Genomic DNA, 115,343 nt, shown 5'->3' with positions numbered 1-115,343 from the left:
TCGGACCAGGATTTTCAGCGCAACGTATTTTGTTGGAGTGGTAATTAAATGTCACACTGAGCGCAGTCGAAGTGTCTTTTTAATAAGATAGTAATATGAAAGAATTTCAAGATAAAAACTATTGGGCACTTATTTTAGGAGGCTCCAGCGGATTGGGTTTAGCAACAGCTAAAAAACTCGCAAGACATGGTATGAATATTTGCATCATCCATCGCAACTCAAGAGCTCAAGAAGATGACATTAATACTGAATTTGATAACATCAAAGCCGAAGATGTACAATTCAAATCCTTTAACATTGATGCTTTTAAACCTGAAAAAAGAGAAGGGATTATAACTGAATTAAAAACCATATTTGGCTCTGGTGGAACAATAAGAACTTTGGTTCACAGCGTTGCAAAAGGAAATCTAAAGCCAATGGTTTCTAAAGATTCCTCAACTTTGAAAAATGACGATTTCACTTTAACCATTAATGCGATGGCTATCAGTTTGTACGATTGGACAAAAGCCATTTTTAAAGCCCATTTGTTTGCAAAAGATGCTAGAATTATAAGTTTTACAAGTGAAGGAAATACCAAAGCATGGAAGCATTATGCAGCCGTTTCAGCAGCTAAAGTCACTTTAGAAGCCATAACCAGAAATATAGCTTTAGAATTTGCACCTTTTGGAATTAGAGCGAATTGTATTCAGGCTGGAGTAACAGATACAGCATCGTTGCGCATGATTCCTGGAAGTGACCTAATAAAAGCACATAGTTTAAAACGAAATCCGTTTAAAAAATTAACACAGCCTGAAGATGTAGCCAATGCAGTTTATCTGTTATCAAAAGATGAAGCGTCCTGGATTAACGGTTGCGTCATTCCTGTAGATGGAGGCGAACATATAAGTTAACACATGACATCAAATCAAATCATAGCATTATTACCTTATCAAGATCCGTTTTTGTTTGTTGATGAATTGACTGCGCTATCTTCAGAAAGTATAACAGGGAATTATACCTTTAAAAAAGACGCTTATTTTTATAAAGGTCATTTTAAAAATAATCCAGTTACACCAGGCGTAATTCTAACAGAATGTATGGCTCAAATTGGTTTGGTATGCTTTGGAATTCATTTATTGAAAGATGAAATTTCAGAACAAAATCATCCACAAATAGCTTTAACTTCAAGCCAAGTCGATTTTTTTCTACCTGTATTTCCAGGAAAAAAAGTGACTGTGGTTTCTAAAAAAGAGGTTTTTAGATTTAATAAATTGAAATGTAATGTCAAAATGCTGAATGAAAGAGAAGAGTTGATATGTCGTGGAACAATTTCAGGAATGTTTAAAGCATGAAAAACAGAGTCGTCATAACAGGTTTAGGAGTCGTTGCACCAAATGGAGTAGGCATTAATGCGTTTTCTGAAGCTATAAAAAAAGGAGCATCGGGAATCACATTTCATCAACAATTAGCCGATTTAAATTTCTCGTGCTGCATTGGTGGAATCCCTCAAATTTCCGAAGAAAAACAACTAGAGTATTTAACACCTCTTCAATTAAGAGGTTTCCATAGCTCTGGTATTCTGTATGGATGTATGGCAGGAATTGATGCCTGGAAAGATGCAGGATTTTTTGTTAATGCTGATAGTGAATTAGATTATGATAGTGGAATGATTTTTGGAACAGGAACCTCAGGTGTTGAAAAATTCAGAGAAGCGATTTATAAACTCGATGAAGGTAACGTAAAACGTTTAGGAAGCACTGTTGTTGTTCAAACCATGGCTAGTGGAATTAGCGCTTTTTTAGGTGGAATCTTAGGATTAGGAAATCAAGTGACGACAAATTCTTCTGCCTGTACAACAGGAACAGAAGCGATTTTAATGGGTTACGAACGTATTAAAAACGGTCAGGCTAAACGCATGTTGGTTGGCAGCTGTAGTGATGATGGACCTTATATTTGGGGAGGATTTGATGCCATGCGAGTGATGACTTATAAGCACAATGACTTACCAGAACAAGGATCAAGACCAATGAGTGCAACAGCTTCAGGGTTTGTGCCAGGCGCTGGCGCAGGTGCTTTGGTTTTAGAATCTTTAGAAAGCGCACAACACCGAAACGCAACTATTTATGCTGAGGTTTTAGGTGGACAAATTAATTCTGGAGGACAACGACAAGGAGGTACCATGACAGCTCCAAATGCAAAAGCTGTGCAGCGTTGTATTAAGGAAGCAATAGCAAATGCAAATATTTCAGCAAATGATATCGATACCATTAATGGGCATTTAACAGCAACTTCAAAAGACAGCCTTGAAATAGAAAACTGGACGAAAGCTATTAATAGAAAAGGCAAAACGTTCCCTTATATAAACTCTTTAAAATCGATGATTGGCCATTGTCTGGCAGCTGCTGGAAGTATAGAAAGTGTAGCAACCGTTCTTCAGTTGAAAGAACAGTTTATATTTCCTAATATCAATTGTGAGGATATCCACGATGAAATTTCCAGATTAATTTCAGAAGAAAAAATAATAAAGCAGGTTTTGCATACAGAACTTAATATTGCGGCAAAAGCGAGTTTTGGTTTTGGTGATGTCAATGCATGTATTATCTTTAAAAAGTATTTAGAATAAACTTTAAAAACTCTTGTCAGTTCTAGCGAAGTCGAGAACTATTTAATAACCTCTCGGCTGCGCTTGAGGAGACAATTTGTAAACGATGACCAAAGACGAATTAATAGCCAAACTAAAAACAATTGTTCAACCTTATATCCAAGATGAACACTCCTTCAGACAATTGTCTGAAGACACAGATTTTATCAATGATTTGAAAATTAACTCAGCAAATCTTGTTGATGTTATTCTGGATGTTGAAGATGAATTTGATATTAGAATAGAGAATGAAGATATGGAAAAAATGACTTCAGTAAAAGCAGCTATGGATATTGTTAATCAAAAATTAGCTGAAAAATGATCGGAAACGATATTGTTGATTTAAAACAAGCAGCAAAAGATTCGAACTGGAAGCGACCTCGGTTTTTAGATAAAATATTTACACCAAAAGAACAATTATTTATTTCAGCTTCTGAAAGTAAAGCACAAATGGTTTGGTTACTTTGGAGTATGAAAGAAGCTGCTTATAAGGCTTATGTAAGAGAAACTGAATGTCGTTTTTTTAATCCGAAACGAATTCAATGCCAGTTGATGTTACACAACCAAGGGATTGCTTGTATTGATAAAAAATCATATTATTTAAAGTCTGTAATTACGTCAGAATATGTTCACAGTATAGCAGTGAAAGCCGAAACCCTAAGCCTAGAAGTTCATCATTTTAAATTGTTTGAGGCCAATCAAGGTGAAATAGTAAGAGTACAATTATTAAAGTATATATCATTAAAGAAGGGAAAAGACTTAAGATCATTTGAAATAAAAAAAACAGCGTCTGGTGTACCAAATGTGTTTTCAAATCAGGAACAAGTTTGTGATGCTTTGTCGATGTCACATCATGGTAAATATGGAGCCTTTGCTATTTGTTAACAGCTAAACAGACGAGACTTCCTTCAGGAATTTCCTTTAAATTTTCAAAAAATAAAGGTTCATTTCCAAAACTAGATTGAATTAAATAATAAGGTCCTTTAAAGTAATTTTTAACAACTTTAACTTCAATATTTGATGTCTTCACAACTTTGAGTTGATGAGCATAAACGATTTCAGTATGGATGATATTAAACTCATCAAAAAAGGAAGCGACTATAGGTGTTTTTGGGTTTTTAAATAACTGTTTAGGTGAATCATTTGCTTCAATTTTAGCATTGTTTAATAGAAGCATTCGGTCTGCAAATCCTAAAACATCATTTTTATCGTGAGTTGCTACGATACACGTAATCTGTTTGTCTTTTAAATATGTAAAAACCCGTCTTCTAAGCGATTGTTTTTTAAAATTATCAATATGACTAAAAGGTTCATCAAGCAGAATAATTTCAGGCTCTTTAGCCAATGCACGAGCAAGTGCCACACGTTGTTTCTGTCCTCCACTAAGCGTTTTCACTTTTACATTAGCAAATTCTGAAAGTTCAACAACTTCCAGTAATTCCAGAGTTCGTTTTTGCTTTTCTTCTGGGTAGAAATTTGATAGAAATTCACCGATGTTTTCTTGCACACTTGTATATGGCATTAAATCAAATTCTTGAGCCACATGCTTTATAAAATGATATCCAACGACAAGGTTGTACTGTGGACCTAATATTTGCTGATCTTTCCAGAATATTGTACCATCATCTAAATCATATTTGCCATAAAGAAGCTTAAGTAGCGTGGTTTTTCCAGAGCCACTTTCACCAATTATAGAAAGGTGTTCACCAGAATTTACTGAGAAATTAATCTCATCTAAAATCTTATTTTTTTTATAACTAAAAGTGAGGTTTTTAACTTGAAGCATAACACAAAAGTACTACAAAAAAGCCGCTACATTAATAGTAGCGGCTTTTTTATATGATAAACTTAAAAAGGCTTATTGCTTAATAAACTTTTGATTTTTGATAGCATTATCAGAGATAATACTGATGATGTAATTTCCAGCGGACAATTGAGATACATCAATTGACTTAGAGTTGTTTAAAGAGTTTGTCATTACACGTCTTCCGCTAATATCATAAATATTATAGACAGCATTTTGCAATTGTAATCCAGAAGTAATATTTAATATGTTTTTAGTTGGGTTAGGAGATAAAATGAAATCAGAAACAAGCTCATTATCATTAAGGCTTAGAGAGGTTCCCGTACCTTCAACGGCTTCAAAAGTTTGATTGATGCCTGGGTTTGAAAATATTTCGCCACCAGAATTCGGCCAGTAAATGATAATCTGAGAAACACTTGTGTCGCTTCCAATACCAAAATGTGTATTTAATGTACTCATGTATTCAAAACCTTCACCACTACGTACATCTCTAATTTGAACACCACTATCTGTATAGATTTCAACACGAGCACCAATACCATCGATATTACTTGCAGTACCAACAGTATTTATTGTAATCCAGTTGTTATCAGTTGTAAGATTCCAATAAATATTACCATTATAATAAGCGTCAATAAATCCGTCATTATTTAAATCTCCTAGAGCTCCATTCTTATAATTGATTTGCGTGTTATCAGCATCTTCAAAAGTAAGATCACCATTTCCATACAAAATGGTTCCATTACATAAAATGTCTAAATAACCATCATTATCAATATCATAACTCACATTTTCGTGACCAGTAGAAGCACCACTTACTCCAGCACCAGAAGTAACATCGGTAAACGAACCATCACCATTGTTGCGCATAAGTTTATGCGAACCAGAACTAGCACCAACAAAAACATCCATGTCGCCATCGTTATCATAATCTCCCCAAGATGACGACCAAGTTTGCATTGGGTCAGCAAGACCAAGCTCACTTGCATTTTCAGTAAAAGTACCATCGCCATTATTTGTTAGCATAACATTTGTTCTTCTGGCCGTCTCTCCACCACATTTAGCAATAAACATATCCATATCTCGATCATTATCATAATCAATCCAAATGGATCCATAATGACCACCTGAAGTATAATCCCCTAATCCACCTTGGTAAAAGGTTAAATTACCCAATCCGTCATTGATGTAATAAACATTAGGAGCCACGTCATGACACACAAATGCATCTAAATGTCCATCCTGATTGATATCAACAAAGTTTGAACGTTGCGAGAACACATATTCTGGACCAGAGATTTCTGAAAAACCAGTACCAGTTCCATCGCTTTTCATGAAGGTTACACCACTTCCTGACCCATAAAGTAAGTCGGTAAAACCATCTTTGTTAAAATCTGCAGCAGCCATACTCCAACCAGGTAGGAAATCTGCGTTAGGTGTTGGAATATTTACTTCGTTAAATCCTCCTGTACTTAGTTGGTAATGGATATTAACATTGTTAGACGTTACAGATACAATATCATCAAGATGGTCTCCATCCATATCTACAACGGTCAAGTCGTATCCTCCAATACCTAAATCCTGAAGAGTGAAATTCACTCTGGAAGGAATTAATGTTGCAAAATTTACAGGTCCAATCCAATTACTAAAATCTGTTCCTCCACAAAAGCCTCTAACATAAATTTCATAAGCAGTGTTTTCGGTTAATCCATTTAAAACATGAGGATTATTTGAACTCGTTGAGGTTCCAGCTCCAGAAGGAATTCCAGCTCCAGGAGATTGAACAACGATTTCCCAAGAGGTTTCAACATCACCAGCTTCCCAAAAAACACTGGCACTATCTGAAGACACAAAAGCAACTGATAGATTGCTAATATTTGGACAAGCAGGAGGTGTTTCTGAACGTATTGTTGGAGAGTTAAAACAAAATCCCCAACCGTAAGACCCATTATCGTTATAAGAGATTCGATATTTAAAATTTGTTAATTGAGTTGGTGTGAAAGATGCAATACTTATTGTTTCATTGACTTGTTGTGGAGTTCCATTACAAAAGTTTGAAGTAGGTGCATTATTAGTTTGCACTAATTCTTCACCAAAATCTTGCCAGTTTCCTGCATCATTATCCCAGTATTGTATTCTTAAACTTTCGTTTTGAAAAATGTTATGGACATAAGAACTTACTACTGTAATCCAAGTTTCTCCAGCATTGTATGCAGCAGTTATATCAATAGTGTTAGATTCTACTGCTATATTGTTTATTGAATTAGGTCCAGCTTCATCTTCATCAAATGAAAAATTCATTGAACCATCTGTCGGATTGTCTGTGAAGAAGAGAGGATTAGCGTCATAGGTACCTGTAATTGTCCAGGTATTGTTTGGCCAGTTAGCCGATTCATTTAAAACTTGAGCTACCGAGCAATAAGATATTACAAGAAATGCTATTAATGTAATTTTTTTCATAAAAATTTAGGTATTAGGTAAATAGTTTCTAAAAATAATAAAAAAAATCCTCCAAATATAATTTAGAGGGTTTTTAGTTATTTAAAATCAATAAGGTTATTGCTTAATAAACTTTTGATTCTTGATTGTATTCTTAAATATTCATTTTGGTAAACATTAGGATTAGGATCATATGAGCTTGTAATAACCCAACTGTTGTTTGGCCAGTTGGCTGATTCGTTCAAAATTTGAGCAACAGAGCAATAAGACATTATAAGAAATGTTAATAATGTAATTTTTCTCATAATATTTTATATATGCTTTATCATAAGCACTAAAAGTAATAAAAAAAGCCCTACAAATTTAGTTTGTAAGGCTTTTATGCGTGCTGTCTATTAGGCTTTTAAAGATGTCCTTTACATGTATAAAGGGAAATGAAGGACTAATAGAAAATTACTGCTTTATTAATCGCTTAGTAGTTACACTTTCTGCAGAATAGAGTTTTAAGAAATATATAGCAGTATCTAATTGGCTTACATCTATTTCATTAAAATTAGAATCTATTGTTTTTATGAGTTGTCCATTAATACTGATAATATCTATTCTGGTTAAGTTTTCTATATTACCTTTAATAAAAACAGTATTCTTTACTGGGTTAGGATATAGATGTATAGCATTAATATCGTAGTTCGTTACAGCTAATGTACTAACACCAGCAGCTGAACAATCATAGGTGTCATCAAATATTTGTTCTCCAGGACTATTTGTACAATCTGCAGCACCAGCACCACCACAAGCTGTATAAAATTGATCTTGAAATACACCTTGATTGTAGAAACAAACATCAGCATCCTCACCAGCATTAACATATTTTATTTTAATATGAAACAATACTTTTGGTGTTGCTGTAATTTGGGCAGACATTATATTGGTTTCAATGAAAGATTCTGAGAAGTTTTGTTGGAATGACAAAGATACTCTAGAAGTAGTATTATCATTTTGAATAAAGTCTTTATATGCAGGAAGCCCTACAAAAGAAGCGCCTAAAATAGAGGTTTCTGGTTGAGTATATTCAATAGCATTATTTGAAGATATATTTTCTCCAAAAGCAGCAGTATTATAATCAAAATAAACCTGACCAGAACCTACATAAAAATCTTCAGTAGTAGCAATTAAAATATCTGCTTCATAATAATTGTCACTACCATCATTGGTTATTTGTGCATTAGCAAAGGAAAGCGTAACGTTAGACGCTAATTGCTCTGCTTCTGACCTTTGAAATTGTTGACCACGACCAATATTTGGATTAATTAATGAGTTAACATCAGAGTTTTGAATTTGAGTGTTGACATCCATATCGGCATTGCTATATCCTGAACCACCAATTAATTGTATAACTCCACTAGCATCAGAATTTTGAATTTGTTGATTGCTATCAAAATCACCTGCATACATACCATATTTGCCATTTGCTAAAGCGACTACAGCATTGCTTGCACCTTCCACAGTATTCGGGTTTAAAGATAAATCTATAACCGTATTTGATGGGCTTAGAGCATATGATGCAGCACTCATTAAACCAAGATGATTACGGTGTTTGATAACGACATAATAGCTGTCTTGATCTTGATCAAAGGTTAAAGGAGATAAACCATCGACATCAACAACGTCACCATCTCGTTGTAATAATGCAGATTGCGAATCTACTACCAAAGTGTTATCATCTTTATCACGAAGTTCAACAAAAACCCAATCAACGATAGCATCTGAACCTGTTGTATTAAATACTGAAACATCAGCAGTTAATCCATCAGCATATGGACTTGTTGTAGCATTGGATGCTAACCATCCATTAAGACGTAAATCATCACGCATTAAATTGTCTTCTCCTGAATTAGGATTTAAAGCAGCACCTTCTAAATACACTATTGGTGATAATACAATATCACAACGTTCACCAGAACCTTCAACTACCGTAAAGGGTTGATTTACAGGTGGATTTAGAAATGTTTCACAACCAGAATTTGGCCAGTATACAGTAATATGAGAAATACTGGTATCAGTACCTATCCCAAAATGTGTGTTTATAGAATTCATATATCTAAAACCATCACCACTTTTTACATCTCTAATTTGCATTCCACTATCAGTATATATTTCAACACGAGCACCTATACCGTTAATATTGCTTGTTGTACCAACAGTATGAATTTTGATCCAGTTATTATTGGTTTCTTTATTATTAAGATAAATGTTGCTGGAATTAAAGGCATCAATGTAACCATCGTTATTTAAATCGCCATAAGCTCCTGCTCCTGGGAATACGTTAGTATGAACAGTGAAGTTCATATTTCCGTCACCAAACAATATATTTCCACCAGATACAAGATCAAGATTACCATCGTTATCAAAATCAAAAGTAACTGTTTCTGTAGAAGTTAATGATAGTAAATCAACACCTGAGCCTGCGCTAATATCAACAAACATATTGTTTTCAATATCGTTTTCCATAAGTTTATGAGCACCAGAACTAGCGCCAACAAAAACATCCATATCACCATCATTATCAAAATCTCCCCAAGCAGATGACCATGTTTGCATTGGATCTGCTAAGCCAATAGCTGATGCGTTTTCTGTGTAATTCCCATTTCCATCATTAGTATGCATTTGGTTAACTCTTCTTGCTGTTTCACCACCACACTTAGCGATAAATAAGTCCAGATCTCTATCATTGTCATAATCAATCCAGATAGAACCATAATTACCTCCTGAAGAATAGTCTCCCAAACCTCCTTGATTAAATGTAAGGTTTCCACTTCCATCGTTCATATAGTAAACATTAGGAGCGACGTCATGACACACAAATGCATCTAAATGTCCATCGTTATTTATGTCAACAAAATTAGAGCGTTGAGAAAACACATCTTGAGAACCAGAAACTTCAGTAAATCCATTACCAGTACCATCACTTCTCATAAAAGTTACTCCATTTCCAGCACCATAAAGCAAGTCAGTATAACCATCTCTGTTATAATCAGCTGCGGCTAAACTCCATGATGGTAAGTAATTAGCATTTGTTGTTGTAATATTTTTTGTGGTAAATCCTCCACCAGCGTTTTGCTCTCTAATGTTAACATTCGTAGAAGAAATAGACACTAAATCATCCAGAAAATCACCATTCATATCAACACAAGCATATCTGTAAGAACCAGAAGCTCCAGAAGGACTGGAGGTAAATGTAATTGGAGTTGGTACAGGAGTATTGTTTGTAGCTTCTAAACAAAATGCTACATCGGAAAGGCCAGTACCTTCGAAATCATAAATTTGAATAACAAGATCATCACCAATATTCCATCCACCAATAGTTTCAGTAGCAAAGGTATCTGTACATGCAATTTCAATAGTACCTGTAGAATCGAAAACTACGATACCAGGATTACCAGGATTTTGAGAGAAAAAATTCAAACCGGTTGTAGTTGCTGTCCAGGTAAAAAACTGGTCTAATCCAGAAGCTCTACACGAACCTTGTACTCCACTATCTGTAGTTCCATCTGTTGAAAACGGAAGGTTAAAAGTGGCATTAGAACAACCTGTGCCATCAGCAGAAGGCGTAATTGGTATTGCGCCTGAAAAATTATCATTTACTGGCTGAGCAAAAACCTGAAAGTTAAATGCCATAAAACCCAGTGTGATAAGAAGTAATTTTGTTTTCATAATAGTCTATTTTCAAATTTTAATTTAATTATTCACATTCTCCCTCTAAGGAGTTAATCCACTCTTCAATAAGTCTAACACCTTCAGCATGCTGAAGTGTTCTTCCTAAAAGAGGCATTCTATATTGTTCTTCGATTGAACTGATTCTAAAGTGTAAAACAGATTTATCAACCTGACCACTAGAAATGATATGAGTATAAGGTGAAATTTGAGTATCTGGTGTAACACACACACCTTTATTTACATCATCGTCATTTTCGTTAAATGCCAGTCGCATAGGACGATACTCGCAATAACTTTCTTCAGAGTGACAGTGAGCACAGTTGATATCTAAATAAGAGCGAACTCTCAGTTCTAAAGGAAGCGAAGTGTCTTCCCAATCGACTGTTGAAACTATCGTTGCAGGTAAATTATTTTCTAAATAACCGACTTCTATCCACTTATTTAATTGATTGAAACTACCATCTGTATAATTGTAGTTTCTGTTTAAGTTTTGAGGTTTCGGACCAATAGGTAATGGTGTTCCGAATTTATTATGACATGAGAAACATTCATTTCTAGAAGGAACTCTGTAATTGACTGATTTCGTAGTTCCGTCATCATGAATCCAATCAAAATCAATAAAGCTTCCATTGTTTGTAAAAGTTGCTTCTGTTTGTTCATCATTCCAAACGTAATTTGCAAAATCCCAACCTTCCTCAGTCATATACATTAAGCGTGTTTCAATAATTCTTGTGGTATTTTCGGGTTGAATGTTATCGTAAAAAAAGTTTTTGATTAGTATTCCTCCAACTGGAAAATCTAAAGGAGTATGATCACTATCGTAAGTGGCTATTGTGCCATCTGGCATCCAAACAAAACGTTTTTTATGCGCATAGTCAGTAAAAAGAGGAGAGTTCAAATCATAAGGTAAAACTCCTGGGACAGGCTCTAAATTTTTTAAAACACCTTTAAAAAAGTTATATTCTGAAAGCGTCTGATAAGGCATCTCATCAGGATTATATACAACTTCTAAACTAGGGTTTACTGTAATGTTAATATCTTCTGTGGAACAGCTAATAGGTTCTAGGTTATTGCAAATAGTATATGTGAAATAATCTGTTCCCACGAAATCTGTGTTAGGTGTATATAACACTGTGTCATCTGAAGGATTGTTTGGCGTATTGTTTAAGTCTAACACTTCAACACTTCCGTTTGTGGCATTGCTAAGGACTAAACTTCCAGATTCTGGTACATTGATGTCGTTACTCAACACATTTATTTCAATAGTGTTATTTTGAATGACCTCTGCAAAATCTGGAGCGGTTTCAATAACAACAGGAATATAATTGTCAGTATCATCATCATCTGCACAAGATTGTATTGAGACTGTCAACACAATAAGTAAGATTGATTTAAGGCAATTTTTAAACATTTACAGTAAAATTTGGACAGTAAATATACTTACATATTAAACATTTATATAATTAATTAGATGTAATACTCTTTTTATCAGACAACAAGAGTGTCTAAATAGGAGGTTTACGGTAATTTGCAAAACCAGACCTATGAATTAAGAAATGGTTTGCTTTTATACAACAACTCAATCCACCAAAACCCTAAGTGTCTCTATAAAAAAATTACTTTTTTAAAAGTAGATTTTTTTTCATTAGATATTCAGCAATTTGAATGGTATTTGTTGCAGCTCCTTTACGCAGATTATCACTAACAATCCACATATTTAATGTATTTGGCTGTGATCCGTCTCTACGGATTCTTCCAACAAAAACATCATCTTTCCCATTGGCATAAATTGGCATCGGATAGGTGTTGACATCAATATTATCCTGAACGACAATACCTTCTGATTCACTGAGAATTTTTCTAATTTCAGAGATATCGAAATCGTGTTCAAATTCAACATTTACAGCTTCGCTATGTCCACCTGCTGTTGGGATTCTAACCGCTGTTGCTGTAATAGCTATTGTGCGATCATCTAATATTTTTTGAGTTTCACGAACTAATTTCATTTCCTCTTTGGTGTATCCGTTTTCTTCAAAGACATCGCAATGCGGAATAGCATTTTGGTATATAGGATAGTGATAAGCCATTTCACCTTTAATGCCAGCAACCTCGTTTTCTAATTGTTTAACAGCTTTTACACCTGTTCCGGTTATAGATTGATATGTAGAAACAACAATCCGTTTCATTTTAAATTTTTTATGAAGAGGTGCTAACGCCAAAACCATTTGTATGGTTGAGCAGTTGGGATTAGAAATTATTTTATCTTCAGAGGTTAATTTTTCTGCATTAATTTCAGGAACAATCAATTGTTTAGAATGATCCATTCGCCATGCTGAAGAGTTATCAATCACTGTAATTCCTGCTTCTGCGAATTTTGGAGCCCATTCTAAAGAGGTATCACCTCCTGCTGAAAACAATGCTATACTCGGTCTCATGTTAATAGCATCTTGCATCCCAACAACTTTATAGTCTTTTCCATTATACCTAATTAATTTGCCAATGGATCGTTTTGAAGCCACAGGAATTAATTCTGAAACCGGAAAATTACGTTCTTCAAGAACTTTAAGCATGACTTCGCCAACTAAACCAGTGGCTCCAACTACAGCTACTTTCATTACAATTAAAATTAGATAAACAAAAGTAGGGATTAATTCATTTTTCTATTTAAAAAAAGTCATAAAAAAAACCACCTCTTTTTTGGAGGTGGTTAAGATTAGAACATAGGTAGTGTAGCGGTTAGCTATCTTATTTTTTTAGCAAATCTCTAATTTCTTTAAGTAAGTCGTTATCAGATGGACCTGCAGGACCAGCTGGTTCAGGAGGTGTTTTAGTTTTATTATAGGCTTTAACAATCATAAATAATACAAATCCAACAATAATTAAATTGATAATTGAATTTACCCATTTACCATACATGATAGCATTTTCTGGTTTAGTAATTTCTCCATCAGCTCCCACTGTAGCTGGAGATAACACATATTTTAAATCTGCAAAATCAACACCACCAGCAAAGTTTCCAACAATTGGCATCATAATGTCTGAAACGAAACCGTTTACAACCATACCAACAGCTCCTGCAAGAATAACAGCAACTGCTAAATCAATGACATTGCCTGTCATTATAAAATTCTTAAATTCTTTAAACATAATTTCAGTGTTTTATTAGTTAGTTAATACTTCAATAAGACACTAATTTAATCAAAAAGTCACAAACGTGACTAATATTTACGAACTATGTTAAAAATACACGTTTGATTCTTTGAGAAATTGCGGTTATGATTTCGTAAGAAATGGTTTGAGCAGTTTTTGAAAACTCGGAAGCTGAGTAAGGATGACTACCAAAAATAATAACCTCATCTCCTTCATTACAATCAATATTTGTTATATCTACCATGATCATATCCATACACACATTACCAATAATAAAAGCCGGTTTGTTATTAATAATGACATAGCCTTTTCCGTTGCCATATTGTCTGCCAATACCATCAGCATGACCAATAGGAATGGTTGCTGTTTTAACTATAGTATCGCTTTTATAAGCTCTGTTATAACCAACAGTTTCTCCTTTTTCTATAGAATGAATTTGAGAAATTACAGATTTTAATGTAGCAATAGGATTGAAATGGTTGTTTTCTTTTTTAGAATTACCAAAGCCATATAAACCAATACCAGTTCTTACCATATTTAAATGTGCTTCGGGATAATTTAAAATTCCAGAAGTATTGCAAATATGAAGCATGGGTTGGTAGCCAATCTTTTTAGAAAAGGTTTCAGCAATGGTTTTGAAATGTTTAATTTGTTGATTTGTAAATCCCTTTTCTGACAGGTCTTCGCTGGCTGCTAAATGTGAAAATATAGATTTAGCTATAACAGAATTTGTGGTTTTCAACTTGGAAATGATATGTTCTACATCATTCTGCCCAAACCCTAATCGGTTTAAACCTGTATTGAATTTGATATGAATCGGATAATTGGTCTGCTTTTCTTCTGAAGCAATTGCAATAAATTCATTTAAAACTTTTGAATTATAAAGGCTAGGCTCAAGACATCTTTCAATAAGGATTTTAAAATTTACAGCTTGAGGATGTAAAACTAAAATGGGCTTTGTAATACCAGCATTTCTTAGCGCAATGCCTTCTGAAACATAAGCTACAGCAAAATAATCAACGTTTAAATCTTGAAGGTAATTGGCAATCGTTTCTGCATGGCTTCCGTAGGCAAAAGCCTTTACAACAGCCAAAACTTTAGTGTCTTTTTGTAGTTTAGATTTTATATACTCGAAGTTGTGTTTGAGCGCTTTTAAATCTATTTCAAGGACTGTTTCTTGCGCTTTAGGCATTAGAGTTATTTTTATTTGTCGTCACCTCTTCTGCATCATTAACTTTCATGTTTCTTACTTTATCACGAAGCATGGCTTTGTAAAATGCAGCACGACTTAAAGGTTCATATTCATCAACTTCACCGAGAAGCACAAGGCTGTCACTAGTAGATTTACGATAACTGTATTGTGCTAAATTCCCAGTTCGCGTACAAATGGCATGAACTTTAGTCACATATTCTGCAGTTGCCATTAAATTAGGCATTGGTCCGAACGGGTTTCCTTTAAAATCCATATCCAAACCAGCAACAATGACGCGTACTCCTTTATTGGCCAAATCATTACATACACGAACAATTTCATCATCAAAAAACTGCGCTTCGTCAATTCCAACCACATCACAACCATCTGCCAAAATAGGAATGTTGGCTGCTGCAGGAACTGGTGTTGAACGAATTTCATTAGAGTCATGAGACACAACCATTTCTTCGTCATAACGCACATCAATAGCAGGCTTGAAGATTTCAACTTTTTGCCTGGCAAACTTGGCACGTTTGAGTCTGCGAATCAGTTCTTCGGTTTTACCAGAAAACATTGATCCGCAAATAACTTCAATCCATCCAAATTGTTCTTTATGATTTACTGTATTTTCGAGAAACATTTTGTAATTTTAACACTAAAACAAACCGTTTAGCCGTTTTGTATAAAGGTGGCGTAAATTTATTAAAAATCAATCGCATAAATTCGTTTTAAATTTAAAAAGTTATGAAGAAGAAGTTAGAATCTGAATTAGTAAGCATTGCGCATAGAATTTTAAAACTAAAAGGAAAGGAAGATGTTTTAAAGATGCATACCGAAGTTTCAGTTCTTTATGAAAAGTTGAGCGTTCTTAAATTTGCTCATGAAAATTTAGAGGGAGATTTACCAACTATTGGAAGTAATTCTTCTTTCTTTGGAATGTTAGATACCGCTTTTAACAATAAAGTGAGTGATAATATTGAAATTGAAGATAGGATATACGTTAATCTTGATGAGAAAGAAGATGATCATATTTATGAGCCTGTAATGGAAAAAATAAAAGATATGGTCGCTCAAATGCCTCAGGAATCTCAGGAAGTTGATGAGATTATTGAAACTGTAGTTGCCGAAAATCAAAATTCAGTAACTCATTTAGAAGATATCACTGCAGGCTTTGAAGAGATGCCAGAATTTGAACCTGTTTCAGAAGCCAATGCAAAAAAGTCTTTAAACGATAAATTAAAGAAAAGGACTTTAAATATTGGACTTAATGATAAACTAGCGTTTATAAAACACTTATTTGGAGGTAAAACTGAAGATTACGATCGTGTTATTTCTCAACTAAATACAACTCAGTCATTTAATGATGCCACTCGTTTTATCAATGATATTGTAAAACCAGATTACAATAACTGGTCAGGAAAAGAAGACGTTGAAAACCGTTTTATGGAAATTGTTGAAAGTAAATTTTCATAACATTTTTTAATAGTTTAAGTAAACCCAACCCACTACAGGTTCTATGGTTTCAGAGATCTCTAAAATGTAGAAGTACGTTCCTACAGGTAGTAAATTTGAATGATCTGGAAAGCCTCTGTTTGCTCTGCCATCCCAATTGTTTTCATAAGCATCCGTTTGAAAGATGAGTGTTCCGTAGCGATTAAAGATTTTAATAGTATTTTTTGGATAAAGTTCTAAGCAAGGAATTTCTAAAACATCATTTAAACCATCATTATTTGGAGAAATTCCCTGAGGAATAATCAAACAGTTATTTACCGAAGTTTCAGCCGAATCTTCATTATTTGTATCGTCTCTGTCAACTTCGTTGACCTGATTTAAAATTGCAGTATTCAATAAATTTTCCGAAGATATTACACGAACCGTAATCGTTAAGTTTTCAGATTGATTCGGGTCTAAAGTCGTCAAACTCCAAATCGAGGATACGATATCATAAGTACCTTGAGATGTTGAATGTGAAATGTATTGGTAACCAGAAGGTAAATGCTCTAAAATTTCAATTTGTGTCGCTGTGGTAGTGCCATTGTTAGTTATAGTAACTGTAAAATCTATCTCATCATTTAAAAACACAGCGGCTTCAGACACTGCTTTTAATACTTCAATGTCAACATCAGATGTATCCTCAATTACAGTTAGTGTTGCTTCTGTTTGAGTGGTGTCAATATTGTTCTGGTTACTAAAATTAGAATTATCATTCAGATATATTCCAATAATATCTGAAATAACTTCAACAGAAAATGTACAACTACTCACGCCTTCAGGGAATGTTAAGTCGGTTACACCAATAAAGTTGTCGCCTGAATTTCCAACAAAATTTGCTGTACATCCATTTGCACTTACCCAGTCTGGAGCGCTCACTAGATGGATTTCAGGGGCGAGAGTATCAGTAAAAGTAATACCGTTTTGAGCAGGATTTGTAGCAATATTATTAACAGTGAATGTTAATGTACTCGTAGCTCCAGCGATAATGGTTTCTGGATTATAGCTTTTGATTAACGTTGGTGATACTACCTGAGCACTACTGATTGAAATGTTGGTTTCAGGTGTTAACTCTTCATTATTAATTGCACTAGGAAATACAGTTGCAGTATTGTTAAAAACACCACCATAATTTGGAGCCTGAACAGGAATTAAAATACGTATTGTTGAACCTGCTTCTAGCAAAGGAATCGTAGCAGTGACATCCGAACCATTAACGTTAAAATTTGTAATACAGGTTGCTGAACCATTTTGAATCTGACAGGTTGGTGTGCCAATAATAGTAAAAGCTGGATTTACAGTATTAGAAAATGAAGCATCAATGGCTGTTGAACTGGTATTACTGTTAGTAATATCAACAATCCAATTGAATGTTGAATTTACTGGTATTGTTGAAGACGATGGAAACGTTTGAATAATAAGATCAACACATGGTGTGAAATATGTGGTTGCAGAAAAACCATTATTAGTATTGTTGCCATCAGGTGTTCCACCATAAGCCAATACATTTACATTATTAATGACAGGAATTGAATCATCACTACATTCTGGTAGCCAAGAATGAACCGTTCTAAATGTCACAGAAGATCCTGCTGGCATAAACCAGTTATCAGCTTCAGTAATTTCCCAAAACACTGGGTCTTCTGAATTTTGATCTATTTCTACATCAATATTTTGAATTGTGATAGTACCACATGAAGCGCCTCCTGTTGAGGAGATGCACTCAACACTTCTTAGAATACCTGTTGCACTAAAGCCTGAATTAGCATACAAATCAACCAAAGTCATAAAGGTATCTTCATCACCAATATTACTCACAGCAATTTCATAAGTGACATTTCCCCAAGGCATCGGACTTTGGTCTGAGCCACCAACAGGTAACTGAGGGTCGATTTGGGTTTTGTTAACTGTTAAATCTGAAAAGGGACATTCTTCAACCGGGAACAGTACAACATAATCATCATCAAAATTATTACTGTAATCAATGTCAATAACATCGTCAGGAATGATATTTATAGCACTTCTTATTTGTGATGTAAACAGAGCCGGATTAGGACTGCATTGAGGTTCAATATAATTTAAAACGGTTTCAAAAGTAATTGTTGCTCCAGCAGGAATATCAAAAATTAAAGTATTCCAGGATTCACCATTTAAACTAAAAGAGATATCTTCACAAGCAATTGGTCCTGTAGTTCCAGTACATGTCACACTAATTAAATTCCATGTTCCGGCTGCAGAGGTTAGGTTCTGAAGAAAGAATCGAATAGGAACATCAAAAGTACCCAAATTGGTAACAACAGTTTCTAAAATCACAATATCACTCCAGTCACTTATGCTTCCACTTGTAGGCTGAATGACTTCTGTTTCTATGACCAAATCTGTAAGCAGACAGGCTTCTGGAGCTAATAAAAGGGTGTTGACAATATTAGATTCATTAGGAGATACATTATCATGACTTAGTTCTATTTCAATCAGACTTTCTATATGAATCACATCAGGTGTTTCGGTACAATCACCTTCAAGAAATTTAACAACTATTTCAAAAGTAATGGTTCCATTTACTGGAAATATGATGTCATCCTGAAACTCAAAAATATCTGATGTATTTTCAAGGCTTACAATACTTGATGAAAAAGGGATGTCTTCAGGACAATTTACACCATTGGTTGTAGCAATACAATCTAATGACTGGATTTGTATATGAGGTTCTCCATTTTCAACAGGATCACTAATCATGTTCATTTTAAAAGCATCTAACGGAAATGCAATACTGCTATTGTTGCTAATTGTGAATTGATAAGTAACATTGTCTCCCCAAGCATTAATAGGCGTATTTTCATTTGGGTTAATCTGATTGAGAGTTACAGTAAAATCAATGTCAAGATCAGTAACATCTAAAGAAATTATAGATTGGTTATTTGTATTATCAATATCTGTTGTATTATCTGGTGGAAATATAGTAACATTAGTAGCAATACCTCCTACAAAAGTTGGAGCGATGACCGATACTTTTACTTCAATGCTAGAGTTTGGTGGAAGTGATGTAACCGTACCTGATACATTATTTGTATTATCGTCTAAAACAAAATCTGTAACAATTCCTGCTCCTCCAGAAGCGTTTTGATATTCAAAAGCAACAACAGTTGTATTTGCATTAATGTCTTGTGTGAAAGTTGCATTTTCTGCTAAATTTCCTGAATTAAGTATGGTTATAATGTACTGAAATTCTTGATAAATATGTACTTGAGAAACTTCGGTATTACTAGTGTTTTGTGCTTCAACCAATACGGCTAAATCTGTAGTTTGCGCTTCAGAATAGTAATAAAAGACACACAAAAAAAAGAAAAGGAAGTACTTTTTTAACATGGATTGGTTTATTTCTAGATGTCAAATTATAGTAATGGTTGCGTTAATATAGACTAAAGATTGTAAATTTGGAAACAATCAAAATGATAATGTCTAAACTTTATATTGTACCAACTCCAATAGGAAATTTAAAAGATATGACTTTTAGAGCTGTTGAGGTGCTCAAAGAAGTCGATTTAATTTTAGCTGAAGACACACGTACTTCAGGAAAGCTACTCAAGCATTTTAAAATTGGAACACCAATGCAAAGTCACCATATGCATAACGAACACAAAATGGTTGATGGCTTGATTCAGAAACTTAAAAGCGGATTAACCATTGCATTGATTAGTGATGCAGGAACACCAGCAATTTCTGATCCTGGGTTTTTATTAACCAGAGCTTGTGTTGAAAACGATATAGAAGTAGACTGTTTACCAGGAGCAACTGCTTTTGTACCAGCATTGGTGAATTCGGGATTACCCAATGACAAATTTGTATTTGAAGGATTTCTTCCCGTAAAAAAAGGTCGACAAACCCGATTATTGTTTTTAGCAGAAGAAGCTCGAACCATTATTTTTTATGAAAGTCCGCATAAGCTGATAAAAACACTAACTAATTTTTGTGAGTATTTTGGAGAAAACAGACCAGTTTCTGTATCTCGAGAATTGACAAAACTCTATGAAGAAACGACACGAGGTACAGCCAAAGAAGTGTTAGACTATTATAGTAATAAACCACCAAAAGGGGAGATTGTGATTGTCGTTTCTGGAAAGAAATAATACAAATGCGATAAATTTTATAGCTTTAGTATTAAAATAATCATTCCATCTTATTTAAATTCCTTTAACTTATCGAACATGGAAATAAAGCATTATAATGTATTCGTCATTGGTAGTGGTATCGCAGGTCAAACCGCAGCAGAAATCTGTGCTAAGTCTGGATTGACTGTTGCCCTTTCAGATAAAAGAGAATTTGGTGGAACTTGTGCTATCAGAGGATGTGACCCAAAAAAGTTGATGATGCAATTCACAAATTTAGTACATCAATCTAAACAATTGAAAGGACGTGGTGTATCAGAATTACCAGAAATAAAATGGAAGTCTGTTCAGAAATTCAAATCAAAATTTACCAAACCTGTACCTCAAGCTACAGAAAACGATTTAAATCAATTAGGGATTAATTTATACCACCAATCTCCAAAATTCATTAGTGAATCTGAAGTTTTAGTTGAAGGTAAAACCATTTCTGCAGACTATTTTGTAATTGCTTCAGGACTGGTTGTAAGACCTCTAAAAATGAAAGGGTTTGAACTTCTTCAAAATAGTGATGACATTCTAAACTTAAAAAAAATTCCGAAATCTGCTATTTTTATAGGTTCTGGTTATGTTGGAATGGAATTTTGTTACATGCTTTCTACTTTAGGTTGTAAAGTCACTATGATTGAGAAAACTCATAAAGCCTTATCTCAATTTGATTCTTACTTGGTAGAAAAATTAGTGGAAAATTTAAGGAAAAATGGTGTGGATTTTATTTTCGAGGCTGATCCTCTTTCCGTAGAAAAATTGAGAAAAAATTACCGTGTTATATATAAGAGAAAAGGAAAGACTACATCATTGAAATCGCGAGTGGTTTACAATGCATCTGGTCGTGTACCTGCTATTGAATTATTAGAATTAGAAAATGCAGATGTTATGTTTGATGATTCTGGTGTTTTGGTGAATGACTTTATGCAAAGTAAAAGCAATCCAAAAGTGTATGCCTGTGGAGATGTGTCCAGCAAATCTTTACCATTAACACCACTTTCAGGACTACAAGGTCATATTGCTGGATATAATATTGTTCATGGAAATAAAAAGGAATTTCAAAATCAGTTAGTGCCATCAGTGGTATTTACACATCCTAATTTGGCAAGTGTTGGCTTTTCTGAAGAAGAAGCAAATAAACATTATAAATCTATCAAGATGTATAAAGGCGATGCTTCAGATTGGTATAATGCAAAAAAGGAAAATACAGATGTGTATGCCTATAAAATTTTAGTAAATGAGAGAACAAATCGAATTGTAGGAGCACATTTATTAGCGGCTAAAGCTATTGAAACGATAAATATTTTAAGTATGGCAATTAAGAACGCTATGACTGTAGATGATTTCAAAAATCAAATTTTCACCTATCCTTCATATAGTAATGATTTAAAAAGCATGTTGGCTGAAAAATGATAAATGCAAGACTTACTTCATCACATACGGCAATGCCGAATCTGCAAAGAACACCTTCCTTTAGATCCGAGACCAGTTGCAACAGCGCATCCAGATTCTAAAATTGTGATTATTGGTCAGGCACCAGGAACTAAGGTTCATAAGTCTGGTATTCCTTGGGATGATGCTTCTGGAAAGCAATTGCGGAAATGGCTGGAGGTTTCTGAAGATGAGTTTTACGACAAAACCAAATTTGCCATTATCCCAATGGGATTCTGTTATCCAGGAAAAGGAAAAAGTGGTGATTTACCACCAAGACCAGAATGTGCACCACAATGGCATCAGCTTTTATTTGATCAAATGGAAAAAGTAGAGTTGGTGATTTTAATTGGGATGTATGCTCAAAAGTATTATTTAAAAGAAACTGCTAAACGTAATTTAACCGAAACAGTTGCCAATTATAAAGACTACTTGCCTCAGTATTTTGTGTTACCACATCCTAGTCCGAGAAACCGGTTTTGGCTGACTAAGAATTCTTGGTTTGAGGAGGCGGTTTTGCCAGAATTGAAGAAAATTATTCAAAATGTAATTAAAAAATAATTTTTAATTTTTTGTCATTCATAGCGAAGCGAAGAATCTAAAAGAATGAGATTCCTCGTCGTTCATCCTTCACTCTGTCGGAATGACAATCTAATACTGAGATCCATCATGTTTTCCAACTTCAAAACCATATTTTCCTAGATACTGTTTGCCACTTTCAACAGCGCCTTCTTCCATAGTTGTTCCCATAGAATCGTTCCAACGGTTGAGATACCCAAATAAAGAAATCACACCAAGCATCTCTACAATTTCACCTTCGTTCCAATGTTCATATAAACGCTTCTTAATGTCTGCATTCACAGCGTTTGGAACTTGAGAAGCTGCTAAACTAAAATCAAGTGCAGCACGTTCAGCTTCAGAAAACGCCTCGTGTGTTCTGTATTCCCAAATATTATCCAATTGTTCTTGTTCGGCTCCATAACGTTCTGCAGCGCGAATAGCATGTGCCTGACAATAACGACATCCCGTTGCATTGCTACTTACCCAGGCAATCATTCGTTTTAAAGCAGAAGTCACGCGACCTTCGTTAGCCATTACAGCTTTGTTTAAATTGATAAACGCCTTACTAATAGCAGGACGACGTTGCATGGTTAAGACCGAATTTGGACAAAAGCCAAGGGTCTCATTAAAGAATTCTGCAAGCTGTTTGGTTTCTAGATCGTGCTCTGCTGATAATGGTGTAACTAATGCCATATGGAATAGAAATTTGAGTTTTTTAATAGTATTTTTGACTAAGATAACATATAATTACTTAAGCGGTTTATAACTTAATTCTTAAAACTATGTCTCATAAAGTAGTCACTCACTGGAAAGGAAACTTGCAATTTGATTCTGATAATCCCAGTGGAAAAACATTACTCATGGATACATCACCTGAAAATGGTGGTTACAATTCAGGACTCGCACCTAAAGCCATGATGCTATCGTCGTTAGCTGGTTGTTCTGGATTAGATGTGGTGTCTATTCTAAAGAAAATGAAAGTATCGTTTTCAGATTTTAGAATTGATACCTTTGGTGACTTAACTGAAGAGCATCCTAAATATTACCATTCAGTTTCTGTAGAGTATCATTTTTATGGAGATCAGTTAGATGAAGTGAAAATTAAAAAAGCAGTAGATCTTTCCATTGAAAAATATTGTGGTGTGATGGAAATGTTCAGACGCTTTGCCGAAGTAAAAACATCGATTCATTATCACAACATATAGCGAAAATTTTCTATATTAGTATAATATTGCTATCATTGTTGTCAGGTTGAGCACAGTTGAAACCTTTTTAAAGGGATTCGCTAAGTTTTAAATGACATCTAATTTCACAGAGATTAATTCATGCGTTGGACTCTAAAACCAAAACCAGATTCAAAAATTGTTGAAGACTTGCAAAAAGCACTTCAGGTGGATCGTGCTGTAGCCACTTTATTGATACAACGTGGCATTGATACTTATGAAGCTGCTAAAACATTTTTCAGACCAAGCTTAAAAGACTTACATGATCCGTTTCTAATGAAAGATATGGATTTGGCTGTTGCTCGTATCGAAAAAGCTTTAGCAAACGATGAAAACATTTTGGTTTTTGGTGATTATGATGTTGATGGAACCACGTCTGTTGCTTTAATGTCGTCTTATTTAAAAACCAAATCAGATCGTATTGCAACTTACATTCCAGATCGTTATGATGAAGGCTATGGTGTGTCTTACAAAGGGATTGACTTTGCTCACGATAATGAATTCACACTAATTATTGCTTTAGATTGCGGAGTTAAAGCCATTGATAAAGTCGCTTATGCAGCTGAAAAAGGGATTGACTTTATCATTTGTGATCATCATAGACCAGGATATGAATTGCCTAAAGCAGTAGCTGTTTTAGACCCAAAACGAGACGATTGTGAGTATCCTTATAAAGAGCTTTGTGGCTGTGGCGTTGGGTTTAAATTAATTCAAGCATTAGCTTCAAAAGATGGTCAATCGGTTGAAGATTTAGTTGAATATTTAGACTTAGTTGCCACTGCAATTGGTGCAGATATCGTTCCTATAACCGGAGAAAATCGTGCCTTAGCCTATTTCGGATTGCAAGTCATAAATACCAATCCGAGACCTGGCATTAAAGCATTGATTTCCGAAGTAAAAAAAGAAGAACTCACCATTACAGATGTTGTCTTTGTTGTCGCTCCAAGAATTAATGCTGCCGGACGAATGAAACATGGTAATTATGCTGTCACTTTACTCACAGAAACCGATGAGTTTTTAGCTGAAGAATATGCTAAAGAAATCAACATATTCAATCTCGATAGAAGAGAAGCAGATCAACGAATCACTGAAGAAGCTTTAGAACAAATTATAAAAAATAAGGAAGAAGATAGACTAACCTCTGTCGTGTATCATGAGTCTTGGCATAAAGGCGTGATTGGTATTGTGGCTTCAAGACTAACCGAAACCTATTACAGACCAACTTTAGTCTTTACAAAAAGTGGAGCTAAGTTAGCTGCTTCTGCACGATCGGTTAAAGGATTTGACGTTTATAATGCTTTGGAAGCGTGTAGTGAATATATTGAACAATTTGGTGGACATAAATATGCTGCTGGTTTAACATTACATCCTGATAATTATGAAGCCTTTAAGCAAGCGTTTGAAGATGAGGTTTCTCAAACGATAGACCGAAACTTACTCATTCCTGAAATTAAAATTGATGAGCAAATTGAACTTAGTGATATTACACCTAAGTTTTACAGGATTATTAGCCAGTTTGCACCTTTTGGTCCAGGAAACATGACACCAATATTTATGACTGAAAACCTAAAAGATACAGGTTATGGTAAATGTGTTGGTGAAGCTGATAAACATTTGCGTTTAACCGTTAGTCAAGGGCATCAAAAAATGGTTGGAATTGCTTTTAATTTAGGAAACAAGCTAAATTTAATTAATAATAAGAAAACATTCAAGGCTGTGTATTCCATTGATGAAAATCACTGGCAAGGCAATGTAAGTTTACAATTGAAAATTAGAGATATTAAAGGTTAACTATGGCTAAAAAAGATCCTTATGCGGCATTACGCTATCGAGAATTCAATATCTTTATATTGGTTCGTTTCGCTTTAGTATTTGCCTGGTCGATGCAGTTTGTGATTATCGAATGGCAAGTGTATGCACTTACGAAAGATCCTTTGTACATTGGTTTAATCGGACTCATGGAAATCATTCCAGCTTTAGGAATGGCATTATTCGCAGGACATATTGTAGATCAAAGAGAAAAGCGAAATCTGCTTGCAGTGTGTATTGCGTTATTTTCGATTATTAGTTTTGGACTGTTTTGGGTTACATCGCCCGAAATATCTGAATCCTGGTCTGTAAAACATATTTTGTACGCTATTTATGCTTTGGTGTTTTTTGGCGGATTGTTACGATCGTTTTTCGGACCTTCCATATTTTCATTAGTAGCACTTATTGTTCCAAAGAAAATATATCCAAATGCGGCAACCTGGAATAGTTCTACCTGGCAAATGGCTCGTGTTTTAGGCGTTTCTTTTGCTGGTTTTTCGATTGGCTTACTTGGTGAAAATGAACAAATGGGAGTGCACTGGTCGCTTTGTATTGTGTTTGGCTTAGTCATGTTTTCGTTACTCATGTTGTTTCGAATTAAAAAGAAACCCATTCTTAATCCTAATATTGGTGAACCTATCGTTAAAAGTTTAAAGGAAGGTGTTAATTTTGTGTTTAAGACCAAAGCTATTTTAGGCGCTTTAACTTTAGATATGATTTCTGTGCTATTTGGAGGAGCCATTGCTTTAGCTGCAGTTTTTGCAACAGATATCTTAGATGCTGGTCCGGAAGGTTTCGGGATTTTAGTAGCAGCACCAAATGTAGGTTCGTTTCTAACCATGCTGGTAACGGCTTATATTCCTATTGTAAAAAAAGCTGGACTAAAATTACTGGTTGCTGTTTTCGGATTTGGTTTGAGCATCATCGCATTTGGATTATCTACTGTATTCTGGATGTCTGTGATTGCCTTATTCTTAAGTGGTGTTTTTGATGGTGTGTCTATGGTGATTCGTCAAACCATTCTTCAGCTAAAAACGCCAGATCATATGCGAGGACGTGTGTCCTCAGTAAATTCAATGTTTGTTGGGTCATCTAATGAACTTGGTGCTTTTGAAAGTGGGTTAACAGCTAAATTAATGGGAACTGCTACTGCTGTGGTTTTTGGAGGTACAATGACATTAATTACAGTGGTTACAACAGCTTTTGTTTCACCTTCATTCAGAAAACTGGATTTAGCTAAAGATTTGGAGGAGCATGAAAAAGACGAAGTTTAATTATTTATAAGTCTTCAACTCAAAATCTTTTCCATCAAAAACACCATAGGTAAAATATTGAATCCAATCGCCAAGATTCACATATTTAGAATTACTGCCAAGCTCAACTTCCATTGGTAAATGACGATGACCATACACAAAATAGTCACGATGTGCTTCTTTTAATTTTGAATTGCTATACTGAATCAGCCATTCTTTGTCAGCTCCTAAATAAGTTGCATCATGTTCTCCCGAAATGAGTTTGTTTTTTACAGACAAGTATTGCGCAATCTTCATTCCAATATCTGGATGCAACCACTTAAATAAAAACTTGAAGAAAGGATTTGTGAACACTTTTTTCATACGTTTATAACCTTTATCAAAAGGCCCTAGACCATCACCATGAGCAATATAAAATGAGGTATCGTTGAAGATAAATTCTTTAGGTTTATGAAATACAGGAATATGGAGTTCTTTTTCAAAATAGCCATTCATCCAAAGGTCATGATTTCCAACAAAGAAATAAATGGGAATACCAGAATCACTGATTTCTGCTAACTTCCCTAAAGTTCTTACAAAGCCTTTTGGGACGACCGTTCCATATTCAAACCAGAAATCGAATAAATCTCCTAACAGAAAAATCGCAGCAGCATCAGTTTTAACGTCGTCTAACCAGGCTACAAATTTCTTTTCACGTGGAAGCGATGCTTCCATGGTTGGTGCTCCTAAATGATTATCTGAAGCAAAATAAATAGATTTACCTTCAGGAATTTTTATGTGTGTTGGTTTAGTCATTATCTGAAGCAAACCACTGAGCGTAAGAGGTTGCTGTTTCTTGTAATTTTAAAGAGTGCAGTTTAATATTTTTTGGTAATCTGTTTTTTATTTTTTCAGCAAAATCAATCACCATCATTTCACTCGTTGGTTGATAATCTACAAGTAGTACATTATGATCTCTTTGTTCAAGTTCTTTTGCAAGTTCAACATGAGGCGTGTTTTTATTAAAAACAGTGGCATGATCAAAGACATCAACAATTTCTTCTTTCACTATTTTTTTTAGGTCACTAAAATCGATAACCATTCCAAACTTTACATGGCTGTGGTCTGAAATAGGTGTGCCAATAACAGTAACATCCAATCTGTAACTATGTCCATGTACGTTTTTACATTTTCCGTCATAACCATACAACGCATGACCTGTTTCAAAAGAGAACTGTTTTGTAATACGAATATTGCTCATCTAAAGATTATTTTCATTGCAAAGATATTCATTTTGTAAAAGCAATTGGATTTTAGATTACATTTGCTGGCTTTTAAACTTAAATACGAGTTTAAACATATGATTATCAGATGATTAAAACAACAGCAAAAGAGCTTTTTGAAGCTATTCCATTTATTGAAAACCCAGTTTATGAACAACTAATTCATGACATCGGACAACAAAAATACAGTATTATTGATGGTTTCTTCTCATCGGAAACGGTATCGCTCTTAAGACAATCGTTGCTATATAAACATGAAGAGGACTGTTTTAAAAAGGCAGCAATAGGAAATCGTGTCAATGAGATTATTGTAAAATCTATCAGAGGTGATCAGATTTTATGGATTGATGAAAGTCTTTCTAACACAGCAGAACGTTTGTTTTTTGATTGCATAAATGATTTAGTAGCTTATCTCAATAAAACCTGTTTTATGGGAATTTTGCAGAAAGAGTTTCATTACGCATTATATCCTAAAGGAACATTTTATAAGCGTCATATTGATACATTTCAAAATGATGACAGACGTAAACTTTCAATCGTTTGTTACTTAAACGAAGAAGATTGGAAACCTGAAAACGGAGGAGAATTGGTATTATACCTAGATGATAATGGCTGTGAAATTCAAAAAGTAATATATCCATTTCCAGGACGCATTGTTATTTTTGAAAGCCAAATTATTGAACATGAGGTAAAACCTGTTGAAACGGAACGGTTAAGTATTACAGGTTGGCTAAAAATAAGATAAACTATCTTCTTTTATTTCGGTTGATAAAATATACAACAACCAGCACGATTCCTAAAATAAGGAATAAACCGCTTCCGCTTATAAATGACATAAAATCCATAGATTATTTTTTTGATTTATTTTTAAAATACCGAAACAGAATAAACGCTAAAATTAATAAAATGATATAAGGTAAATTTTGCCCAATAGCATAACCAATATCATAACCTGAATCTTGAATTAGAGATATTAAAAGCACATTCATGTTTAAAGCGTATTATTAATCAAAGTTACGTCTTTTGAACATGTGGTAAAAATAGTTGTCGGAATTTTATAATTAATGGAAACCCTCTAGCTATAATCCAGAGTGTTAAAGCAATAAATACAGCATATAGCTTCAAATTGTAAGCATCAAGTAAGAATAACACAGGAATAAATACCAAACCTGTTGACAATAAAAGAAGGTTTCTTAAAAATTTCATTTTACCCATTCCTTTAAACATGCCGTCAAAAATAAAAGCTAATGCACAAAGTGGCTGCATGGCTAGAACAATCCAAAAGACGTTATAGAATTCCTTTAAAACTAATGGATCTTGAGTAAAGATTGAACCAACAAAGTTGTATGTAATCAAGCCTAAAACAGCTAAAATGATTCCAACACCAATACCACATTTAATCAAAAAATAACTTAGTTCAACTAATTTCTTATAATTTTTTGCTCCAAAATATTTACCAGACAAAATGTTTCCTGCGCTTGCATAACCATCAATAATAAATGCACCTAAAAACCACAGGTTAATAGCAATTGTATATGCTGCAATATATTCGGTTCCATAAGATGTTGCAAAGCGTGTTGCAAAATATAGAGTTACATTAAGAGCTAATGTTCTGACAAATAAATTAAGTATCATAAAAGTGAAGTTTTTGATTTCTGCATTAAACGGAAACGTAACTCTTAATGAAATATCTGTCTTTTTTAATAAGAAATAAGCTGAGCATAATGCCATTATAATTTGAGCAACAACACTTGCATAGGCTGCACCTTTGATATGCATAGGATTGATGACACCTTCAATACCATACACCAAAACGAAATCTAAAACGATGTTTACCAGAGTTCCAATAATGGCAATAACCATTGGATAAAACGTGTTTTGAAGTCCTCTAAAGGTCCCAAAAACAGCTATAGTAAACAAGGTAAATGGAAACCCAAAAACGCGAATACGATAGTAATCTACGCTATAATCTAAAATAAGATGCGATGCATTATAAAGTTTGAAAATCTGAGAAGCAAATGGCCATGTTGATATGATAATTAAGATACTTACAGACGTTATGATAAAAATAGCTTGAGCAGGTAAGTTTTTAACATGGTCTAATTTGTTAGCACCAAGATGTTGAGAAACGATTGACGATATCGCACTTCTTGTTTGTCCTAAGACCCAAATAAGCATAGATATAAAAGTGCCTACAATACCAACTGCTGCTAAAGATTCTGCCGCATTGTAATCGACATTTCCAATAATGGCTGTATCGGTTAGGGACAGAATAGGTTCAGCCACTCCAGCAATTAAAGCAGGAATAGCAAGTTTATTAATATTTTTTAATGTAATGTCTGTTTTCAAAGAATCAATTCATAACAAAAAAACGGATCTTCACTTTGCTTCGGAAAATAAATAGCGCCTAATTTTTTATAACCGCGAAGTTCGTAAAACTTTTGGTTTCTCATGTTTTTTGAAAAGGTATCTAATCTTATGGATGTATCATTGTTTTCAACGGCATGGTTTTCAGCATAATCCATTAATAACTGTGCGTAGCCTTTTCCCTGATGTTTTGGATGAACTGCCAGACGATGAATGTAACTATTATTTTTATTTGGAGTTAACCATATAACCGGAAGGTATTCAGCATCCATAAAAGTTGAGATAACAATGCAACCTATAATAGTGTTTTTGATGTCTAGAACATAAAGCTCCTTTCGCTTGATATCATTTTCAAAAGCAGTTCTATTGGGATAATGTTCGTTCCACTGAAAAATATGTTTAACAATCATATCACCAGCACAAGCTTTTGTAATTTCAATTAAACTATCAATATCTTTTAGAGATGCTTTTCGAATCATTTTTAATAGTTACCTTTGCCAAATATTTTTACAAATTTACTTTTAAATATTTGATTATGAAGTCTATTCTAGTTCCAGTTGGTTCATCGAAAAATTCTGTAAGCCATTTACAATATGCTGTTGATTTTGCAAAAGCCTTTGGTGCAAAATTATACGTAGTTCAAGTTTATAATGTTCAGACTAAAGCTGGAACAATGATGAAAGTAGATGAAATGATAGAACGCGAAAGCTTAGGGTTTTTAAAGAGTCATGTTGATAAGGTGAATCAAAGGAATGTTGAGATTATATTAAAAACCTTTAAAGGAAAGCTTGGAGATACTTTAGAATTAGCTTGTCAAACTTTAGATGTAGACTTAATTATTTTAGAGCCAAGAACAAACTCTATAAAAGATGAGGTATATTTAGGAAAAACCTCAGGTAAAATTGTAAAGCAAACTAATATTCCAGCTTTAATAGTTCCTGAAGGTTATGTTTATAAGCCTATTGTAAAAATTCTTTTAGCTATGAAGTCGGCTATTATTAAAAAAGAAGATGCATTAACCCCTTTAATAACGATTAAAAATCAATTTAAAGCGGTTTTAAATTTACTATTGGTAAGAACACCGTTTCATAACGAAGGTGACTTTGATGTGAATGAAGAGTTAGCAGGTCTTATAACGAACACAACTATTGCTGAGAATGCAACTACTTATCAAGGTGTTTTAGAACATTATAAAGAAAATAATCCAGATTTATTATGTGTAGTCAGACGTAAACGAGGATTCTTTATGAAGAAATGGGAAAAAAACACAATACTTAAAAAAGACTTTAGCAGTAATTTACCTGTTTTAGTTTTAAAAGGATTGAAATAATCTGGGGATGTAGCTCAGTTGGCTAGAGTGCTTGACTGGCAGTCAAGAGGTCGTGGGTTCGAATCCCATCTTCTCCACAATTTCTATTTTATAAAATCAATACTTTTTTCTACAGCCAGAGCCATGGTTTTAGAGAGCTTATTGTTTTTTACAGGATGTGAAGTGTCAAAGGTATGATTACTGTCTTTAATTTCGAAAAGCTCACTTTTGGGAGTCCAAGAATGTAACTTGTTCGCTTCATTAAACGCAACAGAAGTATCACCTTTTGCATGAATGATTAAAAACGGAATGTCTAGTTTTTTTGCTGAACGTTCTATATTTAATCGTTCCTGATTCAATTGAAAATCTTTGTAAAACTGAAAATGGTGTGGCATTTGTTGTTTTGTTCTTCCGTTTAAAACATACTTTACACCCTTTTGTCGCCATTCGTTAATATCTTCATTAGTCCCAAAACGAATACCATAATCACTTACACTAGCCCATGTTATTAGTGTTGTGATTCTTTCATCTTCGGAAGCTTTTATAATTGAAATTCCACCACCTCGTGAATGACCAATAAGCGTGATGTTTTGACTGTTAATTTCATTTTTGAATTGAAAGTTTTCAGACAGGATAAAATTGAGAATATCGCTTAAATCTGTAAGCTCTTTAGTATAATTATTTTCGGCAAAAGCTTCTAAATCTGGAAAATCTATTGGATTTTCGGCTGTTCCTCCATTATGTGAAAAATTAAACTTTACAAAAAACAAATTTTGATTACTGAAGGTTTCTGCTACTAAATCCCAACTTCCCCAATCTTTAAACCCTTTATAGCCATGACAAAAGATAACGACAGGTTTCTTTATGTCATTAGCTTTAAAATAGGCATCCCAAACAATTGGTTTATTGTTTTCTCTTTGAAGTATTAGGTTTTTTACTATCATTGCTAAACCTCTTTTTCTATAAAGTTTATTTCTGGATTACATATTTCGAAGATGAGTTTTTTCAATTCTGCTTCAAAAGCACTTAATGTGTCTTCTGTTATAAAATTGTCTTTAGTTCTTGTTCCTTTAGATGCTTTTTTTCCAAATTTCATAAACCCTGAACCTAATTTTTTAAATGATATAATGCCAGCTTCAACGGGTAACTCTATTTTTTTCTGTTTATGCATCATATAGGCATACATCAGTACTTGAAAACTTTTACTATACTTATCGTAATCTGAGGTAATGTCTTCCCAGTTTACGATTTCAACTTTGCTTTGTTCTACACGACCACTTTTATAATCGATAATTCTTGTAACACCATTATACTCATCTACGCGATCTACTTTACCAGTTAAAATAATTGGAAAATCTAAGCCATCAATTTTAATCGGAACTTCGTTTTTAGTTTCTATGGCTATGATTTTAATGGTGTTCCCTTCTTTAATAGCCTTTTGTTCAAGATTTAAAAAATTTGATATGTAATGTTTGGCTATTTTGTAAATAATAAGATTTTTTCCTTTAGTGATATCACCTTTCTTATATACTGCTTTAAAATGTTGACTAACAGTGTTGTCTATGTTAGATTTCATTTTGGTAATGTGACCTAGAGTTAAATTTTGATTTTCAAGTGGTTTGTAAAAATCTTCGAGGGTATTATGAATTACAGTACCTAAGGTATTTAAGGCAACATTTTCTTCAACATCTTCATATTGTTTTATTCCGAGAATTTTTTCATAATAAAAATCAAGAGGATTTCTTATGTAATTTGTAAGTGATGATGGTGAAAACCCTGATTTTGAATAGCACTTTAATGCTTCAATAATGTTTGAGGATTTTGTAATCTCAATAAGATTTTGATCTGTTATTGGTACTTTTGGAGACACTAAATAATGCCTGATGTTGTGAGTGTCATCAATTTCAAGCTGAGTTATAAAGCGACTTTTTTCACCTCCATTTAAAACATCTGGCTCTGTATTGTAAATAATGTGTATGTCTTGAGCTCGTTGTAACAATCGATAAAAATGATAGGTGTAAACAGCATCCTTTTCTTTATAGGTTGGCATATTGTTTTCAAGCTTTACATCAAATGGAATAAAGGAGCTGTTGCTTTTTCCAGCAGGTAATATGCCTTCGTTAACTGATGTAATGATTACCGTTTCAAAGTCAAGAACCCTAGACTCAAGCATTCCCATAATTTGCAACCCTTTAAGAGGCTCTCCTTTAAAGTCTAAAGTTTCACTCTTTAAAAGCTCTTTATAGAGTCCGAAAAGCGTCGCTATATTATGTATGTATGAATATGTGTTGTTTAGTGTTTCTAATTCATTAAATACCACATTAAACCTGTATAGGTATTCTAAAGCTAAGAGGTTGTTCTGTTTATTTTTATCTAAAACGGCTTTTATCTCTAATATCAGTCGTGAACATTGTTTTAATGCGGTTTCAGAATTGTTATGCCATGAACCAAATAATAAGTCTATAATTTCTGATTCATTAATAGCGAGAGTTTTTAATGTATCAATAGAAATATAGCTAATGTTGTTTTGTTGAATGTCATAAATAATGTTGTCTGAAACACTATTACCTTCCGAATTAAAAAGGGGTTTTACAAACGGATTGGATAAGATGGTAATAACATCTTTATAGTAAAGAGTTTGAGCGTCTGATTTATGTAATCTGAATAAGTTTTCAAACAACGAAGCCATAGGAATATTGCTCAGAGGAAGACCCATTGTAATATTAATTGGACCAATGTTTTTAGGAATTGAATTTAACAGCGGAATAAGTAAAGACTCGTCTCCCAAAACAATCGCTGTGTGCTCTAAAGACTTCTTTTGAGTTTTCAAATTTGAAAGCAATTCTCCTACATATTTGATTTGACCAATGTTCTTAGGAGCGCCAATGCAGTTTATAGTTTTCTCTGAAGTATAATAATTTGATAACCAATTAAAACTTTCAGTATTGAAATAATGCCATTTCTTTTTGTGTGCTCTTATAAATAAGCCTGCATCATGTATTTGATCTTCAACAAAGCTTGCATCTATGTCCCAGTAAATATGAGCTATATTCTGCTGCAAAAGCTCTTGTATGATTATTTCTTCTGCTTTATTGAGTGCATTAAATCCAACAAAGATATATGTTACATTGGTTTGAGAAGCGATGAATTGCTCAAGATTTTCAATAGCTTCTTTATAAACAAGCCCTTGATATCCCTTTTTATTTTGAATTAATTGATTGTTTAATTCAGTGTAAAGCAATTTTAAACGATTCCAAAACGCAAGATAATTTTTCACATAAGATGTTTGGTTTTCATCTAAAGACCAGTGTTGATGTTCAATTTCCTTTATAGCATTTAAGTAGTCAAAAATATGATTAGGAGAAACGAGATATCGGTCAATTTCATTAAAATCTTGTAAAAGCATTTGACCCCATTTTGAAAATGTATCAAAGGGCTCTATTTGCTCTTTAGGCGTATGTTTTAAGTAAACGTTATAAAATTCAAATAGTAGTTCAGTATTATCAGCATATGTAAGATTAGAAAGTGATTCTATAAATTCTTCAATCGATAGAATTCTTGGTGCAAAAATGGTTTTGTTAAGGTGTTTAGAAATATTATGCTTCAGAAATACTCCAGCTCTTTTGCTTGGTAAAATGAAGGTTAAATGCGAAAAATCAGCATTCTTTTTTTGAAGGTCAACAACAACGTCATTTAAAAAACTTACCATGTTATAAAAATAAAAAACGCTCCGAATTTCGGAGCGTTTTTTTTATTTATTTAAAATGTTTTGATAGAACTTATTTTTGAAGTTTTACCTCAACACGTCTGTTGTTAGCTTTTCCAGCTCTAGTTTTGTTTGTGTCGATTGGGTAATCTTCACCAAATCCTTTTGCTGATAATCTGTCAGCATTAATACCGTTAGCGATTAAGTAATCTCTTACAGCGTTAGCTCTTCTTTCAGATAATATCTGGTTAGATGATTTTGCACCATCACTATCAGTATGACCTTCAATAGAGAAGTTTGCTTTAGGATATTCTTTAAAGATAGCTGTCATTGCTTTTAATACAGCATCTGTTTCAGACTTGAAAGACGCTTTACCTGAATTAAATAATATAGTTCTAGCATAGCTGTTAAGCTCTTCCATTACTTCTGCAGTTGGAAGAATTTCTGGACAACCATTATTAGCTACAGTTCCAGCTTCGTTAGGACATTTATCATCTTTATCTAAAACACCATCACCATCAGTATCTGGCCAAGGGCATCCTTTGTTTGCAGATGGTCCAGCTTCATTAGGACAATCATCAGCATTATCAGCTACACCATCACCATCAGCATCTGGGCAACCGTTAAGTGCTGCAAGACCTGCCACAGTTGGGCAATCATCAACATTATCAGCTACACCATCACCATCAGAATCTGGGCAACCATTAAATTCAGCTAAACCAGCTTCGTTAGGACAGTCATCTTTAGCATCTTCGATACCATCGTTGTCAGAATCTGGACAACCGTTGAAAGCTTCTAAACCAGGCACATCTGGACATGCATCATTTTGGTCGTAGATACCATCAGAATCAGTATCTTTACCACCAAACTTGATAGATACACCTAATGAATGTTGGAAGTGATCCACTAAGTAATCTTCGAAAGCAGTTTTATAAGCTGATTGAGCTGTTATACCAATGTTATCGCTAAACCAGTAGCTTATACCTACAGAACCATTTAAAGTTCCAGCACCAATTTCGTCTACCCAAGTGTAACCACCACCAATGCCTAAGAAAGGATCTACTCTTTTAGACTTAAGAAGTTTCATAAAACTATAAGAAACAGTACCATCTAAAGCGTAGTAAGATAAATCACGTACTTCTAAATCACCAATTTTTTTGATTTCGTTAATCGAACCCGCTGCAGTTAAACTAAAACCTGCATCTATGTATCTAGAAACAGATATTGTTGATAAAGACGGAAGAATGTTCCAGTGATCATTTACGTTAAAATATTCGTCAAGGAATTCACCTCTTGGAGCATCTTCTCCAACTGGATAAAGGTCAACCGCATTTGCGCCAATACTAACTTTCCAAGGGTTGTTTTCATCTTGTGCATTAGCATTGAAGCTTAAAGCAAGCAACAAAACGAAAAATAATCTGCTAAGATTTTTCATATTCTAATAATTTTAATTTTAAGTGTTATAAGTGTTAATTCTAAGCAAAAGTAAGTTGTTAAATTTTATTAACAAAGACAAATATATAAAAATATTGATTAGTTACATTAAATTTAGGGAGTTTGGACTCAATTTAAATAATATTTAATCGTTTTCCTACTTTTGTAAAAGCTTCTATAGCTTTGTCTAAATGACCTTTTGTATGAGCGGCTGATAGTTGAACACGTATTCTTGCTTTTTCTCTTGGTACTACTGGAAAGAAGAAACCGATTACGTATATGCCTTCATCTAATAACATTTTTGCCATGGTTTGAGAAAGCTTAGCATCGTAAAGCATTACAGGTACTATAGCCGAATCTCCGTCAATAACATCAAAACCAGCGTCTTTCAGTCCTTTTTTGAAATAGCTTATATTTTCCTCTAGAGTGTCTCTGAGTGAGGTGTCTTTGGAAAGCATGTCAAAAACTTTTATAGAAGCACCAACTATTGCTGGAGCCAATGAGTTTGAAAACAAATAAGGTCTTGATCGCTGTCTTAACATTTCAATTATTTCTTTCTTTCCTGTGGTGTATCCTCCCATTGCACCACCAAGAGCCTTGCCTAAAGTTCCTGTGATAATATCAATACGTCCCATAACCCCTTTTTCTTCTAAGGTGCCTCGACCGGTTTCACCTATAAAACCAGTAGCGTGACATTCATCAATCATAACCATTGCATCATATTTATCTGCTAAATCAGCAATTTGATCTAAAGGAGCCACTAAGCCATCCATGGAGAACACACCATCGGTTACTATAATTTTAAAACGTGCACCATTTTCATTAGCAGAAATAAGCTGTTGTTCTAAATCGTTCATATCGTTATTTTTATAGCGATATCTAGCTGCTTTGCACAAACGAACGCCATCTATGATAGAAGCATGGTTTAATGAATCTGAAATAATGGCATCTTCTTTTCCAAGCAAAGGTTCAAAAACACCTCCATTTGCATCAAATGCAGCTGCATATAATATGGTGTCTTCTGTGCCGTAAAACTCTGCAATTTTAGCCTCTAATGTTTTGTGAATATCTTGAGTGCCACAAATAAACCTAACAGATGACATCCCAAAACCATGAGTGTCCATAGTATCTTTAGCTGCCTGTATCACATCGGGATGTGATGAAAGTCCTAAATAATTATTGGCACAAAAATTTAATACATTTTGACCTGTATTTAAGGTAATTTCAGCGCCTTGTGCTGAAGTGATAATACGCTCTTCTTTAAAAAGCCCATCATCTTTTATGTTTTGTAATTCGGTTTGTAAGTGTTGTTGGATTTTTCCGTACATAATTACTATTTTTTTACAAATTTAAAATTCTTTTATTGTTATTTCATCATTTATATAAATCAGAATCTTTTTAATAACTTTAAAATTCATGTCTTCCATGACTAATTGGTAATCGTAAAGCTGTTCTTGATGTTTAGAATTTGTTAAACCTGTTTTATAATCAATGATAACCGCTTCATTTTTAGAGTTAATCACAATGCGATCTGGCCTTAAGAGCTGCCCTTTTTTAGTAATGATATCCTGCTCGTTATATATGGTGAGTTCAGAATTAAAAAAAGGTTGTAATTGATTGTGATTTACAATATTATAAACCATTACTTTTAGTTCTTTGTACTGTAAAGTGTTAATTTTTCCTGAATTTTTGTATGCATCTAAAATGTACTCAACATCTTCAGCTGTTTTAACTTCAGACATGATATTATGGATTAGATTTCCTTTCTCAATGGCTTTTTCCTGAAGCGTATCCCATAAATATCCAGAACTTGTTACAATATTCAGATTATGCTCTTCTTTTGCTGTTGAAATAAACTCATTTTGAAATATGGTATCATGCGTAGCTGTTTTTGCTTCAGAGGTTTTTACAGGATTTCCAAAACTGTAAGTAAATGTATCGTCTTTCCAATAATCATGAGCCTTTAAATAATTTATAAATAAGCCTGAATAAGTATTTAGCTTTTCAGTTTGTGTTTTTTTATCAACGTCAAACTCTGAGATGATGTATAATTGTTCAATGGGTCTGGTAAGCACTACATAAAGCAGGTTAATACTATCTAATTCGAGTTCTGACAGGTATTCATTATATAGCATGTGGCCAGTTTCATTAAAGTCTTCGAGATCTTTATTTAGATTCAAATACAAATGAGAAAATCCATTAAAGTTATTTTTATTAACAGGAAACCATACTTTTGGATTCAAATCAAAATAGATGCCTTGATTAGCATAAGGAAAAATAACAACCGGAAACTCTAAGCCTTTCGACTTATGAATGGTTATAATTTGAACAGCATCTTTGCCTTGAGGTGATACAATACTCAATGAATCTTTTTTTCTTTCCCAATACTCCAGGAATCCTGAAATACTGGTATTGTATTTTTGCGAATAATCTAAAACTTCGTCTAAGAAAAACTGAACATAAGCATTAGAAGACGTATTAAGTTTAAATTGTCGTAAAACATCTTCTATGGCTTCATAAATAGGTAATTGTAAAAACCGGTTAAAATCAAATTGATAACCAAAATCGTTGAGTGCCTCAAAAAGTTTAAACAGATCTTTGTGAACTAACTGTCTGAAAAACTCGTGTTTATCAACAAGTGATAATTGATGTTCTGCTAAATATTTTAGTGTATCAATCTTAACTTCATCATTTTTTGGCTGAATGGCTAGGGTTAAAATATTAATAATAAAATTAACCTCTGGAGCATTTTTAAGCATGAGGGTTTCCGAAGATATTATGGCGTAATGCTTACTGCTTAAATATTCTGCTATGGCAATGCCTTCTTTTTTTCGCCTAACAATAATGCAAATATCTTTAAGGGAAAATCCGTTTTTTTGTGCTTTTTCAATGGTATTTAAAACGGCTTGGCAGTACAATTCATTTTTGTCCTCGTCATCGGTATTCAAGAAAGATAATTCTACATAACCTTCATTTTTAAATATAAAATCTTGATGAGCATTTTTGTAAATGTGCTGATGCTGTAGGTTTGAAAAAGCAAAATCGGAAATATGATTAAAAAACGTGTTGTTAAATTCTACAATCTGTTTAAAACTTCTGTAATTGGAGGGAAGATTTTTAACAGTTTTTTCTACATGAAATGGATTCCCTTCAGAATACAAATCAATGAATTGTTCTGCTCGTCCACCTCGCCATCTGTAAATGGCTTGTTTTGCATCACCAACAATCATGGCAGTTCCTGTTTCGCCTTTTAGATTTTCTCCAGAAATGGTACTGGCAACCAGCGGAATTAAATTTTCCCATTGCAAAACGGAAGTGTCTTGAAACTCATCAATAAAATAATGTTTGAATTTTTCACCTATTCGCTCGTATATAAAAGGAGTAGGTTGTTTTCGTATTTCTTTATTAATGATAGCGTTAAATTCTGAAATTAATAAGAGGTCGTCTTCTTCTTTTAGTTCGTCTAGTGTTTTTTTAATGACTCCTAAAACAGATAATGGAGTTACATTGTTTAGTGCATTTTTTAAAAATTTAATTTGAAAAACACCTTTTTTGGTGCTTAGAAAGGCGTCTGTTAATTGTTCACGAATTCCTTCAATTGCATGTCCAACATCATCTGAAGCTTTTTTTGGATATACAGGTAATCCTTCTAAAAGGTCGTTTTGCCATTTGGTAGAAAACGATACATTAAAGTTTCCTTCAGCTAGTTTGATAAAGTGTTTAGGTAAATAGCTGCTTGAAAAATCATTGTGATTTAATGAAGTATGATGGATCAATTCAAGAAGGGTTTTTGCAATCTCAATGACATTGTTAGAAGCAGTTTTGTATTGCTTTTGTAAATTAGCTTTTAGATGCTTAAAGTCGTTAAGCGTTTTAGTTTTAAGTTGATCGATATATGGAATTTCATTTTCATTAATCAATAATTCAGCAATAGCATTAAAGTCATAAGAAATATCCCAGCTTTTATCGTCATTAGTCTTTTCTATAGCAAAGTCTACCAGAATTTTTGTTAGTTCATTATCGCTTCCTGCTTTGTCAATAAGTTTATCAACGGCTTTGCTCAACATGGTTTTTGTGTCGAGTTCAACTTCAAAATTAACAGGAAGTTTTAAGTCGTGAGCAAACGTCCGAATGAGTTTATGGTTAAACTTGTCTATAGTAGAGATATCAAATGCAGCATAATTGTGAACCATTGTATGTAATAGCACTTTAGATTTTTCGTGCAATACTTTAGGTTCCAGATTTAAATCGTTTGCAATGGCATCAAACATGCTATTTGAAGTGTCAAAAATGGATTCTTCAGAAAAGGCTTTGAGTGTTTCAATAATGCGCTCTTTCATTTCTCCAACAGCTTTGTTTGTAAATGTAAGGGCTAAGATATTTCGAAAAGCTAAAAGACTATTTGAGCTAAAGAGAATCTTTAAATAGTCTTGAACTAAGGTATAGGTTTTGCCGCTTCCTGCAGATGCGTTATAAATTCTAAAAGGAGATTGCTTTTGCACGCTTAAAATTATAAAAACTATCAATGAGTTCATAGCTATTTAATATTTTTAATTGCGCTGTTTTATGTGTAAATTTGGTATTATTAAGTATTAACAATAAAAAAACATAAAATTATGGCTTTCGAATTACCGAAATTAAAATACGCATACGACGCTTTAGAGCCTCATATAGATGCTCGTACAATGGAAATACATCACACAAAACATCATAATGGATATACGACTAAACTCAATACTGCTATTGAAGGCACCGATTTAGAAGGAAAATCTATTGAAGATATTTTAACTAATTTAGACATGAATAATGCAGGTGTTAGAAATAATGGAGGAGGTTTTTATAACCATTCATTATTCTGGGAAGTAATGAATCCTGAAGACAGAGGCTATTTATCTGGTGAATTAAAAGATGCTATTGAAGCTGAATTTGGTTCTAAAGATGCTTTTGTTGAGGCTTTTAGTAAGGCAGCAGCAACTCAGTTTGGATCAGGATGGGCATGGTTGTGTGTTCATAAAGGAGGAAAAGTTGATGTATGTTCAACACCAAATCAGGATAATCCATTGATGCCAGGTGTAACTTGTGGAGGAACACCAATTTTAGGCTTAGACGTTTGGGAACATGCTTACTATTTAAACTATCAAAACAGACGACCAGATTACATCGATGCCTTTTTTAAAGTTATCAACTGGAATGAAGTTGAAAGACGTTACGCAGAAGCGAAATAAACAATCTAATTAATGCAAAAGTTATGAAAGCAAGCTCATCATTTGAGTTTGCTTTTTTTATATTTAGGAATTGAAATAGAAGTGATATTTGATATGGTTTTTGAAATGAAAAAGGATGAACAGTTGTTCATCCTTTTTGCCCCAAATCTACCATAAACTTAACCTACTTATGTTATGGTGACACAAATATAAGTGGACTTTTTTCTAATTGTTAAATTTTTTAGACTAACGACATATAAATTGGCTTAAACGGGAAAAACGATAGTATTCGTAGTTTATATGTGGTAATAAAGAAATTCTTTAAATACGACAGAAAAGAAATTTAGAAGCAAGTAATTATATATCTGTGAACATATATTAATAAAAAAAGGTGAACATATGTTCACCTTTTTTTGCCCCAAATCTACCATGAACTTAACCTACTTATGTTATGGTGACACCAATGTATGCGTATTTTGTTTAATCTTTCACAAATATTAGACGAAAAGCATTTTTTTCGGATAAACAACACTTTTTTTCGGATAAAATGCTAAAATTGAGCATTTTGTCTAGTAAGCTCTTTCTTTGTTTCCTTCGTAAAAATTAATAAAAGCTCTGTTCACGACACGGTTACCTCCAACAGTTGGATAGTTTCCTGTAAAATACCAATCGCCTAAATTTTTAGGACAAGCTTCGTGCAGGTTTTCGATAGGTTGAAAAATGGTTTTTACTTTGGCTTTTACGCTTGTGTCAGATATTAATTCAGCAATCTTATCAGAAATTTGATCTGCAGTAAATTCACTGTATAAATCTTTTACGAAATTTTTAACATTATGGTCTTTTAAATCTACTTGAGCTTTACATTTATGATAGACCTCTTCAACTAAATGATATTTGTTGTTTTCTTTTAACAACTCTAACATGGCTCTAAATGCGATTAAACTTTCGAGATTTGCCATGTCAATACCGTAACAATCTGGATAACGAATTTGAGGTGCAGAAGACACAACTACAATTTGTTTCGGATTTAAACGATCCATCATTTTAATGATACTCTTTTTGAGAGTGGTGCCTCTAACAATACTATCATCAATGATTACCAAATTGTCATCTGGTTTAATAACACCATAAGTCACATCATAGACATGTGCTACCAAGTCATCACGACTGCTATCTTCAGTAATGAAAGTTCTGAGCTTTACATCTTTAATTGCGATTTTTTCAATTCTAGGTCTTTCAGAAAGTATTTCGGTTACTTTCTCTGCGGAAAGTTTTCCGTTGCCATCTAATATTGCTTGAGTTTTACGCTCGTTTAAATGTTGTTCAACTGTTTCTATCATTCCGAAGAACGACGTTTCAGCAGTATTTGGTATGTACGAAAAGACGGTATTCTTAGTGTCTCCTTCTATAGCTTCTAAAACCTTAGGCATTAATAATTTTCCTAATTTTTTGCGCTCTTGATATATTTCGGCATCACTTCCTCGAGAAAAATAAATGCGTTCAAATGAGCAGGCTTTTCGTTCTAAAGGTTCAAGGATTTTTTTAATGGATACCTCTCCAGATTTCTTGGTAATGATAGCATGTCCTGGAGCCAATTCTTTTACATCTTCAAAATTGACATTAAATACGGTTTGTATTACTGGACGTTCTGAAGCGACAGCGACAATTTCATCATCTTCATAATAATAGGTTGGTCTAATTCCGGCAGGATCTCTTAATACAAAAGAATCTCCATGACCTAAGAGTCCAGCCATAGCATAACCACCATCCCAGTTTTTAGCTGCTTTTTTTAAGATTTTAGCGACATTCAAGCGTTCTGCAATTAAAGGTGAACACTCACTTTTGCTATAGCCTTCTTTTTTTAGTTTTTTATATATTTTACTAACGGCATCATCCAAAAAGTGACCAATTTTTTCCATGATGGTTATGGTGTCTGCCTTCTCTTTTGGATGTTGTCCAAGTGTAACCAGACCATCAAACAGTTCATTTACGTTGGTCATGTTAAAATTTCCCGCAACAATAAGGTTTCTATGCATCCAATTGTTTTGTCTCAAAAAAGGATGAACACTTTCAACGCTGTTTTTTCCAAAGGTACCATAACGAACATGACCTAAAAGCAATTCACCTATGTAGGGAATGTGTTTTTTTTGAAGAGCAACATTATCTTGGTATTCTGGATGCTCTGTCAACTCTTCATTAATGCGTTTATTGATTTGATCAAAAATATCTTGAATAGGCTGCTGGGCAATTGAACGTACACGACTTATGTAGCGTTCGCCAGGATGTGTGTCTAATTTTATACTTGCAAAACCAGCACCATCTTGACCACGATTGTGTTGCTTTTCCATCATGAGATACATTTTGTTAACACCATAAAATGCACTTCCGTATTTTTCTTTATAATACTCTAATGGTTTTTTAAGTCTTATGAGTGCAATTCCGCATTCATGTTTTAAAGCATCGCTCATTGTTATGTTCTATTTTTAAAAGTGTACCAAAATTATAAATTTCGGATATAGTATTAAATAAAAAACGCGCTCAATTCTGAGCGCGTTGGTTTATGATAATTCAATATTAAATTGAGTGAGTTGCTTGAACTCTTTCAGTCTGTAATCGATATCGTCTTTAGTTAAATTCTGCATACGTTCAGTGCCAAACTTTTCGACACAAAAGGATGCTAAGTTTGAACCATAAATGACCGCGTTTTTCATGTTTTCAAAGGAATAATCCTCTGTGCTTGCAAGGTAACCAGCAAAACCACCTGCAAAGGTATCTCCAGCTCCTGTAGGATCAAATACTTCTTCTAAAGGTAAAGCAGGAGCATAGAATACATTGTCATCATGAAATAATAAGGCACCATGTTCTCCTTTTTTTATAACCACATATTTTGGTCCCATTTCATGAATTTTGCGAGCAGCTACCACTAAGGAGTATTCTCCAGTTAATTGTCTTGCTTCTTCATCATTAATGGTAATAACATCTACTTTTTTAATGACCTTGTGTAACTCTTCAAGAGCACAATCCATCCAAAAATTCATCGTGTCTAAAATAACCAGTTTAGGTTTTACTGTCATTTGATTTAATACACTTATTTGAACGATTGGATGTAAGTTTCCTAGCATAACAACTTCAGCATCTTTGTAGTGATTAGGAACTTTTGGGTTAAAATCGGCTAGAACGTTAAGTTCTGTAGCTAAAGTGTCTCTAGAATTCATATCATTATGATACTTACCACTCCAAAAGAATGTTTTTCCTTCTTTTATGATTTCTACACCATCGATATTAACGTTTCTATTTGATAATAAATCTAAATATTCTTGCGGGAAATCACCACCAACAACAGATACTGCAGCAGAATCTACATCAAATTGAGATGCTGCTAAGCCTATAAATGTTGCTGCACCACCTAGAATTTTGTCTGTTTTTCCGAAAGGAGTTTCAATAGCGTCAAAAGCTACTGTACCAACTATAACTAATTTGCTCATAAAAGCGTTTTAAAATTTGCTGCAAATATAAGGTTTTTAAGGACTAAAAAACGAATTTATTTTCTCCCAAAGTCCGCAGGGATTTCTCCCCAAGCTTTTGTTTCCCATTTTACAATAGTTGTGGTGTACGTGTTTTCATTTAGCCATTTTACGCCACGGTCTACCAATTCAAAAAGTTTAGCGTTTTTTTCATTTCGTGGTAATTTGGTGTTGCAGGTTTTTTTGCGCACCCAGCTCATAGCTATTTTAGAATCGGTGTACAAAATGCGGTCACTATTATGTTGCTTTAAAAAGGCTAATCCGTGGACAAGCGCTAAAAATTCGCCAATATTATTCGTTCCTTCGGGAAAAGGACCTTGAATAAATAACTGCTTTTTAGTTTTGGTATCTACACCTCTATATTCCATAATGCCTGGGTTTCCAGACGATGCCGCATCAACAGATACCGAATTGTAATTAGGTTGTCCTATTTTTTTAAGTTGTGCTTCTGAAAGTTCACTAGTAAATTTCTTGCTCTTGCCAATATAATCTTTATAGCTTCCTTTTAAAGCTTTTTTTGCAGCATCAAAAGTGACGAATGATTTGTATTGTGCTCCTTGAAAATCTTTAATTTGCGCTTTACAATCCTCCCAAGATTCAAAAACACCTGTATGATGTCCTTTCCAGACTGTGTAATATTTTTTTTTCTTTTTACTCATTTGTCATTTCTGCGAAGGCAGGATTATCATTAATTTAACGTTTATCCTTCATAAGGAGATACAGCAGAAGAATCTTTAAGAGTCTAAGTTGAGATTCTTTGTTACGTTCTTAAAGACATTTACAGGTCTAATAGTTTTTCCACAACCTTAGGAAAGTGTTCCATTTCCAATTCATGAATTTTATCAGCAACAGTTTCGGCAGTATCAAAAGCATTAATATCACATTTCGCCTGAAAAATAATGGCACCTTCATCATAGTGTTCATTCACATAATGAATAGTAATACCTGTTTCTTTCTCTTTATTTAAAACAATAGCTTCGTGAACATATTTACCATACATGCCTTTTCCACCATATTTTGGTAATAATGCAGGATGAATATTGATAACTTTGTCAGGAAACTCTTTTAGAATGTGTTCGGGAAACTTCCAAAGAAAACCTGCTAAAACTATTAAATCTGGATGTGAAGATTTTAAAATGTTTAACACATCATCTGTTTCAGTAAACGCTATTTTGTTGAATGACAACGCACTAACTTTAAGCTTTTTGGCGCGTTCTAAAACTTTGGCATGAGGATTGTTTGTAAGAACCTGAATAACAGAAATAGTTTCTCTGTTGTGAAAAAACTTAATTAAATTTTCAGCATTAGTACCACTTCCGGACGCAAAGATTACAATACGTTTCATTTACAGACAAAGCTTTTTAGATTATTCAGAACAAAAAAAAGAATAATAATTAACAATTAGAACGTAAAAGATAAATTCTTCAAAGTAATTTTAGTAAATTACAAACACATTTTTAAATTAAAGGTGTGGATTGAAATAAAGTTTTTTTATTTTTGCGAACTAATTAAAACTTAAAATTAAAAAATTATGTCAGACATTGCATCAAGAGTAAAAGCGATTATCGTAGACAAATTAGGAGTTGATGAAAACGAAGTTGTAACTGAAGCGAGCTTCACAAACGATTTAGGAGCAGATTCATTAGACACTGTCGAGTTAATCATGGAATTTGAAAAAGAATTTGATATTCAAATCCCAGACGATCAAGCTGAAAATATTGCTACAGTTGGTCAAGCGATCTCTTATATAGAAGAAGCAAAATAATCCAATAAATTTTTATGGAATTAAGGCGAGTAGTAGTTACCGGTTTAGGCGCACTTACACCTATTGGCAATACCAAAGAAGAATATTGGGATGCACTCAAAAATGGGAGAAGTGGTGCTGCACCAATAACATATTTTGATACTGAAAAGTTCAAAACAAAATTCGCTTGTGAATTAAAAAACTTTAACGCTACCGACTTTCTTGATAGAAAAGAGGCTCGTAAAATGGATAGATTTACACAGTATGCTATGGTAGCTTCAGATGAAGCTATTGCAGATGCTAAGTTAGATTTAGAAAAAGTAAATAAATTACGAGTTGGTGTTATTTGGGGAGCAGGAATTGGAGGCTTGGAAACATTTCAAAACGAAGTATTAAACTACGCTGAAGGAGATGGTACACCAAGATTTAATCCGTTCTTTATCCCAAAAATGATTGCAGATATTGCACCAGGAAACATATCTATTAAGCATGGGTTTATGGGTCCTAATTATACAACAGTATCTGCGTGCGCATCATCTGCTAATGCAATGATTGATGCTCTAAACTATATTCGTTTAGGTCATTGTGATGTTATTGTTACTGGTGGAAGTGAAGCAGCTGTAACCATTGCTGGAATGGGTGGTTTTAATGCGATGCATGCGTTATCTACAAGAAATGAAAGTCCGGAAACAGCTTCCAGACCTTTTGATGCAACCAGAGATGGCTTTGTCTTAGGAGAAGGAGCAGGAGCGATTATTCTTGAAGATTATGAGCACGCTAAAGCTAGAGGAGCAAAAATATATGCTGAAGTATTAGGAGGTGGTTTATCGTCTGATGCTTATCATATGACAGCACCTCATCCAGAAGGAATCGGTGTGATTGCTGTAATGAGAAATTGTTTAGAAAATGCTGGTGTTAAACCTGAAGAAGTTGATCATATCAACACGCACGGAACATCAACACCTCTTGGAGATGTTGCTGAACTTAAAGCGATCTCTGAAGTATTTGGTGACCATGCAAAAAACATCAATATAAATTCTACGAAATCTATGACTGGTCATTTATTAGGAGCAGCAGGAGCCATTGAGTCTATTGCATCAATTTTAGCACTAGAACATGGTATTGTACCTCCAACGATAAATCATGAAGTCGTAGATGAAAGTATTGATCCTAAACTTAATTTGACATTAAATAAAGCACAAAAAAGAGATGTTAAAATTGCTATGAGCAATACATTTGGTTTTGGTGGTCACAACGCATGCGTGTTATTCAAAAAAATAGATTAAATACGGATGAGCATCATTCGTAACATATTAAATTCCCGTTCTAACAAAGACGGGAATTTTTTTTTGCAACTTTCCAAAATCCTTGATTATAAACCTAAAAACAAGGTACTTTATGTAAAAGCATTTACCCACAGATCTTTAAATATAAAAGACAATGAAGGCAATGCTGTCAATTATGAACGTTTAGAATTTGTTGGTGATGCTATGTTAAGCGCTGTCATAGCTTCTTACTTATACGAAAAAGTTCCTCATGGAGATGAAGGTTATTTAACCAAAATGCGTTCAAAAGTTGTAAGTAGAGAACACTTAAACGAACTGGGAAAAGAACTTAGACTTATAGACTTAGTAGAAAGTAAAATACCAACATCTAATTTTGGAAATAACATACATGGTAATCTTTTTGAATCACTGGTAGGCGCAATCTTTTTAGATAAAGGATATAAACAATGCGAAAAGTTTATATTTAAAAGAGTCATCAAGCCTCATGTTGACATTGAAACCTTGGAAGGTAAAGTTATTAGTTATAAAAGCTTGCTTATAGAATGGTGTCAGAAAGAAAAAAAACCGTTTGATTATAACGTTTACGAAGACACAGGAAATGATGATTTAAAGCATTTCTCAGTCAAGTTATCAATCGATGATAAAGTCGTGTCAAAAGCCAGAGCAACTTCTAAGAAAAAAGCAGAAGAAAAAGCATCACGACGTGCATTTTTTGCTTTTCAAAATGAGATTACTAAAGCATTTTAATAAGTCATACAACATGCTTCAAAAAATAATTGTACTACTATAACGTTTTCGAGGTCTTAGGCTGTTAAGATTAATAAAAACTTAATCTTAAACTAGACATAATATTCTATATTTACATTTGATAGAGGTTAAATTATGGCTTTACATAAATTACTTGTTGACGATTTTTATGATACTTCTTTTGCGCTTTTAGCAATTCATTGCAGACTAGAAGACTATAGGTTAGCCTATCTTCTCAATAAAAATTTAAGTCTCAATTTAAGGCGAAAACCACAAGATTTAGATTATAAATATTTTGCTGCATCATATGCAATTTATGAATGGGAAAATGTCGCAATGGATACGACTTGGAATTTAGTTTCCAATATTTGTAAAAAAGAAGAAGCTGCATTGCAAAGTTCAGGATCATTATTTGATAATCAAACCTCGATTATGAAAACATATCATTTATTACCAGAATTTAAAAATGTAGATTATTTTATAAAAGTAACCAATGAGAATCAAAATTTTAATGAGAAGTACATACTCAATAGAATACAAGCAATTCCTCAAGTAATTACATCCTATATAATAGATGTAGACCAAATAAAATCAAAAGATCATTTAATTTTTAATTAATGTTAAGAAAAAAGAAAACCAAGATAGTTGCTACATTAGGACCAGCAACAAGTAGTAAAAGCGTTCTAAAGGCGATGCTTGAAGAAGGCGCTAACGTTTTTAGAATTAATTTCTCTCATGCCGATTATGACGATGTAAAAGAACGTGTTAAAATGATTCGTGAACTCAATGAAGAGTTTGGATATAATGCTGCCATTTTAGGTGATTTACAAGGTCCAAAATTGCGAGTTGGTGTTATGAAAGGTGAGGTTGTCGTTAATGAAGGCGATGATATTATTTTTGCTACAGGAAAACGGTTTGTAGGAACAAAAGATCGTGTTTATATGACTTATGATAAGTTTCCTCAGGACGCTAAACCTGGAGAACGTATCTTATTAGACGATGGAAAATTAATTTTTGAAGTTATATCCACAGATAAAAAAGCAGAAGTTAAAGCACGTGTCATTCAAGGAGGTCCATTGCGTTCCAAGAAAGGTGTCAATCTTCCCAACACAAATATCTCTCAACCAGCACTTACAAAAAAAGATATTGAAGATGCCATTTTTGCTTGTAGCCTCCAAGTAGATTGGATTGCACTATCTTTTGTAAGACATGCAGAGGACTTAATGGAACTTGAAGAATTAATCAAAGAGCATAGCGATCACAAAATTCCTATTATAGCAAAAATAGAAAAGCCAGAAGCTGTTGAAAACATTGATAAAATTGTAGCATATTGTGATGGGTTAATGGTTGCTCGTGGAGATTTAGGTGTTGAAATACCTGCTGAAGAAGTTCCTTTAATTCAAAAACAATTAGTATTACGAGCTAAACGAGCTAGAATACCTGTAATCATTGCGACTCAAATGATGGAAACCATGATTACAAGTTTAACACCAACGCGTGCAGAAGTTAACGATGTTGCCAATTCTGTTATGGATGGAGCAGATGCTGTAATGCTTTCAGGTGAAACTTCTGTTGGAAATTATCCAGTACAGGTCATCAAACAAATGGCTAGTATTGTCAGTAGTGTCGAAGATTCAAATTTAATTAAGGTTCCACAGTCGCCTCCTCATATTCGAACAAAACGTTACATCACCAAATCCATTTGTTATCACGCAGCTAATATGGCTAATGAAATCAATGCCAAAGCTATTTCAACATTAACCAATAGTGGTTATACAGCGTTTCAAATTTCAGCCTGGAGGCCAAGTGCACATATTTTAGTGTTTACGTCTAACAAACGAATTCTCACACAGTTAAGTTTGCTTTGGGGAGTTGAATCATTTTATTACGATAAGTATGTCAGTACAGATGAAACAATTGAAGACGTAAATGCCATTGCCTGTAAAAAAGGGTATTTAGAAGTAGGTGATATGCTTATTAGTTTAGCGGCTATGCCTATTCAAGAGAAGGGAATGGTAAACACTTTACGTGTTACCGAAATAGAAAGTTGTAGTTTTTAAAACTGAAAACGAATAATTAATTGTATTACAGAAGAAAACGCGTTAGCTATTTTAGCTAACGCGTTTTCTTTTGTAAGTCTTTGATGTTGTTTAGGCAACTACACTTAATTTTTCTTTAATCTTATTTGTTTTAGAATCAACGTCAAATTGATTAGAGGTGTTTTTTTCACCGCTAGCTTTTAATGCTTTTTCACCAGCAAAGAACGTTTTATGATCATCACCAAGATCTGAACCAGCCATACGTTGGTGTTTTACGCATGAAACACCTTTGCGAATTTCTTGTCTTTGAACACCTTTTACATAAGCTAACATACCTTCTTCTCCAAAATACCCTTCGGTTAAATTATTCATATTTAGTGCTGCTGTATGGTATGTTGGTAAGGTAATCAAGTGATGAAAAATTCCTGCGTCTCTTGCGCCATCTATTTGAAATGTTCTAATCTTTTCATCTGCACGATGGCATAATTCAGTATTATCATATTGTGCATCCATTAAGTTATTTCTATCATAAGCCGTCATGTTTTCTCCTTCAGCAAGCATTTCATCATAGGCTTGATGACGGAAATTTAAGGTCCAGTTAAAAGATGGTGAGTTATTGTAAACCAATTTGGCATTAGGTACAACATCTTTAATTCTGTTTACCATATGTGCAATTTGCTTAACATTTGGTGTTGGTGTTTCAATCCAAAGTAAATCGGCTCCATTTTGAAGACTTGTAATACAATCTAACACAACGCGATCGATGTTTGTGCCTGCTTTAAATTTATACAAACCATTTGCTAGTCTTACTGGACGCACTAATTTACCATCTCTTTTAAGAAGTACATCATCTTCTTTGGCATCATCAATAGCTATTTCTTCGGCTTCTACAAAAGCTAAATATTGAGAAGCTAAATCTCCAGGTTCTTGACTAACTGGTAATTTTTGAGTTAAACCAGCGCCTTCAGAATCTGTTCTGGCAACAATAATTCCGTCGTCAACTCCTAACTCTAAAAATGCATATCTAATGGCATTTAATTTTGCAATAAAATCTTCATGAGGCACAGTTACTTTTCCGTCTTGATGACCACATTGTTTTGCGTCTGACACTTGATTTTCAATTTGAATAGCGCAAGCACCAGCTTCAATCATTTTTTTACTCAACAAATAGGTAGCCTCTTCATTTCCAAAACCAGCATCAATATCGGCAATAATAGGAACGATATGTGTTTCAAAATTGTCAATTTGTTCTTGTACATCTTCACCTTTTTCAAGTCTTTTGAATAAATCGTTTAATTCAATAGCATCTGCTTGTCGTAAAAAATCATAGATCTCTTTTATAAGCGCAGGAACAACTGTTTTTTCATGCATAGATTGATCTGGTAATGGTCCAAATTCTGAACGTAATGCTGCGACCATCCAACCTGAAAGATATAAGTACTTTTTGTTTGTTGTTTTATGATGTTTTTTAACAGCAATCATTTTTTGTTGCGCAATAAAGCCATGCCAGCAACCGAGAGATTGTGTGTATTGAGATGAATCTGCATCATAGTCTGCCATATCTTTTCTCATAATGGCTGCTGTGTATTTTGCAATATCTAAACCCGTTTTAAAACGGTTTTGAGTTGCCATTCTAGCAGCACTTTCAGGATGAATTGAATTCCATGTGTTGCCATACTTTTCTTTAAGATTTTTTACGGTTTGTAAAGCAGAGCTGTACTTTGTTTCTGATAAATTTTTCATAATTTTGTAAGACGTTATTTATTATTAATAATTAGATCCTGTTGATTGTTGCCGCAATCGCAGGATTGTTTTTTTTATATGTATTGATAAGCAGGAACCGTTAAAAATTCTTCAAACTTTTCCGATACAACTAATTTGTTAAAGAGCTCAAAAGCCAATTTAAACTTGGTATTTTTAATGTTAGATTCGCCATATTCAGTTATTATTTTTTCAACTTCATCATCAAATAATTTTGTGTAAAGCTCAAGGTTAAATGGTCTACCATCTTCTAGTTTGACTTCATTTTTTAGCCATTGCCAAACTTGTGTTCTTGAAATTTCTGCAGTAGCCGCATCTTCCATCAAATTATAGAGCGCTACAGCTCCATGACCTCTAAGCCACGCTTCAGTATATAAAATGCCTACATTAATATTTTTTCTAATTCCAGCTTCTGTAATGGTACCTTTTGGGAGCTCAACTAAATCGGCTTCAGTTATTTCAATGTCGTCGCGAGTTATATGTAATTGATTAGGAGTTGGCATGTATTTATTAAATTCTGTCATAGCAACTTGAACTAAAGCAGGATGTGCGACCCAAGTTCCATCATGACCATTTTTAACCTCACGTTCTTTATCTTGTCGGACTTTTTCTAAAGCAGCAGCATTCGCTTTTTCATTATTTTTAATAGGAATTTGTGCTGCCATACCACCAATGGCTAGAATACCACGTTTATGACAACGCTGAATTACTAATTTTGAATAGGCATCCATAAAAGGTGTCGTCATAGTCACTTGATCACGATTTGGAACGACAAAGTTTGGATGGTTTCTGAATTTTTTGATATATGAAAATATGTAATCCCAACGTCCACAATTTAAACCTACAATATGATCTTTAAGTTCAAAGATGATTTCGTCTAATTGAAAACTTGCAGTAATTGTTTCAACTAAAACAGTGGCTTTGAATGTTCCATTAGGAATGTTTAAGTAATTTTGAGCAAATACAAAAACGTCATTCCACCAACGAGCTTCTGTATAATGCTCTAATTTCGGAAGGTAAAAGTAAGGAGCAGTACCATTTTTTAACATGGTTTTTGTATTGTGAAATACATAGAGACCAAAATCAACTAAACTTCCTGAAGCTTCTTCATTATTAATTAAGATATGTCTTTCATTAAGATGTAATCCTCTTGGTCTTACTAAAAGAACAGCTATTTCTTTATTTAAATTATAAGATTTACCACGTTTTGTATCTACCAATGAGATTGTTTTTTTATTGGCATCAATTAAGTTTTGTTGACCTAGAATGCTATTTTCCCAAGTTGGCGAATTACTGTCTTCTAAATCGGCCATAAAGGTTTTAGCTCCAGAATTTAGAGCGTTGATAATCATTTTGCGATCGACTGGTCCAGTGATTTCTACACGTCTGTCTTGAAGATCTTGTGGAATAGCTCCTGCTGTCCAATGTCCTTCTCTAATGTCTTTGGTTTCTTCTGGAAAATGAGGGAATTCTCCACCATCAAAAATTCTCTGTTGTGCTTCACGATTGTTTAGCAATTTTAGTCGTTTGGTATTAAAATTTTCATGAAGTACTGTAATGAATTCTAAAGCAGCATCTGTTAAAATCTCAGGATAATAATGTTTTACTTGATTAGTAAACTGAACTTTTGATTGTTTTAAAAGGGTGTTTTCCATGATGTTATTGTTTTACAAGACAATATTATAACAAAGTTTTTTAAAAAACAAGCGAACGTTCGCTAAAAATATATTTTTCGCTTTTTTAGATTGATTCGCGAAAATGATTATATTTGTTTTATAACTATGGAACAAGACTATATAAAACTCATATTTGGCTTAAAACTTAAGCAAATACGTACCGATAAAAATTTATCATTATTTGGTTTATCAAAAATTTCAGGCTTATCAAAATCGTATTTAAACGAAATTGAAAAAGGAAAAAAATACCCAAAACCTGATAAAATTGTTATTCTTTCGGAAAAGCTTGATGTTCCATATGATCAAATGGTGTCTTTAAAATTGGATAAAAATTTGGCTCCAATAGGAGAATTGTTACAATCTAAAATTTTAAAGGAAATTCCTTTAGAACTTTTTGGAATTAAAGAAAGTAACTTAATAGATATCGTTGCTAATGCTCCAGCAAAAGTAAATGCGTTTATTAGTACTATAATTGAAATTGCAAAGCATTATAATTTTAGTAGAGAAAGTTTTTTCCTAGCTTCAGTGCGTTCATTTCAAGAAGCGAATAACAATTATTTTGATGATTTAGAACAGCAAGTTTTAAAGTTTTCAAAAGCTTATCAAGTCGATTTGACAAAGCCTATTACATCAAAAGATATAGAGGAAATTTTAATTGAAGAGTATGGCTATACTATTAAAGACAACGAATTAAATCGATACGAAGCGTTAGAAAATTTACGTTCTGTATTTGTACCTAAAACAAAAACACTATTAATTGCTGAAGGCATAGATGAAGCGCAACGCACATTTATTTATGCTAAAGAGATTGCTTATAATTTTTTAGACATTTCAGATCGATTATATACGTTTCCGTGGATAAAGTTTGAAAGTTTTGATCAGGTACTTAATAATTTTTATGCTTCCTATTTTGCTGGAGCGCTTATTATTCCAAAAGATGAATTGTCATTACAATTAGAGACTCTTTTTGAAAAAGAGACTTTTGATGAGGCTTTGTTTTTTGAAATTATGAATGCTTTTAATGCCTCACCAGAATCATTTTATCAACGATTAACTAATATATTACCTAAAGCATTTAATATTCAGAATTTATTCTTTTTGAGATTTACACATAAGGCTGATAGCGAAAAATTTCACTTAAAAAAAGAACTTCATTTATCACATCAGCATTCTCCTCGTGCTAATGAAACTAATGAGCATTATTGTAGACGTTGGCTATCTTTAAACGTTTTAAAGGATATTAGTAAAAGTAAAAAGGCGCATGAATTTGATATTCAAATTTCTAATTATGTAAATGATGATACCAAGTATTTATTACTGTCATCAGCAACTAAAGATCCTTTTAGAGATAACCAATATAGAAGCATTACTATTGGTTTATTGATTAATAAACAATTAGAGCGTAAACTGAAATTTCTAGAAGACAAAGCGATCAAGTCACAAGATGTTGGAGTCACTTGTGAACGATGTGCTATAAAAGACTGTAACGTAAGGAAAGCACCAGCATTAGCTTTAGAAAAAGCGGCTAAAAACAAAAAAATCGAAAACATTGTTGAAGAGCTGAATCAAAAATTTGCTAAATAAAATCAGAATTTAAACTTTAACTGTACACTAATTGGTTTTTCTATCACTTTAAAATGTTTTGTTTTTGAAGCTTCGGTATTTAAATTAGATAAGGATATGCCTAATAACCGAACCGAATTATTCAGTTTTTCCTGATATAATAAATCTTTTGCAGTTTCTAAAATAATACTCTTGTCACTCACAAAATAGGGTAAGGTTTTACTTCTGGTTTGTAGTGTAAAATCGCTATATTTTATTTTAAGCGTAACGGTTTTACCAGCAACTTTACTTTTGTTCAATCGCTTTGAAACTTCTTCAGCAATATGATCTAGTTTTTCGAGCATAAAAATTTCAGAAGATAAATTCTGACTAAAGGTACGTTCGGCAGCTAGTGATTTACGAATGCGATTAGGTTTTACTTCACTGGTATGAATTCCTCGAACCACATGATAATAAAACCGTCCAGATTTTCCAAAATGCTCATCTAAATATTCAAGTGATTTTAATTTTAAATCCTTACCTGTGAAAATTCCCTTTTGATACATTTTTTCTGCAGTGACCTTTCCAACACCATAGAATTTACGAATATCTAATTGTTCTAAAAAAGCAATAACTTCTTCAGGATTAACCGTTTTTTGTCCGTTAGGCTTATGGTAATCACTGGCAACTTTAGCAATAAATTTATTAATAGAAATCCCTGCCGAAGCCGTTAAACCCACTTCATTATAAATACGAGTTCTTATGTCTTGAGCTATTAAAGATGCACTCGGATTTCCTTTTTTATTTTCGGTAACGTCTAAATAAGCTTCATCCAGAGAAAGTGGTTCAACCAAGTCGGTGTAATCATAAAAGATCTGTCGCACTCGTTTAGAGATTTCAGTATAACGTGTAAAATCGGTTTTTACAAAAATTAATTCTGGACATAGTTTAATTGCCAACCGACCAGACATAGCGCTTTTTACACCATATTTTCGAGCCTCATAACTTGCAGCACTAATCACACCTCGATTTCCGCCACCACCAACAGCAATGGGTTTTCCTTTTAAATTAGGATTGTCCATTTGTGCCACTGATGCGTAAAATGCATCCATATCGACATGAATTATCTTTCTAATTGGTAAATTGTTTGGCATACTGTAAATTTAGACATTAAATGTCTTTTTTATGATAGAGATAGAACGTAAATTTTTAGTGACTTCAGAGGATTTTAAAGCACAGTCTTTCAAACAAACACGAATAATTCAAGGGTTTCTAAATACAAATCCAGAACGTACTGTTAGAGTTCGCCTTAAAGACAACAAAGGGTTTTTAACAGTAAAAGGAAAATCTACAAATGATGGATTAAAGCGATTTGAATGGGAGAAAGAGATTTCAAAAACAGATGCAGAGGCACTTCTTGAATTGTGTGAAGATGGTGTTATCGATAAGATGAGATACGAAGTTAAACAAGGGCAACATGTATTTGAAATCGATTACTTTTACGGAGATAACGAAGGTTTGGTTATTGCTGAGGTTGAACTTGAGCACGAAAATGATCGTTTTGAAACACCGCATTGGTTAGGAAAAGAGATCACAGGAGATATTAAATATTACAATTCTCAATTAAGTCAAACACCATATAAAACATGGAAATAAATTAACACATCATGAAACAGTTTATCTTACCTATCTTTTTATTCCTATTCATATGGTCGTGTAAGGATAATGCACAAACTTCAGATAAACCTTTAAAAGATATTATTACTGAAGAAGTGGACAATACTGAAGTTGAAATTGAAATCGAACAGTCTATTAAAGCTTTAAAAAAGGAACTAACCGAACAAGGCTTTCAAACTTTTAATTATATCGATGAAAAAACACAAGACACTATTTTAATGCAGCAATATTTCATTGCCTTTTTAAAACGAGGAACGATTCGTAATCAAAATGAAGAAGAAGCTAACCGACTTCAGAATGAGCATTTAGCACATTTGAGTAAAATGTATGAATTGGGTTATGCTGATATATCTGGACCTTTTGGAGATGATGGAGATATTCGTGGCATTACCATTTATAATGTACCTACTTTAAAAATGGCAGATAGTTTAGCTAATGCAGACCCAATGGTTAAAGCAGGACGACTTCAAATTGAAATTCATCCATGGTGGGCAGCAAAGGGTGTTTCGTTGCGATAAGACATAAAAAAAAGCCACTCCTACAGAATGGCTTTTTTTTTATGCATAATATATTTTAGACTTTTTTAGCACAACATGCTTCTTTGCAATCTTTAGCACAAGCCATTTTTTCAGCTTCAGTCTTGTTAGCGCAAGATGCTTTATCACATTTTCCTGAGCACTCATGCTTTTCTGAAGAGAAAGACTCAACTGTTTTCATGTCTTTCACCTTGTACGTGTCACCAGCTTTTGCAACTGCTTCTTCTAATGAATTAGTTGTTACTTTAGCTTCATCATACTCTACCATTGCTAATTCCTTTTCAAAATCAACTTTTGCAGATTTTACACCATCCATTTTAGCAATTTTTTTCTCTATGGTTTTTGCACAGCCCATAGCGCAAGTCATACCTTCAATGCCAAATTCTGCTTTTGCATAAGTAGCATTAGGGTCTAATTGCTTTGCTTCATTTGTGCTTACTTCTGCAGTAACTTCAGTATCTACAGTTTTAACTTCAGGTTTTGCATCATTTTTACAAGCCATAATGCTTACCGAAATAAATGCAAGAACTAATATGTTTTTTAATGTATTCATAGATTTTAAATATTGAATTTGAAACAAACTTAATAAATATTGCTGTTCCTTGTATCAAAATTAACGAATTTTGTGACTTCGTTACGTGAATCTTATGAAAAACAGCAATAGTAAGTGGTTGTATTTAATTGTTTTAGCTTTAATTTGGGGAAGTTCTTTCATCTTAATAAAGAAGTCCCTTTTAGGCTTAACGCCTTATCAATTGGGTGCACTAAGAACAATAATAACTGGTTTTTTTCTTTTTGTTGTTGGGTTTAAAAGTGTGAAATCTATTAAAAAACACGAATGGAAGTGGATAGTCTTATCAGGATTTTTAGGGTCTTTTTTTCCTGCTTTTTTGTTTGCCATTGCAGAAACAGAAATAGATAGTGCAGTTACTTCAATTTTAAATTCCTTAGTGCCTTTAAATACTGTTTTGTTGGGTTTTGCGGTATTTAAAATTGCATCTTCAAAACGTCAGATTTTAGGAGTAATTATAGGCTTTATTGGAACAAGTATTTTAATATTAAAAGGAGCAGAACTTAATCCTAATCAGAACTATTTATTTGCAGGATATATTATTATTGCCACTTGTATGTATGCACTTAACGTAAATATTATAAAAAAATATTTGCAACATGCAAAGCCTTTAAGTATTGCAACGGGAAACTATGTCGCTATTATGATACCAGCTATTGCTATACTTTGTTTTAGTGATTTTTTTAGTGATAGTACTTTTTCACATCCAGATTTTAAAATGTCTGTTGTTTATATTGTTATTTTATCTTTTTTTGGTACAGCTTTAGCTAAAGTGTTATTTAATACATTGGTACAGATTTCTACTCCAGTTTTTGCATCTTCAGTGACTTACTTAATGCCTTTAGTCGCTCTTGTTTGGGGATTATTAGATAATGAAGGATTTAGTCTGACTCAAGGTTTAGGGAGTCTAATTATTTTAGTAGGAGTTTATCTTTCACACAAACGTAAACGATAAAAAAACCCAAAACAGATATCTGCTTTGGGTTTTTTTACAATCTAAATTTAATATATTATTAATCAAAATCAGCATCTGTAACGCCTTCATTGATTTTTACTTCTTTTAATTTAAATACTACAGGTTGTCCCATCATGTTTGCATCTCTGGTTGCTGGGAATTTCAAACCATCATAGTCTTTATAATCTTTCAAAATAGCCTCTTGTGTTTGAGTTTGTCCTTGCATAGATGTATTTTGAACCTCTTTAACTTTAAGTCCTGATTCAACATCATAATAAAGTATAAAAGACACTACTTCACCAGACACCTCAACAACATAAGCATCTTTTCCATCAACTTTTTCAATGCCTGTTAATTTAGCTGAATCAGAGTCAACAAGGTTTTTTTCCATAAATAAACCTGCAGTAGTTTTTAAATCATTTGACATGCTCTCTGGTAATGGCTGTGTATTCGCTGTTGCACTATCTTGAGTCACGACCATTGACATCACTTTATTTTCACCCATGTAGATATTTTGAACCATTTTACCATCTACACGCTTTTCTTCAGAAGTAACTGCTCCCATTGGTGTTGTGGCTTCGTATTGTGTCATAACAGATTTTATATTACTCATATTATCTGTTACACCTGTGGCTTTTAGATAGTTGTTTAAAACAGATTTTACTGTTACACCAGCCGGCATTTCAACCTCATAATTTGGTTTCTCTGTTGGGTTTGCATATTTATCGTAATATTTAATTGGAATTCCTGTTTTTTCAAGGTTTTCTAAGACCTCACTACCTTTACCAACAATTACAATTCTAGCATTTTCAGGCTTAATATATTTATTAGCTACACGTTTTACATCATCAGCAGTAACTGCATTGATTTTTTGTAAATATGTTGTGTAGAAATTTTTAGGCAAATCATTAAGCTTAATGTTTAAAGCATAACGAGCTACTGTTTGAGGATCTTCTAATCCCATAATAAAGTTACCAACGTATTTTGCTTTAGTATCTCTAAGCATTTGAGGATCTACAGTTTCTGTTTTAATACGGTTGATTTCTTTGAGAGCCTCAACGACAGCACTATCTGTAACCATATTTCTTACCTTCGCAGTTGCGCTAAAACTTCCAGCACCATATCGGTTAGCGCTTAATCTTGAATAAGCACCATAAGTATATCCTTTGTCTTCACGTAAATTCTTAAATAAGTAGCCTTCACCACCACCACCTAAGATGCTGTTAGCGATTATACTTGCATGATAATCTTCATCATTCATTTTTAAATCTACACTATTCTTAACGGCAATACTTGATTGAGAAGCATTAGGTAAATCCACAAAATTAATTTGTGTGTATTGTGCGTTTGGATTAACAGCAGGAAGGCTTGTAGATACATCAATAGACTTTTCCCAATCACCAAAATATTTTTTAACCTGTTTTCTTACTGTATTTAAATCAACATCACCAATTACAACTAAGTAAGCATTGTTAGGGTTAAAATACTTTTCATAAAACGCAACAGCATCGCCAAAAGTAACATTGTTAACAGTTTCTTCAGTAACAAATTCACCATAAGGGTGTTTAGATCCATATAATAATGCATCACCTACTCGGTCGCTAATAGCATCGATACTTTTTTCTTCAGTTTTTAAACCTTCAATAAGTCTTTCTTTTTCCTTATTAAACTCTTCTTCAGTTAATAAAGGGTTAATTGCAGCATCAGCCATAAGTTCTAATATTCGTTCTGAATATTTTGAAAGTGAAGCAGCATAACCACCACCAATACTAAGACTTAAACTTGCGCCTAAAAAATCGATTTCATCATTAAAATCATCTTTAGAAATACTTGTGGTACCATTTCCTAACATGCTTCCAATAAGTGTTTCAACACCAGCTTTTTCTCCAGTAGCAATAGGCTTATTATCAATATTTAAAGAATAAGAAACTCTTGGTAGTTTATGATTTTCGACAACTAAAACTTTTAATCCATTTTTTAATTCAAATTCACTAGGAACTTCTAATGAAATAGATGGTTCTGGTCCTGGTTTTGGTTGTATAGATCTATCTAATTGTGCATTTACATTAACTACTGATATTAAGAACAGTAAAATAAATGCTGATATTTTTGTTTTCATATTATATATTGTTTTCATCTTATTGTTCGTCTTTTTGTGGTAAGTATTCAATTTCTACACGCTGATTTGGACTTAGATATTTTTTAGCAACCTCCTGAATGTCCTCTCTTGTTATAGATCTGTAAATGTCAATCTCTTTGTTAATTAAGTTAACATCATCATATAGCAGGTAGTATGTTGCAAGAGATCCTGCAATACCTTCAATGCTGGAATTAGCATTTACAAATTGATTTTCAAATTGATTAATTAGTTTTTGATGATCTCGTTCTGAAATTAGTTCCGTTTGTAATTTAGATATTTCTTCGTCGATCTCAGTTAACAAAGTGTCTAAAGTAACATCTCCTAAAGGAAGTGCAAACATTGCAAAAATGCTGTAATCCATTTGTGTGATATTTACAGCTTGAACGGCTAATGCCTGCTTTTGATTATCAACCAGTTTTTTATATAAAACAGAACTTTTTCCACCACTTAAATAAGAAGAAATCATGTCTAAAATATAAGCATCTCTTTTTCCAAATCCAGGTGTTCTGTATGCTGCAAGAATTGCTGGGACTTGGATGTTTTTATCGTAAGCTTTGGCTTTCTCTGTAGTAGTTATTGGCTCCTCTTTAGGGAAGTTTCTTACCACTTCTGGACCTCTTTTAACGTCACTGAAGTATTTTTTAACCAATTCTTTTGTTTTACCAGTATCAATATCTCCTGCAACAATTAAAACAGCATTATTTGGACCATAATAATCTTTAAAGTAAGTGTTAAATTCTTCAAGAGTTGAAGCATCTAAGTCTTCTTGATAACCAATATTAGGATCTTTGTAAGGGTGAACTTTAAAAAGATTAGCTCCTAAAGTTTCAAATATTTTGCCATAAGGAGATTCGTATCGTTGACGTTTTTCTTCTTTAACGACTTCGTTTTGTGTGTCAACACCAACTTGATCAATTACAGGGTGTAACATACGCTCAGATTCTAACCATAATCCTAATTCCAATTTGTTTGATGGAAAAACTTCATAATAATACGTTCTGTCTTGAGACGTATTAGCATTGAATCTTCCACCATTTGCAGGAATGATTTTCATAAATTCACCACGTTCTATATTTTCTGATCCTTCAAATAATAGGTGTTCAAAAAAGTGAGCAAAGCCTGTACGAGGAGCCTCTGGACTACCTCCAACATCTTTTCCTCCTACATTATACATAACTGATGTGATAACAACTGGAGCAGTGTTATCTTGATGAAGAATAACATGTAATCCATTGTCTAGATCAAATTCTTCAAATTTAACTTCTTGTGCAGATGCAGCAAATATTGCTAATACAAAAGCAGCTAAAGTAAATAAGCCTTTTTTCATTGTGAGTTTGTTTTAAATTAGTTTTACGAGTTGTAAGTGTTTAAATAACATTAATTGTTACAATCTTTTACAAAAATAACGATTAACTATCCTTTTTTAGTAGTTAAAATTCTAAAAAATTCTTAAAAGTGCTAGAAATGGATTTTTTTTTACGAACTTAAAAAATGTATTAACGTTTAAAGATCTTTTATTATGAACACTTTGTTTACGGTTGCTCTAAAATATGGCTTGTATACTACCTTTAGTTTAATTGCCTATTTTTTGATTTTAAAACTCTTTAATTTACATGAAAACCCATGGCTAAGATTGTTCAATGGTGTTTTTATGTGTTCAGGAATTTATTTTGCCATTAAGAATTACAAATTAACATCAGAAAACAATATTTCTTACATTAATGGAATCAAAACAGCATTGATCACTGGATTTATTGCAACAATATTATTTACAGTTTTCATGGCCATCTATATGTTTCATATTGATGTTGCGTTTACAGAAAAACTGCTTGGTGATTGGATGAATGATTATGAAGCAGGAGCTAATATTTTGCTCTTTATTATTTTTATTGAAGGTTTAGCTTCAACTGTAGTTTTAGCTTTAGCATTTATGCAAATATTTAAAAAAAGTCATAATATTTCTCAAAATATATAAATCGCTTGTAGATTAATTAATTAGAATGTATATTTGCACCCGCTTTCTGAGGAGAAAGTTATTTTTTTGAACAAAATAATTAATAAAAACGTTACGCTATGTACGCAATTGTAGAGATAGCAGGGCATCAATTTAAAGTTGAAAAAGACCAAAAAGTTTTTGTTAACCGTTTAGCAACAGAAGAAGGTAAGAAAGTTTCTTTCGATAACGTTCTTTTAATTGGAGATGGTAACAATGTAACTTTAGGCGCCCCAGCTATAGACGGAGCACAAGTAAGTGCAAAAGTCTTAAAGCACCTAAAAGGTGATAAAGTGATAGTTTTCAAAAAGAAAAGAAGAAAAGGTTACCGTGTAAAAAATGGACACAGACAGGCTTTATCTGAAATCGTAATCGAAACTATTGTTACTTCAGGTGCTAAGCCAGCAAAAAAAGCTGAGCCAAAGAAAGAAACTAAAAAAGCAGAAACTAAAGCTACAGCTTCAAAAGCAGAAGCAAAAAAAGCTACAGGAAAAGCTGATGATTTGAAAAAAATCGAAGGAGCTGGACCAAAAGCTGCTGAAGCATTAGTAAATGCAGGGTATGAAACTTTTGCTAAAATAGCAGAGGCTAAACCAGAAGAATTAAGTACTGTGTTATCTGAAGCTAGTTCTAGATTAGCACACATCGTCACAGATACATGGCCAAAGCAAGCTAAATTAGCAGCAGATGGCAAGTGGGACGAGCTTAAAGAATTACAAGACAAATTAGATGGTGGAATTGAAAAATAATTCCATTTAAGTATAACAATATAAAACCTTAAGACAATGGCTCATAAAAAAGGAGTAGGTAGTTCTAAAAACGGTAGAGAATCAGAATCGAAACGCTTAGGTGTTAAGATTTTTGGTGGACAAGCAGCAACGGCTGGTAATATTATCGTTAGACAAAGAGGTAATACACATCATCCAGGTGAAAATGTGTATGGCGGAAAAGACCACACTTTACATGCTAAAGTAGATGGTTTAGTAAAATTCACTAAGAAAAAAGATGGTAAGTCTTTTGTTTCTATAGAGCCTTTTGAAGCTTAATTTGAATTTTATCTCACAATATTAAAAACCCCATTCTAATTTAGAATGGGGTTTTTGTTTTATATAATTTCCATCTTCTTCAAAAGAAAACTGGCATTCATATTTTGACAAATCCCTTTTTTAAACTTGTAATCAAAATAGAGTTCGTTGTCAATTATTTCAGCATCAAAATAATAGTTTTTTACTTCGTCTAATTCATTTGAAATTTCGCAAAGACTTAAATCGTGAGTTGCAATAATGCCAGTCGCATGTCCTGCAACTAATCTCTCAACAAACTTTTTAGAACCTATAGCTTTATCTGTACTGTTAGTGCCTTTTAAAATTTCATCTAAAATGATAAAATAAGGTTCCTTTTTAATGGCATCCACTATAAATTTCAGACGGGTTAGTTCTGAAAAGAAATAACTACTGTCATCAGTTAATGAATCACTGGTTCGCATACTTGTAATGAGTTTTACAGGAGCATAAGAACTAGATTTTGCACAAACAGGTAAGCCTGCATTTGCCATCACAATGTGTAAAGAAATGGTTCGTAAAAATGTACTTTTACCTGCCATATTTGCTCCTGTTACAATAAAGAATTGTTTACGGTTTATGATTACATCACTATTAACTCGTTTGGTTTTATTAAGTAGTGGGTGCCCTAAATCTTTAGCATTTATTATGGTCTGGTTTTTTGAAATTTTAGGAAACACATGGTCGGCGTGGTTAAAACTATAATTTCCTAAACTATTATATGCATCAAAAAAGGAGACGACTTCAAACCAGTCTTTAACCTTGTGATTATACTTTAAAATCCACTGCTCAACTTTATAAGCATTTTTAATATCTGAAAGCAAATAGCCATTTCCAAAAATAGCTCCAATAAGATTATTACGATTGTCTAAAGCGTCTAAATGTTTTGAGAATTCAGAAAAAATTGCTGAAGCTTTTTTGCCTTCAGATTGAATTTTATTTTGTTTATCTTGAAGGAGCTTTGATTTAAAATTTTCGTTTTCTATCTGAAGCAATAATGCTGCGTATTGCTTAAATGTATCTTTTGCTTTATCTGAATTTATGGCTAGTTTATTAATGTTTTTTAAATACAAACCAGTGATTCCAAGTCCTACAAATAGCCAATACCCAAAAAAGGAAATATCTAAAACATTAACTATTGCTAAGATTAATAAGGTTATTGAAATGATTGTAAACAACCATGGTAACCACTTCAATTGTTTTGGAATGAAACTTTTATGATTTTTTAACCAATGTATGATATTTTCAGCTGGTGTTTCGGTGTCTATTAATTTCCCTGTTGCAGAATACAATTGAGTCCATTCTGTTTTTTTTGATATTTCCTTGATTGCATCTTGCCGTTCTTCAATATGAGAACAATTGTTTGCTTTTAATGTATTTGAAAGCTTGAGCTGTCCTTCGGCAGACATGGTTCTGTTGATGTATTGAAAAAACGAGCCTTTTCCGAAAAGGTCAATATCTAAACTGTAAAAATGTTTAGGATCCTGAAATTGTAACCCAGTATTTCTATGATGATAATCTCCTGAAGCAATGTTAAGTTCTTCAGAATTAATAATTGCTAATGCGTTATGAAGATTTCGTTTTGCTTTTGCGTCTGTATATTTTGAAAGCAAATAGATGAATATTACTGTACCTAGAACTCCAGTTGCTAATGTTAATTGCCAATTTGAAAAGGTCGTATATATTGCTAATCCAGTAACTATAAAAACTAATAGGCGTAAGGCACTGAGAAGTAAAAGCCTTTTTTTTAGTAAAGACACTTCTGTGTTATGTTTTTCTAGTGTTTGATTATAAAAATTTATTGGGTCAATCATGATAGTATTTATATAGTAAAGAAACAAAAAATCCCAAGATTGCTCTTGAGATTTTAGTTTTATATAAGGTTTTAGTTTTTGATTTAAATCGTATTTTCTAACCTTTAAGACTAGCTTTTAAATATTCTCTATTCATGCGAGCAATATTTTCTAAAGATATTCCCTTAGGACATTCAACTTCACAAGCTCCTGTATTTGTACAGTTTCCGAAGCCTTCTTCATCCATTTGTTTTACCATATTTAATACGCGATCTGTTGCTTCAACTTGTCCTTGCGGTAATAATGCAAATTGAGATACTTTTGCACCTACAAATAACATGGCACTCGAGTTTTTACAGCTAGCTACACAAGCACCACAACCAATACAAGTCGCTGCGCTAAAGGCATCATCAGCATCATGTTTGTTAACTGGAATTGCATTAGCATCAATGGTGTTTCCAGAGGTATTTACAGAAATAAAGCCGCCTGCATGCTGAATACGATCAAATGACGATCGATCTACAACCAAATCTTTTATTACAGGAAATGCTTTTGCTCTAAAAGGTTCAATATAAATAGTATCACCATCATTAAACATACGCATGTGTAATTGACATGTTGTGATTCCTCGATCTGGACCATGTGCTTCACCGTTAATGTATAGGGAACACATACCACAAATACCTTCACGGCAATCATGGTCGAAAGCAACAGGCTCATCACCTTTGCTGACTAACTGTTCATTTAAAACGTCTAACATTTCAAGGAAAGACATGTCTGGCGATATATCACTAATTGGATAATCTACCATTTTTCCTTTATCGTTAGCGTTTTTTTGGCGCCAAATTTTTAATGTTAAATTCATAGCTTTCCTTTTATTTGTAACTTCTTTCTTTAACTTTTATGCTTTCGTAAACCAAATCTTCTTTGTGTAAAACAGCATCTTTTGGCTCACCTTTATATTCCCAGGCTGCTACATATTGAAATTCTGGTCGTCGAAGCGCTTCACCTTCTTCAGTTTGATATTCTTCTCTAAAGTGTCCACCTGCAGATTCTTCCCTTAGCAAGGCATCTTTAGCAAATAACTCTCCTAATTCTAAAAAGTCAGAAACACGCAATGCCTTTGCTAATTCTTCATTAAATTCATCATTGGATCCAGGCACTTTTACATCTTTCCAGAATTCTGCACGTAGCTCAGCTATTTCAGTAATAGCAGATTTTAAGTCCTCTGCATTTCTGGCCATTCCACATTTATTCCACATGATTTTACCTAAACGTTTGTGGAAGTGATCTACAGAATGGTTGCCGTTATTCGATATTAAATGTTCTATATTTTCCTTTACGTTCTTTTCTGCTTCATCAAATTCTCTGGTATTTGTAGGAATTGGACCTGTACGAATATCGTCAGACAGATAATCGCCAATAGTATAAGGCAATACAAAGTAGCCATCTGCCAAACCTTGCATTAAAGCAGAAGCTCCAAGTCTGTTTGCACCATGATCTGAGAAATTAGCTTCACCAATACAATATAAACCAGGAACGGTTGTCATTAAGTTATAATCTACCCAGATGCCACCCATTGTGTAATGAACTGCTGGATAAATCATCATTGGTGTATTGTATGGATCTTGATCTACAATTTTCTCATACATCTGGAATAAATTTCCATATTTATTTTTGATAACCTCTTGTCCTAATTTCTTTACAAGAGTAGCATCATTTTCATCTAAGCCTTTTACGTGAGCCTGTTCTTTTCCGTAACGTTGAATTGCTGCAGCAAAGTCTAAAAACACAGCTTCACCAGTTGCATTTACTCCAAAACCAGCATCACAACGTTCTTTTGCAGCACGAGATGCAACATCACGAGGCACAAGGTTTCCGAAGGCTGGATAGCGACGTTCTAAGTAGTAATCGCGATCTTCTTCAGCTAAATCTACAGGCTTTAATGTTTTATTTCTAATAGCTTCAACATCTTTCTTGTGTTTAGGCACCCAAATACGTCCATCATTTCTTAAAGACTCAGACATCAATGTTAATTTAGACTGATGATCTCCAGAAACAGGAATACATGTAGGGTGAATTTGTGTGTAACAAGGGTTTGCAAAATAAGCACCACGTTTGTGAGCTTTCCATGCAGCTGTTACATTACTTCCCATAGCATTGGTAGACAAGAAAAACACATTCCCATAACCACCTGTACCAAGAACGACAGCATGAGCTGAATGTCTTTCGATTTCTCCAGTAATTAAATTACGTGTAATAATGCCTCGCGCTTTACCATCAACGATAACAACGTCTAACATTTCGTGACGGTTGTACATTTTGATTTTTCCGCGACCAATTTGGCGATTCATTGCAGAATATGCTCCAAGTAGTAATTGCTGACCCGTTTGTCCTGCGGCATAAAATGTACGAGAGACAAGAACACCACCAAAAGAACGGTTATCTAATAACCCACCATATTCACGAGCAAAAGGAACTCCTTGAGCAACGCACTGGTCAATAATATTTGCAGAAACTTCAGCTAAGCGATAAACGTTAGCTTCCCGAGAACGATAATCACCTCCTTTTACGGTATCGTAAAATAAACGGTATGTCGAATCACCATCGCCTTGATAGTTTTTTGCGGCATTAATTCCTCCCTGAGCTGCAATTGAATGTGCTCTACGAGGAGAATCTTGAAAACAAAATGCTTTCACATTGTATCCAAGCTCTGCTAAAGTTGCAGCAGCAGAACCACCTGCTAAACCTGTTCCAACAACAATAACATCAATGTTACGTTTGTTCGCAGGATTCACCAAATCAATATGATTTTTATAATTGGTCCATTTATCTGCTATTGGACCTTTTGGTATTTTAGAATCTAAAGCCATATTTAGATGTGTTTTTAGTGATTAAAATGATGGAATAATGCAATGAAAATAAATCCTAATGGAATAAGAATTGCATAAGCTTTTCCAAATGTTTGTAATCCTTTGGAATATTTATTATTCATTCCTGTTGACTGAAAAGCCGAACTAAACCCATGCAATAGGTGAAGCGCCAAGAATATAAAAGATAAACAATAGAGAGCTACTCTCCAGACATCCACAAACTTGTGCGTTAGTTCTTCGTAATATCTAAATCCGCTATCAACATTATCTGGATCTAATAGACCACTCATGTCACCTTTGAAGTATTTAATATTTATTTCAGGTGCCCAAAAATCGTAAAAGTGTAATCCCAAAAATGCTAAAATGACTAATCCGCTCCAAATCATATTACGACTCATCCATGATGAATTAGAAGCTCCATTATTTTTAGCATAACTGATTTGTCTGGCATTTCGGTTTCGTATTTCTAAAACAAATCCCATTACAAAATGAAAAATAACACCAAAAATCAATATAGGTTGCAAGAGATACTGAACCGCCCAAAACGTTCCCATGAAATGGGATGCTTCGTTGAAAGCTTCTGCACTAAATACGGAAAGGATATTAATTGCAAAGTGTTGAAGTAAGAAAAACATGAGGAAGAGTGCCGAAAGTGCCATGGCAAACTTTCTTCCTATCGACGAATTTAAAATTCCGCTCATTATAATTGTAGTTAATTATTTGTAAAACAAAGATAAGGTTCATTGTCCTGTACAACAAATTTTAGCTACAATTTCGTTAATTTAGAATGGGTTTAAGTAAAAGGATTATTTTTTTTTAAAAAACTAGCAAAATTGATGTGTTACCTATGTTAATTTACAATCGGAATCAAACCACGAAGTCCCATATCTACAACTTGTTCTCCAGCTCCAGGTTCGTATTTCCCATCTGGATTTACATCAATCCATTCAAAACTATTATTGATAGAAAATGACAGTGTTACCGTAATGTCTTGTGTTTCATTTCCAGTAATAGTCAATCCATTTTCAAATTCACCAGTTACAACACAAGATCCTGAAGGAATTGGTGATGAGTCAAATATTGGGTTTGGAACTGTCGTAGCGCCTTCTGGAGCTTGCCCTTGAGTGGTAAACCCTGAAGCTTCAAAAGCCCAAAAGCCTTGTGCTTTGTTGTCATTGACTGTAATTGTACTTTCATTGAGGTTAAACGAAGTGATGTATGAATTGTAACCTACAAAACTAGCTAAGGTTCCTGTAAGTTCTTGTGCATTAATCAATAGATCAATATTACCTTCTTGATATGCTAAAGATACTCTTACCCATTCATAGTTACCTGTGGAAATTTCACTTAATGGAATCGTTAAAAACGTTTCATTGTTTCCTGCAAAAACTGCGTTTTGAAAATTGATAGCCTGAGCACCTCCAGTAGTAGTTTCATCGCCTTCAAAAATAATCTCTCCAGTACCTAATGCTGTTGTTGCTGTTGGAGCAAATTCTATATAATTAGCACTCATGCGATTAATATGAGGTGATTGTGCAGCATTTCCTGGTGCAACAGATACAGGTTGACCAAGATTCCCTAAACGTTCTTGATCAGGATCGAATTTTAATTTAATAACCAAATTAGGTTCTGTTTCATCCAGCCTTAAGTTATCATCATTATCTTCGCTACAAGACAAAATTAGTACAGAGGTCAAAAGGAATACAAGTTTAATATATTTCATAGATGTAGAGTTTTTAGGATAACTTTAAAAATAGGATATTTATTTTATTTCAAAGTTTGTTTTTTTATCATCAATTTGAATCGTATAAACACCTTTTGGTAAATAATACTTGTCGTTTCTTGCTTTTTCTATTTCAACAGAAGTGTTTTCTTTAAGAAGTGTTTTTCGGCTTTTTTCGGTTAGCGTTAAATCATAATGTGTATAATTGAAGCCTTTATCAGCATTAACTTTCATTTTGTTTAGGAGTGTTCCTTTTTCTGATAGTATTTTTACTGTTTTTTCTTCTGAAGTATGAGTATAAAAAGCCACTTCAATTTCAGGTTCATAGACATCATACCATTTTCCCCAAGAACTTCCCCAACGTGAGGAATATCTAATATCATTAACCTTAAATAGTGTTAATGCATTAGACATTAGCTTAGGGTTCATCAATTGAAGTTCTGAAATATCTGTTTTGTAAATGCTTCTTCCGTGTGTGCCAATTAAGAGATCTTTAGCTTCAGACTGAATAACAATATCATGTACAGCTACATTTGGCAATCCCTTACTAAAACTTTCCCAGCTTTGACCTTGATTAATAGAGACATAGGCACCATTGTCTGTTCCTAAATAAAGAATGTTTTCATTTTCAGGATCTTCTTTAATGACATTAACAGGAGACACAGGAATATTAGCGCTTATATCTTTCCAGGTTTGACCATAGTTATCGCTCTTATAAACATACACTTTAAAATCATCCCAACGATAGCCATTTAAGGTCACATAAACACGTTCTTTTTTATGCTGTGATGCAATAACACGACTTACCCAGAGGTCTTTTGGTAAAGTATTAGAAATATTAGTCCAATTGCCTCCAGCATTCTTAGTAACATAAACCAATCCGTCATCACTTCCTGTATAAATCAATCCGAATTGAAAAGGCGATTCACTTATAGACGATAATGTTCCGTAAGCTACATTTCCTTTTTTTCCACCATTGGTTAAATCGTCGCTAATAGCTGTCCAATCATCACCTTGATTCATAGAGCGCATGAGTTTGTTTCCACCCAGATATAAAATATCCTGATTATGAGGTGACAATAAAATAGGGGTTTGCCAATTAAAGCGATACGGATTTTCACCTAATTCATGTTTAGGCTGTATGTATTTATCTTCTTCAGTTTCGAGATTAAGTCTGTAATAATTTCCAAATTGATAGCCTGTATACACGACATTATGATTTCTGCTATCAATCTGAATTTGCATACCATCACCTCCCATAATACTTTTCCATGGATAGTGTCCGCTTTGGTGCCAGCTTTTATCTTCACTGGCATTATGAGCTCCAACCCAAACACCATTATCTTGTAAACCGCCATATACATTATACGGTTTTTCATTATCAACATTAATAGCATAAAACTGACCAACTGATGGTGAATTATTTTTAATCCAGTTTTCACCATCGTCATACGTAATATTTACACCACCATCATTTCCATTGATAAGGTGATTTGTGTTTTTTGGATTGATCCAGAGTGCATGATGATCTGCATGTACATTTTCTGCACTTATAGAAGTGAATGTCTTTCCGCCATCTTTAGATTTCACAATTGGAACACCATAAATATAGATATGATTCGGGTTGTCTGGAGCCACGTAAATATGACCAAAATAGTAACCATAACTATAGTAAATATCGTCCAGATAATCGTCGTGGGTTTTTTTCCAGGTTTTTCCTCCATCGATGCTTTTATATACTTCAGTTCCAATAACTGGTGTGTCAAACAACATGGAGTTGGCATCTTCAATGTATTTGGCAAGATCTATAGGTTTAACATTACCACTTCTTACCATTTGTTTCACATTTTCGGCACGATATTTTTCCTGAAAGCCATTTGTTTTTAAATACTCATTCAGCTTTTTGTCATCTAATGCTAAGAATGTTTCTGAAGTCATACTTTTGAAATCCTCCTTTGTTAAGCTGTTTGACGTTTCTTTATGGTCTTCTGAAGGTCTACGGAATTGGCTATCATGAACGGCATAAATCACATTGTCATTATAAACGGCTAGGCCTATTCGTCCAACACCATTTCCAGTTGGGAAACCACTATCTTCAGTTGATACTTTGGTCCATGTATTTCCGGCATCAGTACTTTTATATATGGCTGAATTATTTCCACTACCATCAAAATTCCAGGCTTTTCGGTCTTTAGTCCAAGATGAGGCAAACATGAGATTAAAATTATTAGGATTCGTTTGCACATCAATAATACCACTCATGTTATCTACAAATAAGGTTTGTGACCAGGTTTTTCCACCATCAATTGTTTTGTAGATACCACGTTCTTGATTTGGGGAATATAAATGTCCTGTAACTCCAACTACGACTTCATCAGAATTATTAGGGTTTATTAAAATGCGACCAATATGATGTGAATCGGTCAAGCCCATATTTTTCCAGGTCTTTCCGTTATCGGTAGATTTTAAAATTCCAATGCCAGCATAACTCGACCTTGAGCTGTTATTTTCACCTGTACCAACCCAAATAGTCTGGTTTTTCCAATCGACAGCTATGTCACCAACATTTTGCGTATTTGAATTATCAAGAACAGGTGTAAATGTCGTTCCGTTATTTACAGTATGCCAAACACCACCAGAGGCGTATCCAACATAAAATTCTGTTGGATTTTCAGGATTTACGTCTAAATCAACGACGCGACCACTCATGACAGTTGGTCCTATATTTTCAAAAGCGATATGTTTAACAAGAGAGGTTTCTGCAAGTGTCTTTTTTTGTTCTAGGGCTTGAGTAATTGTTTCAGCAGATGTTGCAGGTTGTTGAGCAAATACAACAGAAGTGCTTAAGAGTAAAACAAACGATAGGAATCTTGTATATATCATGTTGGATAAAATTTTGTGGCATGAAATTAATCAATTCAGAAAGAATCTTCAAAAAAGTAGGTTAAAGTTTAACAGATTATAAGGTTTCACTTTTGCTTACGGTTAAGTTTGTTTATTTTTGATATTCAATTTGTTCAATAAAATTCCCGATTTGTCGGGAATTAAAAAAATATAGCTTTAATGAAATACGATAAGATAAACCCTTCACTTTTTATAAAAAACCGAAAAAACTTTACAGCTAAAATGAAACCTGGCAGCTTGGCAGTTTTTAATTCAAATGATATTTATCCTATAAGTGCAGATAGCACTATGCCTTTTGAGCAACATCGTGATATTTTTTATTTGAGTGGAGTGGACCAAGAAGAAAGTATTCTCGTGATTTTTCCTGATTGTCCAAACGAAAAACATCGAGAAATTTTATTCTTAAAAGAAACCAATGAGCATATTGCGGTTTGGGAAGGTGAAAAACTAACCAAAGAAGCAGCGTTTAATACCAGTGGAATAAAAACGGTGTATTGGCTTCAGGATATGGAGAAAATCATGTTTGAATTGATGACACAATGTGATACGGTTTATATCAATACCAATGAACATTACAGAGCTAATGTAGAAACGGAAACTCGTGAAGATCGTTTTACGAAATGGTTGAAAGATAAATACCCAGCACATGCTGTGGCTAAGAGCAATCCAATTTTGCAACGCTTACGTTCTGTTAAAGATTCTATAGAATTAGACTTGATGCAAAAAGCATGTGATATTACTGAAAAAGGATTCCGTCGTGTATTAAATTTTGTAAAACCTGGTGTCTGGGAGTTTAATATTGAAGCTGAGTTCATGCATGAATTTTTGAATAACCGCTCTAAAGGTTTTTCGTATACACCAATAATTGCTTCAGGAAATAACGCCAATGTGTTGCACTATATAGAGAATAATCAACAATGTAAAGCTGGTGATTTAATTTTAATTGATGCAGGAGCTGAATACGCCAATTACTCAAGCGATATGAGTAGAACGATTCCAGTTTCCGGAAGGTTTACGGAGCGCCAAAAACAAGTTTACAACGCTGTTAACCGTGTTAAAAATGATGCCACAAAACTATTGAGACCAGGAACTATTTGGGCAGATTATCATGTTGAGGTTGGTAAGCTAATGACATCTGAATTACTTGGACTTGGTTTATTAGATAAAGCTGATGTACAAAATGAAAATAAAGATTGGCCAGCTTATAAAAAATATTTTATGCATGGCACAAGTCATAATATAGGATTAGATACACATGACTACGGAATATTAACCGAACCAATGCAAGCCAATATGGTGTTTACTGTTGAACCAGGAATTTATATTCCAGATGAAGGATTCGGGATTCGTTTAGAAGATGATTTAGTCATTCAAGAAAATGCTGAGCCATTTAACTTAATGCGAAACATTCCAATTGAAGCTGAAGCAATCGAAGACATTATGAATTCTTAGAAAGTACCTTAATAATACTATTCAAAGAAGCCTAAACGATTTGTTTTAGGTTTTTTTGTTTTATTACTGTCAGTTTAAAAAATTAAGGATTGGGTTGAAACAAATATTTGATGCGCAAAACTCTTGTTATCTTTGTCAAATAAACTTTTAGAATGATTGTAGATTATAAAGAAAGCCACATATTTTATACAGACGAAGGACAAGGTGATTCGATTATTTTTTTACATGGGTTTTTAGAAAACAGCTCGATGTGGACCTCTATCATTCGGTATTTAAAATCATCTTACAGAGTGATTTGTATAGATTTATTAGGTCATGGACAGACAGGATGTATTGGATATGTACACACCATGGAGAATATGGCAGATGCTGTGATGACAGTTATAAATGAATTAAACATTGAAACATTTATGCTTATTGGCCATTCTATGGGAGGTTATGTTGCTTTGGCTATAGCTGAAAAGCATTCAAATTTAGTTGATGGCTTATGTTTGATGAATTCTACTGCCTTAGAAGATAATGCAGAACGTAAATTAAACAGAGACAGAGCTATTGAAGCTGTAAAGAATAATCACAAAATGTTCATAAACATATCAATAGCCAATCTTTTTGCTCCTGATAATCGAAATCGACTTACCAAGGAAATTCACACAGTTAGACAAGAAGCGCTTAAAACACCACTTCAAGGAATTATTGCCGCTTTGGAAGGCATGAAAGTAAGGCCCAACAGAGAGCATGTTTTGCACAAAACAGCATTCAAAAAATGATGGTTGTTGGTAGTGAAGATCCTGTTTTAGAATACAATACACTCATGAATCAAGTACATAACCTTAATGTTGAAATTGTAGAGTTTTCAGGTGGTCATATGAGTCATATAGAAAATAAGAAAGAATTAGCCTACAAAATAATGCGCTTTATCGAAAAATAAAGCCTTTAATCGTTCATTGTTAATAATTTTTTCTATGTTAGTGATTCCCAAATTATTAAGTCATGAAAAAAGCTACAAATACTTATGCTCCAATGCGATTTTACTGTGATCTTTTTGGACACAATTACGAAATGACAAAAAAGGTAACAAAGCATGTAAAAGAATATACATGTAAATGTTGTAAACGTCAATTAACAACAAATGGTAATGGAAAACTGACCGAACTCACTCCAAAATATCAAGAGATAAATAGCATTCTTGAGGATATTTATACACGTCGGATGATACGTTTAAAGAGCAAAACACTCACTTCATCGATTTATTAAAGAAAAAACGCACGTTAACATTTGGTTTTCAATATATTTAGACTAATCCATCTAAAGTAATAACTAAATTTAACTGTATCATGAAAAGTATCTACTGCTCATTTTTTGGACACCAATACGAGGTTTCTAAAAAAGTCACGTATCATGTTAAAGAATATAAGTGTACGCATTGTAATGCAGAAATGACCACAAATGGGAAAGGCGGCATCACTCCACTTACGCCTAAGTATAAAGAAATTAATTCAGTATTAGAACGTATTCATCTGAAACGAATGGTTCGAAAAAACAAAGAATTATCTTCAGCAATTTATTAAAGAATTAACATAAAAACTTTTTTGGTTTTACACGTTTTAATTACAATTAGTTTGTAACAAAAGCCTAAATCCCTATGCATTTATTTTGTAAGTTATTTCACCATGAATTCATAATCAAAAAAGACATAACGTTATATGTCAAAGAGTATGAATGTATACACTGTAAAAAACAGTTTACAACTAGTGATACAGGGCGTCTAACACCTTTAACTTCAAAACGACGCGAAATAAATGATGAATTAAAATCATTGTATCAAAAGCGATCTAAAAAAAGACATCTTATTCTTGATCGCTAAGGGCATTCCATCCTTTGGCAATTATTGGTATGGCTTGTTCACCTCTCGTAATTAAGTGCATGCCTCTTGATTTTTCAGTAATGTAACCAATCACAGTTAAGTTGGGATTTCCTTTTATTTTTGGAAAATCTTTTTGGGAAACCGTCATTAATAATTCGTAGTCTTCACCACCATTTAAAGCTATAGTTGTACTGTCGATATTAAATTCTTCGCAAGTAGAAATGACTTGAGGATCTAATGGAATTTTATTTTCATACAATTCGACTCCAACATCACTATGTTTACACAAGTGAATAATTTCAGAAGATAAACCATCACTGATATCAATCATAGACGTTGGTTTCACATCTAATTTTTGTAATAATTCCACGATATCTTTTCTGGCTTCAGGTTTTAATTGTCGTTCAATAATATAGCTGTACATACTTAAATCTGGCTGGTTTTGTGGATTTACCTTAAACACTTCTTTTTCACGTTCTAAAACTTGTAAACCCATATAAGAAGCACCAATATCTCCACTAACAACAACTAAATCATTTACCTTTGCTCCTGATCTTAATACCACATCTTTTTTATTAACTTCTCCAATTGCAGTTACAGAAATAATAAGTCCAGTAGTTGAAGATGTAGTATCTCCTCCAACAACATCAATGTTATATATTTTTGCAGCTGTTTCAATGCCAGCATACAAATCTTCAAGTGCTTCAAGTGGAAAACGATTAGATACAGCAATAGATACTGTAATTTGTGTGGCATTGGCATTCATGGCATATACATCAGAAAGATTTACAATTACAGCTTTGTAACCTAAATGTTTCAATGGGACGTAAGTTAAATCGAAATGTACATTTTCAATTAGTAAATCAGTAGTGATAACAATTTGTTTATTGTCAAAATTTAAAACAGCAGCATCATCACCTATACCTTTCACAGTAGATTTATGTTTGATATCAAAATTCTTGGTTAAGTGGTTTATAAGTCCAAATTCACCTAAAATGTCTAAGGATGTTCGTTGTGGATTTTTATCTTCAATCATACTGCAAAAATAGGATGTTTTTTTTAAGGCGATACATTTTTAAGTCTTTTTCAAATTATAAAAACAATAATTTAAATGCATTTCATCGAAAAAATACGTATTTGACCTTATTTATTAAACAAATTCACTAAGTTTCTCATCCCAAATAAATGCCTACTTATGAAAATTACTGCTAACAACGACTTGTCGTGTGCTGTCTTCGGACATAATCTCGAACGTTTATCAAAAGATTCTCATGAACTAACATGTAAGACTTGTAAGTCAAAAATCACAATTGACAATAGTGATACATATGAAACGCTTCCCTTAAAAAATGAAAATATTAAGACAGCTCTGAGGCAATTGTTTCTTTTGCAAAACAGGTATTCTCGTCAAAAGCTTTCGGCTTAAAAAACATACTACAAGCTAGTTTTCATTCTAAATCTGAAATTTCTTAGTATTTCATAGACTAATGCTATGCAATTATTTGCTAATATAATGTTAGGAAATATGGTTAAAGGCTACTTATATCTTATATTTGCATTCTATTTAGAAGAAATCTATATAAGAAATGATTAAAGTATCAGAAACAGCTAAAAAGAAAGTCATCGAACTCATGAATGAGGATGGTTTTAATAGTGCTACCGATTTTGTTCGTGTAGGTGTTAAGAGTGGAGGTTGTTCTGGGTTGTCATACGATTTAAAGTTTGACAAAGAACAAAAGGAAGAGGATAAAGTATTTGAAGATAATGATGTGAAAATTATTGTCGACAAAAAGAGTTTTTTATACCTCATTGGTACTACCTTAGAATATTCAGGTGGACTTAATGGAGCTGGATTTGTGTTTAACAATCCTAATGCTAACCGAACTTGTGGTTGTGGTGAATCATTTTCACTTTAAAAAATTAAAACAAGCATGTCAAAATATACTGAAGACGATTTAAGGGAAGAATTAAAAACCAAGGAATACGAATATGGTTTTTATACAGATATTAAATCTGAAACCTTTCCTAATGGTTTAAATGAAGATATTGTTAGAGCTATTTCAAAAAAGAAAGAAGAGCCAGAATGGATGACAGAATGGCGATTGGAAGCATTTCGTGTATGGCAGGAAATGACAGAGCCAGAATGGGCTAATGTACATTATCAAAAACCAGATTTTCAAGCCATATCTTACTACTCTGCACCAAATAGTAAGCCTAAATATGATAGTTTAGACGAAGTTGATCCAGAGCTATTAGCCACATTTGAGAAACTTGGGATTTCACTTGATGAACAAAAAAAACTAGCTGGTGTTGCAATGGATGTTGTGGTAGATTCGGTTTCTGTGGCAACCACATTTAAAAAAACATTGGCAGAAAAAGGTATTATTTTTATGAGTATTTCAGAAGCTATTAAGGAATATCCTGAGCTTGTAAAGAAATACATTGGAACTGTTGTTCCTCAAAAAGACAATTTTTATGCCGCTTTAAATTCTGCAGTATTTAGTGATGGTAGCTTCTGTTACATTCCTAAAGGAGTTCGTTGTCCTATGGAATTATCGACCTATTTCAGAATCAACCAAGCAGGAACAGGTCAGTTTGAAAGAACATTAGTTATAGCAGACAAAGGAAGCTACGTAAGTTACCTCGAAGGTTGTACTGCTCCAAGTCGTGATGAAAATCAATTGCATGCAGCAGTAGTCGAATTAATTGCTTTAGATGATGCCGAAATAAAATATTCAACCGTTCAAAACTGGTATCCTGGAAACGCAGAAGGTAAAGGTGGAGTTTATAACTTTGTAACTAAAAGAGGTCTTTGCGAAACCAATGCTAAAATCTCTTGGACTCAAGTTGAAACGGGTTCAGCTGTGACATGGAAATATCCAAGTTGTATACTTAAAGGAGATCATTCAGTTGGAGAATTTTACTCTATCGCTGTCACCAACAATTACCAGCAAGCCGATACTGGAACTAAAATGATTCATTTAGGAAATAATACTAAATCAACTATTATCTCTAAAGGAATTTCAGCAGGTAAATCTCAAAACTCATATAGAGGATTAGTTCAAATTAGCTCAAGAGCAAAAGATGCTCGTAATTTTTCTCAATGTGATAGTTTGTTAATGGGTAACGAATGTGGAGCACATACGTTTCCCTACATAGAAGTTAACAATAAGACAGCTCAAATTGAACATGAGGCAACAACGAGTAAAATAGGTGAAGACCAGATTTTTTATTGTAATCAAAGAGGTATTGATACCGAAAAAGCAATTGCACTTATCGTAAATGGCTTTAGTAAAGAAGTCTTAAATAAATTACCAATGGAGTTTGCAGTAGAAGCCCAAAAACTTTTAGAAATCAGTTTAGAAGGCTCGGTTGGATAATCATAAACATCAGTAGTATTAAAAATGAAAAAATTAGTTATACTCTTTGTAGCAGCTATTGTTTTTACAGGTTGTAAGAATGACGCAAAAACAGAAAAAGACACCCATAGTACAGGTCTTGAAAACGACAAAACGGCTCAACAAAATGATGGTTTAAAAACACTGGTCGGACAATTTATATATTATGCAGATGCCGCTGTTTTACAAACCAGAAATGATATCTATGGTGTTGTTATTAATGACAAAATGCATGAACTAAATAAGATGGCAGAATCTTACAAAAATGATCCAACAGATTATGTCACAGTGCAAGTAAGAGGAACACTAATTCCGAAGCCAGAAGGTGAAGAAGGTTGGCCATTCAGAATAGATATCAAAGAGATTGACAACGTAAAAAAATATGAATCTAAAGAAAATGATGTCATCAAGTTAGGAGACAGTCAGACTGAATAATTGAAAATTATATTATGTTAAAAATAAATGATTTACACGCAAGTGTTGAAGATAAAGCAATTTTAAAAGGAATTAACTTAGAAGTTAAGCCTGGAGAAGTTCATGCTATTATGGGACCAAATGGTTCAGGTAAAAGTACATTAGCTTCTGTGATTGCTGGAAAAGAAGAATACGAAGTTAAACAAGGTGAAATTCTTTTAGAAGGAGAAAACATTGATGAATTAAATGCTGAAGAACGTGCGCACAAAGGTGTGTTTTTGTCGTTTCAATATCCAGTTGAGATTCCAGGTGTTTCTGTAACCAATTTCATGAAAACAGCAATTAACGAAACAAGAAAAGCAAAAGGCATGGAGGATATGCCAGCTAATGAAATGCTTAAAATGATTCGTGATAAAGCCGAAATGCTTGAAATAGATCGTAAATTTTTATCGCGTTCTCTTAACCAAGGGTTTTCTGGAGGTGAAAAAAAGCGTAACGAGATTTTCCAAATGGCTATGTTAGAACCAAAACTGGCAATTTTAGATGAAACCGATTCAGGTTTAGATATTGACGCCTTACGTATTGTTGCTAATGGTGTAAATAAATTAAAAAGTAAAGATAATGCCGTAATTGTTATTACACATTACCAACGTTTACTGGATTATATTGTTCCAGATTTTGTACATGTTTTACATAATGGACGTATTGTCAAATCGGGAACCAAAGAATTAGCTCACGAGTTAGAAGAAAAAGGTTACGACTGGATTAAAGAAGAAGTAAAAGCTTAAAATAGTTTGTGGTGTTCAGTTTTTAGTTAACAACTAACGACTAAACAACTAACGACTAAAAACGAAACTATGGATTTAAAAGATAAATTAGTATCGTCATTTATGGCATTTGAGAACATGGTAGACATAGACGCTCCAGTTCACGATGTACGTAGTGAAGCCATAAAAACATTTGAAGAAGAAGGCTTTCCTACTAAGCGTGACGAAGCTTGGAAATACACATCGCTTAATAATATTTTAAAACACGATTATAGTGTGTTTCCTAAAGCGGAAAATGAATTAGAGCATCGCGATATAAAAAAATATTTCATCCACGATATAGATAGTTATAAGATTGTTTTTATCGATGGAAAATATTCATCACATCTCTCACAAACAACACATGATGGTATTGATGTATGCTTGATGTCGTCTGCATTATCCAAACCAAAGTACAGAATTCTTATTGAAAATTACTTCAATAAAGCAGCCACAAAAGATAGTCTATCAGCATTAAATACAGCATTTTCTAAAGAAGGAGCTTACATTCATATTCCTAAGAATAAAGTGGTTGAAAAACCCATTCAAATTTTACATTTTTCTACAGGAAACGAATCGGCTTTAATGTTACAACCTCGTAACTTAATTGTCGTGGATGAAAATTCTCATGTTCAAATTATAGAACGTCATCAAAGTTTAACAGATAATCCTGTATTGACCAATAGTGTTACTGAAATTTTCACTAATAAACGCGCCATTGTTGACTATTATAAAATTCAAAACGACAAACAAAATGCGTCGTTAATTGATCATACATTCGTCAAACAAAAAAGAGAAAGTCATGCGTCAGTGCATACATTTTCATTTGGTGGAAAATTAACACGTAACAATCTTCACTTCTACCAAGAAGGAGAACGTATTGATTCTACTTTAAAAGGTGTTACGATTATTGGTGACAAACAACATGTAGACCACAATACGTTGGTTCACCATATAGAACCGAACTGTGAAAGTCACCAAGACTATAAAGGTATTTTTGGAGACAAATCTACTGGAGTTTTCAACGGAAAGGTTTATGTTAATAAAGAAGCGCAAAAAACAAATGCATTTCAGGCAAATAATAACATTCTTTTAAGTGATCAGGCATCAATAAACACAAAACCACAGTTAGAGATTTTTGCAGATGATGTCAAATGTTCTCATGGTTGTACCATTGGTCAGTTAGATGAAAGTGCCATGTTTTATATGCGCTCTAGAGGAATTCCAGAAAAAGAAGCAAAAGCTTTACTCATGTTTGCGTTTAGTAATAATGTGTTAGATTCAGTTAAAATTCCTGAAATTAAACAACGAATTACAAAGATTGTTGCAAACAAATTAGGAGTTAATATTGGGTTTGATCTTTAACAAATTCAATGTTGCTTACTTGTCCGTCACATGACAATAACATACCTATTATTTTACCATTCTTATTTTGTGTAAAATGATATAATGTTCTGTCGTGATTGCCAAAACTATTTAATTGAATAGGATATAATGAGATGTTTTCGTGATTCTTATAGCTTAACTTGAGCGTATTTTTTTCGGTATAAAAATGATACACAGTTTTTAATTCTTCGGAATAATAGTTACCCACAAAATTGCTCAAAGTAGAAGGAGTTTCTGTAGTTATTTTAGCACGTTTAAAATAAAAAGGGGTACCTCCAAATGTAACTATCATATCATAATGTTCTGTTTTGTTGAAGTCATACTTTACATTTTGTGAGTTAAGTCTAACAAATACATTTTTATCACTTTGAATTAAGGGTATTGAAACTTTTCCCAAAGAACTTTTCGCTTTCAACGTATCATTGTCGTTAGTAATGTACATGATCATGTCACTATTTAACTCTTTATAACCACCAACAAATCGCTCTACATTTTGTGGTGTAAAAACGATAGGTGTATCAGTTGCTTTAACATCTTTTTCTTTAGAGATTAGCAACATATCTAAAATTTGATATGAGATTAAAACTGGATTTATAGATTGTAAATTGGTCATGATAATGATGCCTATTTTTTCCTCAGGAACCGTTATTAATTGTGATTGTCCTCCGTAACCAAACCCACTATGGCTAACGACCTTGTAACCTTTATAATCATCTATCATTAATCCTCTTCCATAAGAGATTTTTTTTCCATTAGTAAGAGAGTCTTGAGTTTTTAAGAACTGTGCTAGCTCTACAAATTGAGGGATTTGCTTATTGAGCATCTTCATCCAAATAATCATATCATTGAGGTGGCTTCCCATACTTCCAGCACCATAACTGATTTGAGTTGTAGTGTTATATATGAAATTATCATTTTGTTTTTGATAACCTATTGCTTTATTTTTTATAATCTTTCCTTGAGAAACCCTTACAAATGTGTCTTTCATTTCCAAAGGGATGAGAACTTTCGCTTTTAAATAATCATCTAACTTTTGCTTGGTTATTTGTTCAATAATTAAAGCTAAAAGATTATAGTTTGTATTAGAATAGATGAATTTTTCTCCAGGTATATTATTGAGATGTTTTTGTCGCTTAGCAAGATTTAAAACGGTTTGGTTGTCATAATAATCTCTATCATAATTAAAACCCGATAAATACATTAAGGTGTGATAATTTCGTATACCACTGGTATGGTTTAGTAGGTGTTTGATTTTTACAGATTTACCATACTCAGGAAAACCCGGAAAAAATTGCAATATATTATCTTCCAAATCTAGTTTATCCTCTTTAATCAAAGCCCATATTGCAGCAGCTGTAAATTGTTTACTCACTGATGCCAAACTAAAAATGGTAGAGTCTGTGTTTTTTATGCTGTAGTCTAAATTTGCTATTCCGAAGGCTTTAGTGTATAAAACATCATTAGTTCTAATGACACTAGTGGCTAATCCTGGTTCATTTTTCTTAGTGTAATTGTGTAGGAGCGAATCAATGCGATTCTCTAGTGGATTTTGAGTGCTACTAATTGTAAAATGCAGTACAGCAATGATTAGACAAAGAACTTTTAACTTTGACACTGCTTGTACTTTTGATAAAAGTAAGTTGGAATTAAACCGAAATTTAAAAACAGAAAGCCTACAAAAACAATAATTCCTCTATAAGGCCATGTTAAAAATTCAAACATGGCTCCAATACCAAGAATAAAGAAGGTCATAAATCCGAGAATATAAAATGATTTTTTCATAAGTATTTGATTTAAGAAAATTTGTGTACAGATTTTTTATATTTAGAATAGAAATGAATTGGTAGTATAACTAAAATGGAAATGAGTATTGCTCCAAGCAACCAAATATTAGCATAAGGCCATTGCATCATTTGAAACACTAAACTCAGAATTAAAAGAAGAATGACACTAAAACCAGCAGAAAATTTTAATCTATTAATTGTTATTATTTCTTTGGCAAACTTTTGCATATCAGTTTCTCGTTGTAAATTTTGAAAACTAGAATAACCTCCAAACTTTTGAAGTGCTTCTTGATATAAGGAATCAAAATCACTAGATTCTTTTGCTTCAATATAGGTACAGATATGATCCAATAAATCGTCTCTTAAGTCTTTAGATTTAACACCATAAAGCATTAAGTTGTTTTCTATAAATTCAATTTGTTGCTCAGATAATATCATAATTTTTGAGTTTCAGAATTAAAAATGAGATGTAAAGTGTCTATGAAATCGTTTATTTCTTTTGTGACTTCCTTTACCATTTGCTTACCTTCTTTAGTAACCTTGTAATACTTTCTAACACGTTTACCGATAAAAACTTTTTCGGTATCCAGTACACCTTTTGCTTCTAGCTTGTGTAATATGGGGTACAAAGCGCCTTCGGAAATATCAATCTTTCCAGAGGTCATTTTTTTTACCTCTTGCGTAATCTCATAACCATACATTTTTTCTCTACTATGTATTAGTTTTAAAATGATTGGTTGTAATGTTCCTTTTGTGAGTTCTTTACTATACATTTTACAAATATATATTTTATTTAAATGTATTTGAATAAAATATTAAAATATTTATAAGTTTCATTTTCTGAAGACCATTTTAGCCAAACATCTTGTAACTTTGCATTTATGTTAAACGTCGATGAAATCAGAAAAGACTTTCCTATACTTCAAAGAGAAGTCAATGGAAAGCCCTTAATTTATTTTGATAATGCTGCAACGTCACAAACACCAAAACAAGTGATTGCTGCCATTGTTGATTATTATTCTAATTATAACGCCAATATTCACAGAGGTGTTCATACTTTAAGTCAGGAAGCAACAGATTTGTATGAGCAGGCGCGTATAAAAATACAGAAGCACTTCAACGCAAAATATAGTTATGAAATTATTATGACTTCTGGGACAACACATGGCATAAATTTAATAGCAAATGGGTTTTCATCCTTATTAAAAAAAGGAGATGAAATATTGGTGTCGGCATTAGAGCACCATAGCAATATTGTACCATGGCAAATGTTATGTGAACGAACAGGAGCAACTTTAAAAGTCATTCCGATGAATGAAAAAGGGGAATTGATTTTAAGTGATTACGAAACATTACTCTCAAAGCATACAAAATTGGTTTTTGTAAATCATATTTCTAATGCATTAGGAACTATAAATCCTATTCAAATAATGATAGACAAAGCGCATGACGTTGGAGCAGCCGTTTTAATTGATGGCGCACAATCTTGTCCTCATTTAGTACCAGATGTTCAAGCTCTGGATGTTGATTTTTATGTAGCATCTGCGCACAAAATTTGTGGACCAACAGGTGTAGGGATGCTCTACGGAAAAGAAGAATGGCTTAATAAATTACCTCCATACCAAGGAGGAGGAGAGATGATTGCTGAAGTTACATTTCAAAAAACAACATATGCCAATTTACCACATAAATTTGAAGCTGGAACACCAAATATTTGTGGCGGTATTGCTTTTGGAGCTGCTTTAGATTATATGAATGCAATAGGTTTTGAAAACATAGCAACATATGAAAAAGACCTTTTAGAGTATGGCACTCTAGAACTTCTAAAGATTGAAGGTTTAAAAATTTATGGAACATCAGAGCATAAAACATCAGTAATTTCCTTTAACATTGAAGGTGTTCATCCATATGATATTGGTACAATCTTAGATAAAATGGGAATTGCAGTTCGTACTGGACACCATTGTGCGCAACCTATTATGGACTTCTACAAGATTCCTGGAACAGTAAGAGCATCCTTTGCCTTTTATAATACTAAAGCCGAAATAGATGCTTTAGTTTCAGGTGTAAAAAAGGCAAAAATGATGCTGTCTTAAAGTTTGGCTTCCTTTTTGTAATATTATCATTAAACTATAAAAATTAGAAACATGAAACATCTAGCCATATTAATAAGCCTTATCATATTAAAGTCCTGTGGAAGTTCACAAGATGTTGCAAGTGCATCTAATTCAACACATATGATTACTAATGAAACAATTTTTGGAACCTATACTTTGGAGCAAATAGAAGCAACTAATGTAACTTCTTATGAACTCACTCTGGAGTTTGACTCTAAAACAAATAAAGTATCAGGTTTTGCAGGTTGTAACCGTTTTTTTGGGACGTATTCAACCAATGAAAATTTAATCTCTTTTTCTGAATTAGGAGCGACAAGAAAAATGTGTCAAAATGAAGCTAATGCAGTTGAAGGAACAATGTTTAAAGTCTTAGCTAAGATTAATGCGTTTGACATATCAAACGGAACATTAAGTCTTAAAAATGATGACACTGTTTTAATCATAGCCAATAAGAATATGATGTCAAAAGAGCGACAAAAAGAACATATGAATATCACGTATCGAGCTTCCACCAGAGGTTTTTTTGAAACCATATGGATTAAAGGTAATGTATTGAAATATACTAAGGATAGAGATTTAAAAGACGTTAGCAAACACAAATTATCTGACAAACAACTTTCAGAACTTTTAGCCATTTATAAAGATTTAGATTTAAAAGCGATACCTTCTTTAGAGCCACCTTCAAAAACCTTTCAATATGATGCTGCTGCAATGGCAACGCTTAAAATTGAAGCCAACGGAAATTCATATACCTCAAATGGTTTTGATCATGGTAATCCTCCAAAAGCTATTGCTGTGTTCATAGATAAGCTATTATCTATTAAAGAAAACACGATTAAACAATAGAGATATTGTATTTTTGTAATGGCAATTATCTTAATGCTTAATTAAAGAAAAAGAATGACGATTACAGATATAAAAAAGGACATCATTGAAGAGTTTGACATGTTTGATGATTGGGAAGAGCGTTACCAGTATATGATTGATCTTGGTAAAACCTTACCGCTTATTGATGCACAGTATAAAACAGAGGATAACATTATTAAAGGGTGTCAAAGTAAAGTCTGGGTACATGCTGAAATGAAAGATGACAAAGTCATATTTACAGCAGATAGTGATGCCATCATTACTAAAGGGATTATTGCCATTTTAATTAGAGTGTTTTCGAATCAACATCCAAAAGATATTATAGATGCCGATACAGATTTTATTGATCAAATAGGACTAAAAGAGCATTTATCACCTACTAGAGCTAATGGTTTAGTAAGCATGATAAAGCAATTAAAAATGTATGCCATTGCATACCAAACACAACTTAACGAGTAACGTTGTTTTTCGGTTAGTTACTAATATATTTTTCGACTTAACGATAAACAACTGAATAATAAACATGGATTATGAGTGATACAACGATAGACACAAATCTTTTGGGAGAAAAAATAGTAAGAGTTTTAAAAACTATTTTCGATCCAGAAATACCAGTAGATATTTATGAACTAGGTCTTATTTATGATGTATTTGTAAATGAAGATTACGAGGTTAAAATTTTAATGACTTTAACAACTCCAAACTGTCCAGTTGCTGAAACACTTCCTTTAGAAGTAGAAGAAAAAGTAAAATCTTTAAATGATGTAAAATCTGCAGAAGTTGAAATTACATTCGATCCACCTTGGACTCAGGATTTAATGAGTGAAGAAGCAAAGCTTGAATTAGGAATGCTCTAATAGCAAACCGTATTCAGATCTTCAATACACCTTAATTAGACAGGTTCAAACTCGGATTAAAATGAGATGTTGGAATTTGGAATTTATTTTTTTGAAATTTTATAAAAATGGCAGACGAGATTATAAATAGAGTTGCTCAAAGTAAACTTGTGGTGATTGATTTAGAAGATTATTACCCTCAGGGAAAACGAGTGCTTTTTGATATTAAAGACTGGCTTTTTGAAGGCTTGGTACTTCGAGAAAAAGACTTCAGACAATATGTTGCTAAACACGATTGGTCACAATATCATAATCAATATGTTGCTTTAACATGTTCTACAGATGCCATTGTTCCTGCTTGGGCTTTTATGCTCGTTACCATTGAGCTGGCCTCTTATTCCAAAAAAACGATTATAGGTGATTTACATACATTAGAAACTTCTGTTTATCAGGATATTATTAATGATTTAAATCTTAATTCTTATCAAGATAAGTCCATTATTATTAAAGGTTGTTCTAACAAACCAGTACCTGATAATGCTTATATTTTACTTACTGAAAAATTAAAACCCGTAGCTAAATCTATTATGTATGGTGAAGCCTGTTCTTCTGTGCCACTTTTTAAAAAGAAAAATAAATCTTGATTAATTGTGACTCTCAGTAAAAAATCGTGTCTAAAAGACGACATACAAAAAATCAAATTTATATAATTTATTGGTGTTCAAGACGCTATTGAATTATATTTGCATTTAATAATCAATTTTTAAAACTAAAAAAATGACTAAAAGATTACTTTTAACTACTGTTTTGATGCTATCCATGGTGTTTGGTTTTTCCCAAACTAAAGAAGAATTGCAGGCTCAAAAAGCTGAAAAACAAGCTGAAGCAGATGCAGCTCAAGCTGAAGCAGACGCCTTACAAGCTCAAATAAATGCTTTACCAGGATGGAGAATCGGAGCATTTGGTACTATTGGTGGAAGTCTATCAAACTTTAATAACTGGTATTCTCAGGGAGTTCCTAATAATGCTTCAGGAAACATTGGTATTACTTTTAATGGTTATGCTAATTTAATTGAAGAGAAATATTTCTGGAGAAACTCATTAACTGCCAATTTAAACTGGGTAAAATTAGATAACAAAGACACAGATTTAGATGATGATGGTTTCAATCCAACAACTGATGTATTCAATATTTCATCATTATATGGTAGAAATTTAAGCGAGAAATTAGCAGTTTCTACATTAATGGAATACAGAACAACATTGTTAGATAACTTTAATGATCCTGGATATTTAGATGTTGGTGTAGGTTTTACATGGTTGCCAATTGAAAATTTAATAGTCGTGGTTCATCCTTTAAACTATAACTTTGTTTTTGCTGAAAATGATACTGTTTTTGAATCGTCTTTAGGTGCTAAAATTGTAGCAGATTATACGCGACAAATTGGAGCTATAAATTTCAAATCTAATTTATCTGCTTTTCAGAGTTATAAAAGTGGAGACTTATCTAACTGGACATGGACAAACTCTTTTGGTTACACGCTTTGGAAAATGATTGGTGTAGGTTTTGACTTTGGTTTAAGAAGTAATAAACAAGAAGCACTGAACTACGCATTAGCAACTTTTGATGGTACAGGAGACGTACCAGATTTTGATAATGTTGATAATGATTTACAGACGTATTGGACAATTGGTTTGAGCTATAAGTTTTAATTAAAGTTTAAATTATAAAAAAAGCCTTTTGTAAATCGTTACAAAAGGCTTTTTTTATGAAAGGGGTAATTTGTTATTCCTTTTTTGGTGTTTTTCTAGCCACTAAAGCATCCTTACTTATTTGTGCCAGATTAAAATTAGCATCCATGGTAAGTGCTTCATCTAATAAGCTTATTGCTTTATCTAAATTGTCGGCTTGATTCATGTTGTATAAAATTAAAGCTTTCAAATATGTTAATGCACCTTTCATCGACACCTCATAGGGTTGCTGCGTTTCATAAAAAGCCTTTTTCATGTCAGGTTTTACATTAGCTAATCCATAATCTACACTAGCTTTTGCTCCTGCTAAATCTTGTATTTGAGTTTTTAAATCAGCAATTTCATAAGCTAAATATGAATTCGGTTCTTTTTTAAATAGCACTTCGTAAAAAACAAGAGCACGTTTAGGTTGGTTTAAAGCTTTTAATGCCAAGGCTTTCACTTCAGTACTAATGTCAGAATCTGTAGCATTATTATCGATACCAATAGTGTTTAAAGCTTCCAGATTTCGTCCTTCAGAAACATAAATATATGCCAGCGTATCTAATCTTTGCTGACTTGGTTCTAGAACATTGAGATGTGTCATTGCATTAATCACGCCTTGAACATCACCTTGTGATTTCATTTGTTTATAATAGTTTTCAAAGTGATTTAAAAGTTCAGTTTTTGTTTGCGCTGTCATACTTATTGAAGTCATTAAAACAACTAGGCAAAGAATTTTTTTCATAATCTTAATTATTTAGTGTGTCAAAACTAAAAAAATAAACAAAACAGAATCTTAAAAAGATGCTAATTATTACAGTTTGATTTTAAACTCATAATCCAAAACACGTGCCAGTTTCGATGAGTCAATAATTTTACCTTTACTTTTTTGAGTAGTATCGAAAGTTGGAAGTGGTAAATTTTGAGCTATACAGATGGAAGTATAATAGTTTTTTTTGGATGGATGCGAAGGTGTTGAAGCATTAAAGATGTCATTCCAGATATTTTGCTGAATGATATTTTCAATGATTGCAATACAGTCTCTTTGATGAATCAGATTTACAGGAGCATTAGGGTTTTTAAGGTTGGTTTTTCCAGATAGAAATGTTGCTGGATGCCTGTCATCTCCAAATAATCCTGAAAAACGAAGTATTGTTGTGCTAAAACCTGAGTTATTTTGAAATAATGCTTCAACAGCTAATAATTGTTGAGCAGTATTTGAAATCGTTGAAGTAGGACTGGTTTCATAAATTACAGGGAATAAGTCATCATCGTCATAAACCGTAGTTGAGCTTACAAATAAGACCTGCTTAACTGTTGATGCTTTTACATAAGGTAAAATATGTTGCATTTGCCTCACATAATTTGCTTCCGGATTTTTTCTCAATCCTGGCGGAATATTTAAAACCAGAGTATCACAATCTGAAAGACAATTTTCAATAGCACCAGAAATCCCTTCCGAAGACAACCGTATCAGAAAGCCTTGAATACCAACTGAATTTAAGATGGTGATTTTTTCAGAAGATGTTGTGGAGCCTTTAACCGAATGTCCTTTTTTTAATAAAGATGTAGCTAGTGGTAAACCCAACCAACCACAACCAATAATACAAATTCTTTGTTTCAATATTTTATTTTTTAAGCCCTTCGAAATGTACAAATTATTAGCTTGATGTTTGCTCTAGTATAATTCACTTATTTTCAGTAACTTTAAATTCAACACTAAAAAAAATCAGTTATGGGTATTAAAAGTTTTCAAGGCGCAAGAAAGCAACAACAAAATACTGTTGAAACTGCAGCATTAAAAGTAAGTGATTATATGTCACGTGAACTGATCACCTTTAAACCTGAACAATCGGTTGAAGATGTGATTCAAACTCTTATTAGATGTAAGATTTCTGGAGGACCAGTAGTGAATGATAATAATGAATTGGTTGGTATCATTTCGGAAGGTGATTGCCTGAAAGATATAAGTGAAAGTCGTTATTACAATATGCCAATGGAACAGCATAAGGTAGAAAACAGAATGGTAAAACATGTTGAAACCATAGATGGCAATATGAATATTTTTGACGCAGCCAATAAGTTTTTAGAATCAAAAATCCGTCGTTTTCCAATTGTTGAAAATGGAAAGTTAGTCGGACAAATCAGCCAAAAGGATGTTCTAAAAGCTGCTATTGAGTTAAAAGGGCAAAACTGGAAATAGTTTAAAGACTCGTTTGTCGTACTTCAGGTAAATCTGTAATAATAATTTTTTGTTTAGCTGTACTTTCTAAAGTTGCAATTTTAGAATATGGATATTCGGGAATAGGTTCGTTTAGGGTTTTCCATTTTGCAATACCAGCAACCGTAATGTCTTCACCAATTTCTATAATACCTTCTTTATAGCGTAAACGCTTATTGAAACCAAAAAAGGTTTGAGCATCTATATGATAGCGGTTAAAAACCGATTGAAGTTGAGGTGTTGGGTCATGAAATGTTCCTGAAGACTGGTTGTTATCTTTTACCAAATGACAGATGTAATTTCTAGGATGTTTTTGAGGTTTAATAATTACAAAATCATTTTTTGTCTCAATAAAAAATTCCTGGAATTGCTCATCTTTTACTACGGTTTTCCATGTTGAACTTTTCCCTGTACTTACTTTCTGTTCAATGATGATTTGATAAAACACACATTTTCTGTTTGAATAAGGAGCGATTAAAGGCGTTTTAACATGTAAGGCTTTCCCTGTTACTTTAGATAGCTCATTGGTTTTTAAATGAGATATAACTTTAGTTGGAATTTTTGCAAGTGTTCTAATAATTACATTTTTAGCACTAAAGTAATAGGTACTAAACGCAATTATTCCAAAAACAGAAAAAACAATAACAATTATAACTGGACCATTCATCTAATCAGGTTCTTTACTCTATACGTATTACATAGTGATAAATAGTTACAATTAGCTTTCACGTTTCACTAGCGCATAGTACTCGCCTTCAAGCGGTAAGTAACCTTGGTCGTAAACAAAATAATAAACCGTTCCTGCTTTGGTAGTATAAATACTCGTAAAGTAATTGAAATCGAATCCCTTTTCAATAAGCTTTGCTCTGGAAACCTTTGTTTTTTGATTCGGATTTAGATTCTCAAGAATACGATAGTTTTTACGCAACCAGTTATTGGTGTTTCTAATTAGATTTTTACGGTCTTTATTTATGGTATTATTATAAGAATTGCGACACGCATCACTACAGAATTTTTTATCGATTCTTCCAATGATTTTATCACCACATTCCGGACATTTTTTTTCCATAATTTATGAGTTTTAAAGGGTTATAAAGATTGGGAAATAATTACAGTATTGGTGTTGTTTACGTTATCAAAAATATTAACTTTATAGACTTTGGTTTTTAAAAAATCAATGACAGCATTTAATTGATTACTTTTTTTATCCTCTAATGAAGCATTAAATAAAATCACACCATTTGTAGATTTTGATTTTACGACATGATTCCAAAAAGAGAGTTCTAAAAAAGGTTTCGGAACGGTAACATCTATAAATAAATCAATGATAATCAAATCAAACCTCATGGTATTAGCTTTAATAAATTGAAGGGCATCTTCGCAAATAATGGAGGTATTTGAATTGTTTTCCAGCTGGTATTCCGTTTTGGCGATTTCAATTATTACTGGATCAATATCAACAGCAGTAATCTGTTTCTGGTAGTTAAAATCTTGACGAAGCGTTTTAATAACACTACCTCCTCCGAGACCTAAAAGTAAAACAGAATCGACCTGATGTATATCAATTTTTTCTAAGCCAAACTTCAAAATGGCTTGTAATGATCCATAAGAATAGTTAGCATTTTTGGTGTTGAGGTGTTTTTTTCCGTTATACCAAGTGATTTCTAAACAACCACTGTATTTAGAAGATACTTTACGAGTAATAGGATATACATAACTGAGGTACTTGATCATAGATGCCCAAATGTAAGGAAAAATATCCGTTTACAAACGACAACAAATATTTACAAACGAATTTAAACACGTAACAACCGACTAAAGTTTGCAAGCTGCTTCATATTTGCACTGTTGAATCGAACTAATGACATTCAATATAATTAAAACCTTATCTTATGAATACGTTAAGAAACAAAGTACAGTTAATTGGAAACTTAGGAAACGACCCAGAAATCGTAAAGCTTGAATCAGGAAAATTATTAGCTAAATTTTCTATTGCAACAAATGAAAGTTATAAAAATGCACAAGGCGAAAAAGTAACAGATACACAATGGCACCACGTCGTTGACCATTTGCGACATCGAATTAACCGCCCAAAAGCCGCTGCCTAAGGGCTATCCCGTAAACCCAGCCTCTTTTGGAGACTACATAAGGCAGTACCGAATGGCACATTGCTATTCTGCTTTTGAATTGTCTTTAGAGCTTGACGTTTACGAATCAACTATATACAAATGGGAGTATGGCAAAACCAAACCCACTCCAAAAAACATTCAAAAAATAATCGAATTTATGGGCTATGACCCACGAATTCATAATCCTTTAAAAATTGAAAATTATGAACTCACTTAGAAATAAAGTACAACTTATAGGTAGATTAGGACAAGATCCAGAAATTATCACTTTTGAAGATGGTGGTAAAATAGCAAGATTTAATTTGGCAACAGATGACAGCTATAAAGACAAACAAGGAAACAAGATAGAGCGTACTTACTGGCATCCAGTAGTAGTAAAAAATGGTCTTGTGAAAGTTGTTGAAAATTACATTACCAAAGGAAAAGAAATTGCTATCGAGGGCAAATTAACAAATCGCTCTTGGGATGATAATGATGGTAAGAAACATTATGTAACCGAAGTTGTTGTCAATGAGTTACTAATGCTTGGAAAATAATTATCGGTGAAAGTTTGATAGTCATAAAATTCTTGATATTTATTTTTGAGATATGTTTAATTTTTAAAACTTTAAATTATGCCTTTAAGAGATGATTATGATTACAGTAAGGAAGAGTCAGATAACCATTCTGATAACTTGAATCCAAATAATGACAACTATTGGGATTCAAGAGGAGAAGAAAATCCAAACTCTTAAAAAATAAAGGCAAGATTTAAAATCTTGCCTTTATCATTTTGCTTATGCCAGAATCAAAAACACTTTTAGAAATAGGAATATACTCAAACTTCAAAGTTTAAGAGCTTTCTTTTAGAGATATATTAAGCTTAAAGGATTTGTCAGAACGCTGTGAAAAAGGTCTTCAGGTTTAAAGAAAAACTTGCCTGAGTGTTTATTAAATAATTATGTCAAGCTTTTAAATATCCTCCCATATTTCCAACCAAGCCTTAGAGTCCATCGAAGTAAATTCTTAAGGTTAAGAAAATACTTATCTATTAATAAGCTTTAAGAAAGCTTCTTTTTTTCTTATGGATACTTCAATGATTGTATTATCACGCATGGTAACATATCCTCCTTTTCCTTTAGTGTATTTCGACACATATTTTAAATTAATTAAGTGTGAATTGTGAATCCTAAAAAAGTCTTTGCCTTCTAACATTTCCTCGAAAATTTTTAAGGTTTTTGAAACCAAGATAGGTTTCTTTATATTTTTAATGAAAATGTTGGTATAATTTCCTTCAGATTGACAACGGATGATCTCTGACACATCTTGAAAGATAAAACCATCTTGGGTTGGGATGGTTATTTTTTTGTTTCCATTATTTTGGATATTAGAAAGCAGTACATTCATTTTTGATGAAAAATCTTTTGCTTTTAATTTGCTGGATAATTTTTCCAAAGCCAATTTCAAATCAATTTCATCGATAGGCTTCAATAAATAATCAACAGCACTAAATTTAAAAGCTTCCACAGCATACTTGTCATGTGCTGTTGTAAAGATGACTTCAAAATCAACACGTTCTAATTCTTTTAATAAATCAAATCCAGTTTTGTCATGGATTTGAACATCTAAAAAAAGCAGATCTGGTTTGAAATTCTTAAACAATTTTAAAGCATCTTGTACAGAACGATATTCTGCCAATATTTCAACCTCTGGCTGTTGGTTTAACAAGTCTTTCAACCAATTTATACAATGTTGTTCGTCATCAACAATAATAGTTTTTACCATATTTAAAAAGCCATTTCTAACGGAAGCCTTACTTCTACTTTAACACCCTGCCCATTTGACTTGTTTTGGATAGTCACATTTCCGTTGGTATTCTTGTTTTTGTTTATAATTTCTATTCGCTTTTGGGTTATGTTCTGCCCTAACGATTTTTTTAAATTCCTAGGATTATCCTCGTTTTCTTGAATTCCGATACCATCGTCTTCAACGATGCATAGCAATATGTCATTATCTTTTCCAATCCTAATAGTGATATTGCCGCGACTTTCTTTTTTAGAAATCCCATGCCAGATGCTATTTTCCACAAAAGGTTGAAGAATCATTGGTGGCACTAAGACATTCTCTCTGTCAATCTGCTTGTCCACACTAATGGAATATGTGAATTTACCTCCCAAACGCTGGTTTTCCATCTGCATATAATTCTCCAAGAGATTTAGGTCTTCTTCCAAGGAAATTTCTTTTTCATTGGAATTTTCCAAGGTCTGTCTCATAATTTTGGCAAACTTGGATAGGTAGGTTTTGGCCTTATCGGTATCGTTCTTGGATATATAGTCACCAATAGAGTTGAGCGAGTTAAAGATAAAATGTGGGTTCATCTGTGACCTTAACGCCTTGAGCTCGGTTTCGGCTACAGAGGATTTATATTCTGCCGTCTGTTGTTTGTCCAAAGCATCTCTTCGGCGTTTATAAAAGAACACTCCAACACCTATAAACAACAAGAGCAAACTCCCTCCAAGAATGGAACCGGTCTTGATAAGTTTTTGGCGGTCTATTTCGGCTTGGGCGAGGGCTATTTTTTTGTCATTTTCAAGTTGAATGTCACGTTTCGCAATTTCCAGACGTTTGCTTTCACTTGCCATGCTGTCTTTGAGTACTACAGACTTTCTGTATGCTTCGTAGGCGTTTTTGTAATCAGACTTGGCTACGTAAACGTCTGTAAAAGTTCTCCAGAGCATTTCTTGAATAAATAGATTGCCTTCAAGATATTCCTTGTTTTCCAAGGCTTTATTTGCATATTCCTCTCCTTCTGTAATAAGGTGGTTTTCTAGGTAAACAAAGGCGGCATTGGCATAAACGGCTGCTTTCAAAAAATTAAGATTTAAGCTATCAACTAATTTTAGGCTTTGGTTTATGTGTTTAAGCGCACTATCGTTTTTATTGTTTCTGATTTCGGTAGCAGCCAAATTAGACAAGGCTGTAGTGAGCACTAAATTGTTGCTGACTTCTTTGCATGATTGTATAGCCTTATGGTAATTGACCATTGCCGAATCTGGTTTTTTAAGTTCGGAATAGGAATTTGCCATATTCATATAGGCAACCGGATATTGAGCCTTGTTTTTGTCCTTAATTATGGTTTGGAAGAGTGGTATTGCTTTCTCGTACTCTTGTTGGTCATAGTAAATAGAGCCTATATTGGCATAAAGGCCGGAAGTGTATTTTTTTAAGTTTGAATGGTTTTCGGCTACAGTCAGGCCTTTATGGTAATATTCTAATGCAGCATAAGGATTCCCTGAAATGTAGTGATGCCAAATGCCTATTTTTTCATAGGTAAGCATTTGCCCTTTCTTATACCCTAGAGAATCTGACACTTCCAAAGTCTTCAAACAAAAAGGGATAATGGTAGAATCATTTGGCGTTAGTATTAGCATGTCGACAGCAAGACTGTTTCTTGTATTGACATAGCCGGTATCAATCACCTTGCAATTGCTAATTACCTGTTGTAAAGAGTCCATTCTCTTCTGCTGCGCCGTGGCAACGGAAAACGATAAACCAAAAAAAACAAACAATAAAATAGTGTGCCTCATGCGGGTTGGTTTTAAAGGCTATCAATCAATTTTTTAGGAAGTAAGTTAAAATTAACATTTTTTAACAAACATCAAAGCATTTGGTGCAGAAAATAACCCAAGTCCAGCAGAAAATAAATCATCATTGATAAAAACAAAGTTTGTGGATAGTTTTGGTGGAGTTATTGATCATTAAATTCTTTTTAGATATGAAAATAAAACAACTTTTTACGCTTCTTACGGCACTTGTAGTTTTTACAGGTTTTGCCCAAAATACCATTACGGTTGATAATTCTCCGGGGGCCAATGCCGATTATGCTGACTTACAACCCGCTATTAATTTTGCCAATCCCAACGATATTATTTATGTCCATGCTTCCGAAACAAGCTACGGTCAAGTTACTATTACCAAGCCTTTATCCATCATAGGATTTGGACACTCCAATCCCGATAAAAACACTTATTTGGACGGTATTATTTTAAACGATGACAGTGATGGTAGCTATATAAGTGGGTTATATGTTGATGGTGATATTGACACCAACACGAATAATACAACCATCCTAAACGATTTGATTTTTGAAAACAATATTGTGCGTAATATGGACTTTAATGGATTAGGGGCTAATAATGTTTTGATTAGGGGAAATGTGATTAGAAGAATTGGTGGTGGGACCAATGGCACGACTAATTATACGAATACGCTAATAACTAATAATATTTTTGCCGACAACAGTAATACCGGTGGATCCGAAGGAGTTTCACTGAAAAACCATGAGTCTATCATAATCAGAAACAATATTTTTCTTTATGTAGCAGAGGTTGAAAATTTAAGTGATGATACTGGAGATATAGTTGTACAGAATTGTATTTTTTATCGAATTAGTGGCACCACTTTGGACTGGAACAACAATGGTGTCATCTTTGAAAATTGTTTGACCTATAATCCCAATGGGGCAATAACCCCTTTGGTAGGCACAGGAAACTGGGATGATGCCAACCCCAATTTTGTATATGTAGACGACGACTGGAACCCCACTTTTGATTTTCACTTACAACCAAGTTCCGTGGCTATTGGAGCAGGAGTCAATGGGGAAGATTTGGGTATTTATGATGGTGTGACGCCTTTTTTTTTCAACAATTTTGGGTTTACGGCAGGAATCCCAACGGTTACTATTACTGCAATAACAGAGCAAGTGGCTCCGGGAGACAACATAGAAGTTACCATTCAGTCCAATTCAAACTAAACTGCCATGAAACAATTAGTAATATTTTTATTGGGTTTTTTATGCTTTCATGGGTTTTCCCAAAGCATTGTATCGGCAGAGTATTTTTTTGATGCAGACCCTGGTGTTGGCAATGGAACAATATTATCCGTAAACACGAACACAGGAGAATTGACGCAAAGCTATTCCATTCCAACCACAGGGTTAAGCGATGGTTTTCACAGTTTGTACATCAGAACATTAAACGACGAGGGAAATTGGGGTTTCTATGACCGCTATATCATTTACCTAAAAGAGTTTGCTGGAGTGGATTCTAATATCGTTTCAGCTGAATATTTTATCGATTCTGATCCGGGCGTTGGCAATGGTGAGCCGTTTGATATTACAGCACCAACCCAAGTTATAATCTTTGATACCGATGGATTGGCAAATGGTGACCACTTGTTTTATGTACGTGTATTGAACGAAGACGGGGAATGGTCATTTTATGATTATGCCCTGTTTACAATAAATCCGAATTTAGGTGTGGGAGAAAGTCTGTTTAAATCAATCGCTATCCACCCCAACCCCGTCAAAGATATGGTCAACATCACTTCCTCTGTAGATTTAACCATTACCAACACAACCATTTATGACCTTACAGGTAAAACGGTCTATCAGTCCAAAGACAATTTAAAACAATTGGATATGAGTAGTTTTTCCAGTGGAATCTATCTGTTGAATCTTACAACAGATAAAGGAAGTGCCAGCTATAAACTTGTAAAACAATAAATCATGAAAACGAAACAAACTTTTTACGTTTCTTAAATAATGATGCTTCAATGGATTTCATGAACTTGGTAGATGACATAAATGAAAGCTTTAAGTCCTGACGCTATAAAAATTTGAGTATATCTGAAGAGTGGAATGTACCTTGTTGCAAATTTATGTAACCGAAGTTGTTGTAAACGAGTTATTAAAGCTTGGAAAATAATTATCGGTGAAAGTTTGATAGTCATAAAATTCTTGATATTTAATTTTGAGATATGTTTAATCTTTAAAACTTTAAATTATGTCTTTAAGAGATGATTATGATTACAGTAAGGAAGAGTCAGATAACCATTCTGATAACTTGAATCCAAATAATGACAACTATTGGGATTCAAGAGGAGAAGAAAATCCAAACTCTTAAAAAATAAAGGCAAGATTTAAAATCTTGCCTTTATCATTTTGCTTATGCCAGAATCAAAAACACTTTTAGAAATAGGAGTCTATTTAAACAATAGAGTTAAGGAATTAGCCTTTGATGATTTCTTTCATTTCTTTTGGGATTGTCTTTCTAATGGAAAGCGTTTAGCTAACGATAAAGAAGTTTCCGAAATATTATATGATGCTATCGAATATGGCAATTTTTATGTTCCATCAAATATTGATACTTCAAAATTTACAATACAATCATTATTAACCATAGCGGACTCAAATATAAAGCCTATGTATTCCAAAGAAAGATTAGCAAGCGAAATGGGAATACATGAGCAAACACTAAATGAATGGTTAAAAGTATTTGATAAACCACTGTATTCAAGATTATTTAATGAAAGAAAGTTAACTTTTGAAAATATATATTCAATAATGATTTCATTAGGGTTTACAGAATCAAAGAAGATTTTAAAAAGAGGTGAGCTATCTAATAGAGTTAATTTAAAGTCATCAGTATTAAAGAAAAACCTACCTGAACTCATGCAAGTCCAGTTTGAAAAATTTATAAATTATAGTTTATGGATATATGGTTCTTCAGGTCTTCAACGATTTAATAATACAAATATTATTGATACTGGATTATATTCATTAGAAACAAGAGATGTGTTTAATGAAAAATTATTAAATATTCAGCAAAAACATAGCTTCGTTAATGGTATTGTAATGCCTGGAATGCCCAATCCTGAAACAAAAGAATATCTTTTTTTTCAAAAGAACAAAATATTATTATTTGATTGGGAGTTAAATTTTAAAAAAGAAATTCCAATAAGTTTTCCTCTTAATTATACAAATAGAAAAATAGAAAATCAAGGTTTGCTGTATAATCAAGTGGCCTATTACGCTATAGGAAAAGGTGTTTTATTTATCGATTTTAGAACGTATAAAGCCTATTATAAATCCTTCAAAGATCTCATTGGTATAAAAGATACTAAATACTTTAGATGTATCGGAACAAAAACAGAAATTCAAGTTAGTATTCCAGGACGTTTAATGGTGTTTGATTATCAGCTAAATTTTAAAAACACCTATGCATTTTCAGAAAATTTAGGAAAGTCAAGTTACAAAGATAGTCAAGGAAATATCTGGTTAACAGATCTATCAAATGGTGTTTCATTAATACCTAACACGCAATTGCAAACCCATTATTATTTACTAAATAAAAAAGTACAGAAAATAAATAGCATTCAAACAGGATTTTATGCAGGCATCAATGATGAAGGTTTTTTTAAGCTAGACAATGATACAAATACCTTTTATCCTCTAAACCAATTTAATAAATCAAATGCAGAAATCTATCAAATAAAAGAGAATCCTATTACTAATCAAAACTATTTTATTTCTGCCAATAAAACTTACAGTTTAAGACAATCAAAACTTGAGGTGTTAAATATTAAATCACTAGAATTCTATAGATTTAAGCATATGAATCCTTATTTGGGAGGAATAAAAGATTTGGCTTATTACCAGAGTGAAAATTATTTTGTTACAGGAAAGTATCTAATAAAAAGCAAGAATCCCAATGAATTTAGTAAAGCCTTAATTGAAAAATCCGGTTTGCTCTTTACAGAAGTCTTTAAAGATAATTTATATATTGGAGGCAGTGATGGTTTACAGCTAGTAAGTAATGATAGTTTGGTAAAATTAAAACTTAAAAATGAGTTGCTTAATGTATCTGTGAGTAGTATAAGTGCTTCCAAAGATTATTTATGCGCTGGAACAGATGGAAGAGGCATTTATTTATATGATGAAACGGAAGTATATCATATAAAAGAAACAGATGGCTTATCCGTACAACGTATTTTGAAAATTGATAATGTGGTATGGTTAGCCACTCAAAAAGGTGTTAAAAAGATTGAATTAAATCTAGGAGATTTAACTAATTCTAAAATAATAGATGCCTTTTATGAAACAGATGGCTTATTACAAAACAATACCAATGATATTTATATAGAAGATAACTATTTATATGCTGCAAGCGATATAGGTTTAGCAAAACTTAACCTTAATAACCCTGTTTATAAACAAAAAGTCAAGCTTTACTTTAAGACCTCTAATGATACAATTAGCTATAAAGGTGATGAACGTGATAATGTATCTATCACATTTGCTTTACATGATTACGTCAACCAAGAACATATAACGTATCAGTACAAATTATTACCAACTCAAAAAGGATGGGTAAATACAGAGACTAAAGTTCTTAACTTTTCTAACTTATCGCCTAATTTATATACCTTAGAAGTAAAAGCAACAAATCAGCACAATAACAGTAGTGTTATTAAACAGTATATAAAAGTACTTCCTAAATGGTACGAGACTACATCTAGTAAAATTGCTTTTGGAATGTTGCTTTTAGCATTTATTATACTGTCCACAAAGGCTTATAAAAAAAGAATTAAGTCTAAAGCTGAGCAAGATAAACGTATTTCTGGATTAGAACTTCAGGCTCTAAGAAGTCAGATGAATCCCCATTTTGTGCATAATTCTCTCAATGCTATCCAATATTTTATACAGCGTAAAGAAGTAGAATTATCTGAAAACTACTTATCTAAATTTTCGCAACTTATTAGGTTGTTTTTTGAATACTCAAGAAGACAAAGTATTACAATTCAGGAAGAAATAGAACTGTTAACCAAATATCTTGAGATTGAAAAATTGCGTTTTGAAGAAAAATTAGAATTTAATATTTCTGTATGTAAAGACATTGATGTTGAAGAGCAACATATCCCATCTATGTTATTACAACCAATAGTTGAAAATGGAGTTAATCATGGGCTTTTTCACAAAAAAGAAAATGGAATAATTACTATAAATTTCAAACAACTAAATACACATACCTTTGAAGTTAAAGTTGAAGATGATGGAATTGGCATCAATAAATCGAAAGCTATTTTTAAAGCTTCCTCTAAAAACTACCAATCGAATTCTTCTGCAGTACTTCGTGAACGCTTAGACTTACTTAATAAAGGAAAGCATTGGTTTATAAAATATAACATTCGAGATATTTCTGAAATAGATTCCACAAAAACAGGCACTATTGTTACTCTAACATTTAAGCACATTCAAAATTAATGACCATAAATGCAATTTTAATAGATGATGAACGAAAAGCGTTAGCAATTCTAAAAAACAAATTAGAACGATTATGTCCAAATGTTATTATAATAGCAGAAACACAAAGTCCAGAAGAAGGTATTCAATTAATAAATAAATTAAAACCGCAGTTAGTTTTTCTAGATATTGCCATGCCAAAAATGAGTGGTTTTGATCTGTTATCAGAATTAGAATCTCCCGATTTTGAAATCATTTTTGCTACAGCTTTTGATAATTATGCAATAGAAGCTATTAAACATTGCGCTATTGGTTATTTAGTAAAACCAGTAGATAATACAGATTTGGTTGAAACAGTTAAAAAAGCCACTCAAAACATTAAGGATAAATCAGCATTACAAAAAAACAAACAGCTTATTGAAAACTTAGGCGTGCAAACATTTCAAAATAAAAAAATTGTTATTCCTTCACAAGAGGGACTTGAATTTGTCAAAATGGCTGATATACTATTATTTGAAGGTAATAATGGATACACAAATATTCATTTTATGAATAGAAAACCAATTTTGAGCTCTTACAGCATTGGTTACTTTAATAATTTGTTAGAAAATCAATCATTTTATTTAATTCATAAATCTTATGTTATAAACTTAAGTTATATTGAAAAATACCTAAATGAAGGTTATGTGATTATGCCCAACAACCATAAACTTCCTGTTTCTAGATCTAGAAGACAAGACTTTTTAAACGCCCTAAAACATTAATTACAAAAAGAGTTTACTCCGAAATTGAAATCTTCCGCTTCGCCTCATTACCAAATTCATCTACAACAGTAATCAAATGCTCTCCTGATTTTGGAATAATTGCTAATTCATGAATGTCTTTAGTTGTTCCGAGATATTTTTCGTCTAAATACCAATAGACATTAGTTTCAGGCTTTGAATGTGCTATTTTCAAAATCAAATCATTAGTGTCTCCATCAAAATCTTTTGGCAGAAATACAGAATTATTTATATCAGGATAAATAAAACTCATGGCAACCTGATTTTCTCCCATACAATCCAATCGTAATTTTGGTAAGGGTTTATAAAACGGATTTTTGGTTTTGTAGTAATAGGCTTTTAAAGGAGACAATACAAACCAAGGCTTATGCTTGATGTTATTTAAGTCTTCACAAGAAGAATTTACCTGATAGGTTTCAGTTTTATCTACATGAGCAAGAATATGATACGGACAAGGCTCTGTTTTTAATCCACTTATTTGAATGTAATTATCTTCGGTTTCGTCACAAATGGAAGACGCTCTATGTCCACTTTTAGTACAAATTTTGACGACTTGCATTTCGTCAAAAGGTTTTGAAAACCAATCGCTATTTGGCAAGACATCAAACACATCAAACAGAATTGGAGCTGCAGTTTGAACGCCAACTAAACCTGGTCTGCCTTCGCCATCTGCATTACCAACCCAGACACCAACAACAAAATCTTTAGTAGTTCCAATAGCCCAAGCATCCCGAAATCCGAAACTAGTTCCTGTTTTCCAAGCGATTTGTTTAGAGTCGTCAAAAAACTCCCAGCTCTCATCACCTTCAGGACGATTTACTTTTTTTAAACTTTCGTAAGTTAGATAGATAGAAGCAGCATCGAACAAGGTTTTATCAGAAGATGTTTTACCGAAGTCTATAGATTCTGAAGCCATAAAGGTTGGTTCAACAAATTCGTTGGTGTAATATTCACTAGATGTTTCAGAAAAGTGATTTAATGTCGAAGACAAAGCGGCATAGCTTTTACATAAATCCCAAAGGTTACTTTCGGCTCCTCCAAGAATAAGCGACAACCCATAATGGTTGGTGTTGTATTTTAAATCTTTAAGGTGTAATTGTTTTAAATAATGACGAAATCGGTCCAATCCAAAATCTTGAAGCATTCTTACTGCAGGAACATTTAATGAGCGCGATAAGGCTCGATTGGCAGGAACGACACCATCAAACTCTTTATTGAAATTTTCAGGATTATAACTTCCAAATTGAGAAGGGACATCAGCAACTAAAGTATTGGGTAACAGATCTCCTGCATCTAACATGGCTGCATACAAAAACGGCTTTAAAATACTTCCTGTACTTCGAGGTTTATCAATAATGTCAACATCTTTTTGATGTACTCGATCTGTAGGCGAATTACCAATGTAAGCAAGAACCTCTCTGGTATGAACATCTAAAACTAAAACAGCTGCATTATGGATTTCGTTTTGCTTCAGAAAGTTATAGTGGTTTTTCACAATATGATTCACACGTTCTTGAAGCTTTGTATCGATTGTTGTTTGAATACGTTCACCTGTATTAGATTGTGATACTTTTTGCAATAAATGTGGAGCAATTTGAGGTAAAGCATAAGGTTTTTGTGGCAAGCCTTCAATAATGGAAAGCTCATAAGTAAGTGAATCTATAATGGAGTTATCCAGAAGTTTTTTTAGTAATCTATTACGCTTTTGTAGCAGGCGTTCCTGATTCTTTCCAGGATATATTAAACTTGGCGCATTTGGAAGCACAGCTAAAGTGGCACTTTCTGCCCAAGATAGTTGATGCGCATCTCTATTAAAATAACGCCAGGCGGCTGCATCCAGTCCTACAACATTTCCTCCAAAAGGCGCATTACTACTATAGTAAGCCAAAATGTCTTCTTTAGAATCGCGTAATTCTAATCGTGAAGCCAGAATAAGTTCTTTTACTTTTTCAAAATAAGTTCTTGATTGGCCTTTCCTTGAGAGACGTATGACTTGTTGTGTTAACGTGCTTCCACCGCGTTTCACTTCTCCAGAACTGATGTTGTCTTTTAAAGCTTTAAAAATTGAAACAGGATTAAAACCAGGATGTTTGTAAAAGTATTCGTCTTCAAACTGAACAATACACGCTTTAAATTTTTCAGGAATACTGTCATTATATGGAAATCGCCATTGACCGTCAGAAGCAATTTTTGCTCCTAACAATTCATTGTTTTTAGAAGTAATTACTGTGGCAGTTGGATCCTTAAATAAGTGGTTTGGTAAACAAAAATAGTATGCTGTCAAAAGAACAAAAAGGACAATTGTTTTCTTTTTATTGGACTTTATGTAATTTATTAGTTTCATTATAGTTATTTTAAACTTAATTTAAAAAATCTCATGATTCATGATTTAGCTTTTTCAAACTCATAATCGCGTTCCACTTTACAGATTCTAACTTTATACCAATCGTACCAATCATGCCTGCCTTTTTGTTGTGCTTTTAAATGATCAGTTTGTTGTTTCCAGTTTTTAATAGCCTCTAAACTATTCCAGTAACTAACCGTAATTCCAATAGAACTTCGAGCACTTTCAATACCTAAAAAGCCATATTGTTTTTTAGCAAGTGCTTCCATTTGTTCTGCCATTTCAATATAACCTTCTGTGTTTTCAGAATGAGAAGATGTGAAAATTACTGCATAGTATGGTTTGTTATTTTTCATGTTTTTAATAATTTGAAATCGTCGTCATTCTGAACTCGTTTCAGAATCCCATCATACATGATTAAATTCCAATACTTACTTCTCAACCTCAATCCAACGTCCTTTAGTTCTCACAAAAAAGTCATTATCATACATGGCTTCAGCCTGAGTTCCTGGTAAATAATAGCGTCCTAAATAAGCAGCATTCAACATCACTGTAAAGACTTTTGTGCCTTGACTACTTCCATTTTTTCCTAAATCGAAATAGAAGTTCACACGATCATCTCTAATATCTGTATATCTGGCAGTACTTGTTGTGGTATCTCCAAAGTCGGTAAAACGTGTGTTTACAATTTCCCATCCTGATGGAAAAATTTGTGTTAAAGCGATGTCATTTAAACTGCGATTATCTTTGTTGCTTACAGTGATTCTAGCCACAATATCTTGCCCTTGTTGAAGTTTATCTACATCGATACGATTTCCTTTTAAATCTGTATAGATTACAGACACACCTAAACCACGTTGTTCAGTGAGTTCTTGTCCTAAAGGTAATTTTCCGGAGTTCAAAACTCTAACGTAAACCAAATTGTTTTCAGCATTTTCAAGAGTTAAAGTATTTGTGCCATCAACCACAGATAGTTCACGTTGTGCAATAGAACTTTTGGTATTGATAGTTTCCGTTTTACCATTAAAAGTGTAGGTGAATTTCATGTCTTTTCCACCATTTGCTTCCACTAATTTTGCCATAGCCAAAAGGCTGTATGCTGTGGTTTGCGTACTCATCCAACGATCACTGGTTAAGTCTTTAGCAATTTCTTTTGAAAGGTCTCTAGCTTTAGGATTTTTAGTAATAATCATCGTTTCAAGTGCCATGGCTCGATTACGATTTACAGAACCATAAGTATAATTATTATGATCAACAGGTTGAAAATCTATGTTTGCAGTTCTTGAAAGTTGTTCACTTGCTTCCTTTTGTCCAGCTAAAGCATAAGCTGCAGCCAATCGCCATTTTGCTTCATTTGAAATCTCTTCAAATTCACGTAATCTGTTCATTGATGCCAAGTCCGGACTTCCAGCTAATGCCAATGTATATAATCTGTAAGCTTGTGCTAAATCTGAATTGTAGCGTCTGTAACTTAGTCTCCATTCTCTTGCAGCTTGTTTTTGATAACTCAACCAGTTGCTTTTAAAAGTCAACGGTAATACGAAACCTTTCTTTTCGGCTTCAATCATAAAATGTCCAGCATAACTTGTTCCCCAATCATTAGCTAAATTTTCACCCATCCAATAACTCAATCCACCGTTTGGTCTTTGGAAATTTCCTAAACGCTTAATGCCATTTTCGATATTAGATTGAATTTTTTGCCTCTTCTCATAGGTTAAATCAAAAATATCTGTTAAGTATAACTGTGGAAATACACCAGAAGTGGTTTGCTCCACACAACCATGAGGATAACGAATTAAGTATTGTAATCGTTTTGAGAAATCCATTGGAGGAAGCGTTGAAAATTCTACAGTTGCAAAATTGCTTCCAGGCACTCCAAAGGTTGAAAAACTAAAGGTTTCAGTGGCATTTGCTTCTAGCTCTGCAGTTTCAAATTTTGAAGTGATCGGATTCGGATTTACCACATCTAATTCTACTTTATAAGTCGATGTTTCTCCATTTCCAGTCGCAATGACTTCAACAGTATTGACACCTTTTGCTTTGCTAACATCCAGTTCAAAATAGGCCATTTGCTCATCTGGTTTAGCAAATGATAATTGTTGCGTTGCATTACCAACGACAGAAATCCCATCACTTAATTTTAAACTTAAGTTGACATTTTTAACGTTAGGCTCCATTGCAAAAACGGTTACCGGAAGTGTGACTTTTTCTCCAGGACTTAATTTTCTTGGTAAAGTTGCCAATACCATTAATGGCTTTTTAACTTCAACGGACTTGTCTGTACTTCCATAAGCTTCCTTTTCGTTGTTTCCAGCGACAACCATAGTTCGAACTGCTCCAATATAATTTGGAAGTTGTATAACATGTGAGTTTCGTTCACCAGCTTCCAATTTAAAAGGACCTAAATAAGTGACGACAGGCTTGAAACGATTCGCTTTTTTGTTTTTACCTTTTGCAGCACTTCCATCACCTCCAATGGCAAACACCTGATCAATACTTCCGGAATAGGCTCCAATGACATCATCAAAAATGTCCCATGTTTTAACACCTAAAGCTTCACGAGCATAGAATTCGTCCCATGCGTTTGGTGTTTTAAAACGTGTTAAATCTAACAAGCCTTCTTCAACCATGGCAATGGTATAGGTCATAGGTTTGTTGTTTTTTTCTGTAACGAAAACTTCAAATTCTTGTTCAGGTCGAAGTACACTTGCCATTTGTAATTCTGGTTCAAGAATCGTTTTAGGATCTTCTACCAGAATAGGAATCACACCATACAAACGAATAGGTAAATCATTAGTGGTTATCGCATGAGGTTGCAACAACGAGATATTTAAGAATACATTTGGAGCCATTTCAGAGGTAATAGGAATCTCAACTTTAGTTTCACCTTGAGTCGTTTTTACCCATTTGTAATCAATGACATCTGAGCCATTTTCAATACTAACCAATGCTCTTCCTTCATGACCTGATGGAAATGTAATCGTAGCCGTTTCACCAACATTATAGGTTTCTTTATCTGAAGCAAACACCAACATTTTAGCAGCTTCTTTATCGTTTCCTGCTGAGAATCCAGACCAGTTTTTATAGAAATAAGCAGTTCGTCCTGTAGCATGACCACTGACAGGATCGTAAATTCTGATGAGGTAACGACCTCTGTCGTTTTCAGGAATTTTTATCGTAAACGATGTTTTTCCAGTAGCATCTGTAGATGCCTTTTGCTCAAGAATTGGTCTGTGGTAACTGCTCGATACATAGTTGGATAGGTTGTCATAAGAGGAATTCCACCACCAACGCCATTCGATTTTATAGACTTTAATTTCCAGATTATCACGTTTTACAAGGTTTCCATTTTTGTCAACAACTGCCAAGTCAAACGTTTGATTGACATCTGTAAAATAGGAACCATAATAGTTGCCTTCAGGTGAACGCAAGCCTACGTAGGATTCGTAAGGCGAATAGGTTTTTGTAAATGCATCTAAAGAAAAATCACCTCCATTCTCAAAGGCTCTCACTAAAAATTGAGCATTTAGCATGCCTGGAGCATTTTTTCCAATATCAAGTTTTGTGTTAATTGTTGCTTTTCCGTCTGCATCAAGACTACCTTCAAAGACATTGAGTTCTTCAGAATTAAATTGTCTTGTAGGATCTCTAAAAATGTAACCTTTATAATGTTTAAAGCTGGTGTATGAGGTACTGAATTTTGCTTTTACTTCAGCTTTAATATTTTTTGCTGGAGCACCATGTAACCATTTTACGTCAAGCGTTCCGTTGAGTGGTTTTGTTCCTGAGAGGACGTCATCTTCAAAATCAATTTTAATTTTGAGTCGGTTTGGTTTAACCGTTTCAACCTTTAAAGTCTTATAAAATTGTGCGCCTCCAACAGACACTTTTGCGCTGTAGTTTCCGGTTTTGCCTTCAGAAGACGTTGGTACAATAAACTTGTAAAAGTTGTTTAAGTGATCTGAAGTGACATTTTTATAAATCAACTTTCCGTTGGGATCACTAACTTCTAATTTTACAGGATGACCTTCAGGAAGTTGATTCGCTTTGTCATTTAGCAAAAACGTTAAGAACAATGAATCTCCAGGACGCCAAACGCCACGTTCACCATAGATGTAACCTTTAAGTCCGCGTTGTAGCCTATTTCCAGACACATCAAATTTGCTTAAGGATAACGAATTGCCATCAGTAAGTCTTAAGTAGCTTGTATTACTTCCCTTAGAAACGATGGCGAAACTAGCAAAGTTGTTTGCTTCAATCGTTGCCAGACCTTCCGTATTTGTTGAAATGGAAGCAATGTTTTGCTGCTGAAAGTTGAACAATTTTATAGTCGCTCCAGTTTCAGGATTTGTAGTCAGAATATTAGTCACAGCAAAATAATAGGTATGATCTGCGCCTTGTTTTGCTATCACACCTAAATTGGATGCCAAGAGGTTTTGAGAGACGATTTTACTTTCATTATAATACGCCTCATGACACGGATTTTCACGTTGTCTCCAGTTATACGTGTAGTTTCGGTATCTGTAAGTGCGATTGTCCCAATATTCTTCTTCCTTTAAATCTTCATCTTCGGTATTGGTGTCTGAATAATCGCCATAATAATAATCCTCTTCATAATAGTACTCGTCATATTCATCATCTTCACTTACATCACTATTTGGGTTTGCCTCACAATCATACAATGAATAATTTTTATTATAGCTGAGTTCGACGCGATAAATAGCTCCAGGATCAGCTTTAAAAAACTTAGACAAATCGATGCTGTAAGCTTCCCATTTCCCTGTATTTTCTGTGGAAGTTTGCAGTTGAATGGTTTGTTTTGCAATGCGACGACCAACGCGTTTGATTTCATTTTCGTTGTTGCTATTTATTGGATTGTCCTGAAGAAATTGTAAGATATTATCTTCAAATATTTTAATCACACGAATATCTACAGCGCTAAGGTTTACGGCTTCAAAATTGAATTTAAGATCGTTTGAATTTGGTAATATTGTTCCGTTACTAATCAACCGAACCATTGGTTTCAATTCTTCAAAAGAGATGACTTCAGAAAAGGCAGTCTTTAATTTGTAACCATCTGTATTAGAAATGCCTTGAAAAATATCGACTTGAATGTCACCAACTAATTTGCCTTCAGGATAAACTTTAAGCACATTACCATCGACACTAAATTTTGGGTTTTTAACATTCTGAATGGTAATCAAACCATCAAAGTTTTGCTGCTTTTTTAAAGGATCAGAAAAGTTAACGGAAAGGTATTGCTCAGGACTTTTTACAGATTCCACATTGATTATGGTGAAGTTGTTAATTCCAGGAATGGCTAATGTGTTTTCACCTTTATTATTGGCTTTTATCGGTTTTCCATCCCATTTTACAAGGATTTCAGAATCTTCTACCATACGATTAATACTGTCGATTCTAAATTCAAAATACTTTGAGTTTTCGATCAATTCATTGAAATGAATGTTTAAAGGTTTTCCATTTTGTGAAGCTTCAACTAATGTTTTTGCATCTTCAACAGAAATAATATCAGCAGATTTTATAACCGCTTCTAAATATTGCCATTTTTTTGAATACGATTGTAAATCTTTAGTAATCAAACTAAAACTAGGCGTGATGGTTTTAAACTGAAACACATAATCTTCATAGTTTTTTGGCATGTTTTTATAGATTTCATCTAACTTAACCATAACAGTATATTCTGTAGCAGGTTCTAGATGCTCATCAGGTGTGAATACTAAAGTATGACTGTTTAAGGTTTTAAGAGTGCCTTCAGTGTGAGGAGAAATTTTTATAAGATTTTCAGAAATGTCTTGTTCCTTTTCCCAGCCTTCTACATCTTTAGCTAAATTGATTGTAATCGGCTCGGCAACAGATTGCAATCCAGATGAGGTATAACTGATGTAGTCTCTGTATTTAAATAGGCTGTCGGTCTCTTGAGTGATGCTATCTTTTTTCTTACAGGAAAAAACAACTATAAGACTTAGTATGAGTGTGATTATCTGATTTAGTTTCATGGATTGAGTCATATTTTAGTGGTTTGTGTTTAACATTCAAACCATCAATTGATAGCCGAATACTATAAAATTAAAGTATTCTATAAGTTTAAAGGTTCCTTTTTTTTAAGTGTTGTTGATAAAATAGAATTCGTTATTAGATTAATAGAATTCGTTTTACTGTCATATCAAGAACAGTCGAGAAGTCTTTATAAGATTTCTTACTCTCATGTTGACTATGCTTTATAAATACTGAATTTAGTCTGGTCATTGCTGTTTGTTGTTGCTTCAGAAATCACAGTGTTTATAAGTGCTTTAAAGTTACATTATTAAGCAACGCTCTTCAAGGGAAAATGACTTTTTATTAGTAACTTCGCGTCAAAATTTAATAATTCATAAAAAATAAGCAGATATGGAAGCAATCGCTACCGATTTTGGAATAAAAGAAGCCTTAACACAATTAGGCGTTAAAGATTTAAATGAAGGAACATCTACAGGATCTAATAATTTTTCGAGTGGAGACATTATTGAATCATATTCTCCAGTTGATGGTCAATTGATAGGAAAAGTAAAAACAACAACAAAAGCAGATTATGAGAAAGTAATGGATGCTGCGACTAAAGCATTCAAATCTTGGAGAGATGTGCCTGCTCCTCAACGTGGTGAAGTTGTTCGTCAATTTGGAAATAAATTAAGAGATTTAAAAGAACCACTTGGTAAATTAGTGTCTTATGAAATGGGTAAATCTTTACAGGAAGGTTATGGAGAAGTTCAGGAAATGATTGATATCTGTGATTTTGCTGTTGGCTTATCAAGACAATTAAACGGACAAACAATTCCGTCTGAACGTCCAGGACACGTGATGAGAGAACAATGGCATCCAATTGGTGTGGTTGGAATTATTTCTGCATTTAACTTTCCGGTTGCAGTTTGGGCATGGAATACAGCCTTAGCTTGGATTTGTGGTGATGTTTGCGTGTGGAAAGCGTCTGAAAAAGCACCTTTATGCTCTGTGGCTTGTCAAAATATTATCGCTGGAATTTTAAAAGAAAACAATTTACCAGAAGGTATTTCTTGCATCATTACTGGTGATTATAAAGTTGGTGAGTTTATGACTAAAGACTCCAGAATTCCGTTAGTTTCTGCAACAGGTTCTACAAGAATGGGACGAATTGTTGGTACTACTGTGGCCGAACGTTTTGGGAAATCTTTATTAGAGTTGGGTGGTAACAATGCCATTATTATTACACCTACAGCAGATTTAAAAGTGGTTGTTCCTGGTGCTGTATTTGGAGCTGTTGGAACTTGTGGGCAACGTTGTACATCAACAAGACGTTTAATTATTCACGAATCTGTTTACGATAAAGTACGTGATGCTATTGTTGGTGCTTACGAACAATTAACCATTGGTAACCCATTAGATGAAAAAAATCATATTGGTCCTTTAATCGATAAAGATTCTGTAAACACCTATTTGGCTGCGA

General features: G+C 33.3%; 105 protein-coding genes, 1 tRNA gene and 1 pseudogene (2 of these 107 only partly in view). 55 read left to right on the top strand and 52 right to left on the bottom strand.

Going from position 1 to position 115,343, the window contains the following annotated elements:
• The 6 genes from ACRHNM_RS01505 to ACRHNM_RS01480 all read left to right on the top strand — a co-directional run.
• A protein-coding gene (locus ACRHNM_RS01505) for a type III polyketide synthase (protein ID WP_431133997.1) crosses the window boundary here: on the top strand, positions 1-44 show its 3' end. Its footprint begins 1,009 nt before the window's first position; the window shows 44 of its 1,053 coding nt (coding positions 1,010-1,053); its start codon lies beyond the left edge, outside the window; it ends in the stop codon at positions 42-44.
• Positions 45-95: 51 nt separating this feature from the next.
• Positions 96-890, top strand: coding sequence for an SDR family oxidoreductase (locus tag ACRHNM_RS01500; RefSeq protein ID WP_431132940.1), 795 nt, complete (start codon positions 96-98; stop codon positions 888-890).
• A 3-nt stretch (positions 891-893) separates the two neighbouring features.
• The gene (locus tag ACRHNM_RS01495; protein WP_431132938.1) at positions 894-1,331 is read left to right on the top strand and encodes a 3-hydroxyacyl-ACP dehydratase FabZ family protein; all 438 of its coding nucleotides are present in this window, start codon (positions 894-896) and stop codon (positions 1,329-1,331) included.
• Positions 1,328-2,602 (top strand): beta-ketoacyl-[acyl-carrier-protein] synthase family protein, encoded by a 1,275-nt coding sequence (locus ACRHNM_RS01490; protein WP_431132937.1) that lies wholly within the window; start codon positions 1,328-1,330, stop codon positions 2,600-2,602. Before ACRHNM_RS01495 ends, ACRHNM_RS01490 begins: the two co-directional genes overlap by 4 nt.
• Positions 2,603-2,687: 85 nt before the next feature.
• On the top strand, positions 2,688-2,942 hold the full coding sequence (locus ACRHNM_RS01485) for an acyl carrier protein (protein WP_431132934.1): 255 nt from the start codon (positions 2,688-2,690) through the stop codon (positions 2,940-2,942).
• Positions 2,939-3,505: a 4'-phosphopantetheinyl transferase family protein gene (locus ACRHNM_RS01480; protein WP_431132932.1), complete on the top strand. Its 567-nt coding sequence runs from the start codon at positions 2,939-2,941 to the stop codon at positions 3,503-3,505. Before ACRHNM_RS01485 ends, ACRHNM_RS01480 begins: the two co-directional genes overlap by 4 nt.
• Here the strand turns inward: ACRHNM_RS01480 and ACRHNM_RS01475 are convergent.
• The 9 genes from ACRHNM_RS01475 to ACRHNM_RS01435 all read right to left on the bottom strand — a co-directional run bounded on the left by ACRHNM_RS01475 (position 3,495) and on the right by ACRHNM_RS01435 (position 15,562).
• Positions 3,495-4,406 (bottom strand): ABC transporter ATP-binding protein, encoded by a 912-nt coding sequence (locus tag ACRHNM_RS01475; protein WP_431132930.1) that lies wholly within the window; start codon positions 4,404-4,406, stop codon positions 3,495-3,497. The two genes, ACRHNM_RS01480 and ACRHNM_RS01475, sit on opposite strands and share 11 nt — an antisense overlap.
• Positions 4,407-4,478: 72 nt before the next feature.
• Positions 4,479-6,884, bottom strand: a complete 2,406-nt coding sequence (locus ACRHNM_RS01470; RefSeq protein WP_431132928.1) for an FG-GAP-like repeat-containing protein — start codon at positions 6,882-6,884, stop codon at positions 4,479-4,481.
• A gap of 77 nt (positions 6,885-6,961) precedes the next feature.
• The gene (locus ACRHNM_RS01465) at positions 6,962-7,168 is read right to left on the bottom strand and encodes a hypothetical protein (protein WP_431132926.1); all 207 of its coding nucleotides are present in this window, start codon (positions 7,166-7,168) and stop codon (positions 6,962-6,964) included.
• Between the two features lie 148 nt (positions 7,169-7,316).
• Positions 7,317-10,577 carry an FG-GAP-like repeat-containing protein gene (locus ACRHNM_RS01460; RefSeq protein WP_431132924.1) on the bottom strand — a complete coding sequence of 1,087 codons (3,261 nt, stop codon included), beginning with the start codon at positions 10,575-10,577 and terminating at the stop codon, positions 7,317-7,319.
• A 28-nt stretch (positions 10,578-10,605) separates the two neighbouring features.
• On the bottom strand, positions 10,606-11,991 hold the full coding sequence (locus ACRHNM_RS01455) for an Ig-like domain-containing protein (protein ID WP_431132922.1): 1,386 nt from the start codon (positions 11,989-11,991) through the stop codon (positions 10,606-10,608).
• Positions 11,992-12,196: 205 nt separating this feature from the next.
• Positions 12,197-13,195: an aspartate-semialdehyde dehydrogenase gene (locus ACRHNM_RS01450; RefSeq protein ID WP_431132920.1), complete on the bottom strand. Its 999-nt coding sequence runs from the start codon at positions 13,193-13,195 to the stop codon at positions 12,197-12,199.
• A 130-nt stretch (positions 13,196-13,325) separates the two neighbouring features.
• Positions 13,326-13,727 (bottom strand): large conductance mechanosensitive channel protein MscL, encoded by a 402-nt coding sequence (gene mscL, locus ACRHNM_RS01445; protein ID WP_431132918.1) that lies wholly within the window; start codon positions 13,725-13,727, stop codon positions 13,326-13,328.
• A gap of 85 nt (positions 13,728-13,812) precedes the next feature.
• Entirely contained in the window at positions 13,813-14,922 is a 1,110-nt protein-coding gene (gene alr / locus ACRHNM_RS01440) for an alanine racemase (RefSeq protein ID WP_431132916.1), read from the bottom strand.
• Positions 14,915-15,562: a thymidine kinase gene (locus ACRHNM_RS01435; RefSeq protein ID WP_431132914.1), complete on the bottom strand. Its 648-nt coding sequence runs from the start codon at positions 15,560-15,562 to the stop codon at positions 14,915-14,917. The genes alr and ACRHNM_RS01435 overlap by 8 nt, the downstream gene beginning before the upstream one ends.
• A 104-nt stretch (positions 15,563-15,666) precedes the next feature.
• Between ACRHNM_RS01435 and ACRHNM_RS01430 the strand changes: the two genes are divergently transcribed.
• Positions 15,667-16,395 (top strand): hypothetical protein, encoded by a 729-nt coding sequence (locus tag ACRHNM_RS01430; protein WP_431132912.1) that lies wholly within the window; start codon positions 15,667-15,669, stop codon positions 16,393-16,395.
• A 6-nt stretch (positions 16,396-16,401) separates the two neighbouring features.
• On the opposite strand, the gene ACRHNM_RS01425 is transcribed toward ACRHNM_RS01430, so the two are convergent.
• Positions 16,402-19,779, bottom strand: coding sequence for a gliding motility-associated C-terminal domain-containing protein (locus ACRHNM_RS01425; protein ID WP_431132910.1), 3,378 nt, complete (start codon positions 19,777-19,779; stop codon positions 16,402-16,404).
• A gap of 89 nt (positions 19,780-19,868) precedes the next feature.
• On the opposite strand from ACRHNM_RS01425, the gene rsmI reads away from it, so the two are divergent.
• The 3 genes from rsmI to ACRHNM_RS01410 all read left to right on the top strand — a co-directional run bounded on the left by rsmI (position 19,869) and on the right by ACRHNM_RS01410 (position 22,556).
• Positions 19,869-20,540, top strand: a complete 672-nt coding sequence (gene rsmI, locus ACRHNM_RS01420; RefSeq protein ID WP_431132908.1) for a 16S rRNA (cytidine(1402)-2'-O)-methyltransferase — start codon at positions 19,869-19,871, stop codon at positions 20,538-20,540.
• A gap of 78 nt (positions 20,541-20,618) precedes the next feature.
• Entirely contained in the window at positions 20,619-21,977 is a 1,359-nt protein-coding gene (locus ACRHNM_RS01415; protein ID WP_431132906.1) for a dihydrolipoyl dehydrogenase family protein, read from the top strand.
• 3 nt (positions 21,978-21,980) lie between these two features.
• Positions 21,981-22,556 carry a uracil-DNA glycosylase family protein gene (locus ACRHNM_RS01410; protein ID WP_431132904.1) on the top strand — a complete coding sequence of 192 codons (576 nt, stop codon included), beginning with the start codon at positions 21,981-21,983 and terminating at the stop codon, positions 22,554-22,556.
• A 90-nt stretch (positions 22,557-22,646) separates the two neighbouring features.
• Here the strand turns inward: ACRHNM_RS01410 and ACRHNM_RS01405 are convergent, their stop codons facing one another.
• The gene (locus tag ACRHNM_RS01405; RefSeq protein ID WP_431132903.1) at positions 22,647-23,249 is read right to left on the bottom strand and encodes a carboxymuconolactone decarboxylase family protein; all 603 of its coding nucleotides are present in this window, start codon (positions 23,247-23,249) and stop codon (positions 22,647-22,649) included.
• A gap of 89 nt (positions 23,250-23,338) precedes the next feature.
• Between ACRHNM_RS01405 and ACRHNM_RS01400 the strand changes: the two genes are divergently transcribed.
• The 3 genes from ACRHNM_RS01400 to ACRHNM_RS01390 all read left to right on the top strand — a co-directional run bounded on the left by ACRHNM_RS01400 (position 23,339) and on the right by ACRHNM_RS01390 (position 26,862).
• Positions 23,339-23,761 carry an OsmC family protein gene (locus tag ACRHNM_RS01400; protein WP_431132901.1) on the top strand — a complete coding sequence of 141 codons (423 nt, stop codon included), beginning with the start codon at positions 23,339-23,341 and terminating at the stop codon, positions 23,759-23,761.
• Positions 23,762-23,881: 120 nt separating this feature from the next.
• On the top strand, positions 23,882-25,570 hold the full coding sequence (gene recJ / locus ACRHNM_RS01395) for a single-stranded-DNA-specific exonuclease RecJ (protein ID WP_431132899.1): 1,689 nt from the start codon (positions 23,882-23,884) through the stop codon (positions 25,568-25,570).
• Between the two features lie 2 nt (positions 25,571-25,572).
• On the top strand, positions 25,573-26,862 hold the full coding sequence (locus ACRHNM_RS01390; protein ID WP_431132897.1) for an MFS transporter: 1,290 nt from the start codon (positions 25,573-25,575) through the stop codon (positions 26,860-26,862).
• On the opposite strand, the gene ACRHNM_RS01385 is transcribed toward ACRHNM_RS01390, so the two are convergent.
• Both ACRHNM_RS01385 and ACRHNM_RS01380 read right to left on the bottom strand, forming a co-directional pair.
• Positions 26,863-27,636, bottom strand: coding sequence for a UDP-2,3-diacylglucosamine diphosphatase (locus ACRHNM_RS01385; protein ID WP_431132895.1), 774 nt, complete (start codon positions 27,634-27,636; stop codon positions 26,863-26,865).
• Positions 27,629-28,081 (bottom strand): 6-pyruvoyl trahydropterin synthase family protein, encoded by a 453-nt coding sequence (locus tag ACRHNM_RS01380; RefSeq protein WP_431132893.1) that lies wholly within the window; start codon positions 28,079-28,081, stop codon positions 27,629-27,631. The genes ACRHNM_RS01385 and ACRHNM_RS01380 overlap by 8 nt, the downstream gene beginning before the upstream one ends.
• Before the next feature lie 110 nt (positions 28,082-28,191).
• Here ACRHNM_RS01380 and ACRHNM_RS01375 point away from each other — a divergent pair, with 110 nt between their 5' ends.
• Complete coding sequence (locus tag ACRHNM_RS01375; protein WP_431132891.1) at positions 28,192-28,848, top strand: 2OG-Fe(II) oxygenase; 657 nt, start codon at positions 28,192-28,194, stop codon at positions 28,846-28,848.
• A gap of 103 nt (positions 28,849-28,951) precedes the next feature.
• Here ACRHNM_RS01375 and ACRHNM_RS01370 read toward each other — a convergent pair whose 3' ends face one another.
• The 3 genes from ACRHNM_RS01370 to ACRHNM_RS01360 are packed head-to-tail and all read right to left on the bottom strand — an operon-like array spanning position 28,952 to position 30,949.
• Entirely contained in the window at positions 28,952-29,092 is a 141-nt protein-coding gene (locus ACRHNM_RS01370) for a hypothetical protein (RefSeq protein ID WP_431132889.1), read from the bottom strand.
• A 25-nt stretch (positions 29,093-29,117) separates the two neighbouring features.
• Positions 29,118-30,452 (bottom strand): MATE family efflux transporter, encoded by a 1,335-nt coding sequence (locus ACRHNM_RS01365; protein ID WP_431132887.1) that lies wholly within the window; start codon positions 30,450-30,452, stop codon positions 29,118-29,120.
• Entirely contained in the window at positions 30,449-30,949 is a 501-nt protein-coding gene (locus ACRHNM_RS01360; RefSeq protein WP_431132886.1) for a GNAT family N-acetyltransferase, read from the bottom strand. The genes ACRHNM_RS01365 and ACRHNM_RS01360 overlap by 4 nt, the downstream gene beginning before the upstream one ends.
• Before the next feature lie 56 nt (positions 30,950-31,005).
• Between ACRHNM_RS01360 and ACRHNM_RS01355 the strand changes: the two genes are divergently transcribed.
• A complete protein-coding gene (locus ACRHNM_RS01355; protein WP_431132884.1) occupies positions 31,006-31,800 on the top strand; it encodes a universal stress protein in 795 nt (264 codons plus the stop codon).
• Between the two features lie 3 nt (positions 31,801-31,803).
• A tRNA-Ala gene (locus ACRHNM_RS01350) sits at positions 31,804-31,877 on the top strand.
• 6 nt (positions 31,878-31,883) lie between these two features.
• Here the strand turns inward: ACRHNM_RS01350 and ACRHNM_RS01345 are convergent.
• The 5 genes from ACRHNM_RS01345 to ACRHNM_RS01325 form a co-directional block, all read right to left on the bottom strand.
• Positions 31,884-32,723 (bottom strand): alpha/beta hydrolase family protein, encoded by an 840-nt coding sequence (locus tag ACRHNM_RS01345; RefSeq protein ID WP_431132882.1) that lies wholly within the window; start codon positions 32,721-32,723, stop codon positions 31,884-31,886.
• 2 nt (positions 32,724-32,725) lie between these two features.
• Positions 32,726-35,488, bottom strand: a complete 2,763-nt coding sequence (locus ACRHNM_RS01340) for a PD-(D/E)XK nuclease family protein (RefSeq protein WP_431132880.1) — start codon at positions 35,486-35,488, stop codon at positions 32,726-32,728.
• 70 nt (positions 35,489-35,558) lie between these two features.
• Positions 35,559-36,920, bottom strand: a complete 1,362-nt coding sequence (locus ACRHNM_RS01335) for an OmpA family protein (RefSeq protein WP_431132878.1) — start codon at positions 36,918-36,920, stop codon at positions 35,559-35,561.
• Between the two features lie 133 nt (positions 36,921-37,053).
• Positions 37,054-38,247, bottom strand: a complete 1,194-nt coding sequence (gene kbl, locus ACRHNM_RS01330; RefSeq protein WP_431132876.1) for a glycine C-acetyltransferase — start codon at positions 38,245-38,247, stop codon at positions 37,054-37,056.
• A 21-nt stretch (positions 38,248-38,268) separates the two neighbouring features.
• A complete protein-coding gene (locus ACRHNM_RS01325) occupies positions 38,269-41,454 on the bottom strand; it encodes a UvrD-helicase domain-containing protein (RefSeq protein ID WP_431132874.1) in 3,186 nt (1,061 codons plus the stop codon).
• 81 nt (positions 41,455-41,535) lie between these two features.
• Between ACRHNM_RS01325 and ACRHNM_RS01320 the strand changes: the two genes are divergently transcribed.
• The gene (locus ACRHNM_RS01320) at positions 41,536-42,144 is read left to right on the top strand and encodes a superoxide dismutase (RefSeq protein ID WP_431132873.1); all 609 of its coding nucleotides are present in this window, start codon (positions 41,536-41,538) and stop codon (positions 42,142-42,144) included.
• A gap of 548 nt (positions 42,145-42,692) precedes the next feature.
• Here the strand turns inward: ACRHNM_RS01320 and ACRHNM_RS01315 are convergent.
• From ACRHNM_RS01315 to ACRHNM_RS01300, 4 genes are all read right to left on the bottom strand, one after another.
• Positions 42,693-44,591: an amidophosphoribosyltransferase gene (locus tag ACRHNM_RS01315; protein ID WP_431132871.1), complete on the bottom strand. Its 1,899-nt coding sequence runs from the start codon at positions 44,589-44,591 to the stop codon at positions 42,693-42,695.
• Positions 44,592-44,681: 90 nt separating this feature from the next.
• Positions 44,682-45,608, bottom strand: a complete 927-nt coding sequence (locus ACRHNM_RS01310; protein WP_431132869.1) for a PfkB family carbohydrate kinase — start codon at positions 45,606-45,608, stop codon at positions 44,682-44,684.
• 56 nt (positions 45,609-45,664) lie between these two features.
• On the bottom strand, positions 45,665-46,306 hold the full coding sequence (locus tag ACRHNM_RS01305) for a viroplasmin family protein (protein ID WP_431132868.1): 642 nt from the start codon (positions 46,304-46,306) through the stop codon (positions 45,665-45,667).
• A gap of 119 nt (positions 46,307-46,425) precedes the next feature.
• Positions 46,426-46,992 carry a phosphoribosylglycinamide formyltransferase gene (locus ACRHNM_RS01300; protein WP_431132866.1) on the bottom strand — a complete coding sequence of 189 codons (567 nt, stop codon included), beginning with the start codon at positions 46,990-46,992 and terminating at the stop codon, positions 46,426-46,428.
• Between the two features lie 186 nt (positions 46,993-47,178).
• Here ACRHNM_RS01300 and ACRHNM_RS01295 point away from each other — a divergent pair, with 186 nt between their 5' ends.
• The 5 genes from ACRHNM_RS01295 (at position 47,179) to pyk (ending at position 51,484) form a co-directional block, all read left to right on the top strand.
• Positions 47,179-47,412, top strand: coding sequence for an acyl carrier protein (locus ACRHNM_RS01295; protein WP_008269813.1), 234 nt, complete (start codon positions 47,179-47,181; stop codon positions 47,410-47,412).
• A gap of 14 nt (positions 47,413-47,426) precedes the next feature.
• Positions 47,427-48,677 (top strand): beta-ketoacyl-ACP synthase II, encoded by a 1,251-nt coding sequence (gene fabF, locus ACRHNM_RS01290; RefSeq protein ID WP_431132864.1) that lies wholly within the window; start codon positions 47,427-47,429, stop codon positions 48,675-48,677.
• Between the two features lie 6 nt (positions 48,678-48,683).
• Positions 48,684-49,424, top strand: a complete 741-nt coding sequence (rnc, locus tag ACRHNM_RS01285) for a ribonuclease III (protein ID WP_431132862.1) — start codon at positions 48,684-48,686, stop codon at positions 49,422-49,424.
• A gap of 135 nt (positions 49,425-49,559) precedes the next feature.
• On the top strand, positions 49,560-50,042 hold the full coding sequence (locus tag ACRHNM_RS01280; protein WP_431132860.1) for an IPExxxVDY family protein: 483 nt from the start codon (positions 49,560-49,562) through the stop codon (positions 50,040-50,042).
• Complete coding sequence (gene pyk, locus ACRHNM_RS01275; RefSeq protein ID WP_431132858.1) at positions 50,042-51,484, top strand: pyruvate kinase; 1,443 nt, start codon at positions 50,042-50,044, stop codon at positions 51,482-51,484. Before ACRHNM_RS01280 ends, pyk begins: the two co-directional genes overlap by 1 nt.
• A gap of 90 nt (positions 51,485-51,574) precedes the next feature.
• On the opposite strand, the gene ACRHNM_RS01270 is transcribed toward pyk, so the two are convergent.
• Together ACRHNM_RS01270 and aceB are read right to left on the bottom strand one after the other, a co-directional pair.
• The gene (locus ACRHNM_RS01270) at positions 51,575-53,206 is read right to left on the bottom strand and encodes an isocitrate lyase (RefSeq protein WP_431132856.1); all 1,632 of its coding nucleotides are present in this window, start codon (positions 53,204-53,206) and stop codon (positions 51,575-51,577) included.
• A gap of 74 nt (positions 53,207-53,280) precedes the next feature.
• Positions 53,281-54,879, bottom strand: a complete 1,599-nt coding sequence (aceB, locus tag ACRHNM_RS01265) for a malate synthase A (protein ID WP_431132854.1) — start codon at positions 54,877-54,879, stop codon at positions 53,281-53,283.
• A gap of 126 nt (positions 54,880-55,005) precedes the next feature.
• Here aceB and ACRHNM_RS01260 point away from each other — a divergent pair, with 126 nt between their 5' ends.
• Positions 55,006-56,484: a helix-turn-helix domain-containing protein gene (locus ACRHNM_RS01260; RefSeq protein WP_431132852.1), complete on the top strand. Its 1,479-nt coding sequence runs from the start codon at positions 55,006-55,008 to the stop codon at positions 56,482-56,484.
• A gap of 2 nt (positions 56,485-56,486) precedes the next feature.
• Here the strand turns inward: ACRHNM_RS01260 and dinB are convergent, their stop codons facing one another.
• Entirely contained in the window at positions 56,487-57,596 is a 1,110-nt protein-coding gene (gene dinB / locus ACRHNM_RS01255) for a DNA polymerase IV (RefSeq protein ID WP_431132850.1), read from the bottom strand.
• 31 nt (positions 57,597-57,627) lie between these two features.
• Between dinB and ACRHNM_RS01250 the strand changes: the two genes are divergently transcribed.
• The gene (locus ACRHNM_RS01250) at positions 57,628-58,098 is read left to right on the top strand and encodes a CYTH domain-containing protein (RefSeq protein WP_431132848.1); all 471 of its coding nucleotides are present in this window, start codon (positions 57,628-57,630) and stop codon (positions 58,096-58,098) included.
• A gap of 11 nt (positions 58,099-58,109) precedes the next feature.
• Positions 58,110-58,637, top strand: coding sequence for a YciI family protein (locus ACRHNM_RS01245; protein WP_431132846.1), 528 nt, complete (start codon positions 58,110-58,112; stop codon positions 58,635-58,637).
• Between the two features lie 55 nt (positions 58,638-58,692).
• Here ACRHNM_RS01245 and ACRHNM_RS01240 read toward each other — a convergent pair whose 3' ends face one another.
• Positions 58,693-59,208, bottom strand: coding sequence for a heavy-metal-associated domain-containing protein (locus ACRHNM_RS01240; protein WP_431132844.1), 516 nt, complete (start codon positions 59,206-59,208; stop codon positions 58,693-58,695).
• 94 nt (positions 59,209-59,302) lie between these two features.
• On the opposite strand from ACRHNM_RS01240, the gene ACRHNM_RS01235 reads away from it, so the two are divergent.
• Positions 59,303-60,181 carry a DMT family transporter gene (locus ACRHNM_RS01235; protein ID WP_431132842.1) on the top strand — a complete coding sequence of 293 codons (879 nt, stop codon included), beginning with the start codon at positions 59,303-59,305 and terminating at the stop codon, positions 60,179-60,181.
• Positions 60,182-60,239: 58 nt separating this feature from the next.
• Here ACRHNM_RS01235 and ACRHNM_RS01230 read toward each other — a convergent pair whose 3' ends face one another.
• Positions 60,240-62,300 (bottom strand): M16 family metallopeptidase, encoded by a 2,061-nt coding sequence (locus ACRHNM_RS01230; protein WP_431132840.1) that lies wholly within the window; start codon positions 62,298-62,300, stop codon positions 60,240-60,242.
• Positions 62,301-62,319: 19 nt separating this feature from the next.
• Entirely contained in the window at positions 62,320-63,648 is a 1,329-nt protein-coding gene (locus tag ACRHNM_RS01225) for a M16 family metallopeptidase (protein WP_431132838.1), read from the bottom strand.
• Positions 63,649-63,840: 192 nt separating this feature from the next.
• On the opposite strand from ACRHNM_RS01225, the gene ACRHNM_RS01220 reads away from it, so the two are divergent.
• From ACRHNM_RS01220 to rpmA, 3 genes are all read left to right on the top strand, one after another.
• On the top strand, positions 63,841-64,296 hold the full coding sequence (locus tag ACRHNM_RS01220) for a DUF4199 family protein (protein ID WP_431132836.1): 456 nt from the start codon (positions 63,841-63,843) through the stop codon (positions 64,294-64,296).
• A 98-nt stretch (positions 64,297-64,394) separates the two neighbouring features.
• Positions 64,395-65,063 (top strand): 50S ribosomal protein L21, encoded by a 669-nt coding sequence (rplU, locus tag ACRHNM_RS01215; protein ID WP_431132834.1) that lies wholly within the window; start codon positions 64,395-64,397, stop codon positions 65,061-65,063.
• 36 nt (positions 65,064-65,099) lie between these two features.
• Entirely contained in the window at positions 65,100-65,360 is a 261-nt protein-coding gene (gene rpmA, locus ACRHNM_RS01210) for a 50S ribosomal protein L27 (protein WP_431132832.1), read from the top strand.
• Positions 65,361-65,419: 59 nt separating this feature from the next.
• Here the strand turns inward: rpmA and ACRHNM_RS01205 are convergent, their stop codons facing one another.
• The 6 genes from ACRHNM_RS01205 to ACRHNM_RS01180 all read right to left on the bottom strand — a co-directional run bounded on the left by ACRHNM_RS01205 (position 65,420) and on the right by ACRHNM_RS01180 (position 74,647).
• Positions 65,420-67,189, bottom strand: a complete 1,770-nt coding sequence (locus tag ACRHNM_RS01205; protein WP_431132830.1) for a MutS-related protein — start codon at positions 67,187-67,189, stop codon at positions 65,420-65,422.
• Between the two features lie 97 nt (positions 67,190-67,286).
• Positions 67,287-68,033 (bottom strand): succinate dehydrogenase/fumarate reductase iron-sulfur subunit, encoded by a 747-nt coding sequence (locus tag ACRHNM_RS01200; RefSeq protein WP_431132828.1) that lies wholly within the window; start codon positions 68,031-68,033, stop codon positions 67,287-67,289.
• Positions 68,034-68,043: 10 nt separating this feature from the next.
• A complete protein-coding gene (locus ACRHNM_RS01195; protein ID WP_431132826.1) occupies positions 68,044-70,041 on the bottom strand; it encodes a fumarate reductase/succinate dehydrogenase flavoprotein subunit in 1,998 nt (665 codons plus the stop codon).
• A gap of 14 nt (positions 70,042-70,055) precedes the next feature.
• Complete coding sequence (locus tag ACRHNM_RS01190) at positions 70,056-70,742, bottom strand: succinate dehydrogenase cytochrome b subunit (RefSeq protein ID WP_431132824.1); 687 nt, start codon at positions 70,740-70,742, stop codon at positions 70,056-70,058.
• Between the two features lie 149 nt (positions 70,743-70,891).
• Positions 70,892-71,764: a hypothetical protein gene (locus ACRHNM_RS01185; protein WP_431132822.1), complete on the bottom strand. Its 873-nt coding sequence runs from the start codon at positions 71,762-71,764 to the stop codon at positions 70,892-70,894.
• 39 nt (positions 71,765-71,803) lie between these two features.
• Positions 71,804-74,647, bottom strand: coding sequence for a VPS10 domain-containing protein (locus ACRHNM_RS01180; protein ID WP_431132821.1), 2,844 nt, complete (start codon positions 74,645-74,647; stop codon positions 71,804-71,806).
• Between the two features lie 180 nt (positions 74,648-74,827).
• Here ACRHNM_RS01180 and ACRHNM_RS01175 point away from each other — a divergent pair, with 180 nt between their 5' ends.
• From ACRHNM_RS01175 to ACRHNM_RS01155, 5 genes are all read left to right on the top strand, one after another.
• Entirely contained in the window at positions 74,828-76,120 is a 1,293-nt protein-coding gene (locus ACRHNM_RS01175) for an aminopeptidase P family protein (RefSeq protein WP_431132819.1), read from the top strand.
• Positions 76,121-76,272: 152 nt separating this feature from the next.
• Complete coding sequence (locus tag ACRHNM_RS01170; protein ID WP_431132817.1) at positions 76,273-76,887, top strand: alpha/beta fold hydrolase; 615 nt, start codon at positions 76,273-76,275, stop codon at positions 76,885-76,887.
• Positions 76,884-77,048, top strand: coding sequence for a hypothetical protein (locus ACRHNM_RS01165; protein WP_431132815.1), 165 nt, complete (start codon positions 76,884-76,886; stop codon positions 77,046-77,048). The genes ACRHNM_RS01170 and ACRHNM_RS01165 overlap by 4 nt, the downstream gene beginning before the upstream one ends.
• A gap of 62 nt (positions 77,049-77,110) precedes the next feature.
• Positions 77,111-77,374: a hypothetical protein gene (locus ACRHNM_RS01160; RefSeq protein WP_431132813.1), complete on the top strand. Its 264-nt coding sequence runs from the start codon at positions 77,111-77,113 to the stop codon at positions 77,372-77,374.
• A gap of 80 nt (positions 77,375-77,454) precedes the next feature.
• Positions 77,455-77,688 carry a hypothetical protein gene (locus tag ACRHNM_RS01155; protein WP_431132811.1) on the top strand — a complete coding sequence of 78 codons (234 nt, stop codon included), beginning with the start codon at positions 77,455-77,457 and terminating at the stop codon, positions 77,686-77,688.
• 279 nt (positions 77,689-77,967) lie between these two features.
• On the opposite strand, the gene thiL is transcribed toward ACRHNM_RS01155, so the two are convergent.
• Positions 77,968-79,020, bottom strand: coding sequence for a thiamine-phosphate kinase (gene thiL, locus ACRHNM_RS01150; protein WP_431132809.1), 1,053 nt, complete (start codon positions 79,018-79,020; stop codon positions 77,968-77,970).
• A gap of 159 nt (positions 79,021-79,179) precedes the next feature.
• On the opposite strand from thiL, the gene ACRHNM_RS01145 reads away from it, so the two are divergent.
• From ACRHNM_RS01145 to sufD, 6 genes are all read left to right on the top strand, one after another.
• Positions 79,180-79,410: a hypothetical protein gene (locus ACRHNM_RS01145; RefSeq protein ID WP_431132808.1), complete on the top strand. Its 231-nt coding sequence runs from the start codon at positions 79,180-79,182 to the stop codon at positions 79,408-79,410.
• Between the two features lie 160 nt (positions 79,411-79,570).
• Positions 79,571-79,900, top strand: coding sequence for a HesB/IscA family protein (locus ACRHNM_RS01140; RefSeq protein WP_431132806.1), 330 nt, complete (start codon positions 79,571-79,573; stop codon positions 79,898-79,900).
• Positions 79,901-79,915: 15 nt separating this feature from the next.
• Positions 79,916-81,364, top strand: coding sequence for a Fe-S cluster assembly protein SufB (gene sufB, locus ACRHNM_RS01135; protein WP_431132804.1), 1,449 nt, complete (start codon positions 79,916-79,918; stop codon positions 81,362-81,364).
• A 24-nt stretch (positions 81,365-81,388) separates the two neighbouring features.
• Positions 81,389-81,817, top strand: a complete 429-nt coding sequence (locus ACRHNM_RS01130; RefSeq protein WP_431132802.1) for a hypothetical protein — start codon at positions 81,389-81,391, stop codon at positions 81,815-81,817.
• 14 nt (positions 81,818-81,831) lie between these two features.
• On the top strand, positions 81,832-82,584 hold the full coding sequence (sufC, locus tag ACRHNM_RS01125; protein ID WP_431132800.1) for a Fe-S cluster assembly ATPase SufC: 753 nt from the start codon (positions 81,832-81,834) through the stop codon (positions 82,582-82,584).
• Positions 82,585-82,653: 69 nt separating this feature from the next.
• Complete coding sequence (gene sufD, locus ACRHNM_RS01120) at positions 82,654-83,967, top strand: Fe-S cluster assembly protein SufD (RefSeq protein WP_431132798.1); 1,314 nt, start codon at positions 82,654-82,656, stop codon at positions 83,965-83,967.
• Here the strand turns inward: sufD and ACRHNM_RS01115 are convergent.
• The 4 genes from ACRHNM_RS01115 to ACRHNM_RS01100 are packed head-to-tail and all read right to left on the bottom strand — an operon-like array spanning position 83,945 to position 86,545.
• On the bottom strand, positions 83,945-85,603 hold the full coding sequence (locus ACRHNM_RS01115; protein WP_431132796.1) for a serine hydrolase domain-containing protein: 1,659 nt from the start codon (positions 85,601-85,603) through the stop codon (positions 83,945-83,947). The two genes, sufD and ACRHNM_RS01115, sit on opposite strands and share 23 nt — an antisense overlap.
• Positions 85,591-85,770: a hypothetical protein gene (locus tag ACRHNM_RS01110; RefSeq protein WP_431132793.1), complete on the bottom strand. Its 180-nt coding sequence runs from the start codon at positions 85,768-85,770 to the stop codon at positions 85,591-85,593. Before ACRHNM_RS01110 ends, ACRHNM_RS01115 begins: the two co-directional genes overlap by 13 nt.
• Before the next feature lie 11 nt (positions 85,771-85,781).
• Positions 85,782-86,210 carry a hypothetical protein gene (locus ACRHNM_RS01105; protein WP_431132791.1) on the bottom strand — a complete coding sequence of 143 codons (429 nt, stop codon included), beginning with the start codon at positions 86,208-86,210 and terminating at the stop codon, positions 85,782-85,784.
• Positions 86,207-86,545, bottom strand: a complete 339-nt coding sequence (locus ACRHNM_RS01100) for a PadR family transcriptional regulator (RefSeq protein ID WP_431132789.1) — start codon at positions 86,543-86,545, stop codon at positions 86,207-86,209. The genes ACRHNM_RS01105 and ACRHNM_RS01100 overlap by 4 nt, the downstream gene beginning before the upstream one ends.
• Positions 86,546-86,653: 108 nt before the next feature.
• Between ACRHNM_RS01100 and ACRHNM_RS01095 the strand changes: the two genes are divergently transcribed.
• The 6 genes from ACRHNM_RS01095 (at position 86,654) to ACRHNM_RS01070 (ending at position 91,305) form a co-directional block, all read left to right on the top strand.
• Positions 86,654-87,868 (top strand): aminotransferase class V-fold PLP-dependent enzyme, encoded by a 1,215-nt coding sequence (locus tag ACRHNM_RS01095; protein WP_431132787.1) that lies wholly within the window; start codon positions 86,654-86,656, stop codon positions 87,866-87,868.
• 51 nt (positions 87,869-87,919) lie between these two features.
• Positions 87,920-88,735, top strand: coding sequence for an META domain-containing protein (locus ACRHNM_RS01090; RefSeq protein ID WP_431132785.1), 816 nt, complete (start codon positions 87,920-87,922; stop codon positions 88,733-88,735).
• A 54-nt stretch (positions 88,736-88,789) separates the two neighbouring features.
• Entirely contained in the window at positions 88,790-89,215 is a 426-nt protein-coding gene (locus ACRHNM_RS01085; protein WP_431132783.1) for a SufE family protein, read from the top strand.
• 71 nt (positions 89,216-89,286) lie between these two features.
• Positions 89,287-89,613 carry a DUF59 domain-containing protein gene (locus tag ACRHNM_RS01080; protein ID WP_431132781.1) on the top strand — a complete coding sequence of 109 codons (327 nt, stop codon included), beginning with the start codon at positions 89,287-89,289 and terminating at the stop codon, positions 89,611-89,613.
• A gap of 107 nt (positions 89,614-89,720) precedes the next feature.
• Entirely contained in the window at positions 89,721-90,236 is a 516-nt protein-coding gene (locus tag ACRHNM_RS01075) for a DUF2480 family protein (protein ID WP_431132779.1), read from the top strand.
• A 133-nt stretch (positions 90,237-90,369) separates the two neighbouring features.
• A complete protein-coding gene (locus ACRHNM_RS01070) occupies positions 90,370-91,305 on the top strand; it encodes a DUF3078 domain-containing protein (RefSeq protein WP_431132777.1) in 936 nt (311 codons plus the stop codon).
• Positions 91,306-91,378: 73 nt separating this feature from the next.
• Here the strand turns inward: ACRHNM_RS01070 and ACRHNM_RS01065 are convergent, their stop codons facing one another.
• Complete coding sequence (locus tag ACRHNM_RS01065; RefSeq protein WP_431132776.1) at positions 91,379-92,071, bottom strand: hypothetical protein; 693 nt, start codon at positions 92,069-92,071, stop codon at positions 91,379-91,381.
• A gap of 69 nt (positions 92,072-92,140) precedes the next feature.
• Complete coding sequence (locus tag ACRHNM_RS01060) at positions 92,141-92,950, bottom strand: NAD(P)H-binding protein (RefSeq protein WP_431132774.1); 810 nt, start codon at positions 92,948-92,950, stop codon at positions 92,141-92,143.
• Between the two features lie 111 nt (positions 92,951-93,061).
• Here ACRHNM_RS01060 and ACRHNM_RS01055 point away from each other — a divergent pair, with 111 nt between their 5' ends.
• Positions 93,062-93,529 carry a CBS domain-containing protein gene (locus tag ACRHNM_RS01055; RefSeq protein ID WP_431132772.1) on the top strand — a complete coding sequence of 156 codons (468 nt, stop codon included), beginning with the start codon at positions 93,062-93,064 and terminating at the stop codon, positions 93,527-93,529.
• Position 93,530: 1 nt separating this feature from the next.
• Here ACRHNM_RS01055 and ACRHNM_RS01050 read toward each other — a convergent pair whose 3' ends face one another.
• From ACRHNM_RS01050 to ACRHNM_RS01040, 3 genes are read right to left on the bottom strand one after another with little or no spacing between them, the layout of a single operon-like run.
• A complete protein-coding gene (locus ACRHNM_RS01050) occupies positions 93,531-94,214 on the bottom strand; it encodes a hypothetical protein (RefSeq protein WP_431132770.1) in 684 nt (227 codons plus the stop codon).
• Between the two features lie 51 nt (positions 94,215-94,265).
• Positions 94,266-94,616: a hypothetical protein gene (locus ACRHNM_RS01045; RefSeq protein ID WP_431132768.1), complete on the bottom strand. Its 351-nt coding sequence runs from the start codon at positions 94,614-94,616 to the stop codon at positions 94,266-94,268.
• A 20-nt stretch (positions 94,617-94,636) separates the two neighbouring features.
• A complete protein-coding gene (locus ACRHNM_RS01040) occupies positions 94,637-95,281 on the bottom strand; it encodes a spermidine synthase (RefSeq protein WP_431132766.1) in 645 nt (214 codons plus the stop codon).
• A 158-nt stretch (positions 95,282-95,439) separates the two neighbouring features.
• Here ACRHNM_RS01040 and ACRHNM_RS01035 point away from each other — a divergent pair.
• The 3 genes and pseudogenes from ACRHNM_RS01035 to ACRHNM_RS01025 all read left to right on the top strand — a co-directional run.
• A pseudogene (locus ACRHNM_RS01035) lies at positions 95,440-95,610 on the top strand (single-stranded DNA-binding protein); the annotation flags it as partial.
• Positions 95,609-95,893, top strand: coding sequence for a helix-turn-helix domain-containing protein (locus ACRHNM_RS01030; protein ID WP_431132764.1), 285 nt, complete (start codon positions 95,609-95,611; stop codon positions 95,891-95,893). The pseudogene ACRHNM_RS01035 and the gene ACRHNM_RS01030, both read left to right, overlap by 2 nt.
• The gene (locus ACRHNM_RS01025; RefSeq protein WP_431132762.1) at positions 95,880-96,212 is read left to right on the top strand and encodes a single-stranded DNA-binding protein; all 333 of its coding nucleotides are present in this window, start codon (positions 95,880-95,882) and stop codon (positions 96,210-96,212) included. The genes ACRHNM_RS01030 and ACRHNM_RS01025 overlap by 14 nt, the downstream gene beginning before the upstream one ends.
• A 487-nt stretch (positions 96,213-96,699) precedes the next feature.
• Here the strand turns inward: ACRHNM_RS01025 and ACRHNM_RS01020 are convergent, their stop codons facing one another.
• Together ACRHNM_RS01020 and ACRHNM_RS01015 are read right to left on the bottom strand one after the other, a co-directional pair.
• The gene (locus ACRHNM_RS01020) at positions 96,700-97,440 is read right to left on the bottom strand and encodes a LytR/AlgR family response regulator transcription factor (protein ID WP_431132760.1); all 741 of its coding nucleotides are present in this window, start codon (positions 97,438-97,440) and stop codon (positions 96,700-96,702) included.
• 2 nt (positions 97,441-97,442) lie between these two features.
• Positions 97,443-99,242, bottom strand: a complete 1,800-nt coding sequence (locus ACRHNM_RS01015; RefSeq protein WP_431132758.1) for a tetratricopeptide repeat-containing sensor histidine kinase — start codon at positions 99,240-99,242, stop codon at positions 97,443-97,445.
• A 188-nt stretch (positions 99,243-99,430) separates the two neighbouring features.
• Here ACRHNM_RS01015 and ACRHNM_RS01010 point away from each other — a divergent pair, with 188 nt between their 5' ends.
• The 4 genes from ACRHNM_RS01010 (at position 99,431) to ACRHNM_RS00995 (ending at position 105,501) form a co-directional block, all read left to right on the top strand.
• Positions 99,431-100,468, top strand: a complete 1,038-nt coding sequence (locus ACRHNM_RS01010) for a hypothetical protein (protein WP_431132756.1) — start codon at positions 99,431-99,433, stop codon at positions 100,466-100,468.
• Positions 100,469-100,474: 6 nt separating this feature from the next.
• On the top strand, positions 100,475-101,218 hold the full coding sequence (locus ACRHNM_RS01005) for a T9SS type A sorting domain-containing protein (protein ID WP_431132754.1): 744 nt from the start codon (positions 100,475-100,477) through the stop codon (positions 101,216-101,218).
• A 444-nt stretch (positions 101,219-101,662) separates the two neighbouring features.
• Positions 101,663-104,758 (top strand): histidine kinase, encoded by a 3,096-nt coding sequence (locus ACRHNM_RS01000; protein ID WP_431132752.1) that lies wholly within the window; start codon positions 101,663-101,665, stop codon positions 104,756-104,758.
• The gene (locus ACRHNM_RS00995; protein ID WP_431132750.1) at positions 104,758-105,501 is read left to right on the top strand and encodes a LytR/AlgR family response regulator transcription factor; all 744 of its coding nucleotides are present in this window, start codon (positions 104,758-104,760) and stop codon (positions 105,499-105,501) included. Before ACRHNM_RS01000 ends, ACRHNM_RS00995 begins: the two co-directional genes overlap by 1 nt.
• A gap of 13 nt (positions 105,502-105,514) precedes the next feature.
• Here ACRHNM_RS00995 and pbpC read toward each other — a convergent pair whose 3' ends face one another.
• The 3 genes from pbpC to ACRHNM_RS00980 all read right to left on the bottom strand — a co-directional run bounded on the left by pbpC (position 105,515) and on the right by ACRHNM_RS00980 (position 113,880).
• Positions 105,515-107,863, bottom strand: a complete 2,349-nt coding sequence (gene pbpC, locus ACRHNM_RS00990; RefSeq protein ID WP_431132748.1) for a penicillin-binding protein 1C — start codon at positions 107,861-107,863, stop codon at positions 105,515-105,517.
• Between the two features lie 38 nt (positions 107,864-107,901).
• Positions 107,902-108,219 (bottom strand): antibiotic biosynthesis monooxygenase family protein, encoded by a 318-nt coding sequence (locus tag ACRHNM_RS00985; RefSeq protein WP_431132746.1) that lies wholly within the window; start codon positions 108,217-108,219, stop codon positions 107,902-107,904.
• Positions 108,220-108,294: 75 nt separating this feature from the next.
• The gene (locus ACRHNM_RS00980) at positions 108,295-113,880 is read right to left on the bottom strand and encodes an alpha-2-macroglobulin family protein (protein ID WP_431133995.1); all 5,586 of its coding nucleotides are present in this window, start codon (positions 113,878-113,880) and stop codon (positions 108,295-108,297) included.
• A 391-nt stretch (positions 113,881-114,271) separates the two neighbouring features.
• On the opposite strand from ACRHNM_RS00980, the gene amaB reads away from it, so the two are divergent.
• Positions 114,272-115,343 carry the 5' portion of an L-piperidine-6-carboxylate dehydrogenase gene (gene amaB / locus ACRHNM_RS00975; RefSeq protein ID WP_431132744.1) on the top strand. The gene runs 482 nt beyond the window's last position, so 1,072 of the gene's 1,554 nt are visible here — the first part of the coding sequence; it begins with the start codon at positions 114,272-114,274; its stop codon lies beyond the right edge, outside the window.

Source organism: Psychroserpens mesophilus, from assembly GCF_050617655.1.
Lineage (GTDB): Bacteria > Bacteroidota > Bacteroidia > Flavobacteriales > Flavobacteriaceae > Psychroserpens > Psychroserpens mesophilus_A.
Note: the sequence above shows the minus strand (reverse complement) of the source record. Positions and strands in the feature narration are given on the sequence as shown.

Bases quoted from the DNA above. Each gene is read 5' to 3' on its own strand.
- ACRHNM_RS01500 (WP_431132940.1), top strand. From the start codon at position 96: ATGAAAGAATTTCAAGATAAAAACTATTGGGCACTTATTTTAGGAGGC.
- ACRHNM_RS01495 (WP_431132938.1), top strand. From the start codon at position 894: ATGACATCAAATCAAATCATAGCATTATTACCTTATCAAGATCCGTTT.
- ACRHNM_RS01490 (WP_431132937.1), top strand. From the start codon at position 1,328: ATGAAAAACAGAGTCGTCATAACAGGTTTAGGAGTCGTTGCACCAAAT.
- ACRHNM_RS01485 (WP_431132934.1), top strand. From the start codon at position 2,688: ATGACCAAAGACGAATTAATAGCCAAACTAAAAACAATTGTTCAACCT.
- ACRHNM_RS01480 (WP_431132932.1), top strand. From the start codon at position 2,939: ATGATCGGAAACGATATTGTTGATTTAAAACAAGCAGCAAAAGATTCG.
- ACRHNM_RS01475 (WP_431132930.1), bottom strand. From the start codon at position 4,406: ATGCTTCAAGTTAAAAACCTCACTTTTAGTTATAAAAAAAATAAGATT.
- ACRHNM_RS01470 (WP_431132928.1), bottom strand. From the start codon at position 6,884: ATGAAAAAAATTACATTAATAGCATTTCTTGTAATATCTTATTGCTCG.
- ACRHNM_RS01465 (WP_431132926.1), bottom strand. From the start codon at position 7,168: ATGAGAAAAATTACATTATTAACATTTCTTATAATGTCTTATTGCTCT.
- ACRHNM_RS01460 (WP_431132924.1), bottom strand. From the start codon at position 10,577: ATGAAAACAAAATTACTTCTTATCACACTGGGTTTTATGGCATTTAAC.
- ACRHNM_RS01455 (WP_431132922.1), bottom strand. From the start codon at position 11,991: ATGTTTAAAAATTGCCTTAAATCAATCTTACTTATTGTGTTGACAGTC.
- ACRHNM_RS01450 (WP_431132920.1), bottom strand. From the start codon at position 13,195: ATGAAAGTAGCTGTAGTTGGAGCCACTGGTTTAGTTGGCGAAGTCATG.
- mscL (WP_431132918.1), bottom strand. From the start codon at position 13,727: ATGTTTAAAGAATTTAAGAATTTTATAATGACAGGCAATGTCATTGAT.
- alr (WP_431132916.1), bottom strand. From the start codon at position 14,922: ATGCCTAAAGCGCAAGAAACAGTCCTTGAAATAGATTTAAAAGCGCTC.
- ACRHNM_RS01435 (WP_431132914.1), bottom strand. From the start codon at position 15,562: ATGTTTCTCGAAAATACAGTAAATCATAAAGAACAATTTGGATGGATT.
- ACRHNM_RS01430 (WP_431132912.1), top strand. From the start codon at position 15,667: ATGAAGAAGAAGTTAGAATCTGAATTAGTAAGCATTGCGCATAGAATT.
- ACRHNM_RS01425 (WP_431132910.1), bottom strand. From the start codon at position 19,779: ATGTTAAAAAAGTACTTCCTTTTCTTTTTTTTGTGTGTCTTTTATTAC.
- rsmI (WP_431132908.1), top strand. From the start codon at position 19,869: ATGTCTAAACTTTATATTGTACCAACTCCAATAGGAAATTTAAAAGAT.
- ACRHNM_RS01415 (WP_431132906.1), top strand. From the start codon at position 20,619: ATGGAAATAAAGCATTATAATGTATTCGTCATTGGTAGTGGTATCGCA.
- ACRHNM_RS01410 (WP_431132904.1), top strand. From the start codon at position 21,981: ATGCAAGACTTACTTCATCACATACGGCAATGCCGAATCTGCAAAGAA.
- ACRHNM_RS01405 (WP_431132903.1), bottom strand. From the start codon at position 23,249: ATGGCATTAGTTACACCATTATCAGCAGAGCACGATCTAGAAACCAAA.
- ACRHNM_RS01400 (WP_431132901.1), top strand. From the start codon at position 23,339: ATGTCTCATAAAGTAGTCACTCACTGGAAAGGAAACTTGCAATTTGAT.
- recJ (WP_431132899.1), top strand. From the start codon at position 23,882: ATGCGTTGGACTCTAAAACCAAAACCAGATTCAAAAATTGTTGAAGAC.
- ACRHNM_RS01390 (WP_431132897.1), top strand. From the start codon at position 25,573: ATGGCTAAAAAAGATCCTTATGCGGCATTACGCTATCGAGAATTCAAT.
- ACRHNM_RS01385 (WP_431132895.1), bottom strand. From the start codon at position 27,636: ATGACTAAACCAACACACATAAAAATTCCTGAAGGTAAATCTATTTAT.
- ACRHNM_RS01380 (WP_431132893.1), bottom strand. From the start codon at position 28,081: ATGAGCAATATTCGTATTACAAAACAGTTCTCTTTTGAAACAGGTCAT.
- ACRHNM_RS01375 (WP_431132891.1), top strand. From the start codon at position 28,192: ATGATTAAAACAACAGCAAAAGAGCTTTTTGAAGCTATTCCATTTATT.
- ACRHNM_RS01370 (WP_431132889.1), bottom strand. From the start codon at position 29,092: ATGAATGTGCTTTTAATATCTCTAATTCAAGATTCAGGTTATGATATT.
- ACRHNM_RS01360 (WP_431132886.1), bottom strand. From the start codon at position 30,949: ATGATTCGAAAAGCATCTCTAAAAGATATTGATAGTTTAATTGAAATT.
- ACRHNM_RS01355 (WP_431132884.1), top strand. From the start codon at position 31,006: ATGAAGTCTATTCTAGTTCCAGTTGGTTCATCGAAAAATTCTGTAAGC.
- ACRHNM_RS01345 (WP_431132882.1), bottom strand. From the start codon at position 32,723: ATGATAGTAAAAAACCTAATACTTCAAAGAGAAAACAATAAACCAATT.
- ACRHNM_RS01340 (WP_431132880.1), bottom strand. From the start codon at position 35,488: ATGGTAAGTTTTTTAAATGACGTTGTTGTTGACCTTCAAAAAAAGAAT.
- ACRHNM_RS01335 (WP_431132878.1), bottom strand. From the start codon at position 36,920: ATGAAAAATCTTAGCAGATTATTTTTCGTTTTGTTGCTTGCTTTAAGC.
- kbl (WP_431132876.1), bottom strand. From the start codon at position 38,247: ATGTACGGAAAAATCCAACAACACTTACAAACCGAATTACAAAACATA.
- ACRHNM_RS01325 (WP_431132874.1), bottom strand. From the start codon at position 41,454: ATGAACTCATTGATAGTTTTTATAATTTTAAGCGTGCAAAAGCAATCT.
- ACRHNM_RS01320 (WP_431132873.1), top strand. From the start codon at position 41,536: ATGGCTTTCGAATTACCGAAATTAAAATACGCATACGACGCTTTAGAG.
- ACRHNM_RS01315 (WP_431132871.1), bottom strand. From the start codon at position 44,591: ATGAGCGATGCTTTAAAACATGAATGCGGAATTGCACTCATAAGACTT.
- ACRHNM_RS01310 (WP_431132869.1), bottom strand. From the start codon at position 45,608: ATGAGCAAATTAGTTATAGTTGGTACAGTAGCTTTTGACGCTATTGAA.
- ACRHNM_RS01305 (WP_431132868.1), bottom strand. From the start codon at position 46,306: ATGAGTAAAAAGAAAAAAAAATATTACACAGTCTGGAAAGGACATCAT.
- ACRHNM_RS01300 (WP_431132866.1), bottom strand. From the start codon at position 46,992: ATGAAACGTATTGTAATCTTTGCGTCCGGAAGTGGTACTAATGCTGAA.
- ACRHNM_RS01295 (WP_008269813.1), top strand. From the start codon at position 47,179: ATGTCAGACATTGCATCAAGAGTAAAAGCGATTATCGTAGACAAATTA.
- fabF (WP_431132864.1), top strand. From the start codon at position 47,427: ATGGAATTAAGGCGAGTAGTAGTTACCGGTTTAGGCGCACTTACACCT.
- rnc (WP_431132862.1), top strand. From the start codon at position 48,684: ATGAGCATCATTCGTAACATATTAAATTCCCGTTCTAACAAAGACGGG.
- ACRHNM_RS01280 (WP_431132860.1), top strand. From the start codon at position 49,560: ATGGCTTTACATAAATTACTTGTTGACGATTTTTATGATACTTCTTTT.
- pyk (WP_431132858.1), top strand. From the start codon at position 50,042: ATGTTAAGAAAAAAGAAAACCAAGATAGTTGCTACATTAGGACCAGCA.
- ACRHNM_RS01270 (WP_431132856.1), bottom strand. From the start codon at position 53,206: ATGAAAAATTTATCAGAAACAAAGTACAGCTCTGCTTTACAAACCGTA.
- aceB (WP_431132854.1), bottom strand. From the start codon at position 54,879: ATGGAAAACACCCTTTTAAAACAATCAAAAGTTCAGTTTACTAATCAA.
- ACRHNM_RS01260 (WP_431132852.1), top strand. From the start codon at position 55,006: ATGGAACAAGACTATATAAAACTCATATTTGGCTTAAAACTTAAGCAA.
- dinB (WP_431132850.1), bottom strand. From the start codon at position 57,596: ATGCCAAACAATTTACCAATTAGAAAGATAATTCATGTCGATATGGAT.
- ACRHNM_RS01250 (WP_431132848.1), top strand. From the start codon at position 57,628: ATGATAGAGATAGAACGTAAATTTTTAGTGACTTCAGAGGATTTTAAA.
- ACRHNM_RS01245 (WP_431132846.1), top strand. From the start codon at position 58,110: ATGAAACAGTTTATCTTACCTATCTTTTTATTCCTATTCATATGGTCG.
- ACRHNM_RS01240 (WP_431132844.1), bottom strand. From the start codon at position 59,208: ATGAATACATTAAAAAACATATTAGTTCTTGCATTTATTTCGGTAAGC.
- ACRHNM_RS01235 (WP_431132842.1), top strand. From the start codon at position 59,303: ATGAAAAACAGCAATAGTAAGTGGTTGTATTTAATTGTTTTAGCTTTA.
- ACRHNM_RS01230 (WP_431132840.1), bottom strand. From the start codon at position 62,300: ATGAAAACAAAAATATCAGCATTTATTTTACTGTTCTTAATATCAGTA.
- ACRHNM_RS01225 (WP_431132838.1), bottom strand. From the start codon at position 63,648: ATGAAAAAAGGCTTATTTACTTTAGCTGCTTTTGTATTAGCAATATTT.
- ACRHNM_RS01220 (WP_431132836.1), top strand. From the start codon at position 63,841: ATGAACACTTTGTTTACGGTTGCTCTAAAATATGGCTTGTATACTACC.
- rplU (WP_431132834.1), top strand. From the start codon at position 64,395: ATGTACGCAATTGTAGAGATAGCAGGGCATCAATTTAAAGTTGAAAAA.
- rpmA (WP_431132832.1), top strand. From the start codon at position 65,100: ATGGCTCATAAAAAAGGAGTAGGTAGTTCTAAAAACGGTAGAGAATCA.
- ACRHNM_RS01205 (WP_431132830.1), bottom strand. From the start codon at position 67,189: ATGATTGACCCAATAAATTTTTATAATCAAACACTAGAAAAACATAAC.
- ACRHNM_RS01200 (WP_431132828.1), bottom strand. From the start codon at position 68,033: ATGAATTTAACATTAAAAATTTGGCGCCAAAAAAACGCTAACGATAAA.
- ACRHNM_RS01195 (WP_431132826.1), bottom strand. From the start codon at position 70,041: ATGGCTTTAGATTCTAAAATACCAAAAGGTCCAATAGCAGATAAATGG.
- ACRHNM_RS01190 (WP_431132824.1), bottom strand. From the start codon at position 70,742: ATGAGCGGAATTTTAAATTCGTCGATAGGAAGAAAGTTTGCCATGGCA.
- ACRHNM_RS01185 (WP_431132822.1), bottom strand. From the start codon at position 71,764: ATGAAATATATTAAACTTGTATTCCTTTTGACCTCTGTACTAATTTTG.
- ACRHNM_RS01180 (WP_431132821.1), bottom strand. From the start codon at position 74,647: ATGATATATACAAGATTCCTATCGTTTGTTTTACTCTTAAGCACTTCT.
- ACRHNM_RS01175 (WP_431132819.1), top strand. From the start codon at position 74,828: ATGAAATACGATAAGATAAACCCTTCACTTTTTATAAAAAACCGAAAA.
- ACRHNM_RS01170 (WP_431132817.1), top strand. From the start codon at position 76,273: ATGATTGTAGATTATAAAGAAAGCCACATATTTTATACAGACGAAGGA.
- ACRHNM_RS01165 (WP_431132815.1), top strand. From the start codon at position 76,884: ATGATGGTTGTTGGTAGTGAAGATCCTGTTTTAGAATACAATACACTC.
- ACRHNM_RS01160 (WP_431132813.1), top strand. From the start codon at position 77,111: ATGAAAAAAGCTACAAATACTTATGCTCCAATGCGATTTTACTGTGAT.
- ACRHNM_RS01155 (WP_431132811.1), top strand. From the start codon at position 77,455: ATGAAAAGTATCTACTGCTCATTTTTTGGACACCAATACGAGGTTTCT.
- thiL (WP_431132809.1), bottom strand. From the start codon at position 79,020: ATGATTGAAGATAAAAATCCACAACGAACATCCTTAGACATTTTAGGT.
- ACRHNM_RS01145 (WP_431132808.1), top strand. From the start codon at position 79,180: ATGAAAATTACTGCTAACAACGACTTGTCGTGTGCTGTCTTCGGACAT.
- ACRHNM_RS01140 (WP_431132806.1), top strand. From the start codon at position 79,571: ATGATTAAAGTATCAGAAACAGCTAAAAAGAAAGTCATCGAACTCATG.
- sufB (WP_431132804.1), top strand. From the start codon at position 79,916: ATGTCAAAATATACTGAAGACGATTTAAGGGAAGAATTAAAAACCAAG.
- ACRHNM_RS01130 (WP_431132802.1), top strand. From the start codon at position 81,389: ATGAAAAAATTAGTTATACTCTTTGTAGCAGCTATTGTTTTTACAGGT.
- sufC (WP_431132800.1), top strand. From the start codon at position 81,832: ATGTTAAAAATAAATGATTTACACGCAAGTGTTGAAGATAAAGCAATT.
- sufD (WP_431132798.1), top strand. From the start codon at position 82,654: ATGGATTTAAAAGATAAATTAGTATCGTCATTTATGGCATTTGAGAAC.
- ACRHNM_RS01110 (WP_431132793.1), bottom strand. From the start codon at position 85,770: ATGAAAAAATCATTTTATATTCTCGGATTTATGACCTTCTTTATTCTT.
- ACRHNM_RS01105 (WP_431132791.1), bottom strand. From the start codon at position 86,210: ATGATATTATCTGAGCAACAAATTGAATTTATAGAAAACAACTTAATG.
- ACRHNM_RS01100 (WP_431132789.1), bottom strand. From the start codon at position 86,545: ATGTATAGTAAAGAACTCACAAAAGGAACATTACAACCAATCATTTTA.
- ACRHNM_RS01095 (WP_431132787.1), top strand. From the start codon at position 86,654: ATGTTAAACGTCGATGAAATCAGAAAAGACTTTCCTATACTTCAAAGA.
- ACRHNM_RS01090 (WP_431132785.1), top strand. From the start codon at position 87,920: ATGAAACATCTAGCCATATTAATAAGCCTTATCATATTAAAGTCCTGT.
- ACRHNM_RS01085 (WP_431132783.1), top strand. From the start codon at position 88,790: ATGACGATTACAGATATAAAAAAGGACATCATTGAAGAGTTTGACATG.
- ACRHNM_RS01080 (WP_431132781.1), top strand. From the start codon at position 89,287: ATGAGTGATACAACGATAGACACAAATCTTTTGGGAGAAAAAATAGTA.
- ACRHNM_RS01075 (WP_431132779.1), top strand. From the start codon at position 89,721: ATGGCAGACGAGATTATAAATAGAGTTGCTCAAAGTAAACTTGTGGTG.
- ACRHNM_RS01070 (WP_431132777.1), top strand. From the start codon at position 90,370: ATGACTAAAAGATTACTTTTAACTACTGTTTTGATGCTATCCATGGTG.
- ACRHNM_RS01065 (WP_431132776.1), bottom strand. From the start codon at position 92,071: ATGAAAAAAATTCTTTGCCTAGTTGTTTTAATGACTTCAATAAGTATG.
- ACRHNM_RS01055 (WP_431132772.1), top strand. From the start codon at position 93,062: ATGGGTATTAAAAGTTTTCAAGGCGCAAGAAAGCAACAACAAAATACT.
- ACRHNM_RS01050 (WP_431132770.1), bottom strand. From the start codon at position 94,214: ATGAATGGTCCAGTTATAATTGTTATTGTTTTTTCTGTTTTTGGAATA.
- ACRHNM_RS01045 (WP_431132768.1), bottom strand. From the start codon at position 94,616: ATGGAAAAAAAATGTCCGGAATGTGGTGATAAAATCATTGGAAGAATC.
- ACRHNM_RS01040 (WP_431132766.1), bottom strand. From the start codon at position 95,281: ATGATCAAGTACCTCAGTTATGTATATCCTATTACTCGTAAAGTATCT.
- ACRHNM_RS01025 (WP_431132762.1), top strand. From the start codon at position 95,880: ATGAACTCACTTAGAAATAAAGTACAACTTATAGGTAGATTAGGACAA.
- ACRHNM_RS01020 (WP_431132760.1), bottom strand. From the start codon at position 97,440: ATGGTAAAAACTATTATTGTTGATGACGAACAACATTGTATAAATTGG.
- ACRHNM_RS01015 (WP_431132758.1), bottom strand. From the start codon at position 99,242: ATGAGGCACACTATTTTATTGTTTGTTTTTTTTGGTTTATCGTTTTCC.
- ACRHNM_RS01010 (WP_431132756.1), top strand. From the start codon at position 99,431: ATGAAAATAAAACAACTTTTTACGCTTCTTACGGCACTTGTAGTTTTT.
- ACRHNM_RS01005 (WP_431132754.1), top strand. From the start codon at position 100,475: ATGAAACAATTAGTAATATTTTTATTGGGTTTTTTATGCTTTCATGGG.
- ACRHNM_RS01000 (WP_431132752.1), top strand. From the start codon at position 101,663: ATGCCAGAATCAAAAACACTTTTAGAAATAGGAGTCTATTTAAACAAT.
- ACRHNM_RS00995 (WP_431132750.1), top strand. From the start codon at position 104,758: ATGACCATAAATGCAATTTTAATAGATGATGAACGAAAAGCGTTAGCA.
- pbpC (WP_431132748.1), bottom strand. From the start codon at position 107,863: ATGAAACTAATAAATTACATAAAGTCCAATAAAAAGAAAACAATTGTC.
- ACRHNM_RS00985 (WP_431132746.1), bottom strand. From the start codon at position 108,219: ATGAAAAATAACAAACCATACTATGCAGTAATTTTCACATCTTCTCAT.
- ACRHNM_RS00980 (WP_431133995.1), bottom strand. From the start codon at position 113,880: ATGAAACTAAATCAGATAATCACACTCATACTAAGTCTTATAGTTGTT.